This is a genomic window from Pseudomonas sp. DE0010 (genome assembly GCF_007680745.1).
Taxonomy (GTDB): domain Bacteria; phylum Pseudomonadota; class Gammaproteobacteria; order Pseudomonadales; family Pseudomonadaceae; genus Aquipseudomonas; species Aquipseudomonas parafulva_B.
On record NZ_VEJQ01000009.1, the window covers coordinates 1 to 115,343 of the forward strand.

Sequence of the window (115,343 nt, forward strand, 5' to 3'; positions counted from 1 at the left end):
CAAGATCAAGATCAAGATCAAGATCAAGATCAAGATCAAGATCAAGATCAAGATCAAGATCAAGATCAAGATCAAGAATAATGGCAGCTGCCGGGAGTTAAAAGTTGCAACTTTGAAGGGATTAAATGACTTCAATGAATGGATCGAAGCTTGCGCACTGCCCCAGGCTAAAATTACACCCGTGTGGGAGCGGCCTCGTGCCGCGATGGGCCGCGCAGCGGCCCCATGGTCACCTACCCCCCACCCAACCACCGCCCCAGACGTTTTCCCACGCATTCGCTGGCGCTTTTGCGCCATTGCGGCGAACATTGCCGGCTGATTTTGCTGCCAACGGAGTGACTGTGGCCAACGAGCAACCCAAGGCCCTCGCCGAACTGACCCCACCCACACGCCTACCCTGGCTCAAACGGCTCATCGCCCAGTGCCTCGGGCGTGGTCTGACCCGCATTCAGGCGCAACACCCTCACTCCTGGTGGCTAGGCCATGCCGATGGCCAGCACCAAGGCCGGGGCGAAGGCGAACGCGCCGGGTTCGAACGGGGCCATGCGCAGGGGTACGAGGCAGGCCAGCAAGTGCTGGTCATCCGTGACCACCGCCCCGACACCCCGGCCATTCCCGGCCAGGACGATCACCTGTTCGAGGACTGGCGCCTGGCCCTGACCGCCGAGCTGAAGAAACGCTTCAAGGCCGACGTTGCCCAGCGCCTGCCCAGCCACGCGCAACCCAGCGCCGCGCAATGGAAACTGATCTTCAGCGATACACCGTCCACCTGCGTGGTGGCCGGGGCAGGGGCGGGCAAATCGACCTCCCTGGTGCTGCGAATCTTGCTGCTGCGTCACTACCTGGGCTACGAACTCGATGCGATGACGGTCGTCACCTTCACCCGTGAGTCGCGCAAGGACTTCATCAAACGCTTGGTGCAGGTATTCGCGCTGTGGGACGTTCACCTGCAACCGGCACAGGCGCGCGAACTGGTCCGCACCTTCCACTCCCGCATCCTGCCGCTGGTGCGCAGCTTGCCCGGGTTCGAGCAGGTGCGCGCGTTCGAGACCCTGGGCAACGAGATGCCCGTCGGGCGTGAGGCCGAGGCGGACAGCAACCCGTTCGACCTGCGCCTGAACGATGCCCAGCGCCAACAGCTCAATCATTGCTACAGCGCCCTGCTGGCGGACAGCCCGCGCTTTGCCGAGCTGCTCGGCCACTTGCGCAACGAAGCCTTGCAACTCAAGCCACTGGACCCGGACAACCCCGAGGTGCAGAAACGCGCCCAAGTGACGCAACTGGCCGCGCAACGCGATGAAGAGCTGTGCGATGTGATCGAGGACCTTTGGTTCGCAGCGGGGGCCTGGCCAATCCAGGGCATTGAGCCGACGCGTGACACCGTCGAGATCCGTGGGTGCCGTTTTCATGTCCACGGCCGCTTGGGTGCCACCGGGCCATGGGTGGTATTGGGCTTCGACCCTTCCGAGAGCGCCCAGTACCAACGACCCGGTGCCAAGCTCGCCGTACGCGCAGAGTGGGCAGTCAAACGAACCCTGTTGCAGGCATTCTGCGACCAGCCGTTGATCTGGCTGGACAACTACGCCATGGCCCGTCGCCTGGCCGCTTCGCTGGCAGGTGACGCCGTGGCCGGGCCTGGGTTCGAATACAAGGTCAAGGGCGAGCTGTCGGCCGCGCCGCTGCTCGACGCATTCGTCAGCGCCGCGAGCTTTATCGAAAACCTCGGCCTGGAGGTGAACACGGCTATTGCCGACATGCGCTTTGTGTCAGGCGACAGCGACGCGCTGTTCTTCGAAGCGTTGGCCCTTTACTGGAAAGCGTTCGAAGCGCATTTGCTCGACCAGGTCCCTCCGGTCATGAGCTACAACCGCATGTTCGCGCTGTTCGGGGAAAACAACCCGGAAAACCTGCAACTGTTGCCCGACCCGCTGTTGCGGCCGCTGGCCCACCTGATGATCGATGAATTCCAGGACGTCTCGCCGCAAATCGTCAGCTGGCTGCGGGCGTCCTTGCGTGAAATCCGCAGGCGCGGCCCCGGCCTCAATGTCGGCCGCCATGCTCAGCATTCTTCCCTGTTGTGCGTGGGCGATGACTGGCAGTCGATCTATGGCTGGCGAGGCAGCTCGCCCAAGTACTTCACCGAATTCACCAAGGCGTTTCCCACGCCCGCCAGCACACGGGTAATGATGGTGGAGAATTATCGCTGCCAACAGCAGGTGATCGATGCCGCCGAGCACCTGGTCAAGGGCACGTCCACCATCGCCGGCAAGAAGGCCCGGGCCGCTGGCCCTGCCGCTGAACTTGCAGGCTCTCCGGTCAAGGTCTTCGAGCGTGACGAGGCCGCCTTGGGCCAGACCCTCATCGAGCATTACCAGCGCGGCGAGTCGGTGCTGATGCTCTACCGCAAGGGCAATGACCGGGCGGCGATGGGCGAACACCTGGAGCCTGTGCTTCAAGCCGAGGCAGCGGTGCCGCCCGAGCAGCGGCGTCTTCGGCAACTCACCTACCACAGCGCCAAGGGCTTGCAGGCCGATGCGGTGTTCATGCTGGGCGACTGCCAGTACCTGACCAGCTCGCCCTACAAGAACCAGGTCTATCGCCAGGCGGGCTTGGGCAAGGCGGGCGACCCGCAGCCGTTCGATACCGCCCAGAAGGAGGAGGTGCAGCGCTTGGCCTATGTGGCCGTGACCCGGGCGGTGCAGCATTGCTACTGGCACGTGGAGCCGGCCAATGGCGATGCCGCCGTGGCCGCTCGCGCTTCCAGCCGTGTGGATGGCCGTCAGGACTGTTTCGAAGACTGCCGGGGTCGGTGACGGTTAAGTCACTGTCGGTAAGGGGCCAGTGGTGGCCACTGGCTTGCGCCAAGGTGACCTGTCGGCGCCCTGCGCGCTCCGGCGCAAGGGTTGCCGCAGACGACAGGCGTCGTGGAACGCGGTGGCGTGTTCGGTCTGGTGTAGCTGCATCAGGCTGCCGATCAGGAAGCATACCCATGCGATCAACCACCACACCCAAGGATCACCCGCTGGACATCAATGGCATCGAAGTGGCTGTGCGCTGCTGGGGGCCGGAGGATGGCATTCCCGTACTGGCCTTGCATGGCTGGTTGGACAACGCCGCCTCGTTCGAGCGCCTGGCACCCCTGCTCGATGGCTGTTTCGTGGTAGCCCCCGACCTGGTCGGCCATGGGCGTTCCGACCATCGGCGCCATGACAGCGGCTACTACCTATGGGAGCACGCCGAGGACATGCTGTCGGTCACCGAAAGCCTTGGCATGCGGCAATTCCATGTACTGGCCCACGGCATGGGCAGCGGTGTGGCTTCGCTGCTGGCGGCCATGACCAGCGCGATTGCGAGCATGACCTTCCTCGACGGCATGGGGGCACCGTTCACCGTGGCCGAGCACGACCGCGTGCAGCACCTGGCACGGGCCTATCGCCTCAAGCGCATGGTCCAGCGTACGCAGATGCAGGGCTTCAACGAGCCGGATGTGCAACGCTTCGACGATTTGGACAGCGCGCTGGCTCAGCGTCGTGAACGGCTCGATACCGACTTGTCTCAAGAGGCTGCGAGGTTACTGGCGCTGCGCGACCTGCTCCAGCTCAACGACGGTTATTGCTGGCGCCACGACCCGCGGTTGGTGCTGCCTGAGCCCATGCCGCTCACCGAGCCTGAAGCATGCGATCTGCTCAGCCAGATTCGCTGCCCGCTGTACCTGATGTTTGGCCGGCAGGGCGCTTTCACTGGCGAGGCCTTCGGGCGCCGTGAAGCGGCATTGCCGCCACAGGCGAAAGTGTCCTGGCACCCAGGCGGCCATCATTTTCACCTCGATGCGCCGGACCGTGCCTTGGTTGATCAACTGCTGCGTATCCTCGCGCGCCATGAAGGCGGTGTGTTGCAGCGCTTGGTCAACGAGTAGCGCCTACACACGGTTGCGCCATTCGTTCAAGCGCGGTGTCGGCCGCTACGGGGACACTGGGGGCTCCTGTCATTCTGGAGTTGCCCATGCGCTACCTCTACGCCCCTGTGTTTTTCTTTGGGTTCATAGGCGCTGCCCTGGCAGTGGCGATGAACACCCATCTGTTCTGGTTGCTGCCCTTGCTGGTGGGCGCCGTGGTGGTGTCGCGGCTGTGCGAGCGTGCCATGCCGTTCAAGTCACGGTGGAATCACTCGCAGGGGGATACCCGGCGAGATGCCTGTCACGCGTTGGTGAACGAGGCGCTGACAGGGCTCAGCGTTGCCATGGTCGTACCGCTGGCGGCATCGCTGCCGAACTTCGGGCTCTGGCCCGGGCACTGGCCCTTGGTCTTGCAGTTGCTGATGGCGATCATCCTGGCGGACCTGGGCATTACCCTGGTGCACTACGCCAGTCACCGCAGCGCCTGGCTGTGGCGGCTGCACGCCGTGCACCACAGCGTGACTCGACTGTACGGGTTCAACGGCTTGATGAAGCACCCTTTGCATCAGATGCTCGAAACCCTGGGCGGCACCTTGCCGTTGCTGATGCTTGGCCTACCCATACAGGGCGCTGCACTCCTGGCCTTTTCCGTGTCGGTGCAGTTGCTGTTGCAACATAGCAATGTGGACATGCGCGTCGGTGCCTTGCGCCATGTGTTCGCGTGGGCACCGGTGCACCGTCTGCATCACCTCAAGTACGGCACCCACGGCGACGTCAATTTCGCCCTGTTCCTGCCGTTGTGGGATCGCCTGCTGGGCACGGCGCTGCATCTACCCGACTACGCACTGCGCGATGACGACGTGGGCATTGGTGATCGCCCTGATTATCCCCGGACCTATCTGGCACAGCTACGCGAGCCTTGGCGGGGGAGTGAGGTGCACGCACCGGCAGTGCTACCGGCTGCATTGCGTCAGGCGCTAGCCAGGCGCGCCCAGTCGTAGGTCGCGCACAATTTCGCTGGGGGTAAGCCCGAAATGGCGGCGCATGCTGCGGGAGAAGTGCGCGGAGTCGGCGAAACCGGCTGCGAGCGCCGCCTGTGTCAGGCTGGCACCGGCCAGTGCTTGCTGCACGGCCATCCGCAGGCGCTGCCACAGCACCAGGCGTCGTACCGAAACCCGCAGTTGGCGTGTGAACAGGCGCTCCAGCTGGCTCACCGAAAGCGATGCAATGCTGGCCAGTTCATGTGCAGGCAACGGTTGCTCACCCAGCGCGCGCACGTGCTCAAGCGCTTTTGCCAGGCGTGGGTCCAGTGCCGATCGCGGCCATGTCCGAAGATGCATCGCCAATTGCTCAGGCACCCGGTCGGCTGATTCAGCCAGGCGTTGCAGGTCAGACAGACGGAACGCCAACGGCTCTGCAAACAGGGTGATACACGGCACGCCCTCGCTCAGGATGGCATGGGGCTGTTGCGAAGGGATCAGCACCTGCGGGCCGCTGCACGTATGCCCGTCCAGGCAGACCTCGATATCGGCATCAAGCCCGATCAACAGTTGATGGGCATAGTGCTGGTGGCTGTCGGTGCGCCCCAGTCGTCCCGTCACCAGGCAGTGGTCCTCGGCCAGCCAGATCTCGCCCTGCCAACTTGGCTGCGCTGCACCGTTCATGGCCACAGTGAAGGCGTGTCAGTCAAAGTAGCCTCGCAGGCTGAAATTGTACCCAGTATCCACGGCGGAGTTCCCCACACGCCCAGCACGCTTGTTCAAGACGAACTCGAAGGTCGGTTCGTACAGGCCATCACATAGGCAGGCGCCGGCCAGGACTTCGACGTCATACCAGCCGTTGTCCAGTTCGATCACAGGGCGGCCCGGCTCACGGTAGCGCGCCAGCAAGTCGCCCAGTGTCTTGGGGGTGAAGTACTGGAGGATGCGCCAGGTGTACAGCATCACAGCACCATGCTCGACGTTCAGCGAATAACCACCGCGCTGGTGCTTGAGCCGGCTGCCCGGCTCGCGCAATTTGGGCATTTGCCCATCGAGCGTGAACACCACGTGATAGGGGAGGTTGTCGACGCCGGCCACAGGCAACACCACGCCGTCGCGAACGGCCATGTCGCCGCTGTCATGGTGGGTGAATTCGTAGGCCAGGTCGTCAGGCAGGCCATGCTCCTGCTTGAAGCGCTCGAGCAGTTGGATGTCACCTAGCAGGAAGTAGTCGACCAGGTCGTTGAGCACTTCGTCGAACTCATGACGCATCGTGTGTCCTTGGGCAACGACCGGTAGGGCTGCGCCAGTCGGGATGTTGGACGGGCGCAGCCAGTGTGCGGGCGCCCGTCAGTGTAACTGCGTAATCTGGATGAGGTTGCCGCAGGTGTCGTCGAAGATTGCAGTCATGACGTTATCGACCTCGGCGGGAGTCTGATGGAACTGGACACCGGCAGCGGATAGCCGGATGTATTCGCCTTGTATGTCTCGCACGGCAAAGATCGCGGTGGGTATGCCGTCTTCTTTGAGCGCGGCCTTGTACGCTTTCGACGCGGGGTGCACCTCTGGCTCCAGTTGCAGTTGTACGCCGTTGGGGTCGTTGGGTGAGGTCAGGGTCAGCCAGCGGTGCTGGCCCATGGCGAGGTCTTGTTTAGGTTCGAAGCCCAGTACGTAGTGATAGAAGGCAAGCGCTTTGGCTTGGTCGTCGACAAGAATACGGGTGAGCATGATCTTCATGGGCGCACACCTATGCTGAGGTCGGTACTTATCAGTAAAGACGGCCCTTGACGTTTGGCAATGCAGCCCAGTATCAAATCGCGTCTTTGATCGCGTCATCGGTGCATCAGGGCCGCAAACTGCCCATGGCCGGTGCAGCACAAGCGTTCAGCCTTTGGAAGTGTCCGCAGTGGCCTGCAGGTCGGCGGCGAATACCTCGGTGACCTTCGTCCGATAGGCTTCGAAGGCTGCAATGGCGCCGACGATCACGCCAGCTTCTTGTTGTTCATCGAGCGCCAGGCCGTCGATTGCGCTCACGAACGCCTTCCAGTGCTGGGCGCGTCCTTGCGGGTGGGCTGCCAGGTGCCGCGCACCCAGGCCTTCGTCCAGGCCAAGGCGCTGGGTGTGCTTGAACAAGAAGGCGGCGCCCAGGTTCGAACCCTCGCTGCAATACAGCCAGCCCAGTGCCTGGGCCCGGTCTACCTTCACCCTCGCCGGCAGGGCCGGTGGCACTTGGCCCAGGTCGCGAATGTCCTGCTCGACCGCAGCGAGCCGCGACAGCGACGAGAGGCCCGGCAGCCACGCATTGAGGTGGGGATCTTCGTAAAGCCCCGTGAGGCTGCCGTGAAAGTGATGCTGTACCAGCAGGAAGCGTGCATAGCGCGCCCTGTCCTCAAAGGGGTGCGCGGCCATGACCAACTGATCGACACTGTCATGTTCGCGGGGGGTGGCCGCTTTGAGGCGTTTGCAACGGCTTGTCTCCAGGGGTGACACGGGTACTGCGATCATTCGGTGAGTCCGTCGCGGGCAGAAAGGCGTCCATGATGCGTGGCGGTGAGCATCGCAGCAAGCATCAGGCACGGTTATCATGGCCGCCGTATCGTTCAGACCCAAGGAAAAGCCGGTCATGTCTTCGCTTCAGTTCCGTACGCCGTCCCTTGAGGACGCCAGCCGCTGCCACGCCATCGAGATCGGTGCCTACGAGGGAGACGAAGCTGCCACGCTGGAAAAGATCCAGACGCGCATCAGCCAGTACCCACAGGGGTTTCTGTTGCTTGAAAGCGATGGAGAGATCGTTGGCTTCATCAACAGCGGCTGCGCCCACCAGGTGGTGATGTCGGACGAAGCGTTCAAGGAACTGGTGGGGCATGACCCCGATGCCCCCAACGTAGTGATCATGTCGGTGGTGGTCGACCCGGCGTATCAGGGCCAAGGTCATGCCAAGCGATTGATGGAAGCGTTCATCCTGCGAATGAAAGCCTGCGCGAAGCAGACCATCCACCTGATGTGCAAAGAACAGCACGTACCGCTGTACCGCAAGCTGGGTTATCAGTACGTCCAGCCTTCACCTTCCGAGCACGGCGGTATGGCGTGGCATGAGATGGTAATGGTGCTGTGAGCCATTGCCGGGCGGCGTCAGGTAGGGCCGTACTGCGGCCCACCGGCGGCAAGCGCGACGCTAGAGGTTGAACCTGCCGTTAAGCTGGGGCTGGCTTGCTGGTGATGGGCTGTCATGTAGCCCCAGAGGCACAAGACAGCCAGCATCATGAGGCGGCGCCTCTATCAGCCTGCGACCAACTGGTGGGCCAGGCGGTTGTGACGCTCGAGCACCCGTGGCAGGTCGACGGTGACCAACTGGCCATCCCTGACCACCACCTTGCCGTTGATGACGCTGGTATGCACCTGGGTCGGGGTGCAGAACACCAGTGCTGCAAGCGGGTCATGATGCCCGCCGGCGTAGGCGACATGGCCCAGGTCGAAGGCGACGAAATCAGCGACCATGCCCGGTGCCAGTGCGCCGATGTCATCGCGGTTGAGCACCTTGGCGCCGCCCAGGGTCGCGATTTCCAGCGCTTCGCGGGCCGTCATCGCATCCGGGCCAAACCCCACGCGTTGCAGCAGCAGGGCCTGGCGAACCTCGCCGATCATGCTGGCACCGTCGTTGGACGCCGAACCGTCCACCCCAAGCCCGACCGGTACGCCATGATCGCGCATGGCGCGCACCGGGGCGATACCTGAAGCCAGGCGCATGTTCGAGCATGGGCAATGGGCGACCCCGGTGCCGGTGCGGGCGAACAGTTCGATGCCATGCTGGTCCAGTTGCACGCAGTGCGCGTGCCACACGTCGGGCCCGACCCACCCCAAATCCTCGGCGTACTCGGCAGGGGTCATGCCGAATTTTTCCCGGCTGTAGGCAATGTCGTTGACGTTTTCGGCCAGGTGCGTGTGCAGCGATACGCCATGCTGGCGAGCCAGAACAGCCGCTTCGCGCATCAGGTCGCGGCTGACCGAAAAGGGCGAGCAGGGCGCCACCACGATCCGGCGCATCGAGCCGTGGCTGGCATCATGGTAGTCCTCGATCAGGCGCTGGGACTCCTTGAGGATATCCGCTTCCTTTTCCACTACCGAGTCCGGCGGCAGCCCGCCCTGGCTCTGGCCCACGCTCATGCTGCCGCGAGCGGCGTGAAAACGCATGCCGATTTCGGCAGCCGCATGGATGCTGTCGTCGAGCTTGCATCCGTTGGGGTAGATGTACAGATGGTCGCTTGAGGTGGTGCAACCGGAAAGGATCAGCTCGGCCATGGCCGTCTGGGTCGAGACCGCAATCATCTCGGGGGTGAGCCGTGCCCAGATCGGGTACAGCTGGGTGAGCCAGTTGAACAGCTCGCCGTCCTGGGCGGCTGGCACCACCCGTGTCAGGCTCTGGTACATGTGATGGTGGGTGTTGACCAGCCCGGGGATGACCACCTTGCCGGACATGTCCAGCACCTCGTCCGCCTCTTGGGGCAGGGTATCGCTGGGGCCGACTTGCTTGATCAGGTTGTCTTCGATGTACAGGCCACCGCCGCGGATTTCACGGCGCTCGCCATCCATGGTGACGAGCAGTTGGGCGTTCTTGATCAGGAGCGTTCTTGATGCGTGTGCAGATGACATGGTCGATGCCTGTTGCAATACGCGCCGGCGATGGCCAGCGTCGTAGGCGACGCGGCTATGTAATCAGGAAACGATCAAGTTGTATACACTGACCGTATTTGTGAATGTGCGTCACCTCATATGTGAAAATCGGCCAGAAATAAGACCTATGCGATCGAATAAACTGGCAGCCAATGTCTTGAGAGTTCTTCCATGTCTGCCGCATCCACCACCGCTTCACCCGTTGACGAAGCTCCACGGGCAGCCATCAGCATTGCCATCCTCGCGTTCTCCGCTTTCCTGATTGTCACCACCGAGTTTCTCATTGTGGGCCTGTTGCCTGCCCTGAGCCGCGACCTGGGGGTGTCCATCTCCATGGCTGGACAACTGGTCACGCTGTTCGCATTCACAGTCATGCTGGCAGGGCCGTTCCTCACGGCCATGCTGGCGCATCTGGACCGTAAACGGCTGTTCATCACCATCTTGCTGGTTTTTGCCGCGGCCAATGCCCTGGCGGCCGTGGCCGATAACTTCTGGGTACTGGCCATTGCACGTGTCATACCGGCATTGGCGTTGCCGGTGTTCTGGGGCACTGCCAGCGAGACGGCCGGCCACCTCGCGGGGCCCGAGCATGCAGGGCGTGCGGTATCGAAGGTTTACCTGGGCATCTCTGCCGCCATGCTGCTGGGCATCCCGCTGGGCACGTTGGCCGCTGACGCGTTGGGCTGGCGTGGCGCCTTCGGGGCGCTGGCGGTGCTTTCCCTGGTGATGGCCGTGGCGATGGGCGTCTGGATGCCCCACGTGGCCCGCACCGCCAAGGTGGATTTCGCCCGTCAGGCGCGGATTTTCACCGAACGTTTCTTCGTAGCGAACGTGCTGCTGTCGATTCTGGTGTTCACCGCCATGTTCACCGGCTACACCTACCTGGCCGACCTGCTCGAGCGCGTGGCGGGTGTGGCCCCGGCTCACACCGGTTGGTGGCTGATGGGCTTCGGCGCCGTTGGCCTGCTGGGCAACTGGATCGGGGGGCGCGCCGTCGACCACTCCGTTCTCAAGGCCACCGCGGGCTTTCTGGTGCTGCTGGCGATCGGCATGGCAGCGCTGGTGCCCTTGGCCCATGCAGGCCTGATTTTCTGCCTGGCGCTGGCCTTGTGGGGTATCGCCAACACCGCGCTTTACCCGGTCTGCCAAGTGCGCGTAATGGCGTCGGTGACCCATGCCAAGGCACTGGCCGGTACCGCCAACGTATCGGCTGCCAACGCCGGCATCGGCCTGGGTGCGGTGCTCGGTGGCATGACCATTGACGGGCTGGGGGTTGCGTATCTGGGCTATGTGGCCGCCGCAGTCGCCGTGCTGGCGCTGCTGGCAGTACCCGTGGTGGCCAGGCTGGCGCCTCAGACGGGTTCGGCGGTACGCGTGCCGTGAGGCGCGAGCCTGGGCAACAGGTAATCGAGCAGTGCACGCACTTTGGGTAGGTGCTCGCGACGCTTGAGCCAGACCAGGTTCATTGGCAACCCGTCGGTTGCCAGCTCCGGCAGCACCTCGACCATCCGTCCATGATCGAGGTGCTGCTGGGTCAACCAGGTGGGTAGCTGACCTATGCCGTGGCCGGCCAGCACCGCCGCGACCTCGCCTTCGCCATCGCCCACGGCGATGCGCGGCTGTACCGTGCGACGCTCCATCTCCCCAGGCTGGCGCCCCTTGAAGAACCACGGGCTGACCAGGCCGTCGGTGTGCCCATAGCCCACGCAGTGGTGATGCTCCAGGTCCTCCTCGCTTTGCGGAGTACCGTAAATGTCGAGGTAGTCGGGGGCTGCGCAGAACATCAGGCGCTGGGCGCCAAAGTACTGATGGCCCAGGGCAGCGGGCCAGGTATCGGGGCCGCCGATGCGCACCACGATGTCGATGCCTTCCTGCACCGGGTCGACGAAACGGTCGGAAAACGAGACGTGCGGCTGCAGCAGCGGATGCTGCCGGGTAAACGCCAGGATCAGCGGCAGCACATGCAAGCGCCCATAGGAGGCGGGCAAGTCGATGCGTACCCGTCCGTGAGGTTCATTGCCCGTAGTGGCGAGGGTGTGTTCGACTTCCTCCAGATCGGCCAGCACCGAGGTGCAGGTGCGGTAGAAAACCACGCCTGCCTCGCTCAGCGACAGCCGGCGGGTGGTGCGCTCGAACAGGCGAACGCCCATGCGCGCCTCGAGGCGCGCGATACTCTTGCTGACCGCCGAGCTGGTAAGGCTCAGTCGCCCGGCCGCTGCCGTGAAGCTGCCAAGGTCGGCGACCGCGACGAAGACGTCGATCCCTTTGAGTCGTTCTGAGGAGTGCATGACCGGCCTTTACATGGGTTCGTGGGGCAGACCCCGGCAGCATAAGGGATCCTGTGATGGCGTTTTAGGGTAATAGCGTCGGGAGACAGGCCTGGGTAGCGCATCGGCAATGGAACACCAGCCCATCTTGCACACTCATAGGCTTTGCGCCAGCGCCTTGGGTAGATCATGCTGTACCGACCCGGCCCTGACGCACCAAAGGACTGCCCCCATGTTCCCTTTTGCCTGGATAGCCTGCGCATGACCCTGACGTTGCTCACCTTTTTCGGCACCCTGGCCGCCATGGAAGGCGTGGCCTGGTTTGCTCACAAGTACATCATGCATGGCTTCGGCTGGGGCTGGCACCGCTCGCACCACGAGCCGCGTACCGGGATCTTCGAGAAGAACGACTTGTACGCCGCGGTGTTCGCCGTGCTGGCGATCATACTCATCGCCCTGGGCAATGCCGGTTGGTACCCGTTGCAATGGGTAGGCGCAGGCATGACGGCCTATGGGGTTCTGTATTTCGTCGCCCACGACGGCCTGGTGCACCGGCGCTGGCCTTTCAAAGTGGTGCCGCGCAAGGGTTACTTCAAGCGCCTGTACCAGGCACATCGGCTTCATCATGCCGTGCAGGGACGCGAAGGCTGTGTGTCGTTCGGTTTTCTGTATGTCCCCACTATCGAGCGGCTGCGCCAGCAACTTCGGGCACTGCATGGCGGGCCGCTGCGGGCGAAGGGCGCTGCCACAGGCGAGCCGGGCGTTGGGGGTAGCGACGCAGCCGACAGCTCAGCGCCTGCCAAAACCCCGTGACCAAGGCGCTGACCTTTTCGCGTTTTGACGTAGACAGCCGCCCGTCCCAGGCGTCGATCCCGGCGCTGTCGACCTTCAGGCCGATGCGCCGGTATACCTGACCAGCCGTGGCCACTGCCCATGCCGAGCGCAGCGGCAAGGCCGGCAGCCCCGCCTGGGCGCTGGCGTAGTAGGGCTCGGCATGGGCGACCAGGCGCCTGGCCAGGGTAGCGACGGCTGCGCGGTGACGCACATCGGCCAGGTCGTCTGCACTGAGGTCGAATTCCGACAGCCAAGCCTGGGGCAAGTAACAGCGCCCGACCTTGGCATCATCGACGATGTCCCGGGCGATGTTGGTCAGCTGCATGGCCAGGCCCAGGTCGCAGGCCCGGTCCAGCACGCGCGCCTCCTGAACGCCCATGACCCTGGCCATCATCAGGCCCACCACACCTGCCACGTGATAGCAGTAGACCATGACCTCATCCAGGGTCTGGTAGCGGCAGGCGGACACGTCCTGGGCGAAGCCTTCGAGCAGGTCGAAGGCTTCGGCGCGGGGGATGCCGTGGCGCCTGGCCACTTCGCGCAGTGCGGCGAAGGCCGGTTGATCCACGGGCAAGTCCGCGCAGGCGGCTTCGGTCTGGCGCTGCAGATCCAACAGGCGCACTTGCGCTTCTTCCTGACTGATGACCACCGCATCATGCCCGGCTTGCTGCCCATCGATCACGTCATCGCAATGGCGGCACCAGGCATACAACAGCACGGCGCTGCGCCGGGTGTGCGCATCGAAGAGCCGTGCTGCTGCGGCAAAGCTCTTCGAACCCACGGCAATGCTGTGTTCGGCATGGGCAAGCAACTGGTCGTGGGACGGTGGGGTCATGCGCCCAGGTCCTCGAGCATCAGGCCTGCCGTGGCCTTGGCCGAGGCGATCACGCCAGGCACACCGGCCCCCGGGTGCGTGCCTGCGCCCACCAGGTACAGGTTGCTCACTTGGCTGTCACGGTTGTGCGGGCGGAACCAGGCGCTCTGGGTCAGGATCGGTTCCAGGGAAAACGCCGAACCCAGGTGCGCATTGAGTTCCTCACGGAAGTCCAGCGGCGTGAAGGTGCGGCAGGTGACCAGGTCCTCGCGCAGGCCGGGAATGTAGTGACGTTCCAGGTAGTCGAGAATCTTGTCCCGGAACCGTGGCCCTTCCACCTCCCAATCGATGGCCGCGTTGCCCATGTGCGGTACGGGCGCCAGCACGTAGTGGCTCGAGCATCCTTCCGGAGCGAGGCTCGGGTCGGTGGCACAAGGGGTGTGCAGGTAGAGTGAAAAGTCTTCGGCAAGCTCATGACCGTTGAAGATTTCGTCGATCAGCTCCCGGTAGCGCGGGCCAAAGCAGACCGTGTGATGCCGCAGTTGCGGCTGGGTGCGCTTGAGGCCGAAGTGCACCACGAACAGCGAGTTGCTAAAGCGCTTGCCCTTGAGCCGCTTGCCTTCTTGTTCACCCCGTGGATGCTCGCCCAGCAGGTCGGAGTAGGTGTGCACCACATCGGCATTGGAAGCGACTGCGTCTGCCAGCAAGCGCCGCCCGTCCTGGGTGCGCACGCCGGTCACGCGGCTGCCTTGGGTTTCGAACGCGGCCACCTTGGCATTGAGCTCCAGGGTGCCGCCCAGGTCGGTGAACAACTTCGCCATGCCCTGCACCAGGGCGCCGGTGCCGCCTTTAGGGAACCACACACCCCAGGTGCGCTCCAGGGCATGGATCAAGGTGTAGATCGAGGACGTGGCGAACGGGTTGCCCCCGACCAGCAGGGCGTGGAACGAAAACGCCTGGCGCAGTTGGTCATCCTGGATGAACCGCGCCACCATGCTATAGACGCTGCGCCAGGCCTGCAGGCGAGCCAACTGCGGGCCGGCATGCAGCATGTCGCGAAAAGACAGGAACGGCACCGCGCCGAGCTTGATGTAGCCTTCTTGCAGCACGGCTTTGGAATAGGCCAGGAACTGTCGATAGCCTTCCACGTCCTTGGGCTCGAAGGCCTCGATCTGGCGTTCCAGGTCGGCCTGGTCATTGCCATAGTCGAATGCCCGGCCATCCTCCCAGCACAGGCGGTAGAAGGGCGTTACCGGAAGCAACTCCACGTAATCCTGCATAGGCCGGCCGGCGAGGGTGAACAGGGCTTCGATGGCGCTTGGGTCGGTGATCACCGTGGGGCCTGCGTCGAAGGTAAAGCCTTGGTCGTTGTAGACGTAGGCGCGGCCACCGGGTTTGTCGCGTGCCTCGAGCAAGGTCGTGGGGATACCCGAGGCCTGCAGGCGGATGGCCAGGGCCAGGCCGCCAAGGCCTGCCCCAATGACCAGGGCGGATCGTTCGTTGCTCATGGATAGTCCTTGAAATGGGCAGGGGAGTGTCGCAAGGCAGCCTTCATGGCCTCGCCTACGGGCACAGGCGGCTTGCCGCACAGGATCCGCATACGATCACGCAGCGTACTCTGGCCTGCGTAGAAACGGGCGATCAGCCCATCAGGCAATCGATAAAAGCGCTGCATCACCTGCCAGCGACGGTTCGGCCGGCCGGCCAGAAACAGCATTCGGTTGAGCAGGCGGTAGAACCCTTGTTCACGCCAGCGTCGGTGAAGGTAGGCGCCCAGCGCGGGCTTGAGTGACGCCGTATCATCCAGCGCTTGCGTCGCCAACCAGTCGGCCAGGCGCACGGCATCGGGCAGTGAATAGCCCGTGGTGCAGTGGAACAATCCGGCTCGTAGGCCGACGGCGAGCGCCCCTTGCTGCTCGTTCCACCAGGCAGGAAAGTCGTCGGCCAGGGTGATCGGCAATACGCCCTGTTCTTCACGCAGGCACTCGGCGACGTGCCAGCCGCGCTGCTGCAGGTAGCGCTCGATGTGCTGGCGCAGCTGCTCTGCGGCGGGCGCCTGGCTGTCGACGTAGTGGGTGTCCTCCACCAGCAGGGTGTCGGCCGTGAAGGGCAGTACATAGACGAAGCGATAGCCTTCGCCCTGGGGTACCCGCGCATCCATCAGAATCGGTGCCTCCAAGCCATGGGGGGCCGTCAGGCGCACGATCTGCCCAAGGAATGCTTGCTGGCCGAGCACCCGGTGAGGGCTGTGCTGCATGCCCCGGCCATCGATTACTACCGCGGCGTGCAAGGTTTCGCCGCTGGCGAGTATGACGTGGCTGGCACCCACTTCAGCGACAGCGCAGCCCGTGCGCAAGCCGGGGCCGAGGGTAGGGGTGATCACCTGGGCGAAACGCTCGCTGGTGATGCTCGCATAACCGCCTTCCATACGCCTGGAAAAAGCCGGGAAGTGCACGTGGTACGCAGGCCAGCGCTGCTCGACCAGCGGGGCCAGCCAGCGTTGTTGCTCGGGAGTGAGGTCGGCGTCATGAAAGGACCAGGTGTGGTTCCCGCCCAGGGCCGGCCCTTGTTCCAGGCACAGCACGCGCAATTGCGGACGCAGTTGCTGGAGTCGCCAGGCGATCAGGCCGTTGGCCAACCCACCACCTACCAAGATCAGGTCATAGGGCACGGTGTGTTCTCCGAAATGCTGGGCTGGCCACTGTGCAGCGCAGCTTCAATGAGGCTGGCAGCGCGCTGTACGCCACCGCAGGCGGCAAGCTCGGCTTCCAGCGCGGCATCACGTGGTGCAGCTTCATCAAGCAGCTGACGCAACGTCTGGCCAATGGCTGCTACGCTGGCTCGTTTGGAGAGTACCCGCCCCAAGCGGTGATGGCGCACCCGCGCAGCCACGCCAGGCTGATCGAATGCAATGGGCATGACCAGCAGCGGTGTGCCGGCGCACACGGTATCGAGCACCGTGTTCAAGCCGCCATGGCTGATCACCACATTGGCTCGCCGCACCGCCCAGTGCTGAGGGGCGAAGTCGGTCACGACGGTGGCGCCAATCTGGCGCAGCCTGGCCTGCTGATGGCCATCCAACCCACCGCAGTGCGCCACCAGTAATTGGGCATCCAGGCGGCGGCAAGCCTTGGCAATACGTGCGAACAGATCGAACCGGTGGCCCTGGAGCGTCCCCAGGCTTGCGAATACCAAGGGCTTGCCGGGTTCGAAAGACCAGTTGGGGCTCGCCTGAGAGGGCGTGCTGCGTAACGGGCCGACGGCGTGAAAGTGTTTGGGTAGACCCACTCTGGGGAAATCCAGGTGCAGGGGTGTCTGGCTCAACTGGGTCAGTGGCGAGAGAAATTCATGGGCGCCGCTGCGCGGTTGCAGCCCGTGACGATGACAGGCCTGCAGCAAGGTGTCGTGCAACGGGCGCATGAGCCAGTCATGGACCTGAACACTGCCTTCGTAGAGGCGCGCATCCAAGCCCAGCCCGAACGGCATCACGGGCAATGGCAAGCCTGGCTCGCGATTGATTGGCAATGCACAGGCCACCGAAAAGAACGGCAGTTTGCAAGCCTCGGCCACCAAGCCGCCTGCGGGCTCCATCTGGTCGCAAACCATCGCATCGACCCGATGTTCCCTGAGCGCCTGCGGCAGGTTGCTGATCAGCATGGCCGTGGTGTGCGCCAGCTGTTTGATCAAGCGACGCAGGCGCAGCGGCCCGGCGGGGTCAGCCACGCGGCGCATGGCAAGGTCAAGGCTGCCCGGCGGGCACTCGGCATGGCCGATGGCGACAAAGCCCACTCGCCTGTCGCTCAGCCAGCGTTGGGCTTCAGGCTGGTGAAAGAAACTGACCCGATGGCCGCGTTCGACCAACTCGCCGCCCAAGGCTTGCATCGCAGCAAAATGGCTGGGGTAGGGCGGGGCAATCAGGGCGAAGTGGCTCATTTGATGTCTAGCTGGGCGTTGACCAGTCGGGCCCGACGCAACTGCGCCAGCGTGGCGGAGCCTGTGCAGAAGCAGGCGATACGCAGTTGCCGGATGATCACGTCGAAATGCGAGACCACCGCTTCGGTGGATGCCATTGCAGAGGTCAGCACCCCGGCAGCCTGGCCCACCAGGTCCGCCCCCAGGCGGATGGCCTTGGCCGCATCCACGCCATCGCGGACCCCACCTGAGGCGATCAGGCCAACCGTTGGCACGGCGCGGCGCACGGCAAGCAGGCTATGGGCGGTCGGGATGCCCCAGCCGCTGAAGGCCATTGCCACCGCACGCTCGGCAGGGTCATTGGCACGCTCGGCCTCCACCGCGGCCCAGCTAGTGCCGCCGGCGCCGGCCACATCGATCATGGACACGCCAGCGTCGTACAATTGCCGCGCAACGCCCGGCGAAATACCGGCGCCTACCTCCTTGACGATGATGGGCGCGTGAAGCTGCCCGGCAACGTGCTCGATGCAGGCGAGCACCCCGCTCCAGTTGCGGTCGCCCTCGGGCTGAACGGCTTCCTGCAGGGGGTTGAGGTGAATGATCAGGGCGCTGGCGTCGAGTGTATCGACCGCACGGCGGGCAAGGTCCAGGCCATCGGCCTCGCGTAACTGGGCCGCGCCCAGGTTTGCCAAAAGCGGAACATCGGGTGCAAGCCTTCTCAGCTCTGTGGTCAGTCCCTGGTCCTGGCCGCTGCGCAAGCTCACTCGCTGCGAACCCACACCCATGGCCAGGCCCAGAGCCTGCGCAGCTTCGGCCAGGTGCTGGTTGATGAACCGTGCGCGATCAGCCCCGCCAGTCATCGAACTGATCAACAGCGGTGCGCGCAGTGCCATGCCGAACAGCTCGGTACCCAGGTTGACGTCTTCCAGGGCCATTTCAGGCAGTGCACAATGTTCGAAACGCAGCGCTGACCACCCAGCGTCGACCCCATGCGAGGTACTGCCGGCGGCCAGGACGATATCCAGGTGATCATCCTTGCGTTGACTCAACGGGCTTTTGTTCATGCCGGCTCCACTGCCAGGGAATCATCCTGAGGTACGTGCGGTCTGTGTGCTTAGGACAGACAAGTTGTACAACACTACCCGTTTTGTATAGCTAAGCTCATAAAAAGCACAGCATCAGGCAACGGCGCCTACCAGTCGTTCCTTTTTCATCTACGGTCAATGGGCCGCCCACATCGAGAGGCAAGGATGACGACCATCGCCCCCCCGCACAGCGCTGGCGCTGATCACGATCAGCCACTGGCCGTCGCACATGCGGCCGTAGAAGCCCGGCTGGCAGCCTTGCTGCCATCGGCAGGTCACGAGCGTGACCTCGTGGTTGCGGCCATGCGCGACTGCACCCTGGCGCCAGGCAAGCGCTTGCGGCCCCTGTTGCTACTTTTTACGGCACAGGGCCTGGGCGCATGCCCACACGCAGCGCTCGACCTCGGTTGTGCCGTCGAGATGGTACATGCAGCCTCCCTTGTGCTGGACGATCTGCCGTGCATGGACAACGCCGCCTTGCGCCGCGGCCGCCCTACCTTGCACCTGGCTTTTGGCGAAGACGTGGCTGTGTTGACGGCCATTGCCTTGCTCTCCCGTGCGTTTGGGGTTGTGGCGGGGTTGCAGACGGTCGGGCCGGATGTGCGCAGCGACCTAGTGGTGACCCTCACCTCGGCCATCGGTGCCGATGGGCTGGTCAAGGGGCAGTTGCAGGATCTGCGTGACGGTGCACGGCCGCGGACGGCGGCTGAAATTGCCGAGACCAATCAACTCAAGACCGGGGCCTTGTTCTCGGCCCTGCTAGGCATGGCCGGCCGGCTGGCGGGGGCTGGCGCCAGCCAGCAGGGCACCCTGCTGCAATTGGCGGGGGAGTTGGGGCAGGCGTTTCAGTTGCACGATGACTTGCACGACCGTGACCCGGAAAGTGGCAAGAGCATGGGGTTGGACCAGGGCAAGTCGACCCTGCTGGCAATGTGCGGCGAGATGCAGGTGCGCCAGCGGTTGGGCGCCCATTTGCAGAGCGTCGAACAGTGCCTGAACAGCCTGGGCCTTGGGACCTCGCCGATTGGTGGGGTATTGCGCAAGGTGTTCGCTTCGAAGGGTGTGCAGGCTGCCGGCAGCACCGTATGGCGTCAGGGCCTGGGTGGTCTGGCGGTGAGTGGAGCGGTCGTGCATCACGTCTAGGACGCAGGGCGTCGCGCTACACCGCGAATCCAAAACCTACGCTGTCCCCTGTAGGAGCGGCCCTTGTGCCGCGATGGGCCGCAACGCGGCCCCAGGATCCCAGCTTCGCCGCTCATCTCGCCGGGGCCGCTGCGCGGCCCATCGCGGCACAAGGGCCGCTCCTACCGGGGACCGCGTAGCCTGCGAAGCTGAAGCCAGAGCGCCTCAGCTTTGCCGCCCTCACTGATCCAATCGCCTCGCATGCCGGGCAAAAACCTTTTCCAGCAGTTCCCACATGACCGGGTCCAGGCTGAACGCCACGTTGAAACGCATCCAGCCCGTTGCCCTGGCATCGACCATGAACAACTGCCCGGGGCCGAGCATGATGCCTTTTTCGAGCGCGTCATCGAGCAACAGCGCGCTGTCAGGGATCGAGGGATGCCGGGTCCAGATGTACATCCCCTCGTCCGATTCGGTGAACAGCTCGAAGCCTAGCCGGTGCAGATGCTCTCCCACCCGTTGATGCGCCTCGGCCAGGCGTTGGCGCAGGCGCTTGAGGTGCTTGCGCCAGCGACCGTCGATGATGGCGGCATAGACGACCCGCTCCATGACCTGCGAAGTGGTCAGGCCCGAGCGCATTTTAAGGTGTACCAGCTGTTGCGCCAGTTCCGGATTGGCCAGCAGGTAGCCAACCCGCACATTGGGCGAGATGCTTTTCGAGTAACTGCCCACGTAGACCACCTGCTGCAGGTGGTCCAGGCTGGCGAGGCAGGGTTGCGGCTCGGCGATCATGTCGGCGTACAGGTTGTTTTCGACCAGCCGGAAACCATGCTGGCTGGCCAGTTGCAGCAGGCGGTGCAGCTGCGGCAACGGCGTGCGCGAGCACGTCGGGCTGTGCAGGTGAGGCTGGGTGAAGAAGGCCGTGGGCCTATGTTGCGCCAGTAACTGCTCAAGCTGATTGAGGTCGTAGCCATTGGGCGTGCGCGCCACCCCCAGCAGCGTGGCGCCTTGGGTGCGCAGGATGCTCATCAGGTTGGGGTAGCCAGGGTCGTCCACCAGTACCACGTCACCTGGCCGGACCAGCGTACGCACGGCCAGGTCCAGGGCCTGGCTGGCGCCGTGGGTCAACATCAGCTGAGCGGGGTTGGCAACGATCGACAAATCTTGCTGCAGGTTCTGCGCCGTCAATGCGCGTAGTTCGGGCAACCCCATGGGGTCGCCGTAACCGGACAGTTCCAGGGGGCTGCCAGCCACCTGCCGCAGCCCTCGGCGCAGGCCATCTTCGTACATCCAGTCATTGGGCAGCCAGCCGCAGCCTGGCTTGAACGGCAACTGCCGGGTTTCGAAGATCTGCTGCAGGTACCACTCGGTGTTGAACGTTGGTCGGCTTGCATCAGGGTCAGCCGTGTGCGTGTCCAGCAGTTCAGCGGCGGCCCGATTGACGAAAAAGCCAGCGTTGCCACGGCTTACCAGCAGCCCTTGGGCGACCAGGCGATCGTAGGCTTCCACCACGGTGAAGGTGCTGACCGAGTAGGTGGCGGCGAAGGCGCGGATCGACGGCACCTTGGCGCCAGGCTTGAGCGTCTGTGTGTCGATCAGGGTGCGCAGACCGTCGATGATCTGGTTGACCAACGGTGTGGAAGCGTCTGGGTTCAATTGCAGCATGGGGGACCTTCAGGTGTGTAACGCCAGGTGCTGGCCCGGTGTATAGGGTTGGCGACCTGTACAGTGCAGTGCGAGTTTCATGCCACTGTGCATGGCTCTCTGCGATGGACATTTTTACATTAGGTGTCGGATATCGCCACACAAAGCATGTTCAGTTCGCTCCAGGCCTCAGCCCTGGGGCGCGTCAGCAGGCCGCCATGGATGGCCTGCGTGTGTTCGTTCACACCTCCTGCGCGCATTAGCACTGATGTACAGGTGAAACCGCCAGCCATCGGGGTTTCACGGTTTTCCTTGGATAAAAAGAAGCACGGGGTACACAACTGATGGACGCAACATCCACAACCACCACCGCGAACGGCGGGCATGAGAGCAAGCTCAGTGCCTCGCTGAAGTCGCGCCACCTGACGATGATGTCCATCGCCGGGGTCATCGGCGGCGCCTTGTTCGTAGGATCCGGCAGCGTGATCCACAGCGCTGGGCCGGCCGCGGTGCTGGCCTACCTGGCAGGCGGCATCCTCGTGGTGCTGATCATGCGCATGCTTGGCGAAATGGCAACGTCTTCACCCGACACGGGCTCGTTTTCCACCTACGCCGACCGCGCCATCGGGCGCTGGGCCGGCTTCACCATCGGCTGGCTGTACTGGTGGTACTGGGTCATTCTCATGGCCTGGGAAGCCTACGTAGCCGGCAAGATCCTGCACGGGTTCTTCCCAGATGTGAGTGTCAACGTGTTCGTGCTGGCCACGACGTTGCTGCTGATCACGGTTAACTTCTTCAACGTCAAGCACTACGGTGAGTTCGAGTTCTGGTTCGCCCTGATCAAGGTCATCGCGATCGTCTGCTTCCTGATCGTCTGTACCGCAGCGGTGCTCAACATCTGGCAATTCGGCGAGGTGCGGGGCATTACCCACCTGACCGCCGAAGGGTTCATGCCCAATGGCATCACCACAGTCATCGGGGCGTTGCTGGGGGTGATGTTTGCATTCCTGGGCGCCGAGATCGTGACCATCGCAGCCTCCGAGGCCAAGGACCCGGCAGCGCAGATCGTCAAGGCCACCAACTCGGTGGTATGGCGCGTGTGCCTGTTCTACGTAGGCTCGATTTTCCTGATCGTTTGCCTGGTACCGTGGAACGACCCGCACCTGGGCGTCTCCGGCTACGGCGCCTATCGCCGTACCCTTGAGCTGCTGGGCGTGCCTTACGCCGAGTTGCTGATGAACTTCGTGGTGCTGACCTCGGTGAGCAGCTGCCTGATCTCTGGCCATTACACCGCCTCGCGCATGCTGTTCTCCCTGGCCCAGCGTGGCGACGCACCGTCGTTCTTCAAGATCACCCGTGCCGGCACTGGCGTGCCGGTGTACGCGATCATGGGCTCGTGCGCGGTGGCAGTGGTGTGTGCGCTGATCAACTTCAGCGAGACCCTGCGCCCCAAGGACGTACTCGATACCCTGATGAACACCACGGGCATGATTGCCCTGCTGGTGTACCTGGTGATCGCGTTCTCCCAGCTGCGCATGCGCCGCAAGCTGATTGCCGAAGGCAAGGAAGTGCGCCTGAAGATGTGGCTGTTCCCGTGGCTCACCTACCTGGTGATCGCCTTCATCGTGGCGGCCCTGGTGACCATGGCGTTCATGCCTGACTACCAGATCCTGGTGATCTCTACCGGCATCGCGGCGGCGCTGGTGGTGGCGATGGGGGTTGTGCACCAGATGCGCAGCGCGCCTCGACACTAAGCCTCATCGGCTCTGCGAAGCGGCCGGTTCCCTCCAAGGGGCCGGCCGCTTCGCGTTTTGGGCGACAGATGGCATATGCTGGAGGGCATCGCTCATCGGAGAACGTTGCCATGTCCTGGTCTGCCACCCAGTATTCCTTGTTCGAAGACGAACGCACCCGGGCGGTGCGCGACCTGCTGGGGGCGGTACCGCCGCGCCCGGTGCGGCATGCCACCGACCTGGGCTGCGGGCCAGGCAATTCCACCGAAGTGCTGCTGCAACGCTGCCCCGATGCGCAGGTGACCGCGCTGGACAGCGACCCGGACATGATCGAGAAGGCCCGAGAGCGCAAGCGGCTGTGTATCCCCCGCGTGCACATGATTACGGCGGACATCGCAGGCTGGTCCGCTCCTGAGCCCCAGGACCTGATCCTGGCCAACGCCTCGTTGCAATGGGTGCCCGACCACGGGCGGCTCTACCCGCACCTGGTGCGTCAGCTCAGCGAAGGGGCGAGCCTTGCGGTGCAGACGCCCGACAACCTGGAGGAGCCCGCGCACACCGCATTGCGCGAGATTGCCTGCCGTGGCCCGTGGGCGGCCAAGTTCGAGGACTTCCAGTTGCCGCCGCGCCATGGCGCGGCGTTCTATTACGACCTGTTGAGCCCGCTGTGTGCCCGGGTGGAAGTGTGGCGCACCACCTACCACCACCCCTTGGCCGACGGCGCTGAGGGCGTGGTGCAGTGGTTCAAGGGTTCGGCCTTGCGGCCTTACCTGTCGCGGCTGCAACCGCATGAGCAGGATGATTTCCTGCAGATGTACCTGCAGGCGATGCAAGGCGCCTACCCGCCAGCTTCCGATGGCAAGGTGCTGCTGCCGTTTCCGCGCTTGTTCGTGGTCGCTACCCGCTGAGTCGTCTGGTGGGGTGTCGGCGCAGCGCAGACGGTTGTCGATCCTTGCCCATAGGCGTATAAACTGCTCCCACTTTTTGTGCCGGTCGTTTCCTGAACCGGCCGCTGAAACAAGAGAGACGACATGGGCGCACAGTGGAAAGCCAAACATAAAGAAGCCGCGGCCAATGCCAAGGGCAAGGTCATGGGCAAGCTGTCCAAGGAAATCCAGATCGCCGCCAAATCCGGCGCCGACCCGGACATGAACCCGCGTCTGCGCCTGGCCATCGAACAGGCCAAGAAGGCTTCGATGACCCGCGAAACCCTGGAGCGAGCCATTCGCAAGGGTGCTGGCCTGGATGGCGATGCCGTGCAGTATGCGGCTGTCAGCTACGAAGGCTTCGCCCCGCACCAGGTCCCGCTGATCGTCGAGTGCCTGACTGACAACGTCAACCGCACGGTCGCGCAAATTCGCGTGCTGTTCCGCAAGGGTCAGCTGGGTGCCAGCGGCTCGGTCTCCTGGGACTTCAACCATGTCGGGCTGATCGAAGCCACCCCCAACGGTGACGCTGATCCTGAGATGGCTGCCATCGAAGCCGGGGCCCAGGACTTCGAAGAAGGCGAAGAGGAGGGGTCAACCCTGTTCATCACCGATACCACCGACCTGGACGCTGTGCAGAAGGCCCTGCCGGTGCACGGTTTCACCGTCACGTCGGCCAAGATCGGCTACACCCCGAAAAACCCGGTGAGTGCCTCGAGCCTGAGTGCCGAAGCCCTGGCCGAAGTCGAGGCGTTTCTCGAAGCCATCGACGAGAACGACGACGTCCAGAACGTCTACGTTGGCTTGACGCAGTAAGCGCGAGCCCCATCTGCCGATGCTGCCCATTGCCAGGCGTCTCGTACAGGCGATGGCTGGGCAGCGCTGCACCGGGGCGTGCCCCGAGCGGGAGCTGCCGTGAATCCTGCCTTTGCCACGCTCAGCCTTGGGCACCTGCGGGTGCTCGATCACCTGCTGCAGGTGCAGAACCTCAGCCGGGCGGCTGAGCGCCTGGGCGTGAGCCAGTCGGCCTTGAGCCGCCAGTTGGCTCAACTTCGCGAGGCCTTCGACGACCCGCTGCTGGTGCGTCAAGGCCGAGGCTACGTGCTGAGCGAGCATGCCCAGACGCTACGCGAGCCCTTGCGCCAGGTGCTGGACGAGCTGCAGGCGCTTCGTCAGCCTGCGGTATTCGAGCCTGGCCGCTGCCAACGCCGCTTTTGCCTTGCTGCTTCCGATTATGTCGCCGAGCATATGCTCCCTTTGCTGGTGACGGCGCTGGAGCAGGACGCGCCAGGCATCAGCCTGGAGTACCGCACCTGGCAAGCCGGGCAATATGACCTGCTCGCCAGTGGCGAGATCGACCTTGCCACCACCTTGTTCGACGAGTCGCCGCCCAATGTGCACGGGCGTCTGCTTGGCGAGGATCGGGCGGTGTGCCTGATGGCACCGGATCATCCCTTGACCGCCCATGGGCGGGTTTCGCAAAGCGACTACCTGGCGTGCAGGCATGTACGAATCTCCGGTGGCGGGGACAAGGACAGCTTCATTGACCAGCATCTGCGTGCACAGGGCCTGCAACGGCACATCAGCCTGCAAGTGCCGTTTTTTTGCGCAACGGTAAAGGTGGTCGCCAGCAGCCAGGCAGTGGCTACCGTGCCCGAACATATCGCCCGCCAATTGTGCCGTCTGCATCCGCTGGCGTGGCGCCCGTTGGGGTTCGTCGAGCACAGTCAGCGGTATTGGGTGGTGTGGCACGAACGTTTGCATGGGTCGGCCGAGCATCGCTGGTTTCGAAACCGGGTGTTCGACCTGTGGCGCCAATCTCAATTCGGTGTCCAGGGCGGCCTTGCGTATTTGCCATAGCAGCTATGCGCAGGGCGCGGTTCTTCGCGCAGGCGGCGCGCTCTACACTGCTCCCAGCCAACCGCCGACCCGCACTGACCGCCATCAGCGCGTGAGGCGCCCACCACAGGAGCACGTGCATGACCCCCGAAGCGTTTCGCCAGTATGGCCATCAACTGATCGACCTGATCGCCGATTACCGCCAGACCGTACAGCAGCGCCCGGTCATGGCCCAGGTCGAGCCCGGTTACCTGAAGGCGGCGCTGCCGCCGGCCGCGCCGCAACAGGGCGAGCCGTTCGACGCGATTCTCAAGGACGTGGACGGGTTGATCATGCCGGGCCTGTCCCATTGGCAGCACCCGGATTTCTACGGTTATTTTCCCTCCAATGGGGCGCTGTCCTCCGTGCTGGGGGACTTCCTGAGTACCGGGCTTGGCGTACTGGGCTTGTCGTGGCAATCGAGCCCAGCGTTGAGCGAACTGGAAGAAACGACCTTGGACTGGTTGCGCCAGATGCTGGGTTTGTCGCAGCAGTGGAGCGGGGTGATTCAGGATACCGCCTCGACCAGCACCTTGGTCGCGCTCATCTGCGCCCGTGAGCGCTCAAGTGATTACGCCCTGATCCGTCATGGGCTTCAAGGCCAGGACAAGCCCCTGATCGTGTATGTCAGCGCCCATGCCCACAGTTCGGTTGACAAGGCGGCGTTGCTGGCAGGCTTTGGCCGCGACAATATCCGCCTGATCGCGACCGATGAAGCCTATGCGCTGTGCCCGACTGCGCTCGAGCAGGCCATCGAACAGGACCTGGCGGTTGGCAATCGGCCGTGTGCGATCGTTGCCACCTGCGGCACTACCGCCACTACGGCCCTCGATCCGCTGCGCGCCATCGGCGCGCTGGCCCAGCAACATGGCCTGTGGCTGCATGTGGACTCAGCCATGGCCGGCTCGGCGATGATACTGCCCGAGTACCGCTGGATGTGGGATGGGATAGAGCTTGCCGATTCGGTGGTGGTCAATGCGCACAAATGGCTGGGGGTAGCGTTCGATTGCTCGGTCTATTATGTGCGCGACCCCCAGCACCTTGTGCGCGTGATGAGCACCAACCCCAGCTACTTGCAGTCCTCGGTCGATGGGCAAGTAAAGAATCTGCGCGACTGGGGCATTCCCTTGGGGCGCAGGTTCCGCGCCTTGAAACTGTGGTTCATGTTGCGCGCAGAAGGTGTCGAGGCCTTGCAAGCACGGCTGCGCAGGGACCTGGACAATGCCAGGTGGCTGGCCGAACAAGTGCGCGCGGCAAGCGACTGGCAGTTGCTCGCCCCAGTGCCGTTGCAGACGCTGTGCCTTCGGCATTGCCCTGAAGGGATGGCCGACCAGGCGCTGGACGCCCATACCCGAGCCTGGGCCGAGCGCCTGAATGCATCAGGCGACGCCTATGTGACGCCCGCGGTGCTCGATGGACGCTGGATGGTGCGTGTGTCGATTGGCGCCCTGGGCACTGAGAGGGAGGATGTGCAACGTCTCTGGGCCAGGCTGCAGCATGTGGTGCAGGGCTGACAACCGTGGCGCCCATACCCGTTGCCCCAAGGAAAAACACGCTGTGGTGATGATTGAACTTCCGCGCTCCGGGTATCTCTTCTAGAATCCTGCTGCCACGCCCAATCGGGGCGTGCGCGCGGCTTCATAATGGCGCAGCGCGGTTTTGCGTCCACTTCGAGAGAGCCATGAGTTCCAGTACCCCGCTGTCCGGCGTCAACCAACCGCTTCGCGGCATCGTGTTGGTGGTGTGCGCCACGTTCATGTTCGCCAGCCACGACGCCTTGTCCAAGTTCCTGGGAGGGCTGTACCCGATCGTGATGGTGGTGTGGGCACGGTACGTGGTGCACACACTGTTGATGGCTGGCATTTTCCTGCCGCGCTCGGGCCTCAACGTGTTGCGCACCCGACGCCCGCTGCTGCAAACCTTGCGCGCCTTGAGCCTGCTCAGCACCAGCCTGCTGTTCACCTCTGGGTTGCAGTACCTGCCATTGGCCGAAGCGACTGCGGTCAACTTCCTTGCACCGGTACTGGTCACTGCCCTGTCTGTACCACTGCTCAAGGAACGGGTCACGGTAGCGCAATGGGTGGCAGTGGTATTGGGCTTTCTGGGGGTGCTGATTGTCGTGCATCCAGGCGGGGCGCTGTTCACGCCCGCCATCCTGTACCCGTTCGGCTCGGCGCTGGGCTTCTCTTTCTACCAACTGTTGACCCGCATCCTGGCGGCGCACGACAGCCCGACCACCAGCAACTTCTATGCAGGGTTGTGCAACACCCTGGCCATGAGTGCGCTGGTGCCGTTTTTCTGGGAAACGCCGCGCTGGGACCATGCCTTGCTGATGCTGGCGCTGGGTGGTTTCGGTATGACCGCTCACCTGCTGCTGACCCAGGCCTTCCGTTTCGCAGCGCCTGCGCTGTTGGCGCCGTTCAGCTACTGCCAGATCGTCTTCGCTGGCCTGCTGGGCCTGGTGTTCTATGGCCAGACCCCCGATACGCTCAGCCTGGTCGGGATTTGCGTGATCTGCCTCAGTGGGCTGGGGGCAGCCTGGATGCAACGGCGGCGTTAGTGCACTGGCCAGCGCCACTGCAGATGTGAAAGGCAGTACTGCTGCCAATTCGAAGTCGCTTGGGTACAAACGTGCATGTGGGTTGCGTGCTGCAATGCTTTCAGGCGGCCGGCCTGACTTGCGTGCTCACAAACCCAAGGAATCACGATCATGCACATGCCCGATACCCTAAGGATTCGCAATGGCCAGAAGGTCGAAGCGACGTTCTCGGCTCAAGAATATGCCCGCCGGCATGCCGAGGTGCGCGCCCTGATGAGCGCCCAGCAGCTCGAGGCACTCGTCTTTACTTCCTATCACAACGTCAACTACTACAGTGACTACCTCTATTGCGCGTTTGGGCGCGCCTACGCGGTGGTGATCACCCCTGATCAGGTCGTCCTGATCAGTGCCAACATCGATGGCGGTCAGCCATGGCGTCGGTCGGTCGGCACCGACAACATCGTCTACACCGACTGGCGGCAGGGCAGTTTTTTCACCGCCCTGCGCCAGGCGCTGCCGCAGGCGGGGCGCATTGGCGTGGAGGGTGATCACCTGACGCTCCACACCCATGCCGCGCTCGCGGCATGCTACCCGCATGCCGAGCTGGTCGATATCAGCACCGCCTGCATGCGCCTGCGGCTGATCAAGTCGGCTGAAGAGCAGGCCCTGATCCGCCAGGGGGCACAGGTCGCCAATGTTGGCGGCGCGGCGGTGATCGACGCGCTGGCTGACCAGGCACCGGAGTACGCGGTGGCACTGCATGCCACCCAGGCCATGGTCCGGGACATTGCCAGGCGCTACCCCGACAGCCAGTTGATGGACACCTGGACGCTGTTTCAATCCGGACCCAACACCGATGGCGCCCACAATCCGGTAACCAGCCGTCGCGTGGGCAAGGGTGAAATCTTAAGCCTCAACTGCTTCCCGATGATCAGCGGCTACTACACGGCGTTGGAGCGCACACTCTTTCTCGATCACTGCCCGGACGAGTACCTGCGCCTGTGGCAGGTGAACGTTCAGGTGCACGAGGCAGGTCAACGCCTCGTCCGTCCAGGCGTACGGTGTTGCGACATTGCTGCTGAGCTCAATGAAATCTACCGCCAGCACGACCTGCTGCAATACCGCACCTTCGGCTACGGTCATTCCTTCGGGGTGCTTTGCCACTACTACGGGCGCGAGGCCGGCCTGGAGTTGCGCGAGGACATCGACACCGTACTGGAGCCGGGCATAGTGGTGTCGATCGAGCCCATGATCATGCTGCCACAGGGCCTGCCAGGGGCAGGCGGCTATCGCGAGCATGACATTCTGGTGGTGACCGAGCAGGGGGCCGATAACATTACCCGGTTCCCCTATGGGCCGCAGCACAACGTCATCTGCAAATGAGCAGCGAGCGCTCTGTCAGCGCAAGGCTGCCAGGCGGCGCTGCGCGGAAGGCGAAACACCGAACAGTCGGCTGTACGCCTTGGAAAAGTGCGCCGCCGAGCCGAAGCCGCAGGCCAGTGCGACGTCGCCAACGGGCGCGTCGCCTTGCAGCAGCAACTGCCTGGCGTGGGTTAGCCGTAGTTCCTGGTAATAGCGCGTGGGGGTACGTTGCAGCTGATGCTTGAACAGGCGCTCGAGCTGGCGCACGGTGATGCCGGTCAGCTTGGCCAGCTCGCTGGGTGCCAACGGCTCCTCGAGGTTGGCTTCCATGATCGCAACGACTTGGCTGAGCCGCGGTTGCGCAGTACCCAGCAAGGTCCTCAGCGAAACGCGCTGGCGTTCGCGCTCGCTACGCACCCGGTCGCACAGCAGCAGTTCGGCGGCCTTGGCGGCAATGGCCTGGCCGCCCGGCTCGCGAGCCACCAGTTGCAGCATCATGTCGATGGCCGCCACACCGCCTGAGCAGGTGTAGCGGTCGCGGTCCAGCTCGAACAGCTGCTGCGAGCAAATGATGTTAGGGAAGCGGGCGCGCAGCGTTGGCAGGTCCTCCCAATGAATGGTACAGCGGTAGCCGTCGAGCAACCCTGCCTTGGCGAGCAGGTAACTGCCGGTGCAGATGCCGCCGATCGGCAGGCGTTGCCTGGCCCGTTCGCGCAGCCAGCGGATGTGCGCCCCGGTGGCAGGGCCGCGCTCGATGGGGTTGGGGCCCACTAGCAACAGTACGTCCAGCGCTGGCGCGTCATCGAGCGTGCAGTCAGGCAGCACGCGCATGCCGTTGCTGGCGGTGACCGGCCCCTCCTGCGCCGCGATCAGTACGCTGCGAAACAAGGGCCTACATGCGGCCAGGTTGGCCATGCGCAGCGTTTCCACCGCCGATGCCAGGCCGATGGTGGTGAAATTGGGCATGATCAGAAAACCGAATGTCTTGACCGTGCCGGAGTGTGGATTTACCGAAGCGGGGTGGACCATTGGGCGATTCCTGTGCAAGCTGGGGCATAGTTTGCCCAGAAGGTGGCTGCAAGTGAACCCAGAAAACCTGTTGGCCCAGTTGCCAGGCTACCCGTTGGCCCCCGATGCGATCGAAGTGCTCCCCGATGCCCAGGCCTACCGAGCCTGCCTGCTCGAGCGTATCGGCGCAGCGACCCGGCGGATCGTCATCGTGGCGCTGTACTTGCAACATGACGAGGCGGGCCAGGAGGTGCTGGACGCACTCTATCAGGCCAAGGCGGCTCGTCCAGGGCTTGAAATAACCGTCGTGGTGGACTGGTTCCGGGCCCGGCGTGGCCTGCTGGGGGCGGGCAGGCAGCCTGGCAATGCAGCCTGGTACCAGGCCGAACGCCAGAGCCGCCAGTTGGACATCGCGATCCATGGCGTGCCTGTGCAGACCCGCGAACTCTTCGGGGTGCTGCACCTCAAGGGCAGCATCATCGATGACTGCGTCATCTACACCGGTGCCAGCCTCAACAACGTCTACCTGCATCGGTTCGACCGTTACCGGCTCGATCGCTACCACCTGTTCCACAGCAGGGCCCTGGCCGACTGCATGGCCGACCTGGTGCATCGGCTGCTTCACCCGCAGGCCACGCCGCGCCTGGACCTTCCTGCGCCGCCTTCGACCGCCGATTTGCGCAGTGACATTCGCCGTCTGCGGGCAGGGATGCGCCGGCTGACATACGCACCAGGCCCTGCAACCGAGCCGGGGCACCTGCGAGTGATTCCGCTGATCGGTGTCGGCAGGCGCAATGCATTGAACAAGACGGTGTGCGCGCTGTTTGCCGTGGCCCGCGAACGTATCGTCATCAGCACCCCGTACTTCAATCCGCCGCGGGTCGTGATGCGCGAAATTGACGACGCGTTGGCACGCGGCGTGCGGGTAGAGTTCATCGTCGGCCATCGTACTGCCAATGACTTCTACGTCCCTCCGGGGGAGCCGTTCCATGCCAGCGGGGCGTTGCCTTATCTGTATGAGGACAACCTCAGGGCCTTTGCGCGCCGTCGCGAGCACCTGCTGGCCAGTGGTCAGCTGCAGGTCCGATTGTGGAACGATCCCGGGCACACCTTTCATGCCAAGGGCGTGTGGGTCGATGAACGTTACAGCTTGCTGACCGGCAACAACCTGAACCCGCGCGGCTTCAACCTGGACCTGGAGAACGGCCTGCTTATCGATGACCCCCTTGGGCAATGGCGGGGGCCGTGCGAACAGGAGCTGAGCGCATTGCGTGAACATGCCCCGGCTATCGCTTCGGCGCACGCTTTAGGCGTCAAGGCCGAACACCCCAAACCCGTGCGCAAGCTGCTGCGCAGGCTACGCTATAGTCGGTTGGAACCGTTGATCAAGCGGGTGCTGTAGGGCAGGGGCTGTAGTGCGGCCTGCCCGATGGTCGATAGCGTTGATCGGCCGGGCACGCTGTAGGTCCACCCTGTGCATCCCCGACAATAGGCGCTCAAGGAATGGAAGCAGCTTTTGGCAATGATTCGCCGCGCAGCCGCATGGTTCGCCGCCTTGTACTGGCTTTTTCGGGCCTGCTCTTGTTGGCGATGATCCTGGGGCTGGTGTCGCTTTATCGCATCGCCGTTTCGCTCGATGAGCGGGAGCTGGAACAAAGTCGATTCCATGCAAATGCGGCTTTGGCACAGTTGCACAAGGCCGAGCGCACCTATCTGTGGACCCATGCTTCCTGGCAGGCAGCTTACGACCATCTGGCGCGTCCAGCGGACCGGCAATGGGCGTTCGATGAGGGCAACGTTGGCGCCACGCTCTATAGCGACGATGGCTATGCGGGCGTGTTCGTCCTGGACGATCAGGGCACGCTCTATGCAGTGGTGCAGGGGCGTCTGACCGACTTGGGTTTCGATCACTTCAGCTCCGAAGGCCATCGTGTCCTGCAACAGGCTCGCCAGGCCATGGCGCAGCAACAACCGGCGTCGGGCTATGTCATGTTTGATGGCCAGCCTGCGGTCTTCACCTCTGCCGTGATACGTCCACCTGCGCTTGCCGACAGCCTGGCTAAGCATCACTCGGTGATGGTCTTCATCCGGTTGATCGAAGCCGACATGCTCAGTCAGATGGGTAAGACGGCCGGCCTTACGGACCTGGCTATCACTGCAAGCGACAATGCTGCGGACGATTTGGGGCATTTGCGGCTTCAAGGGGTTCCCTATCGTTTGACCTGGCGCATGGACCAGCCCGGTAGCGATCTGCTGCAAGCGGTGTTCACACCGCTGGCTGTGGCACTGCTGATCATCCTGGCACTGATGGTATTGCTTGCACGCTATGCCATGCGCACCAGCGCCGACATTGACCGCAGCTACCATCAGCTGGCTATTTCCAAGCGGGCGCTGGAGGCCAGCGAAGCGCGCTTCAAGGCCGTGGCCGAGGCGGCTTCCGACTGGATCTGGGAGACCGATGCGCAGCAGCACCTGATCTATCTTTCACCACGCTTTGCCGAACTGACCGGGCACGACGCCGAGCTCTGGCTCAATCAGCCGATCTGCACGTTGTTCGATTGTGAAACCGGTCATGTCGAAACCTGGCTGCACAGCCTGGGCGCCAGCGAGTCTACCGGCACGCTGCGCTGCCATTACCTGGACAAGGCCGGGCAGCGACGCGAGTGCCGAATCGCGGCCAGGGCCATCATCGAGCACAAAATCTGCAAGGGATTTCGCGGCACCTGTACCGACATCACCGATGAGGTGGCAGCCCATGCCCGAATTCAGCACCTGTCACAACATGACGCCCTGACCGGGCTGCCCAACCGTAACAAGCTTTTCCGCTTCCTAGAGGACAGCGCCAAGGTGTCGCGGGCCGTGCTGATGCTCGACCTGGACAACTTCAAGCCGATCAATGACAGCCTCGGCCACCCGGCCGGTGATGCAGTGTTGATGGAGGTGGCGACGCGGCTTGGTCAAATGACCCGTTCCAGCGACCTGGTAGCGCGTCTGGGGGGCGACGAGTTCGTCATCGTCCTGATCGCACCGGGCACGCGTGATGAACTCGACCGGTTCTGCGCCCGGCTCATCGACACCCTCAAGCAGCCGATGGCGGTTGAGCACCACAAGGTACAGATAGGCGCCAGCCTGGGTGTGGTCATCTCCGACGATTACCCAGGTGGCCCTAGCGACCTGATCCGTTATGCCGACGTAGCGCTGTACGGGGCCAAGCAATCGGGCAAGAACACATGGCGGTATTTCTCCACGCAGATGAGCGCAGCACTGCTTGAAAAGCGCGTACTCGAACAGGAGCTGCGCGAAGGCATCCCCCGTGGCGAGCTGCGGTTGCATTTCCAACCCCGGTTCAAGGTGGACGGGGTAACGATCGCCTCCGCCGAAGCGCTGGTGCGCTGGCAGCACCCCCGCCTTGGGTTGCTGATGCCGGACGAATTTGTCGGCTTGGCCGAGGAAAGCGATGTGATCGTGTTGCTGGGCAACTGGGTGCTGCAGGAGGCTTGCAAGGAGGCAGGAGCCTGGCCGCTCGATGTGCTGGTGTCCGTGAACATGTCGCCTGCCCAGTTCAGCCGTAGCGACGTGGTACGCGATGTGGCCGAGGCCTTGCGCACCACCGGGCTGCCTGCGCACCGGCTGGAGTTGGAAATCACCGAGAACGTGATGCTCAACGACGTTGAAGGCGCGTTGCAGACGATGAACGCATTGAAGGAACTTGGAGTGCGCTTGAACATGGACGACTTCGGCACAGGCTATTCGTCACTGGGCTACCTGCGTACTTACCCGTTCGACAGCATCAAGATCGATCGTCGGTTCGTCCAGTCGCTGGGCAAGAGCAGCAGTGACCGCAGTGTGGTGCAGGCGATCATCAGCCTGGGGAACGCCATGGGCATGACGGTCACGGCCGAGGGGGTGGAAACTGCGGAGCAGCTCGCTTTGCTCAGTGATGACCAGTGCCATGAGGTGCAGGGTTACTGGTTGAGTCGTCCGGTGGACAACCAGGCGTTGATCTCATTGATGGCGTCGGCCGCTACACATACCCCTGATTAACGTAGCACTTGTAGGGGCGGCCCTTGTGCCGCGATGGGCCGCGCAGCGGCCCTGGGATTTGAACGCTGTACCACGGATCGCCGGGGCCGCTGCGCGGCCCATCGCGGCACAAGGGCCGCTCCAACCAGAGGGCTGCTATGAAGCTGCAAGTCACGGCAGCAGAAAAGTCTGGCGCACGCGGTCGTCTGCTGCTCTGAAAATCCAGCGTGAGCGCATACAATCGCCGCCTTTACGAACCACTTCGATAGGCTACACCCGCCATGGCGCTAGACCCACCTACCATGCTCACCATTTCCATCGCCTTGGCGGCAGCGGCGGCGTTGTACCTGGCAATAGAGTGGCGCAGTGTCCGCGAGTCATCGTTGCTGTACTGGAGCGCCGGGTTCGCGACCATTACCGTCGGTTGCACCTTGGCGCTGCTGCGAGGCGTTGGCCTTTTGTTCATCGGCATCTGGTTCGCGAACGGCCTGCTGGTCGTGGCCCATGGCTTGTTCCTGCTAGGCGTGCTGCGCTTCACCCAGGACCGGATTTCGCGGGCCTGGCTGGTGATCGTGCTGATCTGGTTTGCCCTGTTACTGCTGCCTGCCGGCCCAGAGTGGTCGAAAGTCATGCTGATGGCCAACTCGCTGCTGGTTGCCGCCCTGACCTTGAAGGCCAGTAGCCTGCTGCAGCCGCACGGGCAGTCGCTGAGCGTAGGTGCGGTCCAGTTGCGGTACGTGCTTCTGGTACATGGGTTGTTCTACGTGATCAAGGCAATCATTGCGATTGCGCCGGGCACGTTGATTGACCTGGCCAGTTTCGGTGGGTTGATCATCCAGGTCTCCCTGGTGGAGGGTGCCATGGCGATCATGCTGATCGCGTTGTCGATGACAGGCACGGTTCGCTACCGCCGCGAAGAACGCATCGCTCGGCTGGCCGCACGGGATCCGCTGACTGCGCTGTACAACCGGCGTGCCCTGGAAATGCGTGCGGGGCCTTTCTTCAAGGAGGTCAGCAATGTCCGGCCTGCAGCGTTGTTGTTGATCGATATCGACAATTTCAAGCTGGTGAACGACCTGCATGGGCATGCAGCAGGGGACCGGTTGCTGGTGGCCTTGAGTGAAATGATCCGTGCGGTGTTGCCCGAGCGCTCCCTGGCGGCGCGGTTAGGCGGGGATGAGTTCGTGATTTTGCTCAGTGGGGCAAGCCGTGAAGGGGTCCTGGGGTTGGCCAAGGGATTACGGGAGCAATTTCAGGCCTATGCCGGCGGGGCAGTCCCGACACCTGCAGCGGTGACGTTGAGCATTGGGGTGAATGTGTTTGACCAGGCGCCAGCGAGTCTGGCGGCGCTGATCGAGCAGGGGGATGTGGCGTTGTACGAGTCCAAGCGCGCAGGGCGCAACAGCATTCGATTTGTGGAGCGACAGGTGACAGGTGGCGAGTTTTCTTGAGCGAGATAGGGGTGCGGTCGTTACGCTAATCCTGCCTCGTCATTGATCTACGTGTGCAGCCCTGTAGGCCTCACCGGCCGGAGTGGGCCGCAGAGCGGCCCCCGAAAAATGAGCCAGGAAGCTTGAATGCTGGGGCCGCTGCGCCGTCTACCGCAGCGGCCCCGTCTATTTGTCAAACGTGAATCAAGTCACAACCTGATAGCAAGGCACATAAGCCGCCCCACCCGGCAACTTCATCCGATGCTGGTCAACGAATGCCTGCAGCAAACGCCCAAGCGGATCCAACACAGCGCTGTCACCGCGAATTTGATAGGGCCCGTGCTCTTCAATCAGGCGAATGCCCTTGTCCTTGACGTTACCCGCCACAATCCCGGAAAACGCTCGGCGCAAATTGGCCGCCAGTTCGTGAGGTGGCAACTCGCGACGCAGATCCAGGTCAGCCATGGCCTGGTGAGTGGGGTCGAAGGGTCGCTGGAAGCTCTCTTCGATCCGCAGCAACCAGTTGAAATGGAACGCATCGTTGCGCTCGCGACGGAACTGTTTGACCTGCTTGAGCCCTTCGACCATGTGGCGCGCCACTTCAGCCGGGTCGTCAATGATGATCTCGTACAACCGATGCGCTGCCTCGCCGAGCGTTGCGCCAACGAAGGCATGCAATTGCTGCAGGTAGGGCTCTGCACTGCGTGGGCCCGTCAGCACGACCGGGAAGGGCACATCCTGGTTATCCGGATGCATGAGGATACCCAGCAGGTACAGGAATTCTTCTGCCGTGCCTGCACCGCCCGGGAAGATGATGATGCCGTGACCGACCCGCACGAACGCCTCCAGGCGCTTCTCGATATCCGGCAGGATCACCAGTTCGTTGACGATCGGGTTGGGCGCCTCGGCGGCAATGATGCCCGGTTCCGTCAGGCCCAGGTAGCGACTGCCCTGCATGCGCTGTTTGGCATGGGCAATGGTGGCACCTTTCATCGGGCCTTTCATGACACCCGGGCCGCAACCGGTGCACACGTCCAGCTTACGCAGGCCCAGCTCATGGCCCACCTTCTTGGTGTACTGGTATTCCTCGGTGCTGATCGAGTGACCGCCCCAGCACACTACCATCTTCGGCTCGACGCCCGGACGCAGGGTGCGGGCGTTGCGCAGCAAGTGGAAGACGTAATCGGTGATGCCCTGGGAGCTTTCCAGATCGATGCGCTGGCTGGCCAGCTCGCTTTCGGTATACACGATATCGCGCAAGGCGCTGAAGAGCATCTCCCGGGTGCTGGCGATCATTTCACCATCGACGAAGGCATCTGCCGGGGCGTTCAGCAGCTCCAGGCGAACGCCTCGGTCCTGCTGATGGATGCGCACTTCGAAATCCTGATAGGCCTCGAGGATGGTCTTGGCATTGTCGACATGGGCGCCGGTGTTGAGGATGGCCAGGGCGCACTGGCGGAACAGGGTGTAAAGAGTGCCGGAGCCGGCTTCGCTCAGTTGCTGTACTTCACGTTGGGACAGCGTTTCTAGGCTGCCTTTGGGGCTGACGGATGCATTGATGACATGGCGTTGGGGCATCTAAGTCTTTCCTGTGCGGGTAAAACATCCTTCTTTGACCACACCATACCGAGAAATGGAAGCGGCAACGAGAGGCATGCAAAAAAAGCCCGGCACTTCATGGCGGCCCCAGCGGCGCGCATTGCGAAACAATCACCCCAGCAGCCGCTGCACGGCCAGGGTAATGGCCAAGCCGCCCCCAAACGGCCACACGTTGAGGATTGCCCCCGTTGCCAGCACGCGAGGCCCGGCGTGGCGTATCTGTTCGAAGCGGGTTTCCATGCCCAATGCGGTCATGGCCATGGTCAACGCAAAGGTGTCCAGGCCGTTGACGGCTTCGCGCAGGCTCAAAGGTAGAACCTCCAGCGAATTGACCGCTACCAGTGCCAGGAACCCGAACGCAAACCACGGCACCGTGAGCCGACCCTTGCCTGACGCCAAGCCGGATTTTGGGGTACGGCTGATCCACAAACCAACCAGTAACAAGACAGGCACCAGCAGCATCACACGCGTCATTTTCACGATGGTTGCCACATGGCTGGCATCAGGGCCAAGGGTACTGGCGGCGCCGACTACTTGAGCCACTTCATGGAGGGTGCCGCCCAGCCAAAGCCCAGCGGTCTGGGCATCCAGGTGCAGCCAGCCAGCCTGAATCAGAAAGGGATAGAAAAACATCGACGCCGTGCCGAACAGCACCACGCTGCCCACGGCCACTGCACTTTTATGCGGCGCGCTGCGCAGTGCCGATTCAAAGGCCAAAACGGCCGCAGCCCCGCAGATGGCGCTGCCCGCAGCTGTAAGCAGAGCAGTCTCCCGGTCAAGCCCGAGCAGTTTCATGCCACACCACAGGCCTATTGCCAATGTGCTGCTGATCACCAGCAGCGAGATCACCAGGCCAGGCCAGCCAACGTGTGCAATTTCCTGCAAGCTGATCCGCAGGCCGAACAAGGCGACGGCAACCCGAAGCAGGGCCCGGGCGCAGAAGTGTATGCCCTGTGCATAGCAGGCCGGCAGGCGATCTTTCAGCACATTGCCGACGGACGCCCCGGCCACGATGCCGAGGATCAACGGGCTGAGGCCAAGCTGGACGAAGAGGGGCAGGGCTGCCGCCTGGCTGATGCCAAGCGCGAGAACGGTAACCAAAAGCACACCCTTGAGCGTTGCGCAGCGGTGCGCGGCAGGTGCGTCAGATGGCGTAGAAGGGGCAGGTGTCATGGAATTCTCCAGCAACTGGAATCTATGAGCACCACGATATGTTGGTTATAAGCTTATGAAAAATCGTAATTAGGGATGAAAAATATCCATTTAGCTGATAGTTTTTCGGGATGACTCCAGAGCAACTTATAACTTTCGCCGTCGTCGCCGAGCACGGCAACATCAGCCATGCCGCATTGGCCCTGCATCTGTCTCAGCCGGCGGTGTCTGGCCAACTCAAACTCCTGCAGGAGGCGTTTGGCGAGCCTCTTTATCACCGGGCAGGGCGCGGGGTGCGCCTGACAGCAGCAGGTGAACAGCTACTGGCGCATGCCACTCGCCTGCGCGATACGTTCGATCAGGCGCGGTCACTTCGCGAAGCAATGCGCGGCCTTCAGCGCGGTACTTTGCGGATCGGTGCCAGCACTACGCCTGCAAGCTACGTGCTGCCGTACCTGATCGCCCAGTTCAAGGCACGCTACCCGGAGGTGGTGATCACCACCATACAGGGCAACACTGCCGAAATCGTCGCCGCCTTGGGTGACGTGGACTTGGCGTTGATCGAAGGGCCGCCGGGGCGAGACCTGCCCGTGGGCACTGGCGTGACCGAGTGGCTGGAGGACGAAATCGTCGCCATCGTCCCGGTTGCACACCCCTTGGCTTGCGCCGAACCTCGCGCCTTGAAGGACGTGGCCGACTTCCCAATAGTGCTGCGTGAGCAGGGCTCGGGCGTGCGTCAGGTCGTCGAGCAAGCGTTTGCCAACAGTCAACTACAGATGCGGATTGGCCTGGAGATCGCCGGCGTGGAGGGGGTGAAGGAAGCAGTACGCGCCGGTATGGGCGTAGGTTTCGTGTCTGCCATGTCGATTCGTCACGAAGGGATGGTTTTGCGCAAGGTCCAGGTGGGGCCGCGTTCACTGGTTCGCCGGTTTTCGATAGTCCTGCCCCACGCAGGCTCACCCTCTCGAGCGGCTGCCCACTTTCACGAGCTTTGTGTGGCCTTCTCCGGGGCTTCGACCCACGTTTCACGCTCACTCACCACCGGCACTTCATGAAACATGCGCCCGTCCCTGCAGACATCGCCGCAAGGCAGCCCGACTGCCACGCGGCACGTGTGCTGTCAGAGCCGCCGCTACCTCATCAGAAGTCGTCTTTCGGGCTTTTCTTGAAGGTCCAGTCGGTATGCTTGCGGGCTTGGAGGAAGCTGTTGCAGTTGGCGGTAAAGGTGTTGCGATTGGCCTCTTTGGACAAATCCGCCAGAATTTTCTCCTGCATCTGCGGGGTGCAGTTCTCAGCGGTCGGCTCGGGCACCGTTTCTTCACTGCACCCTGCGAGCAAGGCTGCCAAGCCCATTGCCGTGACCAGCTTTGCCAATTTGATGTCCATATCGCGATCTTTCTCCTTGTGTGCTGAAAGGGCAGGTGATTGTTGAACCGGGCAGCATGATACGTACACAGGCCTTGCAATGCCACCTGCAGAAAGTCACGCGCCTACGTTGAATACGTGCTTCAAATAGGCCACGAAATTTTCATCCCGGCACTGCGTCTTTCCAGGGCTATCCGAAATCTTCGCCACCGGCGCACCGTTGCAGGCCGTCATCTTGATCACCATGTTCATCGGCTCGACCCCCGGGATGTCGCAGGTCAGGCGGGTCCCGATGCCAAAGCTCACGTTGATGCGCTCGTGCAGGGCGCGGTACAGCCCAAGCGCCTTCGGCATGTCCAGGCCGTCTGAGAAGATCAGGGTCTTGGTCTTCGGATCGATACCCAGCCGGTGGTAGTGCGCGATGGCTTTCTCCGCCCAGGCCAGCGGGTCGCCCGAGTCGTGGCGCAGGCCGTCGAAGAGCTTGGCGAAATAGAGGTCGAAGTCCCCAAGGAAGGCATCCATGGTGATGCAGTCGGTCAGCGCGATACCGAGCAGGCCGCGATACTCGCGCACCCAGCACTCCAAGGCTGCAGCCTGGCTGTCCACCAGGCGAGGACCCAGCTGCTGGTGGGCCATGAACCATTCGTGGGCCATGGTACCTATTGGCCGCAGCTCGTATTCACGGGCCAGGTGCACGTTGCTGGTGCCGACGAAGCGGCCTGGGAAATCGCGCTTTAGGATGTGCACCACCTCTTCCTGCACCCGATATGAGAAGCGTCGACGAGTGCCGAAATCCGCCAGCTGGAAGCCTGCCAATTCGTCACTGCTGGCCTGGGCCTTGAGCCAGTCGAGGTTGCGGTACAACTGTTCGCGTACCTGTTCGATCACAACCTCCCGATAGCGGTAGCGGTTGCGCACTTCGCTGATGATTGCCAGCAACGGGATTTCGTACAGGATGACGTGCAACCAGGGGCCGCGTACGCGTATCGCAAGCTGGCCGGCGTCGTCCAGGCCAACATGCACGTAGCGCAAGTTGAAGCGGAACAGGCTAAGAAAGCGAATGAAGTCAGGCTTGATGAAGGGAATCTTCTCAAGGTAAGCAAGCTGATCCTGGGTGACGGTGACTTCGGCGAGTTGCTCGACCTGGTAGCGGATTTCTGCGAGATACGGGGCCAGGTCCTCACCGTTGCGGCAGCGAAACTCCCACTCCACCTCGGCATTGGGATAGTTGTGCAGCACCGCCTGCATCATGGTGATCTTGTAGAAGTCGGTGTCCAGCAGGTTCTGAACGATACGGGGGCCAAATACGCTGTCACTCATGCTGCTTGCTCCTTGATCAGGGCCAGTTGATGGTCGAGGGCCGACTCGTCGCCGCACAGCTTCACACCGTCGGCAGCCAGGGCGCCGCAGGCCTCTATCGCGCCGGCCTGGCTCAGGGCGCGGCAGGCCGGTAGGTACAGCAGCACCTCGAACCCGGCCTGGCGCAATTGTCGGGCAGTGGTGCGCACGCAGTAGTCCAGTGCGAGCCCGCCAACGATCACAGCACCCACCTGATGCACCTTGAGGTATTCGATGACGCCGGTGGAGCGGCGCTCGGCCAAGTCGTGGTAGCAGGCACCATAGGGATGCAGGTCGGGCTCCACGCCTTTCCACACGAAATAGTCGTACTCGATGGGGGCAGGCAGGCCTGGCAGCAGCTCGAAACCGGGAGTGCCAGGGACGCAATGGCTGACCCAGGTGAGGTCCGCGTTGGCCAGGGTCAGCGGCTGCAGCATCTGCGTGGCTTGGGCCACTACCCACGCGGCATTGGCGGGATGCGCATCCTTGCTGCCCAGTCGCAGGTCGGCCCGTTGTGCCATGACGTTGAGGTCTGGTGCGATTTCATGACCTTCGGGGACTGGGAGTTCCTGGGGTGCATGGCACGTGAAGCCTATTTGTGCGTCGACATCGAAGCTGGCGATTTTCATGGAGGTTCTCCTCGCTGGAATGGCCACATAATCCACCTGGTGTTGTATATGTGTCAAGCATCCATTATCCAGACGTTACGGCCGATTTACTTATTCGCTCTGGTGAACTATAAAAGGCTTCGGTCAAGGAGTTACGAGTGAGTACAGCTGAAGTCCTGGCAAGCGTCGACATCGTCGCGCTGCGCCTGCCGCCCGGCAGCGAGCACCTGCAGGTGCTTCTGCATCGCCGTGAGCGAGAACCGCATCAGGGCCAATGGGCACTGCCTGGGGTGATCATCAATGGGCGCACGCCTGATACCAGCCTCCAGAGCGCTGCCCACCGCGCCTTGAGCGAAAAAGCGCGCGTCCAGCCACACTATCTGGAGCAAGTCGGCACTGAAGGCAATGCCTTTCGGGATCCGCGGGGTTGGTCATTGAGCACCTGCTATTTGGCGCTGTTGCCCGCCCGCCAGGAAGTCGAGGATGAGCAATTGGCCTTTTTCGACCTCGCCGACGTGGTAGATCGCAGGGTGCTGCTGCCATTCGATCACAACCTGTTGGCGCGCCGAGCCTGTGAGCGGCTTGCGGCCAAGTCTGTCTACAGCAGTTTGCCGTTGTACCTGCTCGATACCCGGTTCACCGTTCTCGACGCGCTGGGGGCCATGCAGGCCTGCCTGGGCCAGCCTGTAAATGCAACGTCGCTGCGCAAGCGCCTGGAGCGTCTGCGCGTGCTCGGCTGGGTCAGGGACACAGGCGAAAAGAATCAGCCACCGATGGGGCGTCCGCAGCAACTGTACCAATACACGGCGCAAGGGCAGGGGCCATTCATGTTCGACCGTAGCCTGCTGCCGGAGGGCAGTTAAGCGTCCCCTCTGGCAGATTGACTGCGCGGGGCGGTCAGCGCTGACATTGAACGACTGATCAATCTCAGTGGAACGAACCGCGAATCAATGCCTCTTATCCACAGATGGCTGGCCTGTGCCGCGGATTCCACTGACATGAGATCGCTTCAAACCCCTCTAATCGACGACGCCTCCACACCGCTGAGCTTCCTGCTCAATGGCGGTGAGATTGGCCGTCTGCTTCAAACGATGAACTGGGAGAATTCGCCACTTGGGACGCCGCATGGCTGGTCCCCGCACCTTCAGGCCGCCATGGCCACATTGCTGCCAGCGCAGACTCAGGTCGTGTTGTTCTGGGGCCCGGACTATGTCGCGCTGTACAACGATGCCTATGCGCCCACTATTGGTCATAAGCACCCGCAAGCCCTCGGGCGCCCGGCACGCGAGCACTGGGCTGAACTGTGGGACGACCTCGAACCGTTGCTGCGCGGTGTGCGTGAAACAGGACAGACGTTTTCGGCCAAGGACCGTCCCTTCTACATTGAGCGCCGAGGGCACGGTGAGACGGTGTATTTCGACGTGTCGTATTCCGCCGTGCGCGAGGCTGATGCAAGCGTCGGCGGGGTCTTGTGCCTGGTCACCGAGACCACGGACCGCGTGCGTTTCCACCAGCGCCAGGCGTTTCTCCTGGAATTGAGCCGTACATTGCCTGGGCTGGGTGATGCCGCACGTATCGAATCGTATGCGGTTCAGCGCCTGGCCCAGGAGTTGGGCGCAGCCAGGGTCTGCTTCGGTGAAGACAAAGGCGACGGTGTCGGTTTCAAAGTCAGCCATGATTGGTCCGATGGCGTGGCGTCCTTGGTGGGCACCCATTCGTACCTGACGTTTGGCGCCGACCTGTATGAGCAATTGAGCGATGGCAGGACCGTTCAGCACAGGTACGAACAGCCCGCGCCTTGTCTGGCGGGCATAAGCACCACCTTGCATGCCCCTGTGCTACGTGGTGGGCGACTCGAAGCAGTGTTAGGCGTTCATTTCAGCGATGCGCGAGGGTGCTTCGAGGAGGACTGCCAGCTTGTGGAGGAGACCGCCAAGCAAGTGTGGGCTGCAATCCTCCATGCCCGTGCCGAGCGGGCGTTGCACTTGCTGAACCAGAGCCTTGAGGAGCGGGTTGCCACGGCGCTGGCCCAGCGCGAATCAGTCATGATGCAACTGCACGAAGCCCACAAGATGGAGATGATCGGGCAATTGACCGGCGGAATCGCCCACGACCTCAACAACATGCTCACGCCGATCATCGGGTCGTTCGAGCTGTTGCGCCGGCATCCGCATGCCGAGCGCGCGCCCCGGCTGATCGACGGGGGCCTGCAAGCAGCAGAACGGGCGCGCAATCTAGTCGCTCGCCTGCTCAGCTTCGCACGTCGTCAGACACTCAAACCGCAACCGGTGTCCTTGGCAGCCCTGGTCGAGGACATGCGCGAGTTGATGGCGCGTTCGCTCGGACCCACCATTGCCGTGCATGTGAATATCGACCCGTCGTTGCCCTGCGTCGTGGTGGATCCTCACCAACTGGAACTGGCCCTGCTGAATCTGGCAGTCAATGCCCGGGATGCTATCGGCGGCGCCGGCCAGCTGCAAATTATTGCCGGTGATGACACCCACTGCCTGACACCCCCCGAGGACCTTGCGGGCAAACGCCTGGTATGGATTCAGGTCAGGGACAATGGCTGCGGTATGGACGATGAACAGCTCAGGCGGTGCATCGAACCCTTCTTTTCTACCAAGGAGGTGGGCAAGGGGACGGGCTTGGGCTTGCCCATGGTCCAGGGCTTGGCGGTTCAATCCGGCGGAGGGTTCGAGATCCAGTCCACGCCAGGGCAAGGCACCCAGGCGACATTGTGGCTGCCGGCCAGCGATGCATTGCCCACCCATCGCGATGCCGAGGCTTGCGACGGACCTGTGGCCGAGCGTCCAAGCCGGGTGTTGTTGGTGGACGACGAAGAGATCGTGCGTCACGCAACGGCCTTGCAATTGCGCGACCTGGGCTATGAGGTGACCGAAGCGCCAAGTGCCGTGGCCGCTTTGCGCTTGGTGGAAAAGGGGTGGCTGCCTGATGTGTTGGTGACCGACCACGTCATGCCGGAGATGACCGGCGTACGCTTTGCCCAGCAGATGCGCCAGCATCACAGCGAGCTGCCGGTACTGATCATCACGGGCTATGCCAATCTGACGCCGCGCCAGCTAAGCGGTTTCGAAGTGCTGCGCAAGCCTTATCGACGCGCAGAACTGGCCCAGAGTGTAGCGCGCCTGCTGGCCGGAACTACCCTTAACCGAGGCTGAAACGCAAGCTTTAGCCTGCTTGCACGCTGCACGTCCTATCCGTTTCGGACAAGGCCGTCGGTGCCTGTTGCGGCAGGTACAGGGTGAAGGTCGTGCCCTTGCCCTCGACACTGCTAACCTTGATATCCCCCCCAGACTGCTTGGCGAAACCGAATACCTGGGACAACCCCAGCCCAGTGCCTTGCCCGGCGGGTTTGGTGGTGAAAAAAGGGTCGAATATCCGCTCGAACAGCTCCGTGCTGATGCCAACCCCCGTGTCGGTTACGGAAATCGCGGCATACGCGCACGGATCGGGAACCTCATCACGGCTGACCGGCAGGTGCTGGTGGGCTTGGAGGCGCACGCGCACGGTGCCCACACCGGCCATGGCATCGCGGGCGTTGAGCATCAGGTTGATGACCGCCGTTTCCAGTTGGCTGATGTCGGCGCGCACGTGGCACGGCGAAGCAGGCAAGTCCAGCTCGACGTCAATGCTCGCACCTGCTGCGGTATCGAACAGGTCGGCCATGGCTGCCAGCCGAGCCGCTGCGTCGAACACCTGCGGATTCAAGGCCTGGCGCCGTGCGAAGGCCAACAGCTGGCCGGTCAACTTGGAGCCGCGCTCGACCGTCTCGACCATGGTGCGTAGATAGCGCGTGCGCCGATCGTCGTCCAGGCCCGGACGCTGCAAGAAATGCAGCGAGGCATGGATGATGGTCAATATGTTGTTGAAATCGTGCGCCACACCCCCTGTAAGCTGGCCGATGGCCTCAAGCTTCTGGGCCTGACGCAGTTCCGCTTCGGTGTGCAGCAGTTGCGTGGTGCGGGTCTGCACATGTTGCTCCAGGCTGGAGTTGAGCGCCTCGAGCGCGAGCAAGGCGGCCTGCGTTTCGCCCGTGGATTGGGCATGCTGGATATGCGCCCAACTGCGTTCGGTCACGTCACCGAGCAAGACCCGCTCGTATTCGGTCCACGCGTGCGCTGACGCGCTGTTGACCGCCATCAAGGCGGTGAGCCTTGCGCTTTTTATCAGCGGCACGCAGCACGTGGCAGTGATCCCAAGGGCTGCAAATACAGCCGCCTCGGACTTAGGAAGTGCCTGCCTGCAATCATCGAACGCCAATGTCAGACCGCTGCGCAGTCGTTCGTTCACCTGCTTGCCGAAAGCTCCCAGGCGATGCTCTCCGATCAATGAGGGGCTCGCGTCGGTCACCGCTTCGCCACAGACCGTGAAGGTGTCATCGTCTGCTTGCATGACCGCATAGATACAGCTTGATAGCCCCAGGTGCTCAGCGAGCAGGCGCGTGGTCGTTGCCAGAATCTCTTCAGGGTCTACCGCTTGTGCCACTGCCCGGCCGAGGGTGTCCAGAAACGCCAGGCGTTGGTTACCCAGCACGGTGGCCGTGGTTTCGGTGACGGTATCGAGCATTCCAAGCACATTGCCATGCAGGTCACGAATTGGGCTGTAGCAGAACGTGAAATAGGCACGCTCCGGCCCCTTGTTACGGTCGATGACCAAGGGGAAGTCCTGGATGTAGACCGCTTCGCCCTGGAGGGCCCTGTCGGCCATGCAGCGGATATCGTCCCATGCTTCCTGCCAGACCTCTGCAAACGGTACCCCCAGCGCCACCGGCTTGCGCCCTAGAATCGGGAGAAATGCATCGTTGTGGAAGGTGAGCAGATCGGGCCCCCACAGCACAGCCTGTGGAAAATGCGAGCCCAGGCACAGCGCCAAGGTGGTCTTGAGGGTATCGGGCCAGTTTTCCAGCGGACCCAACGAGGTGCACGTCCAGTCATGCCCAAGAATGCGGTCGGCCATCACGCCGCCGCCTGCTAGCCACTTCGCCATCTGCTCTGCCGGTCATTGAAACAGGGTGCTCTAGGGTGCACCCTGAAGGCACGATTGGCGAGCGTTTTATGGCGCTTGGCCAGTCAGCGAATGAAGTGCACCTTGCCCACGTCATCGTTGCCGGTGTAAATCCCGTAGACACCGGCCTGACGCTCGAGAATGTAACGCTCGAGAATCTGCCGGATGGCGGGGTAGTAGATGTCGTCCCAAGGGATCTGCTCTGGTTCGAAAAACCGATAGGCCAGGGTTTCCGGGCCATACTGGCCCGTTTCCTCGGTAACGAAGGCGCGGAAGATGATGTAGACCTCGCTGATCTTCGGCACGCTGAAAATGGAGTAGGGGCAGACGATCTCCGCCCGTACGCCGCTTTCTTCCCACACCTCGCGCAGCGCCGCCTGTTCGGTGGTCTCGCCGGCTTCCATGAAGCCTGCCGGCAGCGTCCAGGTGCCGGGGCGAGGGGGGATGGCGCGTTGGCACAGCAGGTATTTGCCGTCGCGCTCGATGATGCAACCGGCAATGATCTTCGGATTGATGTAATGAATGTAGCCGCAGCTGGTGCAGTGCAGCCGTTCGTGGGTGTCCCCCGCAGGTATGCCCTGGGCCAGCGTCGTGGTGCAATGAGGGCAGTAGCGGGGAGCACTGGGCATGATCAGCGACCTATGCGAGGTTCCTTGAGGGCCAGGGGAGCGACGATCTCGCGAACCTTGGCGTTGTCGTCTTGTTTCTGGCGCAGATAGTCCAGTGCAACCTTGGCGGCGGCACGCACGTGATCGACCGAGGCCTGGTGAGCCACCAGGGGGTCGCCGCTTTTGATGGCCTCGACCATTTTTTCCATTTCCAGGTTGCTGGCACCACGGCGGTTGGCCTGGGATACCGATGTGGCACGCAGGTAGCTGATGCGCGCCTGCAACTGACGAAGCTGCTGCGCCGCGACCTGGTTGCCCGAACCCTCGAGCAGCACGTCATAGAACCCTTGCACCGACTCGAGCACCTGTTGCAGCTCACCTTCTTCCAACGCCTCACGGTTGACGTCCAGGGCGCGTTCCAGCGCGCGGATGTCCTTGGCCTTGGCATTGAGCGTGAACAGCTGCACGATCAGGCCTTCCAGTACGCAGCGCAACTCATAGATGTCGCGTGCATCTTCAAGGGTGATGATCGCAACACGGGGGCCCTTGGCGTCGGCGAACTCCACCAGGCCTTCGGATTCCAGGTGGCGCAGGGCTTCACGCACGGACGTGCGGCTGACGCCAAGGCGGTCGCACAAATCGCGCTCTACCAGGCGGTCGCCTGGGAGCAGGTGGAAGTTCATGATCGCGCCGCGCAGTTTATCGAGCACGATTTCGCGCAGGGTAACGGGGTTGCGATTGACCTTGAAGCTGTCGTCCAGTGGCTGGCGTTTCATCGAGTGCGCTCTGAATGAGGCTGCCCGGCCACGACCGTAACGGGGCACCACGACCCTGGGTGCTCCTTGCGTGGGTACGAACAGCCCGGTGTTAACGGGTGGACTCCGCGTCGGCCTCGGCGAACGCTTCCCGGGCCAGGCGGAAACTGTCCACCGCCGCCGGGACGCCGCAATAAATGCCGACCTGGAGCAGAATCTCGCGTATTTGCTCGCGGCTCAGGCCGTTGCGCAAGGCGCCGCGGATGTGCAACTTGAGTTCATGTGGCCGGTTGAGTGCCGAAATCATGGCCAAGTTTATCATGCTGCGCTCCTTGAGCGACAAGCCTTCGCGGCCCCAGACATGGCCCCAGCAGTACTCGGTCACCAGTTCCTGCAGAGGCTGGGTGAATGCGTCGGCATTCTGGATCGAACGGTTTACATAGTCTTCGCCCAGGACCTGTGTGCGAATCTGCAGACCTTTTTCGTACTTTTCATTGCTCATGTACGCTACTCCGGAATAAAACAGGGGCGCTAAGGAGAGTGAGAAGCCGGCGCGCCCCTGAAAAAGTCGCGCCTCAGCCCAGTGGGGGCAGGGCGCCCAGCTTACCCTTGTGGTACACCATGGGCGTCATCGGGTCGGCGGGCAGCACCAGGTTTTTTACGGCGCCCACAATGATTGCATGGTCGCCGCCGTCGTACTCTCGCCACAGCTCGCATTCGATGATCGCCGTGGCGTTGTCCAGCAGCGGGTTGCCCAAGGCGCTCAGGTGCCACTGTACGCCTTTGGCCTTGTCCTTGCCTTTGCCCGCGAAGGCGTAGGCTTCGGCCGTCTGGCCTGCCGACAGCAGGTGGATGGCGAACTGCTTGCTGTCGCGCAGGATCGGGTAGGTGTCGGAGGCGTAGTTGGGGCAGAACAGCACCAGCGCCGGGTCGATCGACAGCGCGCTGAAGGCACTGGCAGTGATGCCGACGATACCACCCTCGGCGTCCAGGGTGGTGACGACCGTCACCCCGGACGGGAAGGAGCCCATCACGTCTTTGTAGATGCCAGGTTCGATCATCGGTGTTACCTCTTAGCGCATCACGAAGGGGTCGGGCATGGGGGCGGTGGACAGGTTGATCCACACGGTTTTCAGCTCGGTGTAGGCCAGCACGGAGTCGATGCCGCTTTCGCGTCCGTAGCCGCTGTTCTTGAAGCCACCGATGGGCGCCATGGCAGATACGGCGCGGTAGGTGTTGACCCAGATGATCCCCGAACGCACGTCGCGCGCCAGGCGGTGGGCACGACCCAAATCGCGGGTCCAGATACCGGCGGCCAGGCCGAACTGTGAATCGTTGGCAATGGCCAGCGCCTCTTGCTCGGTCTTGAAGCGAATGACGGCCGCCACCGGTCCAAACACCTCTTCCTGCATGATGCTCATCGAGTTGCTGTCGCATTCGAACAGCGTTGGCTCGTAGAACCAGCCCTCGCTGTCGACCTGGGCCCGTTTACCGCCCAGGTGCAGCTTGGCGCCTTCGGCCTTGGCCGCGGCGACCAGTTGTTCGACCACGGCCAACTGCTGTGCAGTGGCCATCGGGCCCATCTCGCTGGCATCGTCCTGGGGGTTGCCAATGCGAATGCGCTGGGCACGCTCGATCAGGCGCTTGACGAACTCGTCGAAGATTTCATCCTGCACCAGCAGGCGCGACCCGGCCACGCAGCTTTGTCCGGACGCTGCATAGATCCCCGCCACGGCACCGTTGATGGCGCTGTCGAGGTCGGCGTCTGCAAAAATGATGTTCGGCGACTTGCCGCCGAGCTCCAGCGACAGCTTGGCGAAGTTCTCGGCGCTGCTGCGCACCACGTGGCGAGCGGTGGCCGCACCGCCTGTGAAAGCGATCTTGCGCACCAGCGGGTGGCGGGTCAGCGCCGCGCCGGTACTCGGACCATAGCCGGTGACTACGTTGACAACGCCAGCCGGAAACCCTGCTTCCAACGCCAGGCGCGCCAGCTCCAGAATGGTCGCCGAAGCATGCTCGGAGGGCTTGAGCACGATGGTATTGCCTGCGGCCAGGGCCGGCGCCAGTTTGATCGCCGTCAGGTACAGCGGGCTGTTCCACGGGATGATCCCGGCGACCACACCGATAGGCTCGTGCACGGTGTAGGCGAACAGATCCGGCTTGTCCAAGGGCAGCGTGCCGCCTTCGAGCTTATCGGCCAGGCCTGCGGTGTAATGGAAGAATTCTGGCAGGTAACCCACCTGACCGCGCGTTTCGCGGATCAGCTTGCCGTTGTCACGGCTTTCCAATTGGGCCAGGTGTTCCTTGTTCTCGGCGATCAGGTCCCCGAGACGGCGCAACAGCTTGCCACGGGCTGTGGCGGTTATACCCCGCCAAGCCTGGCTTTCGAATGCCCGCTGCGCGGCTTGTACCGCCAGTTCCACGTCGGCTTCGCCTGCGTCCGGCAGCTGCGCCCAGGGCTGTGCGGTGGCCGGGTTCAGGCTGTCGAAGGTCTTGGCGCTTTGCGCATCGCACCATTGGCCGTCGATGCACATCTGAAAACGAACGAGGGTCATGCCACTATCCCCTTGGCTGATTCGGTCAGGCTGCGGGCTTTGGCGAGAAAGTCCAGCAGCATCTTGTTCACTTCGCGCGGTGCCTCCACCGGCATCATATGCCGCTGCTCGGCCAGCACCACACTGTGCGCACCCGGGATACGGGCGGCGAGCTGGCGGGCCATGGCCGGAGTAGAGCCGGTATCGAGCTCACCCGTGGCGATCAGCGTCGGCACCTGGATGCTGCCCAGGTCACCTGCGCGGTACATGTCCTGGGTGGCAAACAACGAATAGGTGGTGTGATAACCCTGTGGGTCGTTGCTAGCCAGCACTTGACGGATGGCAGCCACCTGGGCGGGGTTCGCCGCCTTGTACTCGCGGCTGAACCAGCGGTCCAGTGCCGCCTCGACATTGGCGTCCGGGCCCAGCTCTGCCGCCTGAGCGGCACGGGCAATAACCCCGGCGCTCTGTTCGGGGCTGCGGTTGAAGACGCTGTTGAGCACCACCAGGGCAGCGATGCGCTGGGGGTAGTGCAGGGCGAAGGCACGTGCGACCAGGCCGCCCATGGAGAAACCGATGACGATGGCTTGGCTCAGTTGCAGGTGATCGAGTACCTCGGCCAACTGGGCGGCATAGCCTTCGAGGCCGACGTCGGCCGGGGGCAAGGCACTCTGGCCGTGGCCGAGCATGTCATAGGCGATGACGCGGTAGTCGTTGGCCATGCCAACGATCTGACCGCCCCACATTTCCTTGTTCAGGCCCACGCCGTGAATGAGTACCACGGGTTGACCCTGACCGACGGACAGGTAACTGGTGCCGGCGGGGGTTCGTTCAGCGACGGGCTGAATCATGAAGGGCGCTCCTTTGAGGTCGGGCGTGGCGAATTGATCGCCACACCCAGGCCCGGCTTGATTGTTGTTATTGAGCGTTGGCCTTCTCGGCCGCCAGTTCTTCCAGGTCGATGTAGCGGTTACCAATGCGTGGGTGCAGGCGGCCGCCATCGGCAGCGCCAAGGACCACCACGATTTCATCGGCGCGAGGTGCGTCCTCGATCTGCATTTCCAGGGTGATGTAGTGCGAACGCAGGCCTTCGTCGTCTTTTTGCATCATCGGAATCTGGATCGACGTGCCAGGGCCACCGCGCTTGTTGGTAAAGCTCAGGTAGCTTTTGGCCTGCACGGCTTCGCGGTAGTGGTTGCCGAAGCGCAGGGTATGGATGACGGCCGATGCGTGTTCGATTTCACCGTCAGCGCCCACCACTGCCGCCTTGCCGTAGGCCTCGATCTTGTCGGCACCGCCAATGGCGGCGGTCAGTCGCTCGACCATCAGCGCGCCGAGTTCCGAGCAATGCGCGCGGATTTCGGGCTTGAGGTCGTCGACGAAGCCACGGCCAGCCCAAGGATTCTTGATGACCACCGCCAGGCCCACCATGGTGACCGGCGTGTCAGTGGCCTTGCCACCTTCGATCCGGGTCTCTTCGGAGTAGGTGACGATCTTGCGAATTTCAAAACTCATGGGGGGCTCCTGTACGGTGTGATCAGATCTTGTTGTCTGATGGTATACCATAATATTTGTTCTGCAAGCATTGCGTGGCGTTTTCTCATCCCACCGAGACGAAAGGTGAGCTGATGTGCAGGTCCGCAGCGCATCTGTATCGAGCGCGCGGGGGCGGTACCTGTATTCGGGCTGAAAAAAACCCGCTCGCGCATGGCCAGACGACCCGCGCGAGCGGGCATGCCCCGCAAAAAATCAGGTAAAGGGAATTCAGGTGAATGCCGGGATCACTTCCTTGATGAACAGCTCCAACGATTTTTTCTTCTCGGCGTGGGGCAAGCTGTTGTCACACCAGAAGCTGAATTCATCGACGCCCAGTTCTTGGTAGTACTTGATGCGCGCGATGATTTCTTCCGCAGTGCCAATCATGGTGTTCTTGCGGATGTTCTCCAGCTCGAATGCAGGCACTTCGGCGAACTTCGCTTCAGGGCTGGGCTCCAGGAAACCATTGACCGGCATGGTCTTGTTGCCGAACCAGGCGTCGAACGTGCGGTAGAAACGCGAGATGGCGCTGGCGCCCACCTTCCAGCCGTCCGGCTCTTGCGGGCTGTGTACGTGGGTGTGGCGCAATACCATCAATTGTGGGCGCGGCACGTCGGGGTTGTTGTCCAAGGCGGCCTGGAACTTGTTGCGAAGGTCCAGCACTTCCTCGTCGCCCTTCATCAGCGGCGTCACCATCACGTTGCAGCCATTGGCCACGGCAAAGTTATGCGAGTCAGGGTCACGGGCCGCGATCCACATGGGTGGAGTGGCATTGAACGGCTTGGGAACACTGGTGGAGGTCGGGAACTTGTACACCTCGCCTTCATGGGCGTAGTCACCCTCCCACAGCTTGCGTACCACAGGCACCATTTCGCGCAGCGCCTTGCCGCCATCGGTGGCTGGTATGCCATTGGCCATGCGATCGAATTCGAATTGATAGGCGCCACGGGCCAGACCCACCTCCATGCGCCCGTTGCTGATCACATCGAGCAAAGCGCATTCGCCGGCGACGCGGATCGGGTTCCAGAACGGGGCGATGATGGTGCCAGCGCCCAGGCGGATCTTCTCGGTACGCGCCGCCAGATAAGCCAGCAATGGCATGGGGCTTGGCGAAATGGTGTATTCCATGGCGTGATGTTCGCCGATCCACACGGTGCTGAAACCGCCGTCTTCGGCCATCAAGGTCAGTTCGGTGAGGTCTTCGAACAACTGGCGGTGGCTGACCTGTTCATCCCAACGTTCCATGTGCACGAACAACGAAAATTTCATGGGGCATTCCTCGGACTGGGTAGTGTCACCCGGCGTACAGCCGGGTATCGCAGCGGACAGCGCAATGCTTTGCGCCAAGTGCGTTCAGGGGGGCAGAGGTCAGGCGAGTGCAGGCAGGCTGGCCATCTTCCCGCGGCAGTACACCATCGGCAGCGGCGCTTGCTCCGGCACGATCAGGTTGTGCACCTTGCCCACCATGATTGCGTGATCGCCCCCTTCGTATTCGCGCCACAGCTCGCATTCGATCACGGCGGTAGCACCGGCGAGAATGGGGTTGCCCAGCGCGCTCAACGACCACTCGATGCCGGCGGCCTTGTCCTTGCCCTTCTTGGCGAAGGCGTAGGCCTCGGCCTGCTGATTGCCGGATAACAGATGAATGGCGAAGCGTTTGTGCTTGATCAGCACCGGATAGGAGTCGGAGGTGTAGTTGGGGCAGAACAGCACCAGGGGAGGGTCCATCGACAGGGATGAGAAGGCGCTGGCGGTCAAGCCAACGACCGAGCCGTCGTCGTCCAGGGTGGTGATGACGGTAACGCCGGATGGGAAGGAACCCAGGACGTTCTTGTAGACGGTTGCGTCGATCATCTGATGTACCTCTTAAAGCTGCGGTGGGCCGCGTTTTTTATCGTTGATGTGTCTGATGGTATACCGTAATACCTTTTTTGCAAGCACATTTTTCGACTTGGCCAACACCACGATGAATGGTCCAAAGCCGCGCATTTCAAGGCCTATAGGCCTAAGTTGACGGATTGCGGTAGCCGCTGAATCGGATCAGCTGACATTTTGAAATGCGGATCAGTATTGTCAAAACCTTGGAATACCATAATATGGTCTTCAGCTGAGAGGCCGCCTAGATGCGGTTTCCTTACAACGATAAAAACGACCTTTCGAGCTAAAAACCATGTCCCAACCGTCGTCGCAACATCAGTTTGTCGAGAATCACACGGTCGATTACGTTCCACCTGCCGAGCGCCATGGGAAGGCGCGCGACCTGTTTACCCTCTGGTTCAGCACCAACATTGCGCCACTGCCCATCGTCACCGGCGCCATGGTGATCCAGGTGTTCCACCTGAACCTGTTGTGGGGGTTGATCGCCATCGTCATGGGGCACTTGCTGGGAGGCGTGGTGATTGCCTTGGCCTCTGCACAGGGGCCGCAGCTGGGCATTCCGCAGATGGTGCAGAGCCGGGGCCAGTTCGGGCGCTACGGCGCGCTGCTGATCGTTTTCTTCACCGCGCTGATCTACGTGGGCTTCTTCATTTCCAACATCGTGCTGGCAGGCAAGACGATCCACGGCATCGCACCCACGGTCCCCATGCCCGGCGCGATCGTGATCGGCGCCTTGAGCGCCACTGCCATCGGCGTCGTGGGCTATCGCTTCATCCATATTCTGAACCGCATCGGCACCTGGGTGATGGGCTCGGCGTTGCTGGCTGGGTTCATCATGATGTTCACCCAGGTACTGCCGGGCGACTTCTTCAGCCGTGGTGCCTTCAACCTGTCCGGGTTCATCGCCACCGTGTCGCTGGGCACGATCTGGCAGATCAGCTTCTCGCCGTACACCTCCGACTATTCGCGCTACTTGCCGCGTGAGGTAGGGATCGCGCGTCCATTCTGGGCGACCTACTTCGGCGCCACCCTGGGCACCATCCTGTGCTTCAGCTTCGGGGCAGTGGCCGTGCTGTGCGTGCCCGAAGGCACCGATGCCATGGATGCCGTCAAACAGGCCACCGGCTGGCTCGGGCCGATCCTGATGGTGCTGTTCCTGCTCAACATCATCAGCCATAACGCCCTGAACCTGTACGGCGCCGTGCTTTCGATCGTGACAGCGATCCAGACGTTCTTCGCCCAGTGGACGCCGAGCATCAAGGTACGTGTGGTGCTGGCCAGCGTCATCCTCGTGGCCTGCGCACTGGTTGCGCTCAATGCATCGGCCGACTTCATCGGCCAGTTCATCGGCCTGATCCTGGCGCTTCTGCTGGTGCTGGTGCCCTGGGCATCTATCAACTTGGTCGACTTCTACCTGATCAAGAAAGGCCAGTACGACATCGCCTCGATCTTCAGCGCCGACGGCGGTATCTATGGCCGCTTCAACCACCACGCGATCATTGCCTATGCCTGCGGCATCCTGGTGCAATTGCCATTCGCCAACACGGCGCTGTATGTCGGCCCGTACTCGAACATCGTCGAAGGGGCCGACCTGTCGTGGCTGTTCGGTTTGTTGGTAACGGTGCCGCTGTACTACTGCCTGGCAACCCGTGGCAAGGCAGCGCAGAACGTGGGGCGGGTGGTCAGCGTCAGCAAGTGAGCCTGCGGCCTCACGTTGAGGGGCCGCTGGTCGGCCCCTCTCACAGGATCACACCTTGAATTGCGCAACCATGGCATTGAGGTCTACCGCCAGACGTGACAGATCCTGCGCTGCTGCGCTGGTCTGGTTGGCCCCGGCCGAGGTCTGCATTGACAGATCACGGATGTTGACCAGGTTGCGATCCACTTCTCGGGCCACCTGGGCCTGTTCCTCCGAGGCGCTTGCGATCACCAGGTTACGCTGGTTGATCGAGGCGATGGCCTCGGCGATGACCTCAAGCGCGCGCCCAGCACCTTGGGCCACCTCCAACGTACCGGCCGCCCGACCCTGACTGCTGGACATCGCCATCACGGCGCGTTCGGTGCCGTTCTGGATGCCCGCGATCATCTGTTCGATTTCCGCAGTCGATTGTTGAGTGCGGTGGGCGAGGGCGCGCACTTCGTCGGCCACCACCGCGAACCCTCGGCCCGCTTCACCTGCCCGCGCCGCTTCGATGGCGGCGTTGAGTGCCAGGAGGTTGGTCTGCCCTGCGATAGCGCCGATCACGTCCAGCACCCGGGTAATTTCATTGGCGCTGCTCGCCAGCTGCTGCACCTGCGCCGAAGTGCCGGTAACTTCGGCTACCAACTGCTCGATGGATTGCAGTGCCTGGTTGACCTGATCACGCCCGTCGCGGGTCGTGCGGTCTGCGCCTTTGGAAGCGTCCGCTGTGCTCACGGCATTGCTGGCGACTTCTTCCACGGCTGCGGTCATCTGGTTGACGGCCGTGGCAGCCTGGTCGATTTCGGCGCTTTGCTGGTGCAGGCCACGGCTGGTGTCTTCGGTCACGGTGTGCAGCTCTTCGGACGCCGACGCCAGTTGGTCCGACGAGGCCGCAATGCGGGCAATGGTCTGGCGCAGGTTGGCTTGCATGCGGGCCAGGGCCTGCAGCAGCAAGGCGGGCTCGTCGCGGCCCTCGGCCTGGATGGGCTGGGTCAGGTCACCGGCCGCCACGCGCTCTGCGGCGGTAACGGCTTGGGCTAGCGGCACGATGATGCTGCGTGTGAGCAGGTAGGCGATCATCACCAGTGCCAGCAGGATCACAACCAATGCCGTGATAATGGCCACTAACGCCTCATCGGCCACGTCGCTGCTCAGCTGGGAGGCGGCTTCTGCGCCTTTGGCGTTGAAGGCGATGAGCGTGGACATGGCTTGCATCATCGTTTCGGCACGTGGCGTCAGCGGGCCGTTGATCAGCTGGCGAGCACTGTCCATGCGCCCGGCCGAAAGCTCGGCCAGGACCGTTTCCTGGAGCTCGTGGTAATGCTGGTAGGCGCTGCGAGCGGTTTCGAACAGCGCGCGGTCTTCGTTGGATACGATGGTGGCCACGTAGGCCTCGAAGCCTTCATCCAATTCGCGTTCGATACTCTGGATCGTACTCAGGTAGCGGGTGCGCTCGCTGGCATTCTCTTCCAATGCACCGCGCAGGGTGAGGGCGCGAGTACGGCCCAGGTTGCTGTTGATTGCACTGAGCGACATGACGGTGGGCATCCAGGTCAGGCGGATTTCATCCGTGGACTCATCCATCTGCTGTGTTTCATACAGGGCGACCAGCCCCATGGTCAGGATCAGCATGCCTAACAAGGCAAACACGCAGGCTGCGCGAATGCCGATCTTCATGTTCCTGAAATGCATTGAAGGCTCCTAGGGAAGGCGTGCAGGGGCGAGGCGCGTCGGCGCAAGCCGTTCGAGACGGCGACAGGCTCTGGGGATGCTATGGGGCAGGAGGGGAGAGCGGTGGACTTGAACGCGCGGATGATGACATAAAGCCATTATTGTAGGACAGTCATGCAATGTAACGAGATGAGAGTGCCGGTGCTATAGATCCAGCCCTTGTGGGAGCGGCCTCGCCGGCGCCCCGGCGACGCCGCTCCCACGTGCCGCGTAAAGCTCGGGCCCGCATCTGGAGAACAGCCTCTTAACGTCCACTTTGCTGACGCCGATACGCACCCGGCTGTACGCCCACGGCCTTGGCGAAGGCACGCGTGAACGCCGCTACCGACTGATACCCCGCCTGAGCACCTACCTGCTCGACCGTATGGCCGGCGCGCAGCAACTGGCTGGCATGGCGCATGCGCAGTGCCAACAGCACTTGGCCGGGTGACTGCCCGGCCAGCTCGCTGAAACGCTTGAAGAACGCCGACCGCGACAAACCCGTGCACGCCGCCATGCGTTCCAGCGTCCAGATGGCCCCAGGCGCCTTGATCAACTGTTCGAGCAAGTCCGCAAACACCGGCTGGCGGGCAAGGGCGATCAGCCCACCCAGCGGCTGAGCGCCATGCACCTGTTGGCGCAGGGCATACAGGAACAACAGGTGCGTCAGTCGCTCCAGCAAGACTTGAGAGGGCCCGTTGGCGCGCCGGCATTCTTCCAGAATCAGATCGAACAAGGCGCGTGCAGCGCTACCTGCGGGATCCTCGGCGCGCAGGATGATCAGATCGGACATTGCGTCGATGATCAGCGCCGAGAGGCCGCTGCTGAAATGGAAGAACCCACAGACCAGGCCCACCCCATCGCTCGCCTCGGCATCAAGGGGCTGCATGGGCTGGCGCGGTTGGGCGCAGGCCTGCGCGGCATCGGCTTCGCTGGCAAGCCGATAGCTCACGTCACGCAGCAGGAACACGGCATCGCCGCGCTCCAGGCGCACCGGCTGCTCGAGGGTCTCTGCGTGCAGCCAACAGCCGCCTTGCACGACCAGGTGAAAACTGGCGTGGCCCATGCCGTGGGTGCTGGCGTGCCAGCCTCCACAGTAACGGCCGACATGAAACAGGCTGGCGTCTAGCTCGAGGCTTTCTAATAACCGCTCGACGAGATGGCTGGACGAAATCATCTAAGGCAAACACTCAGGAGCAAGTAAAAACGACTGATGAATATGGAGCGTAATTCTTATAACCAACAGACTGTACTGATACACGGCAAAGGAGAGTACCCCATGTCCTCGCGCATTACCCTACACGACCTGCAGACCGCACCAGAGGCGGCCAAGCCGTTCCTCGAAAACGCCCAGAAGAACTCGGGCTTCATCCCCAACCTGCTGCGTGTCCTGGCCAACGCCCCAGCCGCGCTGGAAACCTATGTCACCGTTTCGGCGTTGAACGGCAAGTCAGAGCTGACCTTGGCCGAGCGCGAAGTGGTTCAGTTGATCGCTGCCACCCAGCACGGTTGCGACTTCTGCGTGGCGGGCCACACGGCGGTGGCCCTGAACAAAGCCAAGCTGCCCCACGAAGTGGTCGACGCCCTGCGCGCGCGCGGCGAGCTTCCCGACGCGCGATACGAAACCCTGGCGGCGTTTGCCCGCGAAGTGATCGCCACCCGCGGCGATGTGAGCCCGGCCACTTACCAGGCTTTTCGCGACGCGGGCTTCACCGAGGGCAATGCGCTGGAAGTGATTCTGGGTGTCAGCCTCGCAACCCTGTGCAACTTTGCTAATGTGTTCGCCCAGACGCCGCTCAACGACGAGCTGGGTAAGTATCGCTGGCAACAGCCGTCTGCGTAAGACGCAGGCAACCCGCCGCTTTGGCGGTCGGTGCAGGAACGGCCAGTGGCCGTGAACGGGTCGCCAGGCGGCCGCGGCGTTTCAAAAGGAGCAAGAAAACATGCAAGAGTGCGCATTTCGACAGTGGCTGGATGCCAATGCCGAAGCCATCGACCGTGGCCAGTGCGAGCCGCAACAGGTGCTGTCCCAGATAGCGCAGTCGCAATTGCTGCGCGTTGGCATCGACCCTGCCCTGGGCGGTTCAGGTGGCCAGATCACCGACGCGGTGGAGGCCATCGCAGCCATTGCCAGTCGTTCACTGGCCACGGCCTTCGTGTGCTGGGGGCAGCGGGCCTTCATCGAATACCTGCTGCAAAGCCCCAATGCCGGGCTGCGCGAACGGCTGCTGCCTGCGCTGTTGAGCGGTGAGCTGGCCGGCGCCACGGGCTTGTCCAACGCCATGAAGTTTCTTTCGGGTATCGAGACGCTACAGGTGCGCGGCCGGCCCCAGGAGGATGGCTGGGATTTGGAAGGGCGGTTGCACTGGGTGACCAACCTGCGCAAGAGCGGCTTCGTTGTAGCCGCTGCCATCGAGGATGACGCCGGTGGCGCCCCCTTCGTGCTGGCCATTCCGTCGGATGCACAAGGTCTTGAGCGCTCTGACGACCTGCAACTGATGGGCTTGCAGTCGAGTAACACCGCTGCGCTGGCCTTCCACCAGGTGCAATTGTCGCGTGACTGGTTGCTGCACGACAACGCCCGCCAGTTCCTGCCCCGTGTGCGGCCGGCTTTCCTGGGGCTGCAGTGCGGCATGGCCATCGGCCTGGCGCGCAGGGCGCTGGAAGAAGTCCAGGGTCACCTGCACGGGCGCGCTTCGTTCCTGAATGAAGCCAGGCAGGTACTCAGTGCTCGCCTGGAGAACACCGTGGGTGAGCTCAAGCAAGGGCTGCTCGATGAGCGCTTCAGGGAGCAGCCGGCAGCGCTGTTCAAATTGCGCATCACCCTGGCCGAGTGCGCCGCCGATGCCGTGCAGCTTGAGCTACAGGCCAGCGGCGGCAAAGCTTACCTGTGCGAATATGGCGAAGGCTTCGCGCGGCGCTGGCGTGAGTCAGCCTTCGTACCCATCGTCACGCCCAGCCTGGTGCAACTGCGCGCTGAACTTCATCGCCAGGCAGCATCGGCATGACCCACGTTGTGCTACAAGCCAAGGACATCAGCCTGGGCTACCCCCGTGCCGAGGGCTGGCAGCAGGTACTGGCCCGGTTCGACCTGCAACTGGCCCCAGGCGAGGTGGTGAGCATCCTGGGCCCCAGCGGTGTCGGCAAGTCCAGCCTGCTGCGCGTGCTTGCGGGCCTTCAGCAACCCCAGGGCGGGCACGTGATGCTGCACGGCCAGCCGCTGCAGGGCCCGCATCCGCGCCTGGCGGTGGCCTTTCAGGACCCAAGCCTGCTGCCTTGGCTGAGCCTGGAGAAGAACGTCGCCTTCGGCCTGGACTTCGCCCGCCAGCCAACGCTTGCCGCAGACGAGCGTCGGGCGCGCGTCGACCATGCCATTGCTGCCGTAGGCCTGGATCATGCACGCAACCAGTACCCGGCCCAGCTCTCCGGTGGCATGGCCCAGCGCACGGCACTGGCCCGATGCCTGGCGCGCCAGCCAGAAGTGCTGCTGCTCGACGAGCCGTTCGGCGCGCTGGACGAGGTGACCCGCGCCGACATGCAGCAACTGCTGCTGCAATTGATCGCCACGCACAACACCGCGGCGGTCCTGATTACACATGACATCGACGAAGCCCTGCTGTTGTCCGACCGCGTATTGCTACTGGGCGACCACCCAGCGCACACGCTCGGGCAATGGCTCGTCGACCTGCCGCAACCCCGGACGCAGCAGGTCGAGGCATTGGGCGCCTTGCGCATCGAGATTCTCAAAACCCTTCGGCGGGCAAGCCGCACAGTCGAACCCCAACCCACCCCCTTGCCCTCGGAGGCTGTCCATGTGCATGGATGACTGCTGCGCCGCTTCTTCGCGTCGCGATTTTCTCAAGATGAGCGCACTGCTGACCGCAGCGGGCGCATTGCCGCTGCTGTCCAGCTTGCAGGCACGCGCCGCCGCCGAACCCGATGCGCCTGTGCGCATCGGTTATCTACCCATCACCGATGCCACCCCGTTGCTGGTGGCGCACAACAATGGCCTGTTCGAGGCCGAAGGCATCAAGGCCGAACGGCCGGTCTTGCTGCGCAGTTGGGCACAGGTGATCGAAGCGTTCATTTCCGGGCAGGTCAACGTCATTCACCTGCTGTCACCGATGACGGTATGGGCGCGTTACGCAAGCAAGGTGCCAGCCAAAGTGGTGGCCTGGAACCACGTGGGCGGCTCGGGGCTGACGGTGGCGCCAGATATTACCGACATGAAACAGCTCGGTGGCAAGACCGTGGCCATTCCGTTCTGGTATTCGATTCATAACGTTGTGCTGCAACAGATGCTCGCGGACAGTGGCCTGACCGCCGTGTCCAAACCCGCCACAGCAGCGCTTGCCGCCAACGAAGTGAACCTGCTGGTGCTGCCTCCCTCGGACATGCCCCCGGCCCTGGCCAGTAAGCGCATCGCCGGCTACATCGTCGCCGAGCCGTTCAACGCCTTGGCCGAAAACCTCAAGGTCGGGCGCGTGCAGCGCTTCACCGGGGACGTCTGGCGCAACCATGCCTGCTGCGTGGTGTTCATGCACGAACACGACCTGAACAACCGGCCGGACTGGTCGCAGAAGGTGGTCAACGCCATCGTCAAGGCCCAGCAATGGACCCGCGAGCACCGGGCCGAGGCGGCTGCTTTGCTGTCCAAGGCAGGCCCTAACAAGTACACCCCACACGATCCCGCGGTGTTGACCAAGGTGCTGGCACCTGCTGCCAGCGACCGTGCCGACTACATCGCCACCGGTGCCATACAGCACCAGCAGTGGGATGAGAAACGCATCGACTTCCAGCCTTATCCGTACCCCAGCTACACCCAGGAGCTCGTCACGCGGCTCAAGCGCACCTTGATCGAAGGCAACAACGCGTTTCTCGCCGACCTGGACCCGGCACACGTGGCCGGTGACTTGGTAGACGATCGTTTTGTGCGCAATGCCATCGCCAGCGTCGGCGGGCCTTCGGTCTTCGGTATTGCCGACACCTTCGAGCGCAGCGAGGAGTTCGCGGTCTGATGCGCAAGCATGTGGTGCATGCCAGCCTGGGGCTGGCCGGGTTGCTGGGGTTGCTGCTGGTCTGGTGGGCAGGGGTGGCAGCCTTCGGCCAGCCCGATGGCCTGTCGGCACGCTTCTCGCCCTCGGCCACCTTTACCAGCCTGATCGAGCTGCTTGGGCAAGGCGAGGTGTACGGTCATATCTGGGTCAGCCTCAAACGCATCCTGGTCGGTTTGCTGCTGGCGCTGCTGATCGGTGTGCCCCTTGGGCTGCTGGTGGGCAGCTACCGACACCTGGAGGCGGCGACTACCCCTGCGTTCCAGTTCCTGCGCATGATCTCGCCGCTGTCGTGGATGCCGGTCGTGGTGATGCTGATGGGGGTGGGCGATCAGCCCATCTACTTCCTGCTGGCGTTCGCTGCGCTGTGGCCGATCCTGCTCAATACCGCTGCCGGGGTGCGGCAACTGGACCCGCGCTGGCTGCAGCTCAGCCGAAGCCTGAGCGCCACCCGTTGGGAAACCCTGTGCAAGGTGATTGTCCCCGGCGTGATCGGGCACGTGCTCACAGGGGTACGGCTGGCCATCGGCATTTTGTGGATCGTGCTGGTGCCCTGCGAGATGCTCGGGGTGAGCGCAGGCCTGGGATACTTCATTCTCGATACACGCGACCGACTGGCCTATTCCGAGCTGATGGCCATGGTGCTGCTGATCGGGGTGCTGGGCTTTGCCCTGGATGCGCTGGCCCGCGGCCTGCATCGCCGTTGGGTGCATGCCTGAGTGCGGACGACCTGCGCCTTGTCACCGGCGCAGGAGTAGGGGAGTCAATGTACCGTCAGGCGTTGCTGCACGCAGGCCTGGGCCTGAAGGGCTAGCTCATCCAGATGCTCGTCCCGACGCTGTTCGGCCTCGATCATGGCGTCTTCGCCGTGCTGGTTCAGCAGATAGGTGTGGATTTGCATGACTTCGGTCGTCTGGTAGATAGGCGCGATGTCCAAGCGCCCGATCAGGGCATCACCGCCTTGACCGGTACTGCTCATCAGTACCTGTGGGCCGTTGGCCGAGACCGCTTGCATACCCATGGCTTCGAACCACGGCACCTGGTGGGCAAAGGCATTCAGTTCAATGTAGCGGTACTGAGCCTGCAGGTCGGCCAGCAAGGCGCGTGCGATCCCCTGGCGGCGGTGCGTGAGCGCTACAGCCAGGAACGCCAGGGCGCAGGCCTGGTCGTCGTTGTCGGCTGGCAATGCCAGAGCAAAGCCCAGTAACTGGTCCGGGGCATCGGCATCGAGTGCCAGGGTCAGGGCAACGCGCAGCCCGCGGGTACCATCGAGTGCTTGCAGATACTGGTGCACCTCCATGCCTACACCGTACTGGTACAAGGGGTACAACGGGTTATCAGGCGTAATGGCGACACTGCTCAGCTCACCCACTTGGTGGATGACCAGTTCACGGATCTGGTTCTGGAACGACTCGGGTGGCACGCTGGACAGGCGGCTCAGGATGTACATCGGCAAACAGGCTCCGGCGAATGGAATACAGCCCGCAACATGAGTGCGCGGGCTGTACAGTCTACCCGTTTTTGCCGTTATCGCCGTGGGCGCGCATGGCGTCGATCATCAAGTCCAGGTTCTGCACGGCAGCCCCGGCAGCCCCTTTGCCCAGGTTATCGAAGACGGCGGTCAACAGCACCTGGCCTTGCGAGGGGTTGGCGTACAGCGCCAGGCGCAGATCATCGGTCCCGTTGAGCGCCTGCGGGTCGAGGCGCTCGGCTGTGCCCTGGGTTTGCAGCGGCATCACCTTCACGTGGCGGGCGCCCTGGTAGTGCTGCTCCAGACACGCCTGCAACTGCTGCGCGCTGACCTGGCCGGGCAGCAAGCGCAGGTGCAGGGCGATGCTGAGGACGATGCCCTGGCGATAGGCGCCGTAGGCGGGCATGAACATGGGGCGGGCCGATAGACCGGCGTGGGCCTGGATCTCGGGCACGTGCTTGTGCGCCAGGTCCAGCCCGTACATGAGCAAGGCCGAGGCGGCGCTACCGTCTTGCTGCTCGTGCCGCTGCACCGCTGCGCGCCCGCCGCCGGAATAGCCCGAGATGGCATGGATGGCCAGCGGGTAGTCGGCAGGTACCAAGCCAGCCGCGATCAGGGGGCCGAGCAATGCGATCGCGCCCGTCGGGTAGCAGCCAGGGTTGCTGACCCGGGTACTTTGGCCGATATGCGCAGCCTGGTCCCGATTCAATTCGGCGAAACCGTAGGTCCAACCTGGCGCGGTGCGGTGGGCGGAGCTGGCATCGATCACCCGTACACCGGGGTTGTGGATCGCGCTCACCGCTTCGCGTGCAGCGTCATCGGGCAGGCAAAGTATGGCGATGTCGGCACGGTTGATGGCCTCGCTGCGGTACCTGAGGTCCTTGCGCTGCGCGTCGGCAAGTGTCAGCAGGCGCAGGTCCGTGCGATCGTGCAGGCGGGCATGGATTTGCAGCCCGGTGGTGCCTTGATCGCCATCGATGAAAACAAGAGGTAGATGCATGTTCACGTGTCCAGGCGGTAGGTCGGACACCAGAGTCGCTTAAGCTGGGCATAAAGAAAATTTACATTTCATGACTGGCACGTTCAGTTATTCTGAATCTTCCGACGTTTACCTCAAGGAAGCCGTAACCCTGTGCGTGAAATCAGCCTTGACCGCCTGCGTACGCTGGTGGTGATCAGCCAGCTTGGGTCTTTTGCGGCGGCAGCCCGTCAGCTCAATCTGGCACCCCCCACCATTAGCCTGCACGTGGCCGAGCTGGAGTCGCGGGTGGGCGCCTCGCTGCTGACCCGCACACGCGGCCAGGTTCGGCCGACAGCCATCGGCGAAACCCTGCTGGTGCGCGCCAGACGCCTGCTTGCCGATGCTGAAATGGCCTTGGATGAGGTGCGCAATCAAGTGCAAGGCCTGACAGGGCGCGTGCGGCTGGGCGCATCGACCGGGGCCATCGCGCACCTGCTGCCCGAGGCGCTCGAGCACCTGCGCAGTGAACACCCTGGCATCGACGTGCAGGTGCAAGTGCTCACTTCACAGGCGTCCCTGGTGCAGCTGCGTGAAGGGCTGCTGGACATTGGCCTGGTAGCGTTACCACAAGTGGCGGGCAAGGGCCTGGCGGTCACCGCTTGGCGCCGAGACCCTATCCTGGCCTACATGCCGGCTGACTGGCAGCCGCCGGCAGCTGTCACCCCCCAGTGGCTGGCCGAGCGGCCTTTGATCCTCAATGACAGCAGCACGCAGTTGTCGCGGGTCTGCACCGAATGGTTCGCAGCGGCCGGGCTGCACCCACAGCCGCGCATCGAGTTGAACTACAACGACGCGATCAAGCGCCTGGTGGGCGCCGGGTACGGTGCAACGTTGCTGCCGCAGGAAGGTGAAGCGATGGAGGCGGACCCGCGTCTGGTCTGTCGACCTTTGCGGCCTGGGTTGTGGCGGCAGTTGGGGATCGCCTGCCGGGACGCCAGGCAGGAGAGGGCTACTACCTTTGTGCTTCAAGCATTGGAGCGGCTGGGTCAGTAGTATAGGAACGCAGTAGCGGTGAATGCTGGGGATGACGGGTTGAGCACTTATGGGAACAGGGCTGCGCAGCAGCCCCAGGATTTCAGCTTCGCAGCGCATATTGCCGGGGCCGCTTCGCAGCCCATCGCGGCCGGTCCGGCGCTCCGGCAAGACCGCTCCTACACGGAAATCGGCTAGCCTTTGGGGTAGTGCTAGGCAGTTGCTTTTGCGAGAGTCTGAGCCCCCGCTATCTCAGCTATTCCAGGGTCAAGGCGGGGCTTCGCCGGGGCGCCGGACCGGCCGCGATGGGCTGCGCAGCAGCCCCAGGTCTTCAGCTCGGGTTAGAGATGGTCGCGACAGCTCTATGGCTCGTCTCGGCCAGTCTGACGAGCCGGCAAGTCCGTTTTGAAACTTGCAGATCTGCCGGTCTGTGCAAGACGACAATCCTCAATACAGCCCTAGAACCAGCGATCGTTCTTTTTTCGCCCACGAGTCAAGGCCGGCAGGATGAGACCGACCAACAAACCGGCCCCTGCGATGCTGCCGCCATACACCATGTAGCGCATCATCACCTGCTTGTTCTCGTCACCCAGGCGCGCCTGAGCGTCGCGAAGGTTCGATTGACTCTGGTCCAGCTGCTCGTTCAAGTCTTTGTTGCGCGCCTGGAGTTCATCGACCAGTTGCTTGCGCGAATCCAGGGTTTCCTGCATACCCTGCACCCGGTTTTTCCAGCTGTCATCGATGGTCTTCAATTGCCCTGTCAGCTCGGCCACCTGAGCATCGAGCTGAGGCAGGCGCTCGTTCTGACCAGGCACTGATTGCAGGTCACTGGAAAGGATCCACACCACATCACCGTTTTGTCCACGAACCTGACTGTAGTTGCCCTGTGTACCGATCAGCGTCAGTGGCTGCCCGGACTTTAGCGTACCGACGATACGGTGGCCGTCGGTCGGGCCACTGCGTACGTAGGTGCTGAGGCTGTCACTGACCCAGCGTGCATCGCTGGCTGGCGCCTCGGCGTGCGCGGGCGTGACAAACGCCAGCGCGCTGGCAAGCAGACCGCCGCGCAGGGCAGTGAGGGCAAAGGCAGTTGGGCGGGAGTCGGGCATTTTGGGGTCTTCGCTGAAACTGGACAAATGTAGGCCGGTGGATGGGCCGCGAACCGGTCGGGTAGTGAACCGTCAGCGAAAGACCGTTTTTTTGTAAGCTGGTTCACCGCTAGCATCGCGAAAAGTCTTCAACATGTTGCGCAAATGGATGAGCTGCGCAGCAGTGTGCATCAGGTCAATCTGGATGATCGTCCGGCACGCCGATCGTCAATTCGTCAGGCAGAGGCAGTAAGGGCGAGGCCTGCAGGGCCCACCAGGCATTTTTTCTGTACACCGGTTCGAATTGGTAAACCTGCCCGCGGCAGGGCGGTGTACCAGGGTCGAGCAGGTGCCGCCCCTGAAGTAGAAAGCTGACGCCGTTGGCTCCCAGGATGCAGCCAAACGCCTGGTCGGTATCGAACCAGGCGACTCTACCTTGCAGAAGGTCATTCATGCGCGCTGCGCTCATGCGGCTGGGAGGCGCTGACGATATTGCGTCGGTCGCTGGCAATACGAAACTGGCACTTTTACCAGTTTCGCGGGTAGGTATCAGAGCGACCGACCTGCTGACCTCATGATTCGGTCAGCTCCTTGGTTGCAACCGCTTTCACCGAGGCTTTCTTCTCCTGAACGACGATGTAGAACTCTTCGCCATGCTTGACGGCGCCATACAACACGGCTTTTTCGATCAGCTCGGTACCACGCAGATGGCGCAGCATCATGGGGTCCTTGCGCAGGTCGCGATAAAGCGCCAGGCATAGCAGCACCATGACCAGCACGAAGGGCAGGGCCACTACGATGGTCAGGTTTTGCAGCCCGGTCAGGGCTTTGTCTGGCGCGCTGGGGTCACCGATGGCCAGCATGATGGCTGCGACCGTGCCGGTGAGCGCTCCCCAGAAAATCACCGTGCGCCGCGAAGGGGAAGTGGTGCCATGTTCGGACAACGTCCCCATGACCAGTGACGCCGCGTCGGCACCGGAGACGAAGAAGATACCGACCAGGATCATCACCAGGACCGACGTGGCAGAGGCCAACGGGTAACTGGCGAGCAATTGGTACAGCGCATGGTTGCTGTTGACCGCACCCTCCGCCAGTACGAAGGCGCCTTCGCGCAAGGCATCGATGGCCGCCCCGCCGAAGATGGTGAACCACACCAGGCTGACCAGGCTCGGCACCAGCAATACCCCGGTGACGAACTGGCGAATGGTGCGCCCCCGGCTGATGCGGGCGATGAACATGCCAACGAAAGGCGTCCAGGAAATCCACCACGCCCAATAGAACACCGTCCAGCCGGCCAGCCAGGCGTTCATGGGTTCGCCGCCGCTTGCATTGGTACGCGCCATCATTTCCGGCAGCATCTTGATGTAGATGCCGATCGATGTAGGCAGCAGGTTCAGCATCAGCAAGGTAGGCCCGACCAGGAACACGAACACGGCGAGCACCAGTGCGAGCACCATGTTGGTATTGGACAGCCACTGGATACCCTTGCCGATGCCCGACACGGCCGAGGTGACGAAGGCAATGGTCAGTACGGTGATCAGCGCGATGTAGAACAGCTTGCCGGGGTGCTCGATCCAGCCGTTGTATTCGAGGCCGCCTGCAATTTGCAGCGCACCAAGCCCCAACGAGGCGGCCGAGCCGAACAGCGTGGCAAAGATTGCCATCATGTCGATCAGACGGCCGAGCGGGCCATTGGCATGCTTGCCGATCAAGGGCCTGAAGGCTGCGGATATCAGCTGGGAGCGGCCGCGCCTGAAGGTGCCGTAAGCGATGGCGAGCCCGACGATGGCATACATCGCCCAAGGGTGCAGCGTCCAGTGAAACAGGGTGGTAGCCATGGCCACCTGCATCGCTTCGCTCGACTGGCCAGTGGTCGAGCCCGGCGGCGGAGAAACGTAGTGCGACAATGGCTCGGCCACGCCGAAGAACATCAGGCCGATGCCCATGCCGGCACTGAACATCATCGCTACCCACGACACCGTTCGAAACTCAGGTAGTTCTCCATCCCGGCCCAGCGGCACGCGACCATAACGACTGGCAGCCAGCCACAGCACGAACACGACGAACACAGTGGAGGTCAGTACGAAGAACCAGCCGAAGTTGAGAATGACCCACGACTGCGCACTGGACGCGCTGCTGGCCAAATTGACCTGGTTGAGGAAACCCCACAGCACGAACGCGATGGCCAACAGGCTGGTCAAGCCGAATACGACCCAGTCGAGCTTGCCCTCCAGGCGCCGGTCCTGTCGGGCTTCGTCGGTTTTGGAGGGGTCGGTCACGCCAAGATCGGGTGTCTCTGCGAAGTGTTCCTTTGCCATGAAGTTGGAGCCCTGTGTGGCGTGCCTGCTAAAACAGGCTTGTTGTTGTAGGGGCGAGCGCGTGGTGGCGTTCTCGGCAGGGTGGTTTGCCGGGCGATTATCCTGCGCGCCAAATCCCGCTGCCTGTCCCGGTTGCGCCGTGGGGCTTCCATTGCGCGACCTGCTGGTCACTTTTAGTTCCTGGGCGGATGACCCTTTCTGTGCCGTGTTCTGTTAACCTGATCGACATCACCCGGGCCTGCTTGTCCGAGTAGCGTGGACACGCTGCTGCTCGTGGCCTGGGCCGCATCAGGAAACGGAGATTCGTCAACATGGCCACTGATCGTGTGAGCCTGATTCATTTCGATAAATTGAGCATGAGCCCCGCCGCGGCCGATCGCTTCCAGCAGGCCCTCGATGCCCTGGAAACGCTGAAACTGCAGGATCGTTATGTCTACCTCATCGCGCCTTATCTGGGTGATATCGCCGACGCCTCCGATGCTGAACAATTGGCCACTGCCGTCGAGCAAGGCCTGCGCGTGGTCGACGAGCTGCTGAGCGGCAAGTCGGTCACCAAGGCCAAGGCCGACGAGGTGCGCGAGGTGTTCCAGCGGGCAGGGGAGCGCGCGCGGCTGGAACTGACCGCCTGAGGCAGCTTTTTAGTCCAAAGCCCAGCGCAGGGAACGAGGTATCACAGCGTCGTCTGCCGGAGGTCTCGCATGATCAAGGGTTGGGTTGGCCTGTTGTGCCTTGGGCTATTGCCACTGCTGGCAATGGCTGACGAGCCGTGTAAACGGCTTACCGCCACTGGAAACCCGGAATATCCCCCCTACCTTTGGCATGACCCCCTGGACCCGCACCATCTGATTGGGGCCAATGCGGATCTGATCACGCGCCTGGCCAACAGCCTTGGCCTGGAAATCGACGTCCTCTATGTAGGCCCTTGGTCCAGGGCCCAGGAAGAGGTTCGTACCGGCAGGGTCGACCTGATGGCCGGCTACTTCATCACCGACGCCCGCCAGCAGCAGATGGACTTCATCCTGCCGGCATTCCTCTCCACACCAAGCGTGATCTGGGCCCGCCAGGGGCATGGCTTCGTCTACGGGCAATGGTCGGACCTGCAGGGACTCAAGGGTGGAACGCTGGTCAATAACAGTCACGGCCAGCCGTTCGATGCTTACGCCAAGCAGCACCTGACGCTCGAGGCGGTGCCCAGCGCCAGGCAGGCTTTCGAAAAGCTGATGCACGGGCGCAGTGACTATGTGATCTATGAGCAGTACCCAGGTCTAGCCCTGGCGCGCACCTTGGGCATCGACCAGCAGGTGCTGGTCCTGCAGCCGCCTGTCTCCAGCGAAGGCCTGTACCTGGCCCTGTCCAAGGCTTCGCCGTGCAATCAGCCGGCGCTGCGCGAAGCCTTGGGCCGGGCGATGCAGCAGCTCAACGCGCAGGAGGTACCGCAGCAGCTGCTCAAACTCAACCTGGAGCGCAGCCGCTAAGGCCTTCCGGTGCTCGAATGCGCGGCATGGGTCAGCGCATCTGCAGGATGATCGGACTGGGGCTGGCAGGATCCGTATCTTTGCGCAGCTTGGCCACTGCCGCAGCTTTGACGGCGTTGCCGTGGTTACCCCACGCACTTCGGATATAGCTCAGCACCTCTGCGGTTTCCTGATCGCTCAGTTGTGCACGCATGGCGGGCATGCGGTAGGCATCGGGCCTGCCATCGGCCACGGCCCGCTGCGACCCGTTCAGGGTGATGTTGATGGCCGAAGCAGCCTCGTTGGCGAGTAAAGAAGTGGCGCCGGCCAGGGGCGGCATCCACTCACCCTGGCCCTTGCCGTCCATGCCGTGGCAGGTGGCACAGCGCGCCATGTACGTGCGTACGCCCGGGCGCCCCAGCTGGACGAGCGTCGGTTCGGGCTGATACTCCCAGGGTTTGCCGTCACGGGATGGATCGCCGGGCAGTGCCTTGAGGTAGTGGGCGATGGCTTGTAGATCGCCATCGGTCATGAACTGCGTGGAGTTGTTGAATGCCTCGGTCATCGAGCCGAAGACCACGGCATGTCGATTGCGACCGGTCTTGAGAAACTGCACCACCTCAGCCTCGTTCCAGCGCCCAAGGCCGGTGTTAGGGTCATTGCGCAAACTGGGCGCGTACCAGCCGTCGAGCAAGGCGCCTGCGAGATACGGGGCGCCCGACTCGTCGAAGGCTTTTTCATTGAAAGCCAGGCCTCGGGGGGTATGGCAGCTGCCGCAGTGCCCAGGCCCCTGCACGATGTAGGCGCCGCGATTCCACAGTGCATTCTGGTCGTCCTTCGCCACGTAAGGGCTCGCGGGTGCGAACGCGCCGTTCCACAGGGCGATGGGCCAGCGTAGGTTCAATGGCCAAGGTATGTCGCCAGGCTTGTTCGGCTGTCGTGCAGGCTGAACACTGCGCATGAAGAATGCGTAAAGCGCACGTATGTCGTCGTCGCTGAGCTTGGCGTAGGAGGGGTACGGCATGGCGGGGTAGAGGCGGCGCCCGCCAGGCGCCACACCGTGGCGCACGGCCCGGTCGAAGTCGGCCAGCGAGTAGGCGCCGATGCCTGTCTCCCGGTCGGGTGTGATGTTGGTGGCGTGGATCGTGCCAAGCGGGGTAGCCATCTCGAGCCCCCCGGCCATCGGCGGTTCGCCAGGCAGGCTGTGGCAGGCGACGCAATCGCCCAGCCGTGCGACGTATTCCCCGCGACTGATCAATGCCGGGTCGTCGGTGGCGCGTGCCTGCTCATCAGAGAACGGCGAAGCAGGCTCTCGGGTGACGTACCAACCGGCCAGGCCAGCGGCGACCGCGCAGGGCAGCAACAGCCAGCCAAGGGTTCTAGCAGTACGAGGGTGCATGGCGGCGTCCTTGTCGGTCAGCTGAAGGTATGACGGCTCATGGGCAGGCTGCGAACCCGTTGTCCGGTCAGTTGGGCCACGGCATTGGCCACCGCCGGTGCTACCGCGGGCAACGGTGGCTCGCCGATACCGCCCATCTTCGCGCCACTCTCAACAATGCGTACATGCACCCGAGCCATGCGCGCAGGCGGCAGGATCGGGTACAGGTCATAGTTGCGCGCACGCGGCATGCCATCGACATACACCGCTTCCTCGACCAGCGTCTGCGACAACCCCAAGGCCACCGCGCCATTGACCTGGTGCTCGATGATGGCCGGGTTGACGATGCTACCCGGATCGATCGCCTGCCAGATGTCGTGGACCTTCACCTGGCCGTCTTCGATGGAGACCTCGGCGATCACGGCCGCTTCGGACCCGAAAGGGGACGCCATCGCCAAGCCTCGGGCCCGCCGCGTGCCATCCTCGGCAGTGAAAGGCCCACGCTTCCAGCCCCCTGAAAGCTCGACGACCGCTTGCAATAGTTGGGTCAGGCGCGGGTTGTCTCGTAGCAGGTGCCGACGCAGGGCCAGAGGGTCCTGGCCCCCTTTGTCCGCCAGCTCGTCCAGGAAAGACTCATAGAAGAAGTCATTGAGCGAGTTGCCCACCGACCGCCAATAACCGAGCATGGCCGGGCCTTTGACGTACACCTGTGCGATGCGCCTGTTGGCGATGGCATAGGCCTTGCCCGATAGCCCTTCCAGTGCCGTGGGGTCGACCTTGTCACCTTGCTTGCCGGCCAGGGCTTCGGTGGGGCCTTCCGTGGCGCTGACCGCCTCCAGGACCACCGGCAAGCCTTTGGCATCGAGCCCGGCGCGGAACTTGACCGCGGCGACAGGGCGTAGCACATCGCGAAGGAACTCTTCCTCGCGGCTCCAGATCAGCTTGACAGGCTGGCCAACCGCTTTGGCCAGGGCGATGGCTTGCGGGTAGGGGTTGGCGGACTCATACAGGAAGTGCCGACCGAAGAAGCCGCCAAGCAGCGGCGAATGCAGCGTGATCTGGTCGGGTGACAGCCCGGTGCGCTTGGCGATGTCATCGCGGAACATGTCGGGCGCCTGGTTGGGCAGCCAGACCTCCAGTGTGCCGTCGGGGTTGAAGCGGGCCAGGGCAGAAGGGGGCTCGAGCTGGGCATGGTTCAGGTACTGGTTGTGGTAGCTGGCCTCGACGGTGGTCACGGCGTTGTCCAGCGCGCTTGCCACGTCTCCGGCCGTTTCTTCATCACGGGTTGGACCCGTGGCACTGGCCAGGTGCTGGAGCCAGCCGTCGCTGGAAAAATCCGCCGGCATGGCCCGCACGGTGGAATCTGCGGCTGGCTCCAGCCACTGCACTTGCAGTGCCTCGACCGCACGCTTGGCGTGCCACCAACGTGGTGCAACCACCGCTACAGCACCGGGCAGGCGATGCACTGAATGCACGCCCTTCATGGCAGCTACCTGTGCCTCATTGCGCACTTGGCCTACCGTCATGCCCAAGCGAGGGGCATGCTGCACGGCGGCATGAAGCATATTCGGCACGCTGAGGTCGATGCAGTACATGGCCTTGCCGGTGGACTTGTCGTATGCATCCAGGCGCCGAACTGGCTTGCCAATCCAGCGAAAGTGGGCAGGATCACGAAGCTTGACGGTGGCAGGGTCGGGGACCGGCAGGTCCATGGCGCGCTCGGCCAGTTCGCCGTACCCAAGCGTGCGCCCTGACGTGGTATGTACTACGGTACCCGGCGTCGTGGTGAGCTCGCCCGCCTCAACACCCAGTTGCTGCGCAGCGGCCTGCAGCAACATCGCCCGCGCCAATGCGCCCAGGCGGCGCATGGTGGAGTAGCTCATGCGTACGGACATGCTGCCGCCGGTGATGCGCATGCCGTTTTCCATCACCACATAGGCTTGGCCAGGTGGGGCGCTGTCCACGATGAAGTGAGCAGGGTCCACATCCAGCTCCTCGCCAACAATCTGCGCCATGGCGGTGAACGGCCCTTGGCCGCCTTCCATGAACGGACTGAGCAGACGGACCGTGCCATCCGGTCGGATTTCCAGGAACGCCGGTACCTGGGTGCCTCGCTGCGTATCGGCAGCGGCCTGCACACGCGCAACGCCCGTCGGCAGGCCGAAGCCCAGGACCAATGCACCTGCAGCCGTGCCGACCAGGAAACGGCGACGCGAGAGATTGACGGTTTCACCAGCTTGCAATCTATGCAGCTCAGCAACGGGATCAGGCGTGCTCATCAGGCTTTGGCTCCCTGCGCCAGGTCATGCATGGCTGCATGAATAGCGTTGTAGGTGCCGCAGCGGCACAGGTTGATCATGGCTGCATCGATCTGCTCGGTGCTGGGTGCCGGGGTATGCTTGAGCAGCGCGGTCGCTGCCATTACCTGACCGGATTGGCAGTACCCGCATTGCGCGACCTGGTGTTCCACCCAAGCCGCTACCACCCGCTTGCCCACAGGGTCGGCCTCGATCGCCTCAATGGTCGACACGTGTCGGCCAACCACGCCGGACACCGGGGTCACGCAGGCGCGCACCACAACGCCGTCCACCAGCACCGAGCAAGCCCCGCACTGGGCCAGGCCGCAGCCATACTTGGTGCCGGTCATGCCCAGGTCGTCGCGGATCACCCACAAAAGGGGCGTGTCGGCGTCTGCATCGACCTGGTGGGTCGTGCCGTTGATGAGTAGTTCCATGGTTCACCTGCCAGTCATCGGTTAGCGCTGCTCTTGTCATCATCGTGGGGTGCGTTGCCCCGTGCAGAAACGCTAGCACAGCGCCGAACCGGTGCCTGCGCCAGGCTGTGCAGATACAGAGGATCAGGCAAGGATTTCCCCGGAATGCGCAAGCGCGAGGCCGCCATTGACGCGCATGCCGGTCGGGGAGGATTTCCGCTGTGAAAAACCGGATAATGCCGACCATTGTGTTTTGCACGCTTAAAATCACGGTAAACCCGCATGGAAATCAAGGTCAATTTTCTCGACAATCTCCGTCTCGAAGCCAAGTTCGATGACTTCACGGTGATCGCCGATCAACCGATCCGCTACAAGGGCGATGGCTCGGCCCCTGGGCCATTCGACTATTTCCTGGCGTCCTCGGCGCTGTGCGCGGCTTACTTCGTCAAGCTCTACTGCCAGACACGCGGCATTCCCACCGAAAACATCCGCCTGTCGCAGAACAACATCGTCGACCCCGAGAACCGCTACAACCAGGTGTTCAAGATCCAGGTGGAGCTGCCTGAAGACATCACCGACAAGGACCGCCAGGGCATCTTGCGTTCGATCGAGCGCTGCACGGTCAAGAAGGTGGTGCAGACCGGTCCGCAATTCGTGATCGAGGTGGTCGACAACCTCGATGCCGATGCCCAGGGTTTGCTCATGCCGGTGGCCGAAACCAGCACGCGCATCCCTGGCAAGGACCTGCCATTGGAGCAGACGATTGCCAACATGTCCGGCATCCTGGCCGACCTTGGCATGAAGATCGAAATTGCTTCGTGGCGCAATATCGTGCCCAACGTCTGGTCGTTGCATGTGCGCGATGCGCAGTCGCCCATGTGCTTCACCAATGGCAAGGGCGCTACCAAAGAAGCGGCGCTGGCGTCTGCCCTGGGCGAATTCATCGAGCGGCTGAATTGCAATTTCTTCTACAACGACCAGTTCTGGGGAGAGGAGCTGGCCAATGCGGCCTTCGTGCACTACCCGGACGAACAGTGGTTCAAGCCCGGCCCTCGGGATGCCCTGCCTGACGAAATCCTCGACGCGCATTGCCTGGCCATCTATAACCCCGATGGCGAACTGCGCGGCTCGCACCTGTACGACACCAACTCGGGCAACACCGCCCGGGGCATCTGTTCGCTGCCGTTCGTGCGCCAATCAGACCAGCAGGTGGTGTACTTCCCGTCGAACCTGATCGAGAACCTGTTCCTGAGCAACGGCATGAGCGCGGGCAACACGCTGGCCGAAGCGCAGGTGCAGTGCTTGTCCGAAATCTTCGAGCGTGCGGTCAAGCGTGAAATCCTCGAAGGCGAGCTGTGCCTGCCAGACGTTCCCGCCGAGGTGCTGGCCCGCTATCCGTCCATCGTCGCGGGTATCCAGGGGCTGGAGGAGCAGGGCTTTCCAGTACTGGTCAAGGATGCCTCGCTGGGCGGCGAATTCCCGGTGATGTGCGTCACCCTGATGAACCCGCGCACCGGTGGTGTGTTCGCTTCGTTCGGTGCTCACCCAAGCCTTGAGGTGGCCTTGGAGCGCAGCTTGACCGAACTGCTGCAGGGCCGCAGCTTCGAAGGTTTGAACGACCTGCCACAGCCCACCTTCGAAAGCCACGCCCTGACCGAGCCGAACAATTTCGTCGAGCATTTCATCGACTCCAGCGGCGTTGTGTCGTGGCGCTTCTTCAGCGCCAAGGCTGACTTCGAGTTCGTCGATTGGGATTTCACTGCCCAGGGCGAAGGTGCCAATGCGCAGGAGGCAGCCACCTTGTTCGGCATCCTCGAAGACCTTGGCAAAGAGGTCTACATGGCCGTGTACGACAACCTCGGGGCAATCGCCTGCCGAATCCTGGTGCCAGGCTATTCGGAAATCTACCCGGTCGAGGACCTGATCTGGGACAACACCAACCGGGCGCTTTCCTTCCGCGCCGACATCCTCAACCTGCACCGCCTGGACAACCGCTCGCTCAAGCTGCTGCTCAAACGCCTGGACAATTGCGATGTCGATGACTACACCACCATCACCACGCTGATTGGCGTTGAATTCGACGACAACACGGTATGGGGGCAACTGACCATCCTTGAGCTCAAGCTGCTCATCTGCCTGGCCGTGCAGCGCTTCGAGGAGGCCAAGGAGCTGGTCGAGGCGTTTCTCCAGTTCAACGACAACACCGTGGAGCGGGGGCTGTTCTACCAGGCGCTTAACGTGGCATTGGAAGTGCAGTTGGACGATGAACTGGACATGGCCGACTACGAAGTCAATTTCCGCCGCATGTTCGGCAACCCGCGCATGGATGCAGTGCTGGGCTCGATCGAGGGAAGCGTGCGCTTCCACGGCCTGACCCCGACCAGCATGAAGCTCGAAGGGCTGGATCGCCATCTGCGCCTGATCGACAGCTACAAGAAGCTGCACGCCGCTCGGGCGCGACTGGCCTGACGTCTGGCAGGCATGGGGCCTGTATGGGCCGCGTATGCCACGAAGGGCAGCGGTTCGGGATTTTTTGCAGGATATTTCAGCCATGCAGGGCTGAACTATCGGCTCGCCAGGGTGCTCATTTGCTAGGCGCACCCTGCGTATCCCCGTGGGCCGTCTCTCGCCGGCCCCGGTCACTGAACGAAAAGGAGGCACCGTGACCGTTTCCGACCCTACCCTGTACCGCTGCAGACCTGGCCCACTGCATGCGTTGTTGTTGGCGGGCACCGTGCCGCTGTTCCTGGGGGCAATGATCAGTGACATTGCCTACTACAACAGCTACCAGATTCAATGGAGCAACTTTGCCGCCTGGCTGATCGCAGGGGGCCTGGTGTTCTGCGGGCTGGCCCTGCTGTTCGCCCTGGCCAACCTGATCAGCGCTCGACACAAGGCCGGGCGGCCAACCCTTTACTTCTTGCTCTTGCTGGTGACGTGGGTGCTGGGGTTGGTCAACGCCTTCGAGCATGCCAAGGACGCCTGGGCTGTGATGCCGTCCGGGCTGGTGCTGTCGGTGATCGTGACCGTGCTCGCTGTGGTGACGGCGTGGCTTGGCTTGAGCAACCTGCGTTCGGGAGGTGAAGCATGAGAGCGCTGCACGCTGTGAGTTTGCTGTCTCTTTCGCTGTTGCTGGCGGCTTGCGGCGGTGAGGGTGACCCCACCCAGGCCCGTGGGCCTGACCCGAAGCTGCCCGATCCCCAGCGCGGTCTGCTGCCCAGCATGAAGATCGCCGAGCCGGTTGCCTGGGGGCAGCAAAAGCCGACCGTGCCCGACGGTTTCAGCGTCACGGCCATCGCGACCGACTTGAAGATCCCGCGTCAGAGCCTGGTGCTGCCCAACGGCGACATCCTGGTGGCCGAAGGGCGTGGCGGCAGCGCTGCCAAACTCAAGCCCAAGGATGTGATCGCCAGCCAGATCAAGGCCAAGGGCAATACCCAGGTCAAGGGCGGCAACCGCCTGACCCTGTTGCGCGATGCCGATGGTGATGGCAAGTATGAGCTTAAGACCGTCTTTGCCGAGAACCTGAATGCGCCCTATGGCCTGGCATTTGCCGATGGCAAGTTGTACGTGGCCAACCAGGACGCACTGGTGCGCTTCGACTACCGCGACGGCCAGACCAAGGCCGACGGCCCACCGGTCAAGCTCACCGACCTGCCGGCCGAGATCAACCACCACTGGACCAAAGCCTTGACCATCAGCCCGGACGGCCGCTTCCTCTACGTCGGCATCGGTTCGAACAGCAACATCACCGAGCGCGGCCTTGAGGTCGAGATCGACCGTGCGATGGTGTGGGAAGTCGATGCCCAGACGGGCGCACATCGGCCCTACGCCACCGGGCTGCGCAACCCCACTGCACTGGCTATCCAGCCGGGTACCGGGCAGCTCTGGACAGTGGTCAACGAGCGCGACGAACTGGGCCCAGACCTGGTCCCCGACTACCTGACCTCCGTGCGTGAGGGCGGCTTTTACGGCTGGCCCTACAGTTACTGGGGGCAGAACGTCGACGACCGAGTGCGGCCGCAGAATCCTGACAAAGTAGCTGCGGCGATCAAGCCCGACTACAGCCTGGGGTCGCATGTTGCGGCGCTGGGTGTCGACTTCTCAACGGCCGCCATGGGCCAAGGCTTTGCCGAGGGGGTGTTCGTGGGCGAGCACGGCAGCTGGAACAGGCCGAACCCGGTTGGCTACAAGGTCATCTTCGTGCCGTTCAGCAACGGCAAGCCGGCAGGCGAGCCCATCGATTTCGCCACCGGCTTTCGAGGTGAAGATGGCAAGACGCGTGGGCGTCCAGTGGGTGTGACAGTCGACCCGCGTGGGGCATTGATCATTGCGGACGATCTGGCCAACACCGTATGGCGGGTGACGCGCAACTGATGCAATCGGCTGCAGGGGCGGGACTGTCCGCCCCTATGGCTTACTCTCTAGGATCACGGCTGTTACGCCTTGGCGTAGCCACGCAGATTCGCTATTCGCCATACGAATAGTTTCCATCTCAGCTTTCGATTTCCATGCGAGGCATCAATAGCCTCATGCTGAACCCCGTCCTGTTTAGCGAGAACGGTCATGTTCAGTAAATCCATGATGATAGTGCTGTTACCCATTGTTTTGGCGTTGATTGCTGGCGCGGTTCTGCCGTTTCAAGCGGCAGGCAATGCCGCTGCAGGCAGGGCGCTCGGTCACTGGCTGTGGGGCGCATTTGCGTCGCTCGCCGTCAGCGCCGTGGTCGTCATCACAGCGCTGCTGGTGCTGCGGATCCCTGCGCCTGACATCGGCAGGGCGTTGCAAGGGCCGTGGTGGCTCTGGATCGGCGGTGTGCTGGGCGCCCTTTATGTGGCAGGGGCGGCGGCGCTGACGCCCAAGCTTGGGGCGGCAGGCTTTCTGGTGCTGGTGGTGGCAGGGCAGATCGTTACGGCGGTGGTTGCTGATCATTTTGCCATCATGAACCTGCCAGGCAGGCCCCTGGGGCTGGCGCGAATTTTTGGACTTGTGATGATCCTGGCCGGCGTGTGGTTGGTGCAGAGTCAGTGGGCCGCCGGTACACCCAGCAAAAGCGAGCCCGCGGTGGAGCGCTCAAGCCACGATCAGACCTCTGGCTGACAGCATGCCAGCACCGTCTCGCGCAGCCAGCGATGCCCCGCATCATCCTGCTTGCGGCTGTGCCAGGCTTGCCGGTAATCGATGCTGTCCAAAGGCAGCGGGGGGACGAACTCGCACAGCCCCCCATGGGCAGGCAGCTGGGCGAGGGCCCGTCGCGCTACGGTCAGAATCAGGTCGGTATCTTTCACTACTTCTACGGCTGCGCTCCAGTGCGGCAGCGCCAGGGCAATGTGCCGGCGCTGACCTTGGGAGGCCAGTGCACGGTCAATCTCATCGAAGGCGTCGGGGCGCGTAGCCACCAGCACATGGGGGCGCGCCAACCACTGGCTCAAGCTCAATTCGCCAGTCTCCGGCAGTGTCTGCTGGTCAGCCACGCTTACGAAGCGATCGGCAAACAGTGATTGGGCGGTGATGCCTTGAGGTAATTCCGGAAAGACCCCCAGCGCCAGGTCCAGCTCGCCGTCGAGCAACTGAGCCACCATTGCCTCGCGACTGGCCTGGCTGACCGCCAGGTCGATGCCCGGGGCAACGCGCCGCACATGGCGCAGTAGAGGTGGCAGGATGATCCGTGCTGCATAGTCCGACAGCGAGAGACGGAAGCGTCGCCGGGCCTGCGTAGCATCGAATTGCGGCGTGCTCAGCAGCCCCTCCAGATTGGCCAATGCGTCCTCTAGCGGTTGGGCCAACGCCTGAGCCCGCGCGGTGAGCGTCATCGTGCCACCCTGACGTACCAGCAGAGGATCATCGAAATGCTCGCGCAACTGCGCCAGCGCGTGGCTGACGGCCGGCTGACTGCGGTGCAGGCGAATGGCAGCGCGTGTTACATGCCGCTCGGTAAGCAGGGCGTGCAGGGCCAGCAGCAGGTTCAGGTCGATTCGGCGCAATTGATCCATGGTTCGGGCGTCTGATCCATAAGGGGGCAGGGGCCAAGCCTAACAAATGCGCGCCTGCACCGCTGACGGCACTACACGACCTCACCGGTGGTTGCCGTTATACTGCGCACCTGTTCGATTTTTTCCGAGTATTTCGATGGGTCTTTCCGCCACCGTTTCACCTGAACCGCGCCGTCTGGGCGCACCCCTTGTCGCGTTGGGTCTACTGATAGCTGGCGCCTGGTTCCTGGATGCCAATGCAGGCTTCAGGCAGGTCCTGCTTCTGCTACTGGGGGCTGCGCTGGGCCTGACGTTGTATCACGCGGCCTTCGGCTTCACCTCAGCCTGGCGCGTGTTCATCAATGAGCGGCGCGGCGCCGGCTTGCGTGCGCAGATGGTCATGCTGGCGCTGGCCGTACTGCTGTTCTTCCCGGCGCTTGCGGCCGGCAACCTGTTCGGCACCCCCGTGACGGGCCTTGTGGCACCGGCCGGGGTGTCCGTCGTGTTCGGGGCTTTCATCTTCGGCATCGGCATGCAACTGGGGGGCGGCTGCGCCTCGGGCACCTTGTTCACCGTTGGCGGCGGCAATGCCCGAATGCTGGTAACCCTGCTGTTCTTCATCATCGGGTCCGTGACCGCCACGCACCACGCCGACTGGTGGTTTGCCTTGCCATCATTGCCTGCGACCTCAATCGTGCAGGCATGGGGCCTGGTACCTGCCTTGCTGGTGAGCCTGGGCGTGTTCGGCCTGATCGCCTGGGTCACTGTGCACCTGGAAAAGCGCCGCCACGGCAGGCTTGAACAGCCCGAGCAGCATGACCGGGCAGGTCTGCAACGCTTTGTGCGAGGCCCCTGGCCGTTGCTCTGGGGCGCGGTCGCGTTGGCCGTGCTCAACTATGCCACCCTGGCCTTGGCTGGACGGCCCTGGGGCATCACCTCGGCCTTCGCCTTATGGGGCGCCAAGGTGCTGGACAGCCTGGGTGTTCAGGTGAGCAGCTGGGTGTTCTGGCAGGCACCGGCAAATGCCAAAGCCTTGGCTTCGCCGGTCTGGCAGGATGTGACCACCGTCATGGACCTAGGCATCGTGCTGGGGGCGTTGCTTGCAGCAGGCCTTGCCGGGCGTTTTGCCCCGAGCCTGAAGATCCCGCTGCCGTCATTGATCGCCGCCGTTATCGGCGGCCTGTTGCTGGGCTACGGTTCGCGCCTGGCCTACGGCTGCAATATCGGCGCTTATTTCAGCGGTATCGCTTCAGGGAGCCTGCACGGCTGGCTATGGCTGATCGCCGCCTACCTGGGCAACGTGATCGGGGTGCGGCTGCGCCCTGCGTTCTTTGCAGGGGAGCGTCGCGCGACGACCTTGACTGGCTGTTAACGCAAAGGGCTGGCCCGTTGATTCCCGACTGGGCCAGTCAACGCTAGGTTCGATATAGCTGAACCAAGCATGGCGGGAGGGGTTGGTTGCTAATAATTTGTATCAACTATGCTTAGTAACTAATTGATAGGTATAGCTATCTGCGTGCCAGCGCATGTTGCACACATTGTTCCTGATAGGTTTTGCTGATGGCAGCAGGTGAGAGCCTCGAGCGACTGTTATATGTCTGCTCGGTAATGCCGAAGGCGGTCATGCGCATCCATGGCTTGGCAAACTTGCGTGCCTGCAGCTTCTTGCGTGCGGTATACAGCGTGACCCCAGACAGCTTGGCCTGCTGGGCCTGGGCTGCAATCTGCGCGCCCCACTTGCAGGCTTGGCGATCGTTCTGAGTCAAAGGTCGGGCGCTGGCGCTGATACCTGCTGTAGCCAACAGGCAGCCCGTCATTATTGCTAGAATTACCCGCATGTTACTGTCCTAAGCTATTGAAGGAGAAGGAAGTTTGCCTCCTCCTTCCAAAGCCGGGGGCCAGCAGTTTGCCTTCAGGCCAGCGCAGCTTTGGCGTCTGTGCTGGCATGTTCGCGCAGGCTGTACCAGGCAATAGCCGCTACCCACAGCACGCCCACGCCATAATTGAGGCGCTGGTAAAGCCCGAACAATTCGCCGCTCTGCATGGCCTGGCCCATGAACCCGACTGTGACAATTGCCCCAAGGGTACAGGCCAGCGAGCAGACCGCCAGGGCGCGCGAGTGCGCGATGCGGGCGCCAAGCCAGATCCACAGGGCACTGGCGAGGGTCAAGGATATGAACATCAACAGCCCGGACAGGTTGTGCAACTGCTGCGACGTGGAAGGCTGTTCAGGCGCGCAGCCCTGGTCGCAGGCGAACCATCCCGTGCCCAAGCTGCCAACGGCGTGCAGCAACAACAGCACTGCACTGACCATGGCCAGCCGGGAGCCGCGCCAGCGCCGGGCAATGCCCCACGCGAACAAGGCGAACAGTAGCGCTAACGGGAAATTGTTCACCAGCGGGGAAAGATGGTGGGTTGGGGCACCGACGGCGCCCAGCTGGCTCATGGCCAATTGCAGATGATCGTAGCCGGGGTAGGCCATGGCGGTCAGCGTAACGCCCAGAGCTAGCCACAATGGAATGAGCAAGCCACAGCTGAGCAGCGATCGGTCGAGCAATCTCATGCAGGCATCCTTCCGTGGAAAGCCCGGACCTTAACAAACGGTCTGGTGATAGCGCCAGCATCGATAGCGTTGCAGCCGTATGTGATCGTACAACTGCCTGCGCTATCATGGCGGCTGTCTTTCAAGGTGAAGCACAGGGCATGTCAGATCTACAACCACCGCCACGGGCCAGGCGCAAGCCGCGCAGCCTGGCCCAGGAACTGGTCACAGTGCTGACCGAACGCATCCGCAGTGGTCAACTCAAGCGCGGTGACAAGCTGCCGACCGAATCGCAGATCATGGCTGAGGAAGGGGTCAGCCGCACGGTCGTGCGTGAGGCGATCTCGCGCTTGCAAGCCGCCGGGCAGGTGGAGACCCGTCACGGTATCGGTACCTTCGTGCTGGACGCTCCGCCGGTCGGGGGGCTGCGCATCGACCCGGCCACGGTGGTGACGCTGCGCGAAGTACTTGCGGTACTGGAGCTGCGCATCGCCCTCGAAATCGAATCGGCCAGCCTGGCGGCTCAGCGACGCAGCGATGAAGAGCTGGCCGGGATGCGCGCAGCCCTCGATGAGCTAAATGAACAAGCAGCCCATGCTACCGACGCAGTGTCCGCGGACTTTCAATTCCACCTGCGCATCGCCCAGGCCAGCGGTAATCACTATTTCGCCGACATCATCAACCACCTTGGCACCAGCATCATCCCTCGAACCCGCCTCAACTCTGCTCGCCTGGCCCACGACGACCAGCCCCACTACATGAGCCGGTTGATGCATGAGCACGAAGCGATCTACGAGGCAATTGCTCGCCAGGACAGTGAAGGGGCGAAGATGGCCATGCGCATGCACCTGAGCAACAGCCGGGAGCGGCTGCGCCAAGCCCATGAGCGGGCGCAGGTGAGCGGGGCGTGACCTAACCGCCCCAGCCTCTGGATGACTCTCATCCCGGCTAATGACTCAAGATCTACCTTGGAGCGCTTCTTCACTCCACTGGCCATTGACCAACCGGCGCAACCCCAGCGGATTGCTGTCGCGCAGCGGCTCGGGCAGCAGCGCCTGGGGGTAGTTCTGGTAGCACACCGGCCGCAGGAATCGGTCGATGGCCAACGTGCCGACAGACGTGCCCCGGGCGTCCGAGGTGGCGGGGTACGGGCCGCCGTGGACCATGGCATCGCATACCTCCACACCTGTTGGATAGCCGTTGACCAGGATGCGGCCGACCTTTTCCTCCAGCAGCGGTACCAACCAGGCGAACGCAGCAAAGTCTTCCGGCTCGCCGATCAGCGTCGCGGTCAGTTGGCCTCTCAGGCCCTGCAGGGCGCTGCGCAGTTGTTCCTCGTCGCGCGCTTGCACCGCTACTGTCGTCGGACCGAAGACTTCTTCCTGCAAAAGCGGGTCAGACGTCACCAGCAGGCGGGCCTCGGCCTTGAACAGTTGTGCTCGTGCCTGGGGGCCTGTCTGCGGCTGGCCGGCCAAGTGCACGATGCCGTCATGGGCGTGAAGGTGATCCAGCCCACTGACATAGCTTCGCAGGCCACCTGCATTGAGCATGGTCTGGCCGGCCTGGTGGTCCAGATGGGTGCCCAAGTCTTCGAGGAGTTGGCTGAACGCGGGCGATTGCAGGCCTATCACCAAACCCGGGTTGGTGCAGAACTGCCCAGCCCCCATGCAAACGGAGCCTGCCAGTTCACGCGCAATGGCTTCGCCGCGCTTGGCCAGCGCCCCGGGCAGGACAATCACCGGGTTGATGCTCGACATTTCGGCAAACACCGGGATCGGCTGGGGGCGCTCGGCGGCCATGCGGCACAGGGCATCGCCACCTTTGAGCGAGCCGGTGAAGCCCACTGCCTGGATGGCCGGATGCTTGACCAATGGCTCACCCACGCCTGCCCCAAACACCATGTTGAACACACCTTTGGGCATGCCGGTACGGGCGGCCGCGCGTTCGATGGCACAACCGACCAGGTCGGCGGTGGCCATATGGCCGCTGTGCGCCTTGAACACCACCGGGCAACCGGCAGCCAGTGCAGCAGCGGTGTCACCACCGGCGGTAGAGAAGGCCAGGGGGAAGTTGCTCGCGCCGAACACCGCTACAGGACCAACGCCGATGCGCATCTGTCGCAGGTCCACCCGCGGCAGCGGCTGACGGTCTGGTTGGGCCAGGTCGATGCGCGCACCCAGATAGTCGCCTCGGCGCAGCACCTGAGCAAACAGGCGCATCTGACCGCTGGTCCTGCCGCGCTCACCCTGGATCCGAGCTGTCGGTAAGGCGGTTTCACGGCACACGATCGCCACGAAGGCATCGTCGAGCGCATCGAGCTCCGCGGCAATGGCGTCCAGAAACTCGGCGCGGCGTGCCGGTGGCAATTGGCGAAACCCTGCGAAGGCGGCCTGTGCCGCCTCGGCCGCCTCGGCCACCTCGCGCTCGGTGGCTTGTGCGAAGCTATAGGGCAGGGGCTCGCCAGTGGTGGCATCCAGGCTTTGCAGGCGCTGTGTGCCGGCTGCGCTGCGCTGGCTGGCGATGAAGTTGTGGCCAAGAATCTCTGGCATCTGGAACTCCTCAGGGACAAGGGATCAGGTAATGGGTGCGGGATTGAACAGGGTGATGTCGTTATGCAGGCGGTGTTGCTCGGCCCAGGTGTGTTTGCGCCCGCTGGCCACGTCCAGGTAGTAGTGGAACAGCTCCCAGCCCAGCTCTTCGATGGTGCTGCGACCCGTGGCGATACGCCCGGCGTCGATGTCGATGAGGTCCGGCCAGCGCTGCGCCAGCTCGGTGCGGGTGCATACCTTCACTACCGGCGCCATCGCCAGGCCATATGGCGTACCGCGGCCGGTAGTGAACACATGCAGGTTCATCCCGGCGGCCAGCTGCAGGGTGCCGCAGACGAAGTCGCTGGCAGGGGTGGCACAGAAGATAAGCCCCTTGCCGCTCACCCGTTCCCCTGGCCCGAGCACACCTTGAATGGCGCCGCTGCCTGACTTGACGATCGAGCCCAGTGCTTTCTCGACAATGTTCGACAAGCCGCCTTTCTTGTTGCCTGGCGTGGTATTGGCGCTGCGATCGGCAGCGCCCTGGTGCAGGTAGCGGTCGTACCAGTCCATTTCGCGTACCAGCGCATCGGCCACCTGCCGGTCCTGGGCGCGGGAGGTAAGCATGTAGATGGCGTCGCGCACCTCGGTCACTTCCGAGAACAGCACCGTTGCACCGGCCCGCACGAGCAGGTCTGCCGCGTAGCCAAGTGCCGGGTTGGCGGTGATGCCCGAGAAGGCATCGCTGCCGCCGCACTGCATGCCCAGGATCAACTCACTGGCCGGCACGGTCTCGCGCCTGCGCTTGTCGAGTTTCTTCAGGCGGGTTTCAGCCAGGGCCATGATCTGCTCGATCATCTCAGTGAAGCCCAGGCTTGCGTCCTGCAGGCGGTACAGCCAGGGCTCGCTGAGGTCGACCGAGGGGTCGTCGTCGTGCATCACCTGGCTGGCCTGCAGCTTTTCACAACCCAGGCTGATGACCAGCGCTTCGCCACCCAGGTTGGGGTTGCGCGCCAGGTTGCGTACGGTGCGGATGGGGATATAGGCATCGCGGGCATTGATGGCCACGCCGCAGCCGTAGCTGTGGGTGAGGGCGACCACATCGTCCACATTCCGATAGCGCGGCAGCAGCTCGTGGCGGATGCGCTTGACGGCATGCTCCAGCACCCCAGTGACGCATTGCACGGTGGTGGTGATACCCAGGATATTGCGAGTGCCAACCGTGCCGTCGGCATTGCGATAGCCTTCGAAGGTATGGCCCTGCAGCGGCGGTTGCGGTTGGGGAACTGCATCGCAGCATGGCAGATTGTCCAGCTCAGGCGGGGCGGGCATGGCCAGCTGCCCCTCCTGCACCCAACTGCCCTGGCGCAGGTCCTCCAAGGCATAACCGATCACCTGGCCATAGCGTCGTACCGCTTGGCCCTTGGGGATAGGCACGGTGGCCACCTTGTGGCTCTGCGGCACGTCTTCTACCAGGGTCAGCCCGTCGACGAACCGGGCCCCTTCGCCCAGGCCGCCGTCGTTGACCACCACCACGACATTGTCGTCCTCGTGCAGGCGGATGTAGCGCGGCGATTCGGAATGTTCGATCAGCTGCATGTTCGGGCCCTATTGTTCAGGTTCTCCGGCTTTTGTACGTGCGGGCGCACGGGCTAGTCAGTGCGCACGTGCTCAATCAGTGACGCGGGCTGGCAAGCTGGGCATCCGGCACTGACGCCGGCTTGGACTCAGGCGACTCTTCGCGCAGCTCGATTCGCTTGATGGGGCCGACGATCACCAGGTAGCTCAGTACTGCCACCAGCGCGTTGGCACCCACATAGACCAGCGCCCACTTGAACGAGCCGGTGGCGCTGATGATGTAGCCAATCACGATCGGCGTTGTGATCGAGGCGATGTTGCCGAAGGTATTGAACAGCCCGCCGGACAGGCCGGCGATCTGCTTGGGCGAGGTGTCGGCCACCACTGCCCAGCCCAACGCACCAATGCCTTTGCCGAAGAAAGCGAGGGTCATGAAGCCCACCACCATCCATTCGGCATCGACGTAGTTGCAGAACACCATGGTGGTGGACAACATCAGGCCGCACACGATTGGCAGTTTGCGCGAGAAGGTCAGCGAATGGCCGCGGCGCAGCAGCCAGTCCGAAATCACGCCGCCCAGTACCCCACCGATGAAGCCACAGATGGCTGGCAGCGAAGCGATGAACCCTGCTTTGAGGATGGTCATGCCCCGTTCCTGGACCAGGTACACCGGGAACCAGGTCAGGAAGAAGTAGGTGATGGCGTTGATGCAGTACTGGCCAAGGTACACACCCAGGAGCATGCGGCTGGTCAGCAATTGCTTGATGTAGCCCCACTTGGGCCCGTCGTTGCCGCGCTTGTGGTCCATGTCCACCAAGCCGCCGTTCTGCTCGATGTGTTCAAGCTCGGCGGGGCTGATACGCGGGTGCTGGCGAGGGTTGTAGATGGTCTTGAGCCATATGATCGAGAAGAGGATGCCCAGCACGCCCATGACCACGAACACATGCTCCCAGCCGAAGCTGAACACGATCCAGCCCATCAGCGGTGCGAACAGGGCAGTGGCGAAATACTGCGCCGAGTTGAAGATCGCCGAGGCAGTACCGCGCTCCTGGGTCGGAAACCAGGCGGCGACGATGCGGGCGTTGCCGGGGAACGACGGCGCTTCGGCAAAACCGACCAGAAAACGCAGGGTAAACAGAGTGACCACTGCCCAGGCCACCGGCAGGCCGCCGACGAAGCCTTGCAGCAAGGTGAACAGTGACCAGGTGAAGATGCTGAATGCATAGACGTTTTTTGAGCCGAAGCGATCGAGCAACCATCCGCCGGGAATCTGTCCGGCCACATAGGCCCAGCCGAAGGCCGAGAATATGTAGCCCAGGGTGACGGCGTCGATGCCCAGGTCCTTTTGCAGGCTCGACCCTGCGATGGCGATGGTTGCGCGGTCGGCGTAGTTGATCGTGGTCACCACGAACAGCATGAACAGGATCAGGTAGCGCACATGCGTTTTCTTCGTCGCTTGCATGCTGGTAGTACTCCCACTAGTTATTGTTGTGCGGGGTCTTCGATTTATGCCGGAGTAAGACGCGCCCACTCCGGGCGCGGCGCTGGCAGGCGCCGCGAGGGTTTACTGCGGCCCCATCTTGTCCATCAGGGCGGCAAGCATTTCGTACTCATCGGGGCTCAGGTCGGTCAGTGGGGCACGAACCGGGCCTGCATCATGGCCGGCAATGCGGGCACCCGCCTTGACGATGCTGACAGCGTAACCGGCCTTGCGGTTACGAATGTCCAGGTAGGGCAGGAAGAAGTCGTCGATCAGCTTGGCCACGGTGGCATGATCGTCCCGGGCAATGGCGTGGTAGAAGTCCATGGCGGTCTTGGGGATGAAGTTGAATACCGCCGATGAATACACCGGCACGCCCAGCGCTTTGTACGCCGCAGCGTAAACTTCGGCAGTCGGTAGCCCGCCCAGGTAGCTGAAACGCTCTCCCAGCCGGCGGCGGATCGACACCATCAGTTCAATGTCACCCAGGCCGTCCTTGTAGCCGATCAGGTTCGGGCACCGCTCGGCCAATTGTTCGAGCAAGGTGGCGTTGAGGCGACAGACGTTGCGGTTATAGACCACCACCCCGATGTTGACCGACTGGCACACGGCCTCTACATGGGCGGCGACGCCATCCTGGCTGGCTTCGGTGAGGTAGTGCGGCAGCAACAGCAACCCCTTGGCACCCAGGCGCTCGGCTTGCTGCGCATACTCAATGGCCTGGCGGGTTGCACCACCAACGCCCGCCAGGATAGGTACCGACGTGGCGCAGGTGTCCACCGCTGTCTTGATGACCTGGCTGTATTCGCTGGCAGCCAGGGAGAAGAATTCGCCCGTACCCCCGGCGGCGAACAGCGCACTCGCGCCGTATGGGGCCAACCATTCCAGGCGTTTGATGTAGCCGGCCTGATTGAAATCGCCCTGCGCATCGAAGTCGGTGACAGGAAACGACAGCAAGCCGTGGGACAGGATGGATTTCAGTTCTTGTGGGTTCATTGTTATAGGCATCCAGACGCTTGGGTAGGAGTAATGCGGTGCTTTCGAGGTAAGTTATCGTACAACCTCATGCAAGACCAGTCCCTTAGGGAGGTTTTTTTGGTCGAGGTGATTTAAGGGTGGCTTTGATGACTCGCCATCGCGGGGTGATAGCGTGCGGCAAGGGGCCGTGGACAGCGGCGTCTGCTGTCAGGTCATCGTATCTCTCGAGTTGGGAAGTTTCATCGACAAACGACTGGGGCGGCCTTGCGCCGCCCCATGCTTTACTGCTCGCATGCGTGCTAGTGATCAGGCTGCCTGTTGAGGCTTGCCCTGTACCTTGCGAACGTGCGCTCTACACGCATCGCCAAACGCCTGGAAGATCTTGATAGAGTCAGGATTCTTGGCAGCCTGCCACTCTGGGTGCCATTGCACGGCAAAGAGGAAGGGCGAAAGGCTCGGGGCATGAATGGCCTCGACGAGCCCGTCTTCGGCGTGGGCAATAGCTTCGATGCCCTTGCCCAGGTTGCGCAGCCCTTGGCCGTGCAGGGAGTTGACGCGAATCTCATCCGTGCCAAGGGTGTCGCGCAGCCAGCTACCCGGCTTGATCTTCACGCTGTGGGCCAGCGCGTACTGCACCTCGACAGGATCCTCGGGGTTTTCGCGGTGATCGTTGAAACCGGGCTCGGCGTAGACCTTCTGGTAGATGTCCCCGCCCAGCGCCACGTTGATTTCCTGCATGCCCCGGCACACGCCGAAGATGGGCAGGCCGCGCTTGATTGCAGCCTTGACCAGCGGAATGTCGAACAGGTCGCGGTTCTTGTCCTGGCCCTTGCCCGGGGTCTCGTTCTCCTGGCCATACAGCGCTGGGTCGATGTTGCTGCCCGCGCCCGTCAAGTACACGCCGTCGGCCATGTCCAGGTAGGTCTCCAGTGCCTCGGTGCCACAGCAGGTGGGCACCAGGACCGGGACGCAGTCGGCGAAGTCGACCAGCGGGGTGATGTATTTGTGGGTCATGACCTGATAGTCATGGCCTTTGCGCTCTTGGGTACCCATGGTCATCAGGACGATGGGTTTGCGCAGGGAAGGTTGCTTGTTGCCAATGTTGCTGTTGGACATATGTCACCTTGGGACAGGTTGAACCTGTCGTTGTTGTGCAGGTGCAAGGCGCGCGGCGCTGGTGCAACCTGAGGTCCCGAGCACTGCCGACTCGTCGGCGTCGACGATGTCGGTCGGGACTTGGTGTTAGATTGCCAGAGCCGTTTGATATGTCAAACGGCCGCAGCCGGCTCCCAGGCCCAAATTACGGAGGCGGGCGGGCTGCAAGGCAGCGCCGGTGCGGGCTTGGCTGGGGTGGCGGTCAATAATACTTAACGACGCAGTCGACTCATTGCAGCGGCGCAATGATTCAAGGGTTTTCCATGGGCTGCACGGTCAGGCTTTGCGGCTGACCTGGCCGGATCGCGTGGCCCTGCCAGCATGCGTGGGTTAGTCTGCTGAGCTGTTGCGGTGCAGCTTACCCCTCCATGATCAGAAGAAGGATATTTTTGATGGCCACTCCCACCCGCGAGCCCGTCGTGCATCTTCCCTTTGCTGAGCTCAAAGCCTTGCTTGAGTCGATCTTCGAACGTCATGGCTGCACGCCGGCGGTGGCTCGGGTACTGGCCGCCAACTGTGCCAGCGCCGAGCGTGATGGCGCCCATAGCCATGGCGTGTTTCGCATACCCGGCTACGTCTCGACCTTGGCCAGCGGTTGGGTGGACGGCAAGGCTGCGCCCGAGGTCAGTGATCTGGCGGCCGGCTATATCAGTGTCGATGCGCGGGGTGGTTTTGCGCAGCCTGCACTGGCGGCTGCCCGGGAATTGTTGGTGGCCAAGGCACGCGCTGCTGGGATCGCAGTGCTGGCCATCCACAATTCCCACCATTTCGCCGCATTGTGGCCGGACGTGGAGCCGTTCGCCGAACAGGGCCTGGTTGCCCTGAGCGTGGTCAACAGCATGACCTGCGTCGTACCGCACGGTGCACGCAAGCCGGTATTCGGGACCAACCCGATCGCCTTCGCTGCGCCCTGCGAAGGGCATCCGCCCATCGTATTCGATATGGCGACCAGCGCGATGGCCCATGGCGATGTGCAGCTGGCAGCCCGCGCCGGGGAGGCAGTGGCCCTGGGGGTAGGCGTGGACGGGCAGGGCCAGGTGACTCAGGACCCGGCCAAGATCCTGGGCGGCGGTGCCCTGCTTCCGTTCGGCGGGCACAAGGGCTCAGCCCTGTCGATGATGGTAGAGCTGCTGGCAGCTGCACTCACCGGCGGCAATTTTTCATGGGAGTTCGACTGGTCCGGCCATCCCGGCGCCAAGACGCCGTGGACGGGGCAGTTGCTGATCGTCATCGACCCGCAGGTTGCACAAGGTCAACGGTTCGCCCAGCGCAGTCGCCTGCTGCTGGAGCAAATGGAGGCGGCCGGTGTCAGCCGCATGCCAGGTGCGCGGCGGCACTTGGAGCGTGAGCGGGCGGAGCGCGAAGGGGTGGCGATCACCGCCAGTGCCCTGCAGGCGTTGCGCGATCTGCTCACCTGATCGCGGCCGGGCAGGGTAGGCGGACCCGCGCCCGATCATGCAGTGTTGCACATACCCCTTGCACGATAGTTGGTGCCCATTCCCAGCCAGTACGGGTATGCTCTTGGCTGCCTTTTTGACTCGTCCTGATCCCAAGGAGCTGCACGCTGTGTTCAAACATGTCGAAGCCTACGCCGGCGACCCGATCCTCTCGTTGATGGAAACCTTCAAGGCCGATCCGCGCGCCGACAAGGTCAACCTGAGCATCGGCCTGTACTACGACGAAGCCGGAGTAGTGCCGCAGCTCGCTGCAGTGGATGCAGTGGAAAAGCGCATCGCAGGTCAGGATCACGATGCTTCGCTGTACCTGCCGATGGAAGGCCTTGCCAGCTACCGCCAGGCCATTCAGGCCCTGCTGTTCGGTGCCGACCATCCGGCGGTTGCTGGCGGTCGCGTGGCGACGGTGCAGACCGTCGGGGGTTCCGGGGCCCTGAAGGTCGGTGCCGACTTCCTCAAGCGTTATTTCCCGCAGGCGCAAGTCTGGGTCAGCAACCCCACCTGGGACAACCATCGCGCCATCTTCGAGGGTGCAGGCTTCACGGTTAACACCTACCCGTACTTCGACCAGGCCACCCGTGGCGTGGACTTCGAGGGCATGCTTGCCACGTTGCATACTTTGCCTGCCAACAGTGTGGTGCTGCTGCACCCCTGCTGCCACAACCCGACGGGTGCCGACCTGGATCAGGGCCAGTGGCAGCAAGTGGTAGAGGTGGTCAAGGCCCGTCAGTTGATCGCCTTCCTGGACATTGCCTACCAAGGGTTTGCCCAGGGTCTGGTCGAAGACGTGTTCGCCATCCGCGAGATGGCCAGCGCAGGCGTGCCATGCCTGGTCAGCAACTCGTTCTCCAAGATCTTCTCCCTGTATGGGGAACGTGTGGGCGGCCTGTCGGTGGTTTGCGACGATGCAGCCACGGCGCAGAGCGTGCTCGGCCAGCTGAAGGCCACGGTGCGCCGTAATTATTCCAGCCCGCCCAACTTCGGCGCCCAACTGGTCGCAGGCGTGCTCAACGATCCCGCCCTCAACGCCCAGTGGGCTGCGGAAGTAGAGGTGATGCGCACCCGCATCCTGGACATGCGCCAGGCATTGGTCGATGCGCTGGGTGTGCTGCTGCCGGGGCGTGATTTCCAGTTCCTGCTGCGCCAGCGGGGCATGTTCAGTTACACCGGCTTTAGCGTGGAGCAGGTGCGCCGTTTGCGCGATGAGTTTGGCGTTTACCTGATCGACAGTGGCCGCGTGTGCATGTCAGGCCTGCGGCCGGCGAACCTGCAGCGGGTTGCCGAGGCCTTCGCGGCTGTACATCAGTAAGCACCCCAGGCTTGACGTTTTGCAGCAACCCTCGCCGAGGCCGCCTGTGGCTTCGGCGATTGCCTTTCCATCTCCCCATCCCGTGCTCACGGACGCCTGTGCCAGCCAGGGCCTTCTCCACGCGGAGCGTGCTCTGCCACCCGGCTGCACCTACCGCTTGTACAGACAAGTGCAACCACCCCCTCCGAAAAAGGCTTCGCAAGTGCAACCTTTCCGTGCACAATCGCGCCCCTCTTTTTCCGGTTGAGTAGGGCGCAGCCAACGCTTCGTCATTCTCAGCCTGTTGCAGTCTTGCGAGTGGAGCGTCACCCGGATGAATGAGCAGGCCTCAAGCGTAGAACAGCGTTACGAACAAACGACCGCCGCCAGCCTCGGCAAATGGGCCCGGCAGGACACCACCTGGATGCTCGGCCTATTTGGCACCGCCATTGGCGCAGGTACGCTTTTCCTGCCGATCAATGCCGGCCTTGGCGGGTTCTGGCCGTTGCTGGTGCTGGCGGTGCTGGCCTTCCCGATGACGTACTACGCCCACCGCGGGCTGACCCGGTTCGTGCTTTCGGGGCGCGAAGGGGCAGACATCACTGACGTGGTCGAGCAACACTTCGGCATCAAGGCTGGCGCCTTGATCACAGTCCTGTACTTCTTTGCCATCTTCCCCATCCTGCTCATTTACAGTGTGGCCCTGACCAATACCGTCAGCAGCTTCATGGAGCACCAGCTGCACATCGCGCCTCCACCCCGTGCGCTGCTGTCATTCGTGCTGATCCTGGGGCTGCTCGCGATCGTACGCTGCGGCGAACAGGCTACCGTCAAGGTCATGAGCCTGTTGGTCTATCCATTCATCGTGGCCCTGGCGCTGCTGGGCCTGTACCTGATCCCGCACTGGACCGGTGGTATTCTCGACAGCGCCCACACGGTGCCCAGCGGTTCGGCCTTCCTGCACACGGTATGGCTGGCCATCCCGGTCATGGTGTTCTCGTTCAACCATTCCCCCATCATCTCGGCCTTCGCGGTCGACCAGAAACGCCGCTATGGCGATCATGCCGACGCCCGCAGCGGCCAGATCCTGGCACGTGCGCACCTGCTGATGGTGGCCATGGTGCTGTTTTTCGTCTTCAGCTGCGTGCTGACCCTCGATAGCGCGCAACTGGCCGAAGCCAAGGCGCAGAACCTGTCGATCCTGTCATACCTCGCCAACCACTTCAGCAACCCGACCATCGCCTTTGCCGCGCCTTTGATCGCCTTCGTCGCTATCGCCAAGTCATTCCTGGGCCATTACATTGGCGCCAGCGAAGGCCTCAAGGGCATCATCGCCAAGACTGGCGCGCGCCCGGGTGCCAAGGCCCTTGACCGCGTGGTGGCGGCGCTGATGCTGGTGGTGTGCTGGATCGTTGCCACGCTCAACCCCAGCATCCTGGGCATGATCGAGTCCCTCGGCGGCCCGATCATCGCAGTATTGCTGTTCCTGATGCCCATGTATGCCATTCGCCGCGTGCCTGCCATGCGCAAGTACAGCGGGGCGCTGTCTAACGTGTTCGTCACCGTGATCGGCCTGGTCGCCCTGACCTCGGTCGTCTACGGCCTGTTGGCATAAGCCCGTAGCAGCAGGCCCGCCCCGGTGCCCGGCAAGTACGCCAGGGCGGGCCGTTGCCTCACCGGCAACAAATTCATCTTGCCCCATAGGCACATGCTGGCCTTCATGGTTAACTCTTGATCCTTTTCCCAACCCAAGATCAAGGATTTCGTCATGGCTCAAGTGACTCTCAAAGGCAACCCCGTCCAGGTCAATGGCTCGCTGCCACAGGTTGGCGCTCAGGCGCCGGCGTTTTCCCTGGTAGGTGAGGGGCTGGCCGACAAGTCGCTCAAGGACTTCGCCGGCAAGCGCAAGGTGCTGAACATCTTCCCAAGTGTCGATACGCCTACCTGCGCCACGTCCGTGCGCAAGTTCAATGCCCAGGCCAATGAGCTGGCCAACACTGTCGTACTGTGCGTTTCCGCCGACCTGCCATTTGCCCAGGCTCGCTTCTGCGGTGCCGAAGGCCTGGAAAACGTGAAGAACCTGTCCACCTTGCGTGGCCGTGAGTTCCTTGAGCAGTATGGTGTGGCCATCGCCGACGGCCCATTGGCTGGGCTGGCTGCCCGCGCCGTCGTGGTACTGGACGAGCACGACAAGGTGCTGCACAGCGAGCTGGTAGCTGAAATCGCCGACGAGCCCAACTACGAGGCAGCCCTTGCCGCATTGAAGTGACGGCGCCGGGCAGGGATCGAACCTTCCGCCTGCCCATTGCTCCAAGCTATACCCTGTAACGGCCCGGAACGCTTTTCCGGGCCGTTTTCGTTTAAAGTTCAGGGTCTTGGCAACGTCAGGCAAAGGTAAACCTCTGGTAAAGGCGCTTTGCTTGGCCGTCGACAGTGCTTATCGTTCACCCTCCTGAATCGTCAATCCGAACAAGGTTCGTTCAACCCATGCAAGCGCCAAAATCCCGTTCTCCCCGTCGCTGGCTCGTCACGCTGCTGATCGTGTTGCTGGTCGCAGTGCTGGCCTGGTGGCTATGGCCTGCCACGCCAGCCACCGACCAGGCTGCTGGAGGGCAGGGCGGCAAAAGCGGGCGGCCCGGTTTCGGCGGGTCTACCGATCCGGTCCCGGTGAGGGTGGAACCTGCACGGGTGGGCGATTTCCCGCTTTACTACAAGGCGCTTGGCACGGTGACCGCGACCAATACCGTGAATGTGCGCAGCCGTGTAGGCGGTGAGCTGGTCAAGATCCACTTCAAGGAAGGGCAGCAGGTAAAGGCCGGTGACTTGCTTGCCGAAATCGACCCACGTGCCTACCGCATCGCCCTGCAACAGGCCGAGGGCACCCTGGCCCAGAACCAGGCGCAACTGAAGAATGCCCAGGTCGACGTCGCTCGCTACAAAGGGCTGTATGCCGAGGACAGTATCGCCAAGCAAACCCTGGACACCGCACAGGCGCAGGTCGCGCAGTTCCAAGGGCTGGTCAAGACCAACCAGGCACAGGTCAATGATGCGCGACTGAACCTTGAATTCACCCAGATTCGCGCGCCGATCAGCGGCCGCGTCGGCCTGCGCCAGCTCGACCTGGGCAACCTGGTGGCCGCCAATGACACCACAGCGCTGGTGGTGATCACCCAGACCGAGCCGATCAACGTGGCGTTCACGCTGCCGGAAACCGAGCTGGGTACCGTTCTTGAACGCTATCGCACCGGCGCCAGCCTGCCTGTGGAGGCGTGGGATCGGGGCGACAGCAAGCTGCAGGCCACCGGCGTGCTGGGCAGCATCGACAACCAGATCGACACTGCCACCGGCACCCTCAAGTTCAAGGGCCGTTTCGAGAACAAGGACCTGGCCCTGTTCCCCAACCAGTTCGTCAACGTGCGCCTGCTTGCCGATACGCTCAAGCAGGTGGTGCTGGCGCCAGCCGCCGCCATTCAGTTCGGTAACGACGGAACGTTCGCCTATGTGATCAACGGCGAAAATACCGTCAACGTGCGCAAGCTGAAGGTCGGCCCCAGCGACGGTGAAAACAGCGTGATCCTCGACGGCCTGGCGGCCGGTGATCGCCTGGTGCTCGAAGGCACCGACCGCCTGCGTGAAGGCACCAAGGTGGAAGTGGTCGATGACAGCGCCCAGGTGCCCACCACGCCAGGCCAGCATTTGCAGGGCCAGGAAAGCAATGCGCCGGACCAGGCCGATAGCACCGCGGGCAAGGCGGGCGCATGAACCTCTCGCGCCTGTTCATCCTGCGGCCAGTCGCAACGACCTTGACCATGCTGGCCTTGGTGCTGGCCGGTTTGATCGCCTACCGCATGCTGCCTGTTGCCGCGCTGCCGCAGGTCGATTACCCCACGATTCGCGTCATGACCCTGTACCCCGGGGCAAGCCCCCAGGTGATGACCAGCGCCGTCACCGCGCCACTTGAACGTCAGTTCGGCCAGATGCCCGGCCTTGAGCAGATGGCCTCGACCAGTTCAGGGGGCGCGTCGGTCCTGACCCTGCGCTTCAACCTGGACATGAACATGGACGTGGCCGAGCAGCAAGTGCAGGCCGCGATCAACGCCGCCAGCAACCTGCTGCCCAGCGACCTTCCGGCCCCTCCGGTCTATAACAAGGTCAACCCGGCCGATACGCCAGTGCTGACGCTGGCCATCTCCAGCAAGACCATGCCGCTGCCCAAGCTCAACGACCTGGTCGACACCCGCGTGGCCCAGAAGCTGGCCCAGACCAGCGGGGTGGGCATGGTCAGCATCGCAGGAGGCCAGCGCCAGGCTGTGCGCATCAAGGTCAACGTGGATGCACTGGCGGCCAACGGGCTCAACCTGGAGGATGTCCGCACACTGATCGGGGCCTCCAACGTCAACCAGCCCAAGGGCAATTTCGATGGCCCTACACGCGTCTCGATGCTCGACGCCAATGACCAACTGCGCTCGCCCGAGGAATACGCCAACCTCATCCTGGCCTACAACAACGGCGCCCCGCTGCGTTTGAAGGATGTGGCGCAGATCGTCGACGGCGCGGAAAACGAACGGCTGGCGGCCTGGGCCAACCAGAACCACGCTGTGCTTCTGAACATTCAGCGTCAGCCAGGTGCCAACGTGATCGAGGTGGTGGACCGCATCAAGGACATGCTGCCCTCGATCACCGACAACCTGCCCGCTGGCCTGGACGTGTCCGTGCTCACCGACCGTACCCAGACCATCCGCGCCGCCGTGCGCGACGTTCAGCATGAACTGCTGATCGCCATCGCCCTGGTGGTAATGGTCACCTTCCTGTTCCTGCGGCGGGTCAGCGCCACGATTATTCCTTCGATCGCCGTGCCGTTGTCATTGGTCGGCACCTTCGCCGTCATGTACCTGGCAGGGTTTTCCATCAACAACCTCACTCTGATGGCGCTGACCATCGCCACCGGTTTTGTGGTGGACGATGCGATCGTGATGCTGGAGAACATTTCACGGCACATCGAGGAAGGCGAAACGCCGCTGCAGGCGGCGCTCAAAGGCGCCAGGCAGATTGGCTTTACCTTGATCTCGCTGACCTTCTCGCTGATCGCCGTGCTGATCCCGCTGTTGTTCATGGCCGATGTGGTAGGGCGCCTGTTCCGGGAGTTCGCCATTACCCTGGCGGTGGCCATCCTGATTTCCCTGGTGGTCTCGCTGACCCTGACGCCGATGATGTGTGCCCGCCTGCTCAAGCGCGAACCCACCCCAGATGAGCAAGGCCGTTTCTACCGGGCCAGCGGTGCCTGGATCGACTGGTTGATCAAGCACTACGCCAGCGCCCTGCAATGGGTACTCAAGCGCCAGCCCCTGACCCTGCTGGTGGCGGTGGCAAGCCTGGCGTTGACGGTGCTGCTGTACATGGTGGTGCCCAAGGGGTTCTTCCCAGTCCAGGACACGGGCGTCATTCAGGGCATCTCCGAAGCACCCCAGTCCACCTCGTTCGCGGCCATGAGCGACCGGCAGCAGGCCCTGAGCCGCGTCATTCTGCAGGACCCTGCCGTGCAGAGCCTCTCGTCCTACATTGGCGTGGACGGCGACAACGCCACCCTCAACAGCGGCCGTATGCTCATCAACCTCAAGCCTCATGGGGAGCGCGATGTCACTGCAAGCGATGTCATCAAGCGCTTGCAACCCCAGCTCGACAAGCTGGTGGGCATCCGCCTGTTCATGCAGCCGGTACAGGATTTGAGTATCGAGGACCGGGTCAGCCGCACGCAGTACCAGTTCACATTGTCATCGCCCGATGCCGAACTGCTGGGGCAGTGGAGTGGCAAACTGGTCCAGGCCCTGAACCTGCGCCCCGAGCTTGCCGATGTGGCCAGTGACCTGCAGGAGAATGGCCTGCAGGTGTACCTGGTGATCGACCGGGACATGGCCAGCCGGCTGGGCATCAGCGTGTCGCAGATCACCAACGCGCTCTACGATGCCTTCGGCCAGAGGCAGATTTCGACTATCTACACCCAGGCCAGCCAATACCGGGTGGTGCTGCAGTCGCGAGACGCGGCCGTGATCGGTCCCCAGGCACTGGAGTCGATCCACGTCAAGGCCAGTGATGGCGGGCAGGTGCGTCTGTCGGCGCTGGCGCGCATCGAGCAGCGCCAGGCGCAGCTGGCCATTTCTCACATCGGCCAGTTCCCGGCGGTCACCTTGTCATTCAACCTGGGGCAGGGCGCCTCGCTGGGCAAAGCCGTGCAGGTGATCGAACAGGTTCAGCAGGACATCGGCATGCCCTTGGGCATCCAGACCCGGTTCCAGGGTGCGGCGCAGGCGTTCCAGGCATCTCTGTCGAGCACCTTGCTGCTGATTCTCGCGGCGGTGGTGACCATGTACATCGTGCTGGGGGTGCTCTATGAGAGCTACATCCACCCGGTGACCATCCTATCGACGCTGCCTTCGGCTGCCGTGGGCGCCTTGCTGGCGCTGCTGATCAGTGGCAACGACCTGGGCATGATCGCCATCATCGGCATCATCCTGCTGATCGGCATCGTCAAGAAAAACGCCATCATGATGATCGACTTCGCGCTCGAAGCCGAACGTCACCAGGGCATGAGCCCGCGCGATGCCATCTACCAGGCCGCGCTGCTGCGGTTCCGGCCAATCCTCATGACCACGCTGGCGGCCCTGTTCGGCGCCGTGCCGTTGATGTTGGCCACTGGCTCCGGCGCCGAACTGCGCCAACCCCTGGGCCTGGTGATGGTGGGTGGGCTGCTCGTGAGCCAGGTGCTGACGCTATTCACCACGCCGGTCATTTACCTGTACTTCGACCGGCTGGGGCGTCGTTTCGGCAAGCGCGACCTGGCGCAGGAACCGGTATGAATACGCGCAGTGCTTCAGTAGGGGCGGCCCGATGAACCTGTCTGCGCCATTCATCCGCAGGCCCGTGGCAACCATGCTGTTGAGCCTGGCGATCATGCTGCTGGGCGCGGTCAGCTTCGGTCTTTTGCCGGTCTCGCCGCTGCCGCAGATGGATTTCCCGGTGATCGTGGTGTCGGCCAACCTGCCGGGTGCAAGCCCCGAAGTCATGGCCTCGACCGTGGCAACGCCGCTTGAGCGCAAGCTGGGCAGCATTGCCGGGGTTACCACATTGACCAGCAGTTCCAACCAGGGCTCAACGCGGGTCATCATTGGCTTTGAACTTGGCCGCGACATCGACGGCGCTGCGCGCGAGGTGCAGGCCGCAATCAATGCCACCCGCAACCTGCTGCCCAGCGGCATGCGCAGCATGCCGACCTACAAGAAGATCAATCCGTCCCAGGCGCCGGTCATGGTTTTGTCGCTGACCTCCAGCGTGCTGCAGAAAGGGCAGCTATACGATTTGGCCGATACCATCCTGTCCCAAAGCCTGGCCCAGGTGCCTGGCGTGGGCGAAGTGCAGATCGGTGGCAGTTCGCTGCCGGCCGTGCGCATTTCGGTCGAGCCGCAGTTGCTGAACCAATATGGCCTGGCGCTGGACGAGGTGCGTACCGCGGTGGCCAATGCCAACCAGCGCCGGCCCATGGGTTTTGTCGAGGATGCCGAGCGCAATTGGCAGGTGCGGGCCAACGACCAGTTGGAAAGCGCCAAGGATTACGGGCCGCTCGTGATTCGCCAGGAGAACGGCACGGTTCTTCGGCTATCGGATGTGGCCACCATCACCGATGGGGTCGAAAACCGCTACAACAGTGGCTTTTTCAATGACCAGAGCGCGGTATTGCTGGTCGTGAACCGGCAGGCAGGTGCCAACATCATTGCCACCGTGGACCAGATCAAGTCGCAGTTGCCTGCCCTGCAATCGCTACTTCCGGCGAGCGTCGAGCTGAACGTGGCCATGGACCGTTCGCCGGTGATCAAGGCCACGCTCAAGGAGGCGGAGCATACCTTGCTGATCGCCGTGGTGCTGGTAATCCTGGTGGTCTACCTGTTCCTCGGCAGCCTGCGTGCTTCACTGATTCCCAGCCTGGCGGTGCCGGTGTCGCTGGTTGGCACCTTCGCGGTCATGTACCTGTGCGGCTTCTCGCTCAACAACTTGTCGCTGATGGCGCTGATCCTGGCGACCGGCCTTGTGGTGGACGATGCCATTGTCGTGCTGGAGAACATCTCCCGGCATATCGAGGACGGGCAGCCACCGATGAAGGCGGCCTTCCTGGGCGCCAAGGAGGTCGGCTTCACCCTCCTGTCGATGAACGTGTCACTGGTGGCCGTGTTCGTGTCGATCCTGTTCATGGGCGGCATCGTGCGCAGCTTGTTCCAGGAATTTTCCATCACCCTGGCGGCCGCCATCATGGTTTCGCTGCTGGTGTCGCTAACCCTCACCCCCATGCTGTGCGCCCGTTGGCTGACTGCGCACCAGGCCGAGCAGACTCGCCTGCAACGGTGGAGCGATGCCGTGCACCGGCGCATGGTTGCCGGCTATGACCGCAGCCTGGGCTGGGCGCTGCGGCATCGGCGCCTGACCCTGATCAGCCTTCTGGTGACCATTGCAGTCAACGTGGCGCTGTATGTCGTGGTGCCCAAGACACTGATGCCCCAGCAGGATACTGGCCAGCTCATGGGTTTCATCCGCGGTGATGACGGCCTGTCGTTCAGCGTCATGCAGCCCAAGATGGAAACCTACCGGCGCGCCTTGCTGGCAGACCCTGCCGTACAGAGTGTTGCAGGCTTCATCGGCGGCAACAGCGGTACCAACAATGCCATGGTGCTGGTCAGGCTCAAGCCCATCGGCGAACGCAAGCTCGATGCCCAGAAGGTGATCGAACGCCTGCGCAAGGAGATGCCCAAGGTGCCTGGCGGGCGGCTGTTCCTGATGGCCGATCAGGACTTGCAACTGGGCGGCGGCGGGCGCGATCAATCGTCCTCGCAGTACCTGTATACCTTGCAGAGCGGCGACCTGGCAGCCTTGCGCCAGTGGTTCCCCAAGGTCGTCGCGGCCATGCGCGCATTGCCCGAGCTGACCGCCATCGACGCACGCGACGGGGCGGGCACCCAGCAGGTGACGCTGGTGGTGGACCGCGACCAGGCCAAGCGCCTGGGCATCGACATGCAGATGGTCACCACCGTGCTGAACAATGCTTACAGCCAACGGCAGATCTCCACCATCTATGACAGCCTCAACCAATATCAGGTAGTGCTGGAGATCAACCCGAAGTACGCCTGGGACCCCAGTACCCTGGAGCAGGTGCAAGTGATTACCGCCGAGGGCGCGCGGGTGCCGCTGTCGACCATCGCGCACTATGAGAACAGCCTGGCCAACGACCGGGTCAGCCACGAAGACCAGTTCGCCTCCGAGGACATCGCCTTCGACGTCGCCGAAGGCTACAGCACCGACCAGGCGCTGGCGGCAGTCGAGCGTGCCGTGGCCAAGCTCGGCCTTCCGGAAGGGGTGATCGCCAAGCTTGGCGGCACAGCCGATACCTTCACCAAGACCGCACAGGGGCAGCCCTTCATGATTCTAGGCGCACTGGTGCTTGTGTACCTGGTGCTCGGGATTCTGTACGAGAGCTACATCCACCCCCTGACCATCTTGTCCACGCTGCCCTCGGCCGGCGTCGGTGCCTTGTTGGCGCTGTATGTGACCGGTGGCGAATTCAGCCTGATCTCACTGCTGGGGCTGTTCCTGTTGATCGGGGTGGTGAAGAAAAATGCCATCTTGATGATCGACCTGGCCCTGCAACTTGAACGTCACCAGGGGCTGTCGCCTGAGCAATCCATTCGCCGCGCATGCCTGCTGCGCCTGCGCCCAATCCTGATGACGACGCTGGCGGCCATTCTCGGCGCCTTGCCTCTGCTGCTGAGCCAGGCAGAAGGGGCGGAGATGCGTCAGCCGCTGGGGCTGACCATCATCGGCGGTCTGGTCTTCAGCCAGGTCCTGACCCTCTACACGACGCCTGTGGTCTATCTGTATCTGGACCGCTTGCGTCACCGCTACAACCGTTGGCGCGGTGTGCGCACCGACGCGGCCTTGGAAAACCCGCTATGACTTTTGCCCAGACTCCGCTTCATCGTGCCCTGCAAGTGCTCAGCCGTGTTCGCGGCTCGCGTTTGCTGGGGGCAGCCTTGGGGGCCGCCTTGCTCAGCGCCTGTACATTGGCCCCGGACTACCACCGCCCGGAAATGACCGGCACGGCGCAATTCAAGCATGCCGAAGGCTGGACGCAGGCAACGCCTTCTGACGCCATCGCCCGTGGTGCCTGGTGGGAGATCTATGGCGACGCGCAACTCAATGCACTGGTCGATGAGCTCAATCGCAACAACCAGAGTGTGGCGCAAGCCGAGGCGCAGTATCGCCAGGCCCAGGCGCTGGTGCGCAGCAGCCGCGCCGGACTGTTTCCAAGCCTTGACCTGAGCGTGGCCAAGAACAGGTCGGCCCAGGGCACTGGCAGTTCAAGCTCAAGCCTGTCCAATAACAGCAGCGGCATTCGGGACACTTACAACGCCCAGTTGGGGGTGAGCTGGGAAATCGACTTGTGGGGCAAGTTGCGCGAGACGCTCAATGCCAACCAGGCCAGTGCCCAGGCCAGCCTGGCCGACCTTGCCGCCATGCGCTTGAGCCAGCAGTCGGAGCTGGTGCAGAACTACCTGCAACTGCGCGTCATCGATGAGCAGAAGCGCCTGCTGCAAGCCACGGTGGCCGCATACGAGCGCTCGCTGCGGATGAATCAGAACCAATACCGCGCAGGCATCGCCGGCCCCGACGCGGTGGCCCAGGCGCGCACCCAGCTCAAGAGCACCGAGGCTGACCTGATCGACCTGATCTGGCAGCGCGCCCAGTTCGAGAACGCTATTGCCGTGCTGCTGGGCAAGACGCCTGCGCAATTTGCCCTGGCCGACAGCCAGGCGATTCCTGCATTGCCGCAAATTCCGGTGGCGCTGCCATCGCAACTGCTCGAGCGTCGACCCGACATCGCCGCTGCCGAGCGCAATGTGATGGCTGCCAACGCCAATATCGGCGTATCGCGCGCGGCCTATTTTCCGGATTTCAGCCTGAGCCTGAACGGCGGTTACTCAAGCAGCAGCTTCAACAACTGGATCGAGTTGCCCAACCGCTACTGGTCGGTCGGCCCACAGCTTGCGCTCACCCTGTTCGATGCAGGCAGGCGCAGCGCCGAGGTGGACCGTACCGTAGCCGTATACGATCAAACGGTCGCCCAGTACCGCCAGACCGTGCTGGATGGTTTCAAGGAGGTGGAGAACCTGCTGGTGCAACTGAAGGTGTACGGGGACGAAGCCGTGGTGCGCCAGGAGGCCCTTGAGGCCGCCCGTGAATCGCTGCGGCTTACGGAAAATCAATACAAGGCCGGCTTGATCGGCTATCTGGATGTGGTCAATGTTCAGGCCACCGCTCTGAGCAACGAGCGCAGTGTGCTCAACCTGTTGCAGGGACGCTTGGTCGCCAGTGTCCAATTGGTGGCAGCGCTGGGCGGTGGCTGGGATGCACGAGGGGCGTTCGCCGACCAGGATTGATGCGTAACCTTTGACCCATGTCGACGTACAGACCTGCCGTCGACATGGCCATTTGATATGCCGAAACACCGTGCGTTTTACCAAAGCTTGAGTACAATGGTCGGCCTTTCGTGCCTACCTCTGCCGGCTCCTTGGTACTCCGCAAAATGCTGACCGCTAGCTACTCCTCTTCGCTGGTGTTGATTTCCTTGTGCGTGGCCATCCTTGCGTCCTATACGGCCCTGGACCTTGCCGGACGCATTGCCACCGCCAGGGGGTATGCCGCCTCGCTGTGGATGATCGGCGGGGCGCTGGCCATGGGAACCGGCATCTGGTCGATGCATTTTGTCGGCATGCTCGCCTTGCAGCTGCCTATCGAGCTGGGCTATGACCTGACGTTGACCGCATGCTCGCTGCTGATCGCGGTGCTGTCCTCGGGCTTCGCCCTCTGGCTGGTCAGCCAGCCCAGCTTGCCCGCTCTGCAGCTTGCACTCGGCGCGCTCATCATGGGAGCCGGGATCGCCAGCATGCATTACACCGGCATGGCAGCGCTGCGCATGACACCCGGCATCGACTACGACCCGAGCCTGTTTCTGGCTTCGCTGCTGATCGCGGTGGGCGCTTCGGCGGCGGCGTTGTGGATCGCGTTCCGGCTGCGCAGACAGACCCCCTACGTGCGTCAAATCCGTGGGCTGGCAGCGGTGCTCATGGGGATCGCCATCGTCGGCATGCACTACACCGGTATGGCGGCCGCTGGTTTTCCCCAGGGCAGTTTCTGCGGTGCGCTGCCCGGTGGCCTGGAGGGGGATGGCCTGGTGTCGCTGGTTCTGATCACGACCTTTGCGGTGCTGCTCGTGGCCTTGCTGACCTCCGTGCTGGACGCGCGCCTCGAGGCCCGCACGGCGGCGCTGGCCAGGTCGCTGACCCTGGCCAACCAGGAGCTGACTCAGCTGGCATTGCACGACACGCTCACAGGCCTGCCCAATCGCAGCCTGCTGGCTGACCGCATCGAACTGGCCATCGCCAAGGTAGCCGAGCAGGGCGGTTGCTTTGCGCTGATGTTCATTGATCTGGACGGGTTCAAGCCGGTCAACGATGCCTTTGGCCATCATGCCGGAGACCTGCTGCTCAAAGCTGTGGCGACGCGATTGCGCGGGCACCTGCACAGCCAGGACACACTGGCGCGCATCGGCGGGGATGAGTTTGTGCTGCTGGTCGAGTTGCAGGACCCGAGCGATGCCATGAACGTTGCCATCAAGCAGGTGAACCTGGTCTCACGGCCTTTCAAGGTGGCTGAGCATGACCTGCAGCTTTCGGCCAGCCTGGGTATCGTCCTGTACCCCGGCAACGGTCAGGACCAGCACGAACTGCTGCGCAACGCCGACGCTGCCATGTATCACGCCAAGCGGGTAGGCAAGAATGGCTACAGCTTTTTCGACGCCTCGATGAACAGCAATGCCCGGCAGCAGTTGCAGTTGGTGCAGGATTTGCGCCTGGCAGTGGCGGCGGGGCAATTTCGTCTGCATTACCAACCCAAGTTCGACGCCAAACAGTGTCAACCGATCGGCGCCGAGGCGCTGCTGCGTTGGGAGCATCCGCAGCACGGGCTCTTGGCCCCTGACCGTTTCATCAGCCTTGCGGAAAAGACCGGACTGATCATTTCCATCGGTGACTGGGTACTGGACGAGGCATGTCGCCAGATGCGCCTGTGGCTGGATGAAGGTATCGAGGGTTGGCGGATCGCGGTCAACCTGTCGGCCATCCAGTTTTGCCACGCGGGGTTGCTCGATAGCGTGGCGCGCGCTCTGGAACGCCATGCACTACCCGCCAACTGCCTGACATTGGAGATCACCGAAACCACGGCGATGTCGGACGTGGAGGTGAGCCTGACCGTACTCCAGCAGCTCTCGGACATGGGCGTGGACCTGTCGATTGACGACTTTGGTACAGGCTATTCCAGCCTGATGTACCTCAAGCGCTTGCCGGCCAACGAGCTGAAAATCGATCGAGGCTTTGTACGCGAGCTGGAGGATGAGGGCGAGGATGCGGCCATCGTGTCGGCCATCGTAGCCTTGGGCCGCGCACTGGGGTTGCGAATCGTCGCAGAAGGGGTCGAGACTTCAAGTCAGCAAGCCTTCCTGACGCGGCTGGGCTGCGATGCGCTTCAGGGCTACCTGCTCGGCCGACCCGTGCCGGCCGAGCAGTTGCTGGGGTCGAGCCCGGGCCCGGTCATGGGTTAACTGGCGTTGCGCAGCAGGGGCGCGGGCTGAAACGCATCGAGTTCGGCTTCGACCGCTTCGATGATGCGCTCGACATCGCTGGCAGCCATGATGGCCGTGCAGGGGATGCCCGCTATGGCCAGCAAGGTTTCGCCCGTGCTTCTGTCGAACAGCCGCGCCACCATGCTGCGCGGCGCATCCATGTTGGCTTCGAAGCCCAGAGGATGGAAGTGCCAGCGCATGACCTGGCAGGCGTTGGGGAAGGTCATCTTGTTCATCCGAGCCTCCTTGTACGTGACTGAAAGCTGGTGAAGGGCGGCCGCGTCTTGTGGCTGCCGGGAAAGTAACCATAGCACCTGGTTGACGGTATTCTCACTTGCAAATGTGACAAATGTTGCAGGGCATGATCTGCATCACAGCGCAGAGGATTTTCAGAAGCAGGTCAAGGCGCATCTTCACATTTTTTGCCCCCCTGGCGAGCGCACCGAGCGCCCTGATCCAGGCCCGGCGTGGGTACGCGCGACGGGCTCTTGGAACCTACAGGGCCGAGTACGGCTTGAATTCGTGAAATCCGATCGGCGGAAGGTCACCCAAGCAATCCAGCCGCGATATTGATGGTGAAACCGAGGATGGCGGTGTTGAGCACGAACCCCACGAGCGAGTGGGCCAGTACCACCCGACGCATCGCCCTACCGGCTACACCCACGTCGGATGTCTGAACGGCCACGCTGATGGTGAACGACACGTAGTGAAAGTCCCAGTAGTCCGGCTGGGTTTCTCCATCGGCGAAGCGTAAAGGCGGCGCCGTGGCCGTCTCTGCATAGAACAGCCGCGCATAATGCAGGCTGAAGATGCAGCCGATCAGCAGCCAGGAACCTGCGACGGTGAACCCGGTGTACAAGTAGTGAGCCGTCAATGCGCTGCCATGCAGCCCGCGGCTGGACACCAGCTGCAGTGTCACGGCAACCAGGCTGGCGATTGCCGCGATGCAGACGGTAAGCAGCACCAGGCCCGCGTTCTCGTCTTCGCTGTGGGCCACCCTGCGAACCTTTGCAGGGCTTGCGGTGCAGCTGAGCCAGAGTACCAGCATCAGGTACAACCAAACGCCAATGTTCCAGCCTGCCAGCAGGCGTTGCACAGGGTCAGTGACAGGGACCAGCCAGGCGCCCAGCAACCCTACGCCTGTGGCCAGGCTCAATCTAGGATGGGTGCGCGTTAGACGATAGAAAGCCATGGTGCCTCACAGCAGGGGTGTGCTCGACAAGGTTTCTGACCGCTTGGCGTGTGCCAAGATCCGCATGGACAGGAGCTCGATACTATCCCTGGGCAGCGCTGGCTGTAGGCGTCGAATTGCCCTTGAGCGATACCCACGGTTTCTTTCGTGCAGTGCATCGCGCGCACTTGCAACTCTCAGTACACTGCACGCTCTAACCCCCACATTTCGCTGAACTCGAGGTTAATGCATGACGCTCAGTCCTTTGGCAGGCAAGCCGGCTCCAGCCAGCGTGCTGGTCGATATTCCCCGCCTGCTCACGGCCTACTATACCGGCCGGCCGGATGCTGGCGTGGCGAGCCAGCGTGTCGCTTTCGGCACATCGGGGCACCGGGGTACTTCGCTCGAGTTGAGCTTCAACGAACACCATGTGCTGGCCATCACCCAGGCCATCTGCCTGTACCGCCAGGAAAAGGGCATCGATGGCCCGCTGTTCGTCGGTGCTGATACCCATGCGCTGTCGGCGCCTGCCGCGGCGAGTGCATTGGAAGTGCTGGCTGCCAACGGTGTACAGGTGATGTTGTCCAAGGACGACGAATACACCCCGACGCCGGCGGTGTCCCACGCCATCCTCTGCTACAACCGTGGGCGCCAGGACGGCCTGGCCGACGGCGTGGTGATCACGCCCTCGCATAACCCGCCGCAAAGTGGTGGCTTCAAGTACAACCCGCCCAACGGCGGCCCGGCCGACAGCGACGTCACCAAATGGATCGAAGGCAAGGCCAACGAATTGCTGGCAGCCGGGCTGGCGGGGGTCAAGCGCATCGATCACGCCCAGGCCCTGCAGGCTCCTACCACCCATCGTCACGACTACATCAGCCACTATGTGGCAGACCTGGAAAACGTCATTGACTTCGAGGTCATCCGTGCAGCCAAGCTGTGCTTGGGCGTGGACCCGCTGGGTGGGGCAGGGGTGCGCTACTGGTCGGCCATTGCCCAGCACTATCAACTGGACCTGGAAGTGGTGAACACCGAGGTCGACCCGACGTTCCGCTTCATGAGCGTCGACTGGGATGGCCAGATTCGCATGGACCCTTCGTCACCCTACGCCATGCAGGGCTTGATCGGCCTGCGCGAGCGCTTCGACGTGGCCTTTGCCTGCGACCCGGACCATGATCGCCATGGCATCGTCACCCCCGACGGCTTGCTGCAACCTAACAATTACCTGGCCGTGGCCATCGACTACCTGTACCGCAACCGTCCGCAGTGGCGCACCGACGCGGCCATCGGGAAGACGGTCGTGTCCAGCGGCCTGATCGATCGGGTGACCGAGCGGTTAGGCCGCGAGCTGTACGAAGTACCCGTGGGCTTCAAGTACTTTGCCCAAGGCCTGTTCGATGGCTCGTTGGGCTTTGGTGGCGAAGAAAGTGCGGGCGCCTCCTTCCTGCGCCGCGACGGCTCGGTATGGGCAACTGACAAGGATGGCCTCATCCCAGCCTTGCTGGCTGCGGAAATGACCGCCCGGACGGGACGCAACCCAAGCCAGGCGTACGCCGAGCTGACCCAGGCACTGGGCAAGCCGTTCGCTACCCGCGTCGAGGCCAAGGCCGATGCCCGCCAGAAAGGGCTGTTGAGCAAGCTTGCGCCTGAGCAAGTGACCTCTACCGAGCTTGCTGGAGAGCCGATCCTGCAGATCCTGAGCCACGCGCCGGGTAATGGGCAGGCGATCGGTGGTCTTAAGGTCATCACCGCCAATGGCTGGTTCGCGGCCCGCCCGTCTGGCACCGAGGACATCTACAAGATCTACGCGGAAAGTTTTGTCGACGAAGCCCACTTGCAACGATTGGTGCAGGAAGCCCAGGTGCTGGTGGATGCGGCCATTGCTTAAGCCGTGATAAAGGGCTTGGCCCTGCGATGAGATGTAAATTAGAATTAATCCTATTTACATCATCGCAGGGACTTGTCCATGTTCGAAGCCGCGCCGCCGCCCACGCAAAGCTTCCCTGACCTTTACCGGGAGCACCGTGGCTGGCTCGAAGGCTGGCTACGACGGCGCATGGGCAATGCCTGGGATGCGGCCGACCTGAGTCAGGATACCTTCCTTCGCGTGATGGCCAGCGCCCAGCCGTTGACCGACATCCGCGAGCCACGCGCCTACCTGCTGACGGTCGGCAAGCGACTTCTAAGCAACCTTCACCAACGCCGCAGCCTCGAGAAAGCCTACCTTGAGGCCCTGGTGCACCTGCCCGAACAGCACGCGCCTTCGCCCGAACAGCGCTGGTTGTTGCTCGAAACGCTGCAAGCGCTCGATCAATTGCTGGACGGTTTGAAGCCGGTCGTGCGCAAGGCTTTTCTGCTAAGCCAGCTCGAAGGGCTGAGCTACGCCGAAATCGCCAGCCGGCTTGGTGTTTGTGAGCGTTCGGTCAAGCGCTACATGGCGCAGGCCTACGAGCACTGCCTGTTGGCCGAACTTCAGTGAGCCCACCTGTGCACCAACGGGAGGCGTTGCGCGAGGCCGCCCAGTGGCTGGCGCTCATCGATTCAGGCGATACCCGCGAGGCGGACCTGATCGGGCTTGAGCAGTGGCGGGGGCAAAGCGCTGTGCATGAGGCTGCCTGGCAGCAGGCGCTGCGCTTGCGCGAGCGCTTTACCGGGTTGCCTGCCAGTTTGGCCATGGCCACGCTTGACCGTCCCGATCACGGCCGACGTGCCGCGCTTGTTCAAATGCTCGGTTTGGCAGCGCTGGTGCCTACGGCTTGGTGGGTGAGCCGCGAATTGCCCCTTGAGGCCTGGGCTGCTGATCTGCGTACGGGTGTGGGTGAACGGCGACTTATGACGCTGGGGGATGGCACTAAGGTGCAGTTGAACACCGACAGCGCTGTCGACATGGACGCCGCCAATCACAGGCTGTGGTTGCGACGCGGCGAAGTTTCAGTCGACACGCCTGGCCTTCAACCCCTGACCATCCAGGTGCCTTCGGGTCAGGTGACAGTGGGTGGTGCAACCCTTGGCCCGGGGCAGGTGTGCATCCGCCTGGTCGAACCAGGGTGTCAGGTTGCAGTTGTCCAGGGCCGGGCAGACGTTCAGCCGCTGGAGGGAGATCGCCTGCGCCTCAACGCCGGCCAGCAAGCTGCCGTTCTGGCGTCAGGTCTGCGAAATGTCGGTCCTCTTCAAGCTTGGCGACTGGGGTGGCGAGATGGCGTGTTGCGCCTGGACGATCAACGTCTAGGCGACCTGCTGGTGGAGTTGAGCCGCTATCGCCCAGGCGTGCTGCGCTGGGATCCGGCGCTGGACAGGCTCAGGGTGACCGGCACCTTCCGCCTGGATGACACCGACCGGGTATTGGCGCTGCTCGCGGCGAGCCTGCCGGTGCAGGTGGTGGCCCGTACCCGCTATTGGATCACGCTGGTGCCGCGAGCAACGACTGCCTGAGGCTCGAACCCGAGCGCTGCGTTGCGACGCATTGCACGTGATATCAACGCGATGCTGTCCCCTTTTTTGTGCTCGCCTGTCATTACCCGTAGAACACCATAAAGGGGAGCCTCATCGATGCCTGCAGTAAAGTCCATTCACTTGCGCCCATGGGTGCGCGCAGCACGCCCATTGTTCGCCATGAGCCTGCTACTGGGCATTCCCGCCTGGGCCGACGAGCCAGCCCGGCGCACGTACCAAGTCCCAGCGGCGAGCCTGGGGGCAGCCTTGACCCGCTTCGCCGATCAAGCAGGGGTCAGCTTGTCGCTGGACCCAGCGCTGGTCAAAGGCCTGCGTAGTGAAGGGCTGGCCGGCCAGTACAGCGTCGATGAAGGCTTCAGGCAATTACTACGCGGCAGCGGCCTGCAATGGGTATCTGTGGGCCACGATGCCTTTACGCTCGTGCCGTCGCCGCAGCAAGGCGGCGCGCTGGAAATAGCCCCTACCAGCATCGTCGGCGGCCCACCGACCACCGACGAGGCGCTCCCTTATGCAGGCGGGCAGGTCGCTCGCCAAGGCGCACAAGGCTTGCTGGGTGCGCGCGATTTCATGGAAACGCCGTTCAGCATCACCAGCTACACCAGCGATCTGGTGAAGAACCAACAGGCGCGCACCCTGAGCGAACTGGTCGCCAGTGACCCTTCGGTTCGTGCCACCAACCCGGCCGGTGGGCGTTTCGAGCAGTTCACCATTCGCGGTTTCAGCTTGTATAACAGTGATGTGTCCTACAACGGCCTCTACGGCTTGCTGCCTACCTACTCGATCGATATGGAGATGGCCGAACGGGTAGACATCATCAAGGGCCCCAGCCAACTGATCAACGGCATCGCACCACGGGGCAGCGTCGGCGGCGGCATCAACGTCCAACCCAAACGCGCCGGTGATACGCCGATCACCGAGTTCACCGGCAGCTACGCCTCGGCGGGCCAGGTAGGCGGGGCCATTGACGTAGGTCGAAGGTTCGGCGACCAGCAGCAGTTCGGCATGCGTCTGAATGCGGTGAAGCAGTCCGGCGATACCGAATGGGACCACCAACAAGTGGACCGCGAAATGGCCGTGCTGGGGCTGGATTTTCGCGGCGAGCGCCTGCGGCTTTCGGCCGACCTCGGGCATACCGAGCGTGATACCGATGCCCCCCAGGAACGTGTGCTGGTTGGGCCCCGCGCCCAGGTACCGCGTGCTGGCGATGTGCACCGCAACTACGCCCAGGCGTGGAGCAAGGCGCGCACCAACGATACCTTCGGCGCAGTGCACGCCGAATATGATCTCAGCGATTCCGTGCTGGCCTATGGCGCAGTGGGTGCCAGGGAGAGCCGGCACGATTTCCTGCGCCATAACGTTTCTGTGATCAACAATGCTGGCGACTTCACCATCCAGCCCCGCGATTTCAGCAGGGATGAATCGGTGCGCACCGCCTTGGCGGGCTTGAGAACCTGGTTACACACCGGGCCCGTCAGCCACGAGGTCAACCTGGCTGCAACGTATTACTACATGGACTTCACCAATGGGGGGGCTCGTTACGCTTCCTCACCCGGCAACCTCTACCATCCTACGGCTACGCCGACGCCAGGTACCCCAGCGCGGCTCGATTCGAAGGATTACACCGAGAACCGGTTCTCCGGGTTGGCGTTGTCCGACACCCTCGGCTTTTTCGATGACCGATTGCTGTTGACCCTAGGGCTGCGCTGGCAGCGGGTGCAGGTGGACGATTGGAGTGATGGGGTCAAAGGCGATACGGCGTATGACGAGAAGAAGGTCTCGCCCTCCGGTGGCGTGCTGTACAAGGTCACGGACGAGCTGTCGGTGTATGCCAACTACATGGAGGGCTTGAGCCAAGGCAAGATCGCACCGTCCACGTCGATCAACGAGGACCAGATATTCCCACCTTTCACTAGCCGCCAGGTGGAGGTGGGTGCCAAGTATGACCTGGGCAAGGTGGCGTTCACGGCCAGCGCCTTCAGAATCCGTCAGCCTGCCTATGAAACCAACCCCGGCTCCCGGGTCTTCGGCCCCAATGGCAAGCGCAACAACCGCGGTGTGGAGCTGACCGTGTTCGGTGAACCCACCACAGGGGTGCGTGTGCTGGGCGGGGTGATGTACATCGACAGCGAACTGACCGATACCGTGGGAGGTGCCTACGATGGCAACCGTGCGCCTGCAACGCCCGCGTACAACGTCAATCTGGGTGCCGAATGGGATGTGCCAGGGGTTCAGGGGCTTACCCTGACGGCACGTGGCACGCACTCGAGCTCCCAGTACCTGGACCAGAACAACAGCAAGAAAATCAACGGCTGGCAGCGCTATGACGTAGGGGCACGGTACGCGTTCAAGCTGGACGACACGCAGGTGACCCTGCGCGCCAGCGTCGAAAACGTACTCGATGATCGTTACTGGAGCTCAGCAGGCGCGCCGGATGACGCCGAGCCGGGGCTGACTCTGTCGACGCCACGCACCTACCTGCTGTCCGCCACGCTGGGTTTCTGATCCGGCCTGCAACAAGCCCAAGGTCAGCACTGCGGGTGTTGGCTGTCGTTGGTGAAAGCTGGCGCCACTGCGGCGAGCCGAACAGGGCCGTCCAGTAGATGCCGGCATCGCTCTTCGGGTCTACGGCATAGGCTGCGCCGA

96 protein-coding genes and 2 pseudogenes (1 of these 98 running past the window's edge) are annotated in these 115,343 nt (G+C 62.9%); 49 read left to right on the plus strand and 49 right to left on the minus strand.

All coding sequences use genetic code 11. The annotated features are described in order from the left end of the window. The 4 genes from FS767_RS22835 to FS767_RS09010 all read left to right on the plus strand — a co-directional run. A partial coding sequence (locus FS767_RS22835; RefSeq protein ID WP_178102728.1) for a hypothetical protein occupies positions 1-319 on the plus strand: 319 nt, incomplete at its 5' end. Positions 320-341: 22 nt separating this feature from the next. After that, on the plus strand, positions 342-2,813 hold the full coding sequence (locus FS767_RS09000) for a UvrD-helicase domain-containing protein (RefSeq protein ID WP_144964916.1): 2,472 nt from the start codon (positions 342-344) through the stop codon (positions 2,811-2,813). Between the two features lie 176 nt (positions 2,814-2,989). Beyond that, complete coding sequence (locus FS767_RS09005) at positions 2,990-3,916, plus strand: alpha/beta fold hydrolase (protein WP_058605934.1); 927 nt, start codon at positions 2,990-2,992, stop codon at positions 3,914-3,916. An 86-nt stretch (positions 3,917-4,002) separates the two neighbouring features. Continuing rightward, a complete protein-coding gene (locus tag FS767_RS09010) occupies positions 4,003-4,896 on the plus strand; it encodes a sterol desaturase family protein (protein ID WP_144964917.1) in 894 nt (297 codons plus the stop codon). Here FS767_RS09010 and FS767_RS09015 read toward each other — a convergent pair. The 4 genes from FS767_RS09015 to FS767_RS09030 form a co-directional block, all read right to left on the minus strand. Next, positions 4,873-5,559 (minus strand): helix-turn-helix domain-containing protein, encoded by a 687-nt coding sequence (locus FS767_RS09015; RefSeq protein ID WP_144964918.1) that lies wholly within the window; start codon positions 5,557-5,559, stop codon positions 4,873-4,875. The genes FS767_RS09010 and FS767_RS09015 overlap by 24 nt on opposite strands. Positions 5,560-5,577: 18 nt before the next feature. Then, entirely contained in the window at positions 5,578-6,147 is a 570-nt protein-coding gene (locus tag FS767_RS09020) for a hypothetical protein (protein WP_144964919.1), read from the minus strand. A 78-nt stretch (positions 6,148-6,225) separates the two neighbouring features. Continuing rightward, the gene (locus FS767_RS09025; RefSeq protein ID WP_058605932.1) at positions 6,226-6,612 is read right to left on the minus strand and encodes a VOC family protein; all 387 of its coding nucleotides are present in this window, start codon (positions 6,610-6,612) and stop codon (positions 6,226-6,228) included. A gap of 147 nt (positions 6,613-6,759) precedes the next feature. Beyond that, complete coding sequence (locus FS767_RS09030; protein ID WP_144964920.1) at positions 6,760-7,380, minus strand: biliverdin-producing heme oxygenase; 621 nt, start codon at positions 7,378-7,380, stop codon at positions 6,760-6,762. 118 nt (positions 7,381-7,498) lie between these two features. Between FS767_RS09030 and FS767_RS09035 the strand changes: the two genes are divergently transcribed. Then, the gene (locus tag FS767_RS09035) at positions 7,499-7,990 is read left to right on the plus strand and encodes a GNAT family N-acetyltransferase (RefSeq protein ID WP_058638016.1); all 492 of its coding nucleotides are present in this window, start codon (positions 7,499-7,501) and stop codon (positions 7,988-7,990) included. Positions 7,991-8,154: 164 nt separating this feature from the next. On the opposite strand, the gene FS767_RS09040 is transcribed toward FS767_RS09035, so the two are convergent. Further along, the gene (locus tag FS767_RS09040; RefSeq protein WP_144964921.1) at positions 8,155-9,525 is read right to left on the minus strand and encodes an 8-oxoguanine deaminase; all 1,371 of its coding nucleotides are present in this window, start codon (positions 9,523-9,525) and stop codon (positions 8,155-8,157) included. 192 nt (positions 9,526-9,717) lie between these two features. On the opposite strand from FS767_RS09040, the gene FS767_RS09045 reads away from it, so the two are divergent. Then, a complete protein-coding gene (locus tag FS767_RS09045) occupies positions 9,718-10,929 on the plus strand; it encodes an MFS transporter (RefSeq protein WP_144964922.1) in 1,212 nt (403 codons plus the stop codon). Here the strand turns inward: FS767_RS09045 and FS767_RS09050 are convergent. Next, entirely contained in the window at positions 10,899-11,834 is a 936-nt protein-coding gene (locus tag FS767_RS09050) for a LysR family transcriptional regulator (RefSeq protein ID WP_100851594.1), read from the minus strand. The two genes, FS767_RS09045 and FS767_RS09050, sit on opposite strands and share 31 nt — an antisense overlap. A gap of 240 nt (positions 11,835-12,074) precedes the next feature. On the opposite strand from FS767_RS09050, the gene FS767_RS09055 reads away from it, so the two are divergent. Further along, complete coding sequence (locus FS767_RS09055; protein WP_144964923.1) at positions 12,075-12,626, plus strand: sterol desaturase family protein; 552 nt, start codon at positions 12,075-12,077, stop codon at positions 12,624-12,626. Here FS767_RS09055 and FS767_RS09060 read toward each other — a convergent pair. From FS767_RS09060 to fni, 5 genes and pseudogenes are all read right to left on the minus strand, one after another. Then, a pseudogene (locus FS767_RS09060) lies at positions 12,550-13,482 on the minus strand (phytoene/squalene synthase family protein); the annotation flags it as partial. The gene FS767_RS09055 and the pseudogene FS767_RS09060 sit on opposite strands and share 77 nt — an antisense overlap. Beyond that, positions 13,479-14,969 carry a phytoene desaturase gene (locus FS767_RS09065; protein WP_144964924.1) on the minus strand — a complete coding sequence of 497 codons (1,491 nt, stop codon included), beginning with the start codon at positions 14,967-14,969 and terminating at the stop codon, positions 13,479-13,481. The pseudogene FS767_RS09060 and the gene FS767_RS09065, both read right to left, overlap by 4 nt. Then, a complete protein-coding gene (gene crtY, locus FS767_RS09070) occupies positions 14,966-16,132 on the minus strand; it encodes a lycopene beta-cyclase CrtY (RefSeq protein WP_144964925.1) in 1,167 nt (388 codons plus the stop codon). The genes FS767_RS09065 and crtY overlap by 4 nt, the downstream gene beginning before the upstream one ends. After that, positions 16,117-17,394 carry a glycosyltransferase gene (locus FS767_RS09075; RefSeq protein WP_144964926.1) on the minus strand — a complete coding sequence of 426 codons (1,278 nt, stop codon included), beginning with the start codon at positions 17,392-17,394 and terminating at the stop codon, positions 16,117-16,119. The genes crtY and FS767_RS09075 overlap by 16 nt, the downstream gene beginning before the upstream one ends. Next, positions 17,391-18,437 carry a type 2 isopentenyl-diphosphate Delta-isomerase gene (fni, locus tag FS767_RS09080; protein ID WP_144964927.1) on the minus strand — a complete coding sequence of 349 codons (1,047 nt, stop codon included), beginning with the start codon at positions 18,435-18,437 and terminating at the stop codon, positions 17,391-17,393. The genes FS767_RS09075 and fni overlap by 4 nt, the downstream gene beginning before the upstream one ends. A 186-nt stretch (positions 18,438-18,623) precedes the next feature. Between fni and FS767_RS09085 the strand changes: the two genes are divergently transcribed. Continuing rightward, positions 18,624-19,601, plus strand: a complete 978-nt coding sequence (locus FS767_RS09085; protein ID WP_144964928.1) for a polyprenyl synthetase family protein — start codon at positions 18,624-18,626, stop codon at positions 19,599-19,601. A gap of 219 nt (positions 19,602-19,820) precedes the next feature. Here FS767_RS09085 and FS767_RS09090 read toward each other — a convergent pair whose 3' ends face one another. Continuing rightward, a complete protein-coding gene (locus tag FS767_RS09090) occupies positions 19,821-21,245 on the minus strand; it encodes a PLP-dependent aminotransferase family protein (protein ID WP_144964929.1) in 1,425 nt (474 codons plus the stop codon). Positions 21,246-21,568: 323 nt separating this feature from the next. Between FS767_RS09090 and FS767_RS09095 the strand changes: the two genes are divergently transcribed. The 7 genes from FS767_RS09095 (at position 21,569) to FS767_RS09125 (ending at position 29,683) form a co-directional block, all read left to right on the plus strand. Continuing rightward, positions 21,569-22,978 (plus strand): amino acid permease, encoded by a 1,410-nt coding sequence (locus FS767_RS09095; RefSeq protein ID WP_027914808.1) that lies wholly within the window; start codon positions 21,569-21,571, stop codon positions 22,976-22,978. Positions 22,979-23,088: 110 nt separating this feature from the next. Further along, positions 23,089-23,865, plus strand: coding sequence for a trans-aconitate 2-methyltransferase (tam, locus tag FS767_RS09100; RefSeq protein WP_144964930.1), 777 nt, complete (start codon positions 23,089-23,091; stop codon positions 23,863-23,865). A 123-nt stretch (positions 23,866-23,988) separates the two neighbouring features. Beyond that, positions 23,989-24,699, plus strand: a complete 711-nt coding sequence (locus tag FS767_RS09105; RefSeq protein ID WP_023535102.1) for a YebC/PmpR family DNA-binding transcriptional regulator — start codon at positions 23,989-23,991, stop codon at positions 24,697-24,699. A gap of 99 nt (positions 24,700-24,798) precedes the next feature. After that, entirely contained in the window at positions 24,799-25,743 is a 945-nt protein-coding gene (locus tag FS767_RS09110; protein ID WP_144964931.1) for a LysR family transcriptional regulator, read from the plus strand. Positions 25,744-25,862: 119 nt separating this feature from the next. Continuing rightward, a complete protein-coding gene (locus tag FS767_RS09115) occupies positions 25,863-27,275 on the plus strand; it encodes a DOPA decarboxylase (RefSeq protein WP_144964932.1) in 1,413 nt (470 codons plus the stop codon). Between the two features lie 167 nt (positions 27,276-27,442). Next, positions 27,443-28,321: a DMT family transporter gene (locus FS767_RS09120; protein ID WP_058605916.1), complete on the plus strand. Its 879-nt coding sequence runs from the start codon at positions 27,443-27,445 to the stop codon at positions 28,319-28,321. Positions 28,322-28,471: 150 nt separating this feature from the next. Then, positions 28,472-29,683 (plus strand): M24 family metallopeptidase, encoded by a 1,212-nt coding sequence (locus FS767_RS09125; protein WP_144964933.1) that lies wholly within the window; start codon positions 28,472-28,474, stop codon positions 29,681-29,683. A 15-nt stretch (positions 29,684-29,698) separates the two neighbouring features. Here the strand turns inward: FS767_RS09125 and FS767_RS09130 are convergent, their stop codons facing one another. Continuing rightward, the gene (locus tag FS767_RS09130; RefSeq protein WP_144964934.1) at positions 29,699-30,691 is read right to left on the minus strand and encodes a GlxA family transcriptional regulator; all 993 of its coding nucleotides are present in this window, start codon (positions 30,689-30,691) and stop codon (positions 29,699-29,701) included. A gap of 52 nt (positions 30,692-30,743) precedes the next feature. Between FS767_RS09130 and pssA the strand changes: the two genes are divergently transcribed. The 3 genes from pssA to FS767_RS09145 all read left to right on the plus strand — a co-directional run bounded on the left by pssA (position 30,744) and on the right by FS767_RS09145 (position 36,144). Further along, the gene (pssA, locus tag FS767_RS09135) at positions 30,744-32,072 is read left to right on the plus strand and encodes a CDP-diacylglycerol--serine O-phosphatidyltransferase (protein WP_144964935.1); all 1,329 of its coding nucleotides are present in this window, start codon (positions 30,744-30,746) and stop codon (positions 32,070-32,072) included. A 101-nt stretch (positions 32,073-32,173) separates the two neighbouring features. Continuing rightward, complete coding sequence (locus FS767_RS09140; RefSeq protein WP_144964936.1) at positions 32,174-34,714, plus strand: EAL domain-containing protein; 2,541 nt, start codon at positions 32,174-32,176, stop codon at positions 34,712-34,714. Between the two features lie 260 nt (positions 34,715-34,974). Then, positions 34,975-36,144 carry a GGDEF domain-containing protein gene (locus FS767_RS09145; RefSeq protein WP_144964937.1) on the plus strand — a complete coding sequence of 390 codons (1,170 nt, stop codon included), beginning with the start codon at positions 34,975-34,977 and terminating at the stop codon, positions 36,142-36,144. 183 nt (positions 36,145-36,327) lie between these two features. Here FS767_RS09145 and ppnN read toward each other — a convergent pair whose 3' ends face one another. Next, a complete protein-coding gene (gene ppnN / locus FS767_RS09150) occupies positions 36,328-37,701 on the minus strand; it encodes a nucleotide 5'-monophosphate nucleosidase PpnN (RefSeq protein WP_058638370.1) in 1,374 nt (457 codons plus the stop codon). 132 nt (positions 37,702-37,833) lie between these two features. Next, complete coding sequence (locus tag FS767_RS09155; protein ID WP_144964938.1) at positions 37,834-38,895, minus strand: YeiH family protein; 1,062 nt, start codon at positions 38,893-38,895, stop codon at positions 37,834-37,836. A gap of 110 nt (positions 38,896-39,005) precedes the next feature. Between FS767_RS09155 and FS767_RS09160 the strand changes: the two genes are divergently transcribed. After that, positions 39,006-39,929 (plus strand): LysR family transcriptional regulator, encoded by a 924-nt coding sequence (locus FS767_RS09160; protein ID WP_144964939.1) that lies wholly within the window; start codon positions 39,006-39,008, stop codon positions 39,927-39,929. Positions 39,930-40,014: 85 nt separating this feature from the next. On the opposite strand, the gene trbK is transcribed toward FS767_RS09160, so the two are convergent. From trbK to FS767_RS09175, 3 genes are all read right to left on the minus strand, one after another. Then, on the minus strand, positions 40,015-40,260 hold the full coding sequence (gene trbK, locus FS767_RS09165; protein ID WP_058605907.1) for an entry exclusion lipoprotein TrbK: 246 nt from the start codon (positions 40,258-40,260) through the stop codon (positions 40,015-40,017). Between the two features lie 96 nt (positions 40,261-40,356). Beyond that, on the minus strand, positions 40,357-41,559 hold the full coding sequence (gene pncB, locus FS767_RS09170) for a nicotinate phosphoribosyltransferase (RefSeq protein ID WP_144964940.1): 1,203 nt from the start codon (positions 41,557-41,559) through the stop codon (positions 40,357-40,359). After that, a complete protein-coding gene (locus FS767_RS09175) occupies positions 41,556-42,206 on the minus strand; it encodes an isochorismatase family protein (protein ID WP_078478508.1) in 651 nt (216 codons plus the stop codon). Before FS767_RS09175 ends, pncB begins: the two co-directional genes overlap by 4 nt. 137 nt (positions 42,207-42,343) lie before the next feature. Between FS767_RS09175 and FS767_RS09180 the strand changes: the two genes are divergently transcribed. Both FS767_RS09180 and FS767_RS09185 read left to right on the plus strand, forming a co-directional pair. After that, positions 42,344-43,048: an NUDIX domain-containing protein gene (locus tag FS767_RS09180; RefSeq protein WP_144964941.1), complete on the plus strand. Its 705-nt coding sequence runs from the start codon at positions 42,344-42,346 to the stop codon at positions 43,046-43,048. 135 nt (positions 43,049-43,183) lie between these two features. After that, on the plus strand, positions 43,184-45,367 hold the full coding sequence (locus FS767_RS09185) for a response regulator (RefSeq protein WP_144964942.1): 2,184 nt from the start codon (positions 43,184-43,186) through the stop codon (positions 45,365-45,367). Positions 45,368-45,377: 10 nt separating this feature from the next. Here the strand turns inward: FS767_RS09185 and FS767_RS09190 are convergent, their stop codons facing one another. The 10 genes from FS767_RS09190 to FS767_RS09235 form a co-directional block, all read right to left on the minus strand. Continuing rightward, positions 45,378-47,195, minus strand: coding sequence for an ATP-binding protein (locus FS767_RS09190; protein WP_144964943.1), 1,818 nt, complete (start codon positions 47,193-47,195; stop codon positions 45,378-45,380). Positions 47,196-47,278: 83 nt separating this feature from the next. Beyond that, on the minus strand, positions 47,279-47,842 hold the full coding sequence (locus FS767_RS09195; protein ID WP_144964944.1) for an NUDIX hydrolase: 564 nt from the start codon (positions 47,840-47,842) through the stop codon (positions 47,279-47,281). Positions 47,843-47,844: 2 nt separating this feature from the next. After that, entirely contained in the window at positions 47,845-48,597 is a 753-nt protein-coding gene (locus FS767_RS09200) for a GntR family transcriptional regulator (RefSeq protein ID WP_058605900.1), read from the minus strand. 91 nt (positions 48,598-48,688) lie between these two features. Further along, positions 48,689-49,078 (minus strand): carboxymuconolactone decarboxylase family protein, encoded by a 390-nt coding sequence (locus FS767_RS09205; protein ID WP_023535056.1) that lies wholly within the window; start codon positions 49,076-49,078, stop codon positions 48,689-48,691. A gap of 73 nt (positions 49,079-49,151) precedes the next feature. Beyond that, entirely contained in the window at positions 49,152-49,637 is a 486-nt protein-coding gene (locus FS767_RS09210) for a flavin reductase family protein (RefSeq protein WP_058605899.1), read from the minus strand. A 12-nt stretch (positions 49,638-49,649) separates the two neighbouring features. Continuing rightward, a complete protein-coding gene (locus FS767_RS09215) occupies positions 49,650-51,131 on the minus strand; it encodes an aldehyde dehydrogenase (RefSeq protein WP_144964945.1) in 1,482 nt (493 codons plus the stop codon). After that, positions 51,128-51,961: an alpha/beta fold hydrolase gene (locus FS767_RS09220; protein ID WP_144964946.1), complete on the minus strand. Its 834-nt coding sequence runs from the start codon at positions 51,959-51,961 to the stop codon at positions 51,128-51,130. The genes FS767_RS09215 and FS767_RS09220 overlap by 4 nt, the downstream gene beginning before the upstream one ends. Positions 51,962-52,028: 67 nt before the next feature. Further along, positions 52,029-52,625, minus strand: coding sequence for an amino acid synthesis family protein (locus tag FS767_RS09225; protein WP_058605896.1), 597 nt, complete (start codon positions 52,623-52,625; stop codon positions 52,029-52,031). A 249-nt stretch (positions 52,626-52,874) separates the two neighbouring features. After that, positions 52,875-53,915 (minus strand): LLM class flavin-dependent oxidoreductase, encoded by a 1,041-nt coding sequence (locus FS767_RS09230; RefSeq protein ID WP_144964947.1) that lies wholly within the window; start codon positions 53,913-53,915, stop codon positions 52,875-52,877. Positions 53,916-54,014: 99 nt separating this feature from the next. Beyond that, positions 54,015-54,500, minus strand: coding sequence for a flavin reductase family protein (locus FS767_RS09235; protein WP_023535123.1), 486 nt, complete (start codon positions 54,498-54,500; stop codon positions 54,015-54,017). A 316-nt stretch (positions 54,501-54,816) separates the two neighbouring features. Between FS767_RS09235 and FS767_RS09240 the strand changes: the two genes are divergently transcribed. Then, on the plus strand, positions 54,817-56,223 hold the full coding sequence (locus tag FS767_RS09240; protein WP_144964948.1) for a cytosine permease: 1,407 nt from the start codon (positions 54,817-54,819) through the stop codon (positions 56,221-56,223). Positions 56,224-56,271: 48 nt separating this feature from the next. On the opposite strand, the gene FS767_RS09245 is transcribed toward FS767_RS09240, so the two are convergent. Both FS767_RS09245 and FS767_RS09250 read right to left on the minus strand, forming a co-directional pair. Further along, positions 56,272-57,897 (minus strand): methyl-accepting chemotaxis protein, encoded by a 1,626-nt coding sequence (locus tag FS767_RS09245; RefSeq protein ID WP_144964949.1) that lies wholly within the window; start codon positions 57,895-57,897, stop codon positions 56,272-56,274. 283 nt (positions 57,898-58,180) lie between these two features. Then, the gene (locus FS767_RS09250) at positions 58,181-59,092 is read right to left on the minus strand and encodes an AraC family transcriptional regulator (protein ID WP_058638357.1); all 912 of its coding nucleotides are present in this window, start codon (positions 59,090-59,092) and stop codon (positions 58,181-58,183) included. Between the two features lie 102 nt (positions 59,093-59,194). Here FS767_RS09250 and FS767_RS09255 point away from each other — a divergent pair, with 102 nt between their 5' ends. The 5 genes from FS767_RS09255 (at position 59,195) to FS767_RS09275 (ending at position 63,688) form a co-directional block, all read left to right on the plus strand. After that, positions 59,195-59,758: a carboxymuconolactone decarboxylase family protein gene (locus FS767_RS09255; protein ID WP_023535132.1), complete on the plus strand. Its 564-nt coding sequence runs from the start codon at positions 59,195-59,197 to the stop codon at positions 59,756-59,758. 100 nt (positions 59,759-59,858) lie between these two features. Continuing rightward, the gene (locus FS767_RS09260; RefSeq protein WP_144964950.1) at positions 59,859-60,923 is read left to right on the plus strand and encodes an acyl-CoA dehydrogenase family protein; all 1,065 of its coding nucleotides are present in this window, start codon (positions 59,859-59,861) and stop codon (positions 60,921-60,923) included. Next, on the plus strand, positions 60,920-61,741 hold the full coding sequence (locus tag FS767_RS09265; RefSeq protein ID WP_058605890.1) for an ABC transporter ATP-binding protein: 822 nt from the start codon (positions 60,920-60,922) through the stop codon (positions 61,739-61,741). The genes FS767_RS09260 and FS767_RS09265 overlap by 4 nt, the downstream gene beginning before the upstream one ends. After that, complete coding sequence (locus FS767_RS09270) at positions 61,728-62,933, plus strand: ABC transporter substrate-binding protein (RefSeq protein ID WP_058605889.1); 1,206 nt, start codon at positions 61,728-61,730, stop codon at positions 62,931-62,933. The genes FS767_RS09265 and FS767_RS09270 overlap by 14 nt, the downstream gene beginning before the upstream one ends. Then, positions 62,933-63,688 (plus strand): ABC transporter permease, encoded by a 756-nt coding sequence (locus tag FS767_RS09275; RefSeq protein ID WP_144964951.1) that lies wholly within the window; start codon positions 62,933-62,935, stop codon positions 63,686-63,688. The genes FS767_RS09270 and FS767_RS09275 overlap by 1 nt, the downstream gene beginning before the upstream one ends. A 44-nt stretch (positions 63,689-63,732) precedes the next feature. Here FS767_RS09275 and FS767_RS09280 read toward each other — a convergent pair whose 3' ends face one another. Together FS767_RS09280 and argC are read right to left on the minus strand one after the other, a co-directional pair. Beyond that, on the minus strand, positions 63,733-64,419 hold the full coding sequence (locus FS767_RS09280) for a GNAT family N-acetyltransferase (RefSeq protein ID WP_144964952.1): 687 nt from the start codon (positions 64,417-64,419) through the stop codon (positions 63,733-63,735). A gap of 61 nt (positions 64,420-64,480) precedes the next feature. Further along, a complete protein-coding gene (argC, locus tag FS767_RS09285; protein WP_144964953.1) occupies positions 64,481-65,440 on the minus strand; it encodes an N-acetyl-gamma-glutamyl-phosphate reductase in 960 nt (319 codons plus the stop codon). Positions 65,441-65,572: 132 nt separating this feature from the next. Here argC and FS767_RS09290 point away from each other — a divergent pair, with 132 nt between their 5' ends. After that, positions 65,573-66,454 carry a LysR family transcriptional regulator gene (locus FS767_RS09290; protein ID WP_144964954.1) on the plus strand — a complete coding sequence of 294 codons (882 nt, stop codon included), beginning with the start codon at positions 65,573-65,575 and terminating at the stop codon, positions 66,452-66,454. A gap of 437 nt (positions 66,455-66,891) precedes the next feature. On the opposite strand, the gene FS767_RS09295 is transcribed toward FS767_RS09290, so the two are convergent. The 3 genes from FS767_RS09295 to FS767_RS09305 form a co-directional block, all read right to left on the minus strand. Then, positions 66,892-67,542 (minus strand): TIGR04211 family SH3 domain-containing protein, encoded by a 651-nt coding sequence (locus FS767_RS09295; RefSeq protein ID WP_144964955.1) that lies wholly within the window; start codon positions 67,540-67,542, stop codon positions 66,892-66,894. A gap of 175 nt (positions 67,543-67,717) precedes the next feature. Beyond that, a complete protein-coding gene (locus FS767_RS09300; protein WP_144964956.1) occupies positions 67,718-67,975 on the minus strand; it encodes a hypothetical protein in 258 nt (85 codons plus the stop codon). 118 nt (positions 67,976-68,093) lie between these two features. Then, positions 68,094-69,839, minus strand: a complete 1,746-nt coding sequence (locus tag FS767_RS09305) for a BCCT family transporter (RefSeq protein WP_144964957.1) — start codon at positions 69,837-69,839, stop codon at positions 68,094-68,096. A 311-nt stretch (positions 69,840-70,150) separates the two neighbouring features. On the opposite strand from FS767_RS09305, the gene FS767_RS09310 reads away from it, so the two are divergent. Next, positions 70,151-70,468, plus strand: coding sequence for a hypothetical protein (locus FS767_RS09310; protein ID WP_144964958.1), 318 nt, complete (start codon positions 70,151-70,153; stop codon positions 70,466-70,468). Between the two features lie 69 nt (positions 70,469-70,537). After that, entirely contained in the window at positions 70,538-71,314 is a 777-nt protein-coding gene (locus tag FS767_RS09315; protein WP_144964959.1) for an ABC transporter substrate-binding protein, read from the plus strand. Between the two features lie 31 nt (positions 71,315-71,345). Here the strand turns inward: FS767_RS09315 and FS767_RS09320 are convergent, their stop codons facing one another. From FS767_RS09320 to FS767_RS09330, 3 genes are read right to left on the minus strand one after another with little or no spacing between them, the layout of a single operon-like run. Beyond that, positions 71,346-72,692 (minus strand): cytochrome c, encoded by a 1,347-nt coding sequence (locus FS767_RS09320; RefSeq protein WP_144964960.1) that lies wholly within the window; start codon positions 72,690-72,692, stop codon positions 71,346-71,348. 17 nt (positions 72,693-72,709) lie between these two features. Further along, positions 72,710-74,950 carry a molybdopterin cofactor-binding domain-containing protein gene (locus FS767_RS09325; RefSeq protein ID WP_144964961.1) on the minus strand — a complete coding sequence of 747 codons (2,241 nt, stop codon included), beginning with the start codon at positions 74,948-74,950 and terminating at the stop codon, positions 72,710-72,712. Further along, complete coding sequence (locus FS767_RS09330; RefSeq protein WP_144964962.1) at positions 74,950-75,405, minus strand: (2Fe-2S)-binding protein; 456 nt, start codon at positions 75,403-75,405, stop codon at positions 74,950-74,952. The genes FS767_RS09325 and FS767_RS09330 overlap by 1 nt, the downstream gene beginning before the upstream one ends. A 261-nt stretch (positions 75,406-75,666) precedes the next feature. Between FS767_RS09330 and FS767_RS09335 the strand changes: the two genes are divergently transcribed. The 4 genes from FS767_RS09335 (at position 75,667) to FS767_RS09350 (ending at position 80,484) form a co-directional block, all read left to right on the plus strand. Further along, positions 75,667-77,853 (plus strand): OsmC domain/YcaO domain-containing protein, encoded by a 2,187-nt coding sequence (locus FS767_RS09335; RefSeq protein WP_058638344.1) that lies wholly within the window; start codon positions 75,667-75,669, stop codon positions 77,851-77,853. Between the two features lie 193 nt (positions 77,854-78,046). Then, positions 78,047-78,475: a DUF2231 domain-containing protein gene (locus FS767_RS09340; RefSeq protein ID WP_100851569.1), complete on the plus strand. Its 429-nt coding sequence runs from the start codon at positions 78,047-78,049 to the stop codon at positions 78,473-78,475. Next, complete coding sequence (locus FS767_RS09345; protein ID WP_144964963.1) at positions 78,472-79,761, plus strand: sorbosone dehydrogenase family protein; 1,290 nt, start codon at positions 78,472-78,474, stop codon at positions 79,759-79,761. Before FS767_RS09340 ends, FS767_RS09345 begins: the two co-directional genes overlap by 4 nt. A gap of 189 nt (positions 79,762-79,950) precedes the next feature. Further along, positions 79,951-80,484 (plus strand): DMT family transporter, encoded by a 534-nt coding sequence (locus FS767_RS09350; protein ID WP_144964964.1) that lies wholly within the window; start codon positions 79,951-79,953, stop codon positions 80,482-80,484. On the opposite strand, the gene FS767_RS09355 is transcribed toward FS767_RS09350, so the two are convergent. Beyond that, positions 80,469-81,377, minus strand: a complete 909-nt coding sequence (locus FS767_RS09355; protein WP_144964965.1) for a LysR family transcriptional regulator — start codon at positions 81,375-81,377, stop codon at positions 80,469-80,471. The genes FS767_RS09350 and FS767_RS09355 overlap by 16 nt on opposite strands. A gap of 136 nt (positions 81,378-81,513) precedes the next feature. Here FS767_RS09355 and FS767_RS09360 point away from each other — a divergent pair, with 136 nt between their 5' ends. Further along, positions 81,514-82,728, plus strand: a complete 1,215-nt coding sequence (locus tag FS767_RS09360) for a YeeE/YedE family protein (RefSeq protein ID WP_144964966.1) — start codon at positions 81,514-81,516, stop codon at positions 82,726-82,728. Positions 82,729-82,864: 136 nt separating this feature from the next. On the opposite strand, the gene FS767_RS09365 is transcribed toward FS767_RS09360, so the two are convergent. Further along, the gene (locus FS767_RS09365; RefSeq protein ID WP_144964967.1) at positions 82,865-83,194 is read right to left on the minus strand and encodes a hypothetical protein; all 330 of its coding nucleotides are present in this window, start codon (positions 83,192-83,194) and stop codon (positions 82,865-82,867) included. Between the two features lie 74 nt (positions 83,195-83,268). Continuing rightward, entirely contained in the window at positions 83,269-83,919 is a 651-nt protein-coding gene (locus FS767_RS09370) for a DUF998 domain-containing protein (protein WP_144964968.1), read from the minus strand. 140 nt (positions 83,920-84,059) lie between these two features. Between FS767_RS09370 and FS767_RS09375 the strand changes: the two genes are divergently transcribed. Next, the gene (locus FS767_RS09375; RefSeq protein ID WP_058638384.1) at positions 84,060-84,809 is read left to right on the plus strand and encodes a FadR/GntR family transcriptional regulator; all 750 of its coding nucleotides are present in this window, start codon (positions 84,060-84,062) and stop codon (positions 84,807-84,809) included. 45 nt (positions 84,810-84,854) lie between these two features. Here FS767_RS09375 and FS767_RS09380 read toward each other — a convergent pair whose 3' ends face one another. The 5 genes from FS767_RS09380 to FS767_RS09400 all read right to left on the minus strand — a co-directional run bounded on the left by FS767_RS09380 (position 84,855) and on the right by FS767_RS09400 (position 91,578). Beyond that, positions 84,855-86,447: an aldehyde dehydrogenase (NADP(+)) gene (locus FS767_RS09380; RefSeq protein WP_144964969.1), complete on the minus strand. Its 1,593-nt coding sequence runs from the start codon at positions 86,445-86,447 to the stop codon at positions 84,855-84,857. Between the two features lie 24 nt (positions 86,448-86,471). Then, positions 86,472-88,025 (minus strand): galactarate dehydratase, encoded by a 1,554-nt coding sequence (gene garD, locus FS767_RS09385; RefSeq protein WP_144964970.1) that lies wholly within the window; start codon positions 88,023-88,025, stop codon positions 86,472-86,474. Positions 88,026-88,101: 76 nt separating this feature from the next. Then, on the minus strand, positions 88,102-89,466 hold the full coding sequence (locus tag FS767_RS09390) for an MFS transporter (RefSeq protein WP_058638335.1): 1,365 nt from the start codon (positions 89,464-89,466) through the stop codon (positions 88,102-88,104). Positions 89,467-89,568: 102 nt separating this feature from the next. Further along, positions 89,569-90,480, minus strand: coding sequence for a 5-dehydro-4-deoxyglucarate dehydratase (kdgD, locus tag FS767_RS09395; protein WP_078478530.1), 912 nt, complete (start codon positions 90,478-90,480; stop codon positions 89,569-89,571). Positions 90,481-90,768: 288 nt separating this feature from the next. Then, positions 90,769-91,578, minus strand: coding sequence for a gamma-glutamyl-gamma-aminobutyrate hydrolase family protein (locus FS767_RS09400; RefSeq protein WP_144964971.1), 810 nt, complete (start codon positions 91,576-91,578; stop codon positions 90,769-90,771). 431 nt (positions 91,579-92,009) lie between these two features. On the opposite strand from FS767_RS09400, the gene FS767_RS09405 reads away from it, so the two are divergent. The 9 genes from FS767_RS09405 (at position 92,010) to FS767_RS09445 (ending at position 108,055) form a co-directional block, all read left to right on the plus strand. Beyond that, complete coding sequence (locus FS767_RS09405; protein WP_144964972.1) at positions 92,010-93,035, plus strand: Ldh family oxidoreductase; 1,026 nt, start codon at positions 92,010-92,012, stop codon at positions 93,033-93,035. A 148-nt stretch (positions 93,036-93,183) separates the two neighbouring features. Continuing rightward, positions 93,184-94,380: an amino acid aminotransferase gene (locus tag FS767_RS09410; RefSeq protein ID WP_078478532.1), complete on the plus strand. Its 1,197-nt coding sequence runs from the start codon at positions 93,184-93,186 to the stop codon at positions 94,378-94,380. 313 nt (positions 94,381-94,693) lie between these two features. After that, positions 94,694-95,974: a serine/threonine transporter gene (locus FS767_RS09415; protein ID WP_058638332.1), complete on the plus strand. Its 1,281-nt coding sequence runs from the start codon at positions 94,694-94,696 to the stop codon at positions 95,972-95,974. A gap of 153 nt (positions 95,975-96,127) precedes the next feature. Further along, a complete protein-coding gene (gene tpx, locus FS767_RS09420; RefSeq protein ID WP_144964973.1) occupies positions 96,128-96,628 on the plus strand; it encodes a thiol peroxidase in 501 nt (166 codons plus the stop codon). A 218-nt stretch (positions 96,629-96,846) separates the two neighbouring features. After that, a complete protein-coding gene (locus FS767_RS09425) occupies positions 96,847-98,121 on the plus strand; it encodes an MdtA/MuxA family multidrug efflux RND transporter periplasmic adaptor subunit (RefSeq protein WP_144964974.1) in 1,275 nt (424 codons plus the stop codon). Continuing rightward, positions 98,118-101,213, plus strand: coding sequence for an MdtB/MuxB family multidrug efflux RND transporter permease subunit (locus FS767_RS09430; RefSeq protein WP_058605398.1), 3,096 nt, complete (start codon positions 98,118-98,120; stop codon positions 101,211-101,213). The genes FS767_RS09425 and FS767_RS09430 overlap by 4 nt, the downstream gene beginning before the upstream one ends. 31 nt (positions 101,214-101,244) lie before the next feature. Continuing rightward, positions 101,245-104,352: an efflux RND transporter permease subunit gene (locus tag FS767_RS09435; protein WP_144964975.1), complete on the plus strand. Its 3,108-nt coding sequence runs from the start codon at positions 101,245-101,247 to the stop codon at positions 104,350-104,352. Further along, complete coding sequence (locus tag FS767_RS09440) at positions 104,349-105,836, plus strand: efflux transporter outer membrane subunit (protein WP_144964976.1); 1,488 nt, start codon at positions 104,349-104,351, stop codon at positions 105,834-105,836. The genes FS767_RS09435 and FS767_RS09440 overlap by 4 nt, the downstream gene beginning before the upstream one ends. A 146-nt stretch (positions 105,837-105,982) precedes the next feature. Then, complete coding sequence (locus FS767_RS09445; RefSeq protein ID WP_144964977.1) at positions 105,983-108,055, plus strand: bifunctional diguanylate cyclase/phosphodiesterase; 2,073 nt, start codon at positions 105,983-105,985, stop codon at positions 108,053-108,055. Here the strand turns inward: FS767_RS09445 and FS767_RS09450 are convergent. Both FS767_RS09450 and FS767_RS09455 read right to left on the minus strand, forming a co-directional pair. Next, complete coding sequence (locus FS767_RS09450; RefSeq protein WP_144964978.1) at positions 108,052-108,312, minus strand: DUF1652 domain-containing protein; 261 nt, start codon at positions 108,310-108,312, stop codon at positions 108,052-108,054. The two genes, FS767_RS09445 and FS767_RS09450, sit on opposite strands and share 4 nt — an antisense overlap. 308 nt (positions 108,313-108,620) lie before the next feature. Then, positions 108,621-109,268 (minus strand): DUF1345 domain-containing protein, encoded by a 648-nt coding sequence (locus FS767_RS09455; protein WP_144964979.1) that lies wholly within the window; start codon positions 109,266-109,268, stop codon positions 108,621-108,623. Between the two features lie 229 nt (positions 109,269-109,497). On the opposite strand from FS767_RS09455, the gene pgm reads away from it, so the two are divergent. From pgm to FS767_RS09475, 4 genes are all read left to right on the plus strand, one after another. After that, complete coding sequence (pgm, locus tag FS767_RS09460; protein ID WP_144964980.1) at positions 109,498-111,135, plus strand: phosphoglucomutase (alpha-D-glucose-1,6-bisphosphate-dependent); 1,638 nt, start codon at positions 109,498-109,500, stop codon at positions 111,133-111,135. Positions 111,136-111,213: 78 nt separating this feature from the next. Next, positions 111,214-111,726 carry a sigma-70 family RNA polymerase sigma factor gene (locus FS767_RS09465; RefSeq protein WP_058605405.1) on the plus strand — a complete coding sequence of 171 codons (513 nt, stop codon included), beginning with the start codon at positions 111,214-111,216 and terminating at the stop codon, positions 111,724-111,726. Continuing rightward, positions 111,723-112,679, plus strand: coding sequence for a FecR domain-containing protein (locus tag FS767_RS09470; protein WP_144964981.1), 957 nt, complete (start codon positions 111,723-111,725; stop codon positions 112,677-112,679). The genes FS767_RS09465 and FS767_RS09470 overlap by 4 nt, the downstream gene beginning before the upstream one ends. A gap of 117 nt (positions 112,680-112,796) precedes the next feature. Further along, complete coding sequence (locus FS767_RS09475; protein ID WP_144964982.1) at positions 112,797-115,202, plus strand: TonB-dependent receptor; 2,406 nt, start codon at positions 112,797-112,799, stop codon at positions 115,200-115,202. A 67-nt stretch (positions 115,203-115,269) separates the two neighbouring features. On the opposite strand, the pseudogene FS767_RS09480 reads toward FS767_RS09475, so the two are convergent. Then, positions 115,270-115,343, minus strand: a pseudogene (locus tag FS767_RS09480) (CAP domain-containing protein); its annotated part runs 775 nt beyond the window's last position; the annotation flags it as partial.

Excerpts from the sequence above, each read along its gene's own strand:
- FS767_RS09005 (WP_058605934.1), top strand. The coding sequence starts at position 2,990 with ATGCGATCAACCACCACACCCAAGGATCACCCGCTGGACATCAATGGC.
- FS767_RS09010 (WP_144964917.1), top strand. The coding sequence starts at position 4,003 with ATGCGCTACCTCTACGCCCCTGTGTTTTTCTTTGGGTTCATAGGCGCT.
- FS767_RS09015 (WP_144964918.1), bottom strand. The coding sequence starts at position 5,559 with ATGAACGGTGCAGCGCAGCCAAGTTGGCAGGGCGAGATCTGGCTGGCC.
- FS767_RS09020 (WP_144964919.1), bottom strand. The coding sequence starts at position 6,147 with ATGCGTCATGAGTTCGACGAAGTGCTCAACGACCTGGTCGACTACTTC.
- FS767_RS09025 (WP_058605932.1), bottom strand. The coding sequence starts at position 6,612 with ATGAAGATCATGCTCACCCGTATTCTTGTCGACGACCAAGCCAAAGCG.
- FS767_RS09030 (WP_144964920.1), bottom strand. The coding sequence starts at position 7,380 with ATGATCGCAGTACCCGTGTCACCCCTGGAGACAAGCCGTTGCAAACGC.
- FS767_RS09035 (WP_058638016.1), top strand. The coding sequence starts at position 7,499 with ATGTCTTCGCTTCAGTTCCGTACGCCGTCCCTTGAGGACGCCAGCCGC.
- FS767_RS09040 (WP_144964921.1), bottom strand. The coding sequence starts at position 9,525 with ATGTCATCTGCACACGCATCAAGAACGCTCCTGATCAAGAACGCCCAA.
- FS767_RS09045 (WP_144964922.1), top strand. The coding sequence starts at position 9,718 with ATGTCTGCCGCATCCACCACCGCTTCACCCGTTGACGAAGCTCCACGG.
- FS767_RS09050 (WP_100851594.1), bottom strand. The coding sequence starts at position 11,834 with ATGCACTCCTCAGAACGACTCAAAGGGATCGACGTCTTCGTCGCGGTC.
- FS767_RS09055 (WP_144964923.1), top strand. The coding sequence starts at position 12,075 with ATGACCCTGACGTTGCTCACCTTTTTCGGCACCCTGGCCGCCATGGAA.
- FS767_RS09065 (WP_144964924.1), bottom strand. The coding sequence starts at position 14,969 with ATGAGCAACGAACGATCCGCCCTGGTCATTGGGGCAGGCCTTGGCGGC.
- FS767_RS09075 (WP_144964926.1), bottom strand. The coding sequence starts at position 17,394 with ATGAGCCACTTCGCCCTGATTGCCCCGCCCTACCCCAGCCATTTTGCT.
- fni (WP_144964927.1), bottom strand. The coding sequence starts at position 18,437 with ATGAACAAAAGCCCGTTGAGTCAACGCAAGGATGATCACCTGGATATC.
- FS767_RS09085 (WP_144964928.1), top strand. The coding sequence starts at position 18,624 with ATGACGACCATCGCCCCCCCGCACAGCGCTGGCGCTGATCACGATCAG.
- FS767_RS09090 (WP_144964929.1), bottom strand. The coding sequence starts at position 21,245 with ATGCTGCAATTGAACCCAGACGCTTCCACACCGTTGGTCAACCAGATC.
- FS767_RS09095 (WP_027914808.1), top strand. The coding sequence starts at position 21,569 with ATGGACGCAACATCCACAACCACCACCGCGAACGGCGGGCATGAGAGC.
- tam (WP_144964930.1), top strand. The coding sequence starts at position 23,089 with ATGTCCTGGTCTGCCACCCAGTATTCCTTGTTCGAAGACGAACGCACC.
- FS767_RS09105 (WP_023535102.1), top strand. The coding sequence starts at position 23,989 with ATGGGCGCACAGTGGAAAGCCAAACATAAAGAAGCCGCGGCCAATGCC.
- FS767_RS09115 (WP_144964932.1), top strand. The coding sequence starts at position 25,863 with ATGACCCCCGAAGCGTTTCGCCAGTATGGCCATCAACTGATCGACCTG.
- FS767_RS09120 (WP_058605916.1), top strand. The coding sequence starts at position 27,443 with ATGAGTTCCAGTACCCCGCTGTCCGGCGTCAACCAACCGCTTCGCGGC.
- FS767_RS09125 (WP_144964933.1), top strand. The coding sequence starts at position 28,472 with ATGCACATGCCCGATACCCTAAGGATTCGCAATGGCCAGAAGGTCGAA.
- FS767_RS09130 (WP_144964934.1), bottom strand. The coding sequence starts at position 30,691 with ATGGTCCACCCCGCTTCGGTAAATCCACACTCCGGCACGGTCAAGACA.
- FS767_RS09140 (WP_144964936.1), top strand. The coding sequence starts at position 32,174 with ATGGAAGCAGCTTTTGGCAATGATTCGCCGCGCAGCCGCATGGTTCGC.
- FS767_RS09145 (WP_144964937.1), top strand. The coding sequence starts at position 34,975 with ATGGCGCTAGACCCACCTACCATGCTCACCATTTCCATCGCCTTGGCG.
- ppnN (WP_058638370.1), bottom strand. The coding sequence starts at position 37,701 with ATGCCCCAACGCCATGTCATCAATGCATCCGTCAGCCCCAAAGGCAGC.
- FS767_RS09155 (WP_144964938.1), bottom strand. The coding sequence starts at position 38,895 with ATGACACCTGCCCCTTCTACGCCATCTGACGCACCTGCCGCGCACCGC.
- FS767_RS09160 (WP_144964939.1), top strand. The coding sequence starts at position 39,006 with ATGACTCCAGAGCAACTTATAACTTTCGCCGTCGTCGCCGAGCACGGC.
- trbK (WP_058605907.1), bottom strand. The coding sequence starts at position 40,260 with ATGGACATCAAATTGGCAAAGCTGGTCACGGCAATGGGCTTGGCAGCC.
- pncB (WP_144964940.1), bottom strand. The coding sequence starts at position 41,559 with ATGAGTGACAGCGTATTTGGCCCCCGTATCGTTCAGAACCTGCTGGAC.
- FS767_RS09175 (WP_078478508.1), bottom strand. The coding sequence starts at position 42,206 with ATGAAAATCGCCAGCTTCGATGTCGACGCACAAATAGGCTTCACGTGC.
- FS767_RS09185 (WP_144964942.1), top strand. The coding sequence starts at position 43,184 with ATGAGATCGCTTCAAACCCCTCTAATCGACGACGCCTCCACACCGCTG.
- FS767_RS09190 (WP_144964943.1), bottom strand. The coding sequence starts at position 47,195 with ATGGCGAAGTGGCTAGCAGGCGGCGGCGTGATGGCCGACCGCATTCTT.
- FS767_RS09195 (WP_144964944.1), bottom strand. The coding sequence starts at position 47,842 with ATGCCCAGTGCTCCCCGCTACTGCCCTCATTGCACCACGACGCTGGCC.
- FS767_RS09200 (WP_058605900.1), bottom strand. The coding sequence starts at position 48,597 with ATGAAACGCCAGCCACTGGACGACAGCTTCAAGGTCAATCGCAACCCC.
- FS767_RS09205 (WP_023535056.1), bottom strand. The coding sequence starts at position 49,078 with ATGAGCAATGAAAAGTACGAAAAAGGTCTGCAGATTCGCACACAGGTC.
- FS767_RS09210 (WP_058605899.1), bottom strand. The coding sequence starts at position 49,637 with ATGATCGAACCTGGCATCTACAAAGACGTGATGGGCTCCTTCCCGTCC.
- FS767_RS09215 (WP_144964945.1), bottom strand. The coding sequence starts at position 51,131 with ATGACCCTCGTTCGTTTTCAGATGTGCATCGACGGCCAATGGTGCGAT.
- FS767_RS09220 (WP_144964946.1), bottom strand. The coding sequence starts at position 51,961 with ATGATTCAGCCCGTCGCTGAACGAACCCCCGCCGGCACCAGTTACCTG.
- FS767_RS09225 (WP_058605896.1), bottom strand. The coding sequence starts at position 52,625 with ATGAGTTTTGAAATTCGCAAGATCGTCACCTACTCCGAAGAGACCCGG.
- FS767_RS09230 (WP_144964947.1), bottom strand. The coding sequence starts at position 53,915 with ATGAAATTTTCGTTGTTCGTGCACATGGAACGTTGGGATGAACAGGTC.
- FS767_RS09235 (WP_023535123.1), bottom strand. The coding sequence starts at position 54,500 with ATGATCGACGCAACCGTCTACAAGAACGTCCTGGGTTCCTTCCCATCC.
- FS767_RS09240 (WP_144964948.1), top strand. The coding sequence starts at position 54,817 with ATGTCCCAACCGTCGTCGCAACATCAGTTTGTCGAGAATCACACGGTC.
- FS767_RS09245 (WP_144964949.1), bottom strand. The coding sequence starts at position 57,897 with ATGCATTTCAGGAACATGAAGATCGGCATTCGCGCAGCCTGCGTGTTT.
- FS767_RS09250 (WP_058638357.1), bottom strand. The coding sequence starts at position 59,092 with ATGATTTCGTCCAGCCATCTCGTCGAGCGGTTATTAGAAAGCCTCGAG.
- FS767_RS09255 (WP_023535132.1), top strand. The coding sequence starts at position 59,195 with ATGTCCTCGCGCATTACCCTACACGACCTGCAGACCGCACCAGAGGCG.
- FS767_RS09260 (WP_144964950.1), top strand. The coding sequence starts at position 59,859 with ATGCAAGAGTGCGCATTTCGACAGTGGCTGGATGCCAATGCCGAAGCC.
- FS767_RS09265 (WP_058605890.1), top strand. The coding sequence starts at position 60,920 with ATGACCCACGTTGTGCTACAAGCCAAGGACATCAGCCTGGGCTACCCC.
- FS767_RS09270 (WP_058605889.1), top strand. The coding sequence starts at position 61,728 with ATGTGCATGGATGACTGCTGCGCCGCTTCTTCGCGTCGCGATTTTCTC.
- FS767_RS09275 (WP_144964951.1), top strand. The coding sequence starts at position 62,933 with ATGCGCAAGCATGTGGTGCATGCCAGCCTGGGGCTGGCCGGGTTGCTG.
- FS767_RS09280 (WP_144964952.1), bottom strand. The coding sequence starts at position 64,419 with ATGTACATCCTGAGCCGCCTGTCCAGCGTGCCACCCGAGTCGTTCCAG.
- argC (WP_144964953.1), bottom strand. The coding sequence starts at position 65,440 with ATGCATCTACCTCTTGTTTTCATCGATGGCGATCAAGGCACCACCGGG.
- FS767_RS09295 (WP_144964955.1), bottom strand. The coding sequence starts at position 67,542 with ATGCCCGACTCCCGCCCAACTGCCTTTGCCCTCACTGCCCTGCGCGGC.
- FS767_RS09300 (WP_144964956.1), bottom strand. The coding sequence starts at position 67,975 with ATGAATGACCTTCTGCAAGGTAGAGTCGCCTGGTTCGATACCGACCAG.
- FS767_RS09305 (WP_144964957.1), bottom strand. The coding sequence starts at position 69,839 with ATGGCAAAGGAACACTTCGCAGAGACACCCGATCTTGGCGTGACCGAC.
- FS767_RS09310 (WP_144964958.1), top strand. The coding sequence starts at position 70,151 with ATGGCCACTGATCGTGTGAGCCTGATTCATTTCGATAAATTGAGCATG.
- FS767_RS09315 (WP_144964959.1), top strand. The coding sequence starts at position 70,538 with ATGATCAAGGGTTGGGTTGGCCTGTTGTGCCTTGGGCTATTGCCACTG.
- FS767_RS09320 (WP_144964960.1), bottom strand. The coding sequence starts at position 72,692 with ATGCACCCTCGTACTGCTAGAACCCTTGGCTGGCTGTTGCTGCCCTGC.
- FS767_RS09325 (WP_144964961.1), bottom strand. The coding sequence starts at position 74,950 with ATGAGCACGCCTGATCCCGTTGCTGAGCTGCATAGATTGCAAGCTGGT.
- FS767_RS09330 (WP_144964962.1), bottom strand. The coding sequence starts at position 75,405 with ATGGAACTACTCATCAACGGCACGACCCACCAGGTCGATGCAGACGCC.
- FS767_RS09335 (WP_058638344.1), top strand. The coding sequence starts at position 75,667 with ATGGAAATCAAGGTCAATTTTCTCGACAATCTCCGTCTCGAAGCCAAG.
- FS767_RS09345 (WP_144964963.1), top strand. The coding sequence starts at position 78,472 with ATGAGAGCGCTGCACGCTGTGAGTTTGCTGTCTCTTTCGCTGTTGCTG.
- FS767_RS09350 (WP_144964964.1), top strand. The coding sequence starts at position 79,951 with ATGTTCAGTAAATCCATGATGATAGTGCTGTTACCCATTGTTTTGGCG.
- FS767_RS09355 (WP_144964965.1), bottom strand. The coding sequence starts at position 81,377 with ATGGATCAATTGCGCCGAATCGACCTGAACCTGCTGCTGGCCCTGCAC.
- FS767_RS09360 (WP_144964966.1), top strand. The coding sequence starts at position 81,514 with ATGGGTCTTTCCGCCACCGTTTCACCTGAACCGCGCCGTCTGGGCGCA.
- FS767_RS09365 (WP_144964967.1), bottom strand. The coding sequence starts at position 83,194 with ATGCGGGTAATTCTAGCAATAATGACGGGCTGCCTGTTGGCTACAGCA.
- FS767_RS09370 (WP_144964968.1), bottom strand. The coding sequence starts at position 83,919 with ATGAGATTGCTCGACCGATCGCTGCTCAGCTGTGGCTTGCTCATTCCA.
- FS767_RS09375 (WP_058638384.1), top strand. The coding sequence starts at position 84,060 with ATGTCAGATCTACAACCACCGCCACGGGCCAGGCGCAAGCCGCGCAGC.
- FS767_RS09380 (WP_144964969.1), bottom strand. The coding sequence starts at position 86,447 with ATGCCAGAGATTCTTGGCCACAACTTCATCGCCAGCCAGCGCAGCGCA.
- garD (WP_144964970.1), bottom strand. The coding sequence starts at position 88,025 with ATGCAGCTGATCGAACATTCCGAATCGCCGCGCTACATCCGCCTGCAC.
- FS767_RS09390 (WP_058638335.1), bottom strand. The coding sequence starts at position 89,466 with ATGCAAGCGACGAAGAAAACGCATGTGCGCTACCTGATCCTGTTCATG.
- kdgD (WP_078478530.1), bottom strand. The coding sequence starts at position 90,480 with ATGAACCCACAAGAACTGAAATCCATCCTGTCCCACGGCTTGCTGTCG.
- FS767_RS09400 (WP_144964971.1), bottom strand. The coding sequence starts at position 91,578 with ATGTCCAACAGCAACATTGGCAACAAGCAACCTTCCCTGCGCAAACCC.
- FS767_RS09405 (WP_144964972.1), top strand. The coding sequence starts at position 92,010 with ATGGCCACTCCCACCCGCGAGCCCGTCGTGCATCTTCCCTTTGCTGAG.
- FS767_RS09415 (WP_058638332.1), top strand. The coding sequence starts at position 94,694 with ATGAATGAGCAGGCCTCAAGCGTAGAACAGCGTTACGAACAAACGACC.
- tpx (WP_144964973.1), top strand. The coding sequence starts at position 96,128 with ATGGCTCAAGTGACTCTCAAAGGCAACCCCGTCCAGGTCAATGGCTCG.
- FS767_RS09425 (WP_144964974.1), top strand. The coding sequence starts at position 96,847 with ATGCAAGCGCCAAAATCCCGTTCTCCCCGTCGCTGGCTCGTCACGCTG.
- FS767_RS09430 (WP_058605398.1), top strand. The coding sequence starts at position 98,118 with ATGAACCTCTCGCGCCTGTTCATCCTGCGGCCAGTCGCAACGACCTTG.
- FS767_RS09435 (WP_144964975.1), top strand. The coding sequence starts at position 101,245 with ATGAACCTGTCTGCGCCATTCATCCGCAGGCCCGTGGCAACCATGCTG.
- FS767_RS09440 (WP_144964976.1), top strand. The coding sequence starts at position 104,349 with ATGACTTTTGCCCAGACTCCGCTTCATCGTGCCCTGCAAGTGCTCAGC.
- FS767_RS09445 (WP_144964977.1), top strand. The coding sequence starts at position 105,983 with ATGCTGACCGCTAGCTACTCCTCTTCGCTGGTGTTGATTTCCTTGTGC.
- FS767_RS09450 (WP_144964978.1), bottom strand. The coding sequence starts at position 108,312 with ATGAACAAGATGACCTTCCCCAACGCCTGCCAGGTCATGCGCTGGCAC.
- FS767_RS09455 (WP_144964979.1), bottom strand. The coding sequence starts at position 109,268 with ATGGCTTTCTATCGTCTAACGCGCACCCATCCTAGATTGAGCCTGGCC.
- pgm (WP_144964980.1), top strand. The coding sequence starts at position 109,498 with ATGACGCTCAGTCCTTTGGCAGGCAAGCCGGCTCCAGCCAGCGTGCTG.
- FS767_RS09465 (WP_058605405.1), top strand. The coding sequence starts at position 111,214 with ATGTTCGAAGCCGCGCCGCCGCCCACGCAAAGCTTCCCTGACCTTTAC.
- FS767_RS09475 (WP_144964982.1), top strand. The coding sequence starts at position 112,797 with ATGCCTGCAGTAAAGTCCATTCACTTGCGCCCATGGGTGCGCGCAGCA.